The following is a 114213-nucleotide window of genomic DNA, read 5'->3' as shown; positions in this document are numbered from 1 at the left end:
AGATTCTCTCCACGCTTTCCGTCGCCGACTCGGGAACGGCACGCGTCGCCGGCCTCGACGTTACGGCGAAGCCGGATCGGGTGCGGCAGGCGATCGGGTTCGTGGCGCAGAAGCCCGGCACGGACCCGATGGGGACCGCGACCGAGAACCTGATGCTCGCGGGTCGCCTCCACGGGATGTCCCGCCGGGACGCCAAGGCGCGGGCTCGTGAGCTCATCGACCGGTTCGGCCTCGCCGACGCCGCGAACCGGCTGGTGAGCACGTACTCCGGCGGTATGGCGCGCAAGCTGGACGTCGCGCTGGGGCTGATGCACCGCCCGCAGGTGCTCTTCCTCGACGAGCCGACGACGGGACTCGACCCCCAGGCCCGGAGCGAGATGTGGCACGAGATCGCCAGGATGGCCGGGGACGAGCAGATGACGGTGCTGCTCACCACGCACTACCTCGACGAGGCCGACCACCTCGCCGACCGGCTCGCGATCGTCGACCACGGCACAGTGGTGGCTGCGGGCACCCCGGAGGAGCTCAAGAGCGACCTGTGCGGCGACGCGGTGCAGGTCGAGCTGGCCGAGGCCGACGGCAGAGCACGCGCGGTGCTGCAACGGGTTCCGGAACTACGTGAGATCACCATGGACGGGTGCACGGTCCGTGGCCGCACCGACGACGGCGCGCGGGCATTGCCGCCCGCGCTGGCCGCACTCGACGACGCAGGAATCGTCGTGACCTCGGCGACGCTGGCCCGTCCGTCGCTCGATGACGTCTACCTCCAGCACACCGGCCACCGCCTTGAGGCCGCCGGTGACGAGGACCCGAAGGCCCTGGAGGCGGCGAAGTGACCACCCCACACATCGAGCACGTCGGCACGCGTCCCCGGACCGTGATCACACACTCCGCGTTCCTCACCGGCCGCCTGCTGCGCACGCTGTGGCGGATGCCCACCTTCCTCGTCATCGGACTCGTGCAGCCGGTGATCTGGCTGCTGTTGTTCGGGCAGCTTTTCCGCGCGGTGGTGAACCTGCCCGGATTCGCGCACGGCAGCGGCGGTTTTCTGACGTTCCTCACGCCCGGGGTGGTGATGATGACCGCGCTGTTCGCGAGCGCGTGGGCAGGGACGACCTACCTGCAGGACATCGACCGCGGAGTGATGGACCGGCTGCTGACCTCTCCGGCCGGCCGGGGCGCCATGATGGGCGCGACGATGGTCCATCAGGCGATCCAGACCGTCATCCAGAGCCTGATCATCGTGGGCATCGCGCTGATCGCCGGTGCCCGCTTCCCCGGCGGCGTTGCCGGGGTCGGCATCACCGTTCTGGCCGCGGTGCTGCTGACACTGATCTTTTCGGCACTGTCCAACGCGGTCGCCCTGCTGACCCGTCAGCAGGCGACGCTGATCGCGATTTCCCAGTTCACCACGCTGCCGCTGATGTTCCTGAGCTCTGCCGTGATGGACCTCCACCTCGCTCCGCACTGGGTTCGGAACGTCGCCGGGTACAACCCCGTGGAATGGGCGGTCGTCGCGGCGCGGCAGGCGATGTCCGCACACACCGACTGGAGCACGGTCGGGGCCCGTCTGGGTGTGCTCGCGGCGGCCGTCCTCGTGATGGGCCTCCTGGCCACACGGGCCTTCCGGGCCTATCGGAAGTCGGCGTAGGACGTGGACCCGGCGGGCCCGCGTCGCGGTGACGCGGGCCCGCCTCTCGTCCAGGACGAGGCGCGGGCCCGCCTCTCATCCCGTATGCGGTGGGTCAACTACCGCTGCAGTACTGCTCTTCCTTCCCGATCGCCCGGTAGACGCAGTCGGCGATTTCCAGGAACTGCAGCACCGCCTCCCGGTTCCGTGACGTCTCCTTCGGGATCACCGAGTCCTTCGGGTAGAAGCCGCCGTCGCCCGTGGAGGACGGGTACATCTCGAAGGTGTAGGCGAAGATCTTCTGGTCCCCCCACAGCCAGTCGTCGATGGCGCCGTCGGTGATGTAGAGGTCGCTGGACTGTTCGGGGGTGTAGCCGTTGGTGGCGGCCATGTTTTTGCCGATGGTGGCGAAGGCGTCGTGGTCGTCCTGGGTCATACCGGGGCCGGTGTCGTCGTTGGTGAAGCCGAAGGGCCAGAGGACGAGTTCGCTGTAGGTGTGGAAGTCGATGGCGGCCTTGATCTGCTGTTTGCCGCCGACCTTGCGGCCGTGGACGAATTTCGAGACGACCTGGACCTCGGGGGCGGAGGCGGCGGAGGAGCCCCGGTAGACCTCGGAGGAGGGGCTGGATGAAGAGCCGTCGCAGCAGCCCCACTTGAAGTCCCAGTTGCGGTTGAGGTCGGTGCCGACCTCGTCGGTCCCGGCGTTGGGCTGGCGGTTCTTGCGCCAGCTCTGGAATTCACCGGAGGCGATGTCGTACTCGCCGCCGTCCGGGTTCAGATCGGGGATGATCCAGATCTCGCGGGAGTCGAGCATCTTGGTGACGCGGGAGTCGCTGCCGTACTTCGACGTGAAGTCGTTGAGGAGGTAGAGGGCCATCTCGACCGTGAGATGTTCCCGGGCGTGCTGGTGGGCGGTGAAGAGGACCTCGGGCTCCTGCTCGTCCTTGGTGACGTTCTTGCTGAGTTTGAGGGCGAGGAGGTTGCGGCCCTCGTGGGAGGTGCCGATGACCTGCTTGCTGAGGAGATCGGGGTACTTGGCGACGAGGGCGTCGATCTCCTTCGTGGCCTCGTCGTAGGTGTGGTAGTTCGTGTAGCCGGCCGGGAAGTCCTTGATGCGGGGCTTGTGGGGGGTCGTGGTGGCGGCGCTCGGCGGGTCGGGCAACTTGCGGAGCGAGTAGCCGAGTGCGTGCACCTCGGCGGCCTGGGCGCGGGTCGCGGTGATGACGACCGCGCGGGCGTGGACCTCGTCGATGCTGACGCCGGTCGCGGTGAGGGCGGTGCGCTCGGCGCGGGTGGCCGGGCCGGTCACCTCGTACTGGTGGGGGAGTTCGGCCTGCCGTGCGGCGCCGGCGGTGGGCCCGGGGGATGGGGCGTCCTGGGCCTGGGCGGCGGCGATCGGGGCGGCGAGCGTGAGGGAGAGGAGTGCGGCGAGGACAGTGGTGCGTCCACCGCGGATACGTGGTCGCATGCGGTCTCCTGTGGGGTGTGAGGCGAAGCGACGGCGTCAGTGTTCGACTGTTGGCATGGGCGGGTCAAGGTGTCGGACGGCCAGATACGAGGGCGCGGGACGCTTCGCGGGCGCGGGGGAACCCGGCAACTTGCCATCTTTTCGGGGAAATTGATTGCCAGGCGGGGCTGTGGCGCCAACAATGCGCACGACAAAACCGAAGGCACCTGAACGGACTTCGGTGACATAAGCGGAGAGGACCCCCACATGAATCGACCTCTCGTCGGCACCCTGGCCACGGCAGTGCTGGGAGCCGCAACCCTCGTGGGCACCGTCGGTACGGCCCACGCGGCGCCGCAGGACGGGGCACACCACCCCAAGCAGCACAAGACCAAGGCGGTGGACTTCGCCGGCAGTGTCGCGCTGAGCAACTGCTCCGGCTCGGTCATCCGGATGCCCGGTTCGCAGGAGAACGACCCGGCGCTGGTGATGTCCAACGGCCACTGTCTGGAAAGTGGTATGCCCGGTGCGGGCGAGGTCGTCGTCGACCAGCCGTCCAGCCGCAGCTTCACCCTGCTCGACAAGTCGGCCGGCCGCCTGGGCACGATCAAGGCCACCAAGATCGCCTACGCCACCATGACCGACACCGATGTCTCGATCTACGAGACCAGCTCGACCTACGCCCAGATCGCGCAGAAGTACGGGATCAAGCCGCTGGAGCTGGCCACCGAGCATCCGGCCAAGGGCGCGGCGATCAGTGTCGTCTCCGGCTACTGGAAGAAGATCTACTCCTGCAACGTCGACGGGTTCGTGCCCACCCTCAAGGAGGGCGACTGGACCTGGAAGGACTCGGTCCGCTACACCCCGCAGTGCAAGACGATCGGCGGGACATCCGGATCGCCGGTGGTCGACACCACGACCGGCAAGGTCGCCGCGATCAACAACACGGGCAACGAGGACGGCGAGGAGTGCACCGTCAACAACCCGTGCGAGGTGGACGAGAACGGCAAGGTCACGGTGCACAAGGGCATCAACTACGCGCAGGAGACCTACGGGATACCGAAGTGCTTCGGCACCGGCAACAAGCTGGACCTGAGCGCCGAGGGCTGCGCGCTGCCGAAGCCGGCGGCCACCCGCAGGTGAGCTAGCGGCACCCATCGAAGGGGAGCGGAACGCCAGGTCCCGTGCGCGGTGCGCGGGACCTGGCGGCGGGGGGCGGCTCCGGGCCACCGGAGGGCGCGGGCGAGGCGGCGTTACGGAAGCCCGTGGACGTGCGCGCCCACCTGGCTCGCGAAGGCGTTGCCGTTGGCCGCGTCCCAGTTGGTGGACCAGGTCATCGCGCCGCGGAGCCCCGGATAGGTCCGGGACGGCTTGAAGGAGCCGCAGTTGCTGCCGCGGGTGAGGCAGTCCAGGGCGGCGTTGACGACGGACGGGGCGACGTAGCCGCCGCCGGCCGCGCGGGCCGAGGCCGGTACCCCGATGCCGACCTGGGACGGATCGAGCCCGCCCGCCAGCTGGATACAGGCGAGCGCGGTCAGGAAGTCGACCGTGCCCTGGGCGTAGACCTTGCCGTCGCAGCCGTTCATCGAACCGCTGTTGTAGTACTGCATATTGACGGCCGTCAGGAAACCCTTGATGCCGAGCGCCGTCTTGAAGTACTCGTTCTGCGGTGACTGCATGTCGATGGTCTGCGGGGCCATGGTCACCACGACATCGCCGTGCCGGTCGTGCACGGACTGGAGCGCCTGCGTCATATAGGTCGCGTTGAGGCCGTTCTCCAGGTCGATGTCGACGCCGTTGAAGCCGTACTCGTCCATCAGGCCGCTGACGGAGTCGGCGAAATTCTTCGCGGAGGCGGCGTCGTTGACGGACACCGCGCCCTTCTCGCCGCCGACGGAGAGGACGACGGACGCGCCGGCCGCCTGCTTCGCCTTGATATCTGCCTTGAACTCGTCGGTGGAGCCGTAGCCGACGGCCGGGTCCAGGCGGAAGGTGACGGCGCCGGGCTGTCCGGTCGCGTCGGCGAACGAGACCGCGATGATGTCGTAGGCGTCGTCGACGTCCTTGAGTTTCTGCACGGTGGCGCCGTTGTCGAAGTTCTGCCAGTAGCCGGTGACGGCGTGCCGGGGGACGGCGGCGGTGGGATTGGTGGGTGCGGTGGGTGTGGTGGGTGAGGTGGGTGCGGCGGAGGAGGCCGGGGGGTGATTCCCGGATGCCTGGGCGGTGCCCGTCCCGACGATTCCGGCCGAGGTCAGCACCACGGCGGTGAGTCCGGCCAGCAGTCTCGCCGGCAGTCCGGTCCTCGGCCCGGTCCTCGGCCTGGTCCTCCGCCTGGCCTTCGGCCTGGTCTCCGGTCTTCCTGATCGTGCGCGAACCACGACTGCCTCCGGGGGTGGGGGAGTTGGGGGGTGTGCGGACGCGTGTTCAGGGCCCTTGCGCGTGCCGTACAACGTGGTCCAGACCAATCGCTCTGTCAAGAGTCCTGTCGCCGCCGGATGTTCCGGTGCGGGACGCTTGGCCGGTATCCGCCATTTCCCTGCGGGGTGATGGTCATGACGAGTAGCCCAGAACGTGTTCTCTGGGACGTATCTCTGTGGATAAAGTGCTGAGCGAATGGCGCCGATGGCGCAGAGCTGTGCCGATCCGCGGTCCCGGGACCCCCGGCGGCCGGAGGGAGTGGGGGAGCGACGTGCCGACCGCGATTGCAGTCACCAGCCCTGACCTCGCGCTGCCTGCGACTGACCGGCAGACCCCCGCCGCCGTCGTCCTCCAGGCGCCGCATCTTCAGCCACTGGACGACGCCCTGACGGAGACCAGCGCGATACTGGAACACCACGGCCATCTCGTCGCGCTGTACTCCTCGGCCTGCCCGCCGGAACACATCCGCCGGCTGCACACCCTGCGCGCCGTCCTGGAGAGCGACCGGATCGCCATCGTGCCGCTGTCCCTGCCGCCGCTGGGGGTGGCCTTACTGGCCCGTCAGCTGCGGCAGTTGTCGCTGTGCGACTTCAGCCCCGGCGTGCTGGCCAGCGCGGCCCGGCTGCTGACCCACTACATCCACGCCGGCGCCCTGCTCGGCAGCGTCAGCGGCCTGGACCGGATCGAGGTTGATCTGCGGGCCCATATGAAGTCCTGGCTTCCCGGCGCGCACTTCGCGGTGCTGGCCCACCCCAAGCCGCAGTTGCTGCATCTGGACCGGCACAGCACCGAGGCCGGACTGCCGGCGCCCGGGTTCGCCACCCACCTCGCGGTCGCCCGCGGTCAGCTCACCTCGGAGTGGGTGACCGGGGCACTGGCCCCGGCCTGGCAGGTGCAGGGGGTGCACGAGGCCCGGCTGCCCGCCGAGTCCGCCCGGTGGTGGGGCACGCAGAAGCTGATCGAATTCGCGGCGGCCATACCGGATGTGTCGGTTCTCTATCAGCTGGTGGCCTCCGTACGCCGCGAGGAGTGCGGCTGGTGCGGTCTGGAACTCCTCGGCGACCGCTGCGCGTTCTGCGCGGCCCCACTGGCCAGGGAACGGGCGGCGGGGGGTGGCGGCTCGGGCCAGGGGCCGGCGGCCATAGGAATGCCGGCGTCCCGGCCGGTGCAGAGCGCCGCCAACGCTTCGGTGACGGCCGCGGCTCCTGTTTCCGCTGCTGCTGCTGCTCCTGGTTCTGCTGCCGCCCCGGCTCCGGCCGCCCCGGCTCCGGTCCCCGCGTCGTCCCCGGGTACCGCGTCGTCCCCGGGCGCCGCGCCCGCGCCGGCTGCCGGCCAGGGCCCGGAACAGGCCCGGGGGCAGGCCCAGGCTGCTGCCCGGCCGTCCGCTCCGGCGCCCGTCCCGTCATCCGCCCCGTCGCCGGTAACGCCGTCGGGAGCGACCGGTGCCACGGATGCGCCCGGCCCTACAGATGTCCCCGGTGTGGTGGGCGTGTGGGGCGGCCGGCGTGGTGGCGGTGGCGAACCCGGGCAACTGGACGTCCGTGGGCCGGATCTCGCGGTGGGCGGCCCGGCGGTGCCGGGGAACCCGTACGGGTCCGGGCGTCCGGTGCCGGGAAACCCGTACGCGACCGACGCGCCCCGCGCCCCCGGCCAATGGGAGCTGCCCGGTCACCCCGATGCCGCCGGTCACCCCGGCGCCGCCGGTTATCTGAATCTTCCTGGTCACCCGGACGTCCCCGCTCACCCGGACGCCCCCGGCACCCCGCGGACGGTGGCCCGCGTGCGCTGAGCCCGACCGGGCCGCCGTGGCCCCGCCCCTCCGGCCGGTCCCCTCGGCCGCCCGCCGGGTTTCCGCCCGGCGACCGCCCGAACCCGTCCCCCGCCCGTCCCTTCTCACCGTCCCGATCGAGGTCCCTCCCCCATGAACTCACGCCAGCGCCGCGGAGTGATCCTGCTGCTCCTGTCGGTTCTCTGTGCGGTCGGCGCGTTCGTCGGCGTGCTGTCGGTGATCAAGAACGTCGAGTCCAAGGTCGGTCCCGAGAAGACGGCGTACCGGCTGAAGACGGATGTCGCGGCCTATAAAGCGCTGGATCCTGGGCAGTTCGAAAGGGTGAAGATGCCGCAGCGGTGGCTGCCGCCCACCGCCGTGACCGATCTGGACCAGGTCAGCGGCAAGATCGCGGTGACGCCGCTGAAGAAGGGGTCGCTGCTGCAGGACGACATGATCGTCGAGCGGCCCGCGCTGAAGGCGGGGCAGCAGGAGATCGCCATCATGATCGACGCCGCCACCGGTGTGGCCGGCAAGATCAACCCCGGTGCCCGGGTGAACATCTACGCCACCTTCGAGGGCAAGCGCCCCGAGGACAAGCCGGTCTCCCGGGTCATCGTCGCGGGCGCCCAGGTCATCGACGTCGGCAAGCTGACGCCGCTGGAGGCGAAGGACCCGGGCGACACCACCGCCAACAGCCGGCAGGCCGGTGAGGCCGTCCCGATCACCTTCGCGCTGAACACCCAGGACGCCCAACGGGTCGCGTACGCCGAGTCCTTCGCCTCCCACGTACGGCTCGCCCTGCTCGCCACCGGCAATGAGACCGCCATCCCGCCCGGCCAGCGCAGCTACACCCTCGACGGCGACAAGTGACCCGGAGCCTCAGGTGACCATCCGCATCCTCCCGGCCATCGGCGACCCCGATGCCGCACGCGCCGTGTCCTCGCTGCTCAACCAGCTGCCGGACGCCGAACCCGCGCCCCCGGTCGCCGACTCCGCCGCGCTGCTCCACGCGCTGGCCGGCGCCGCCGCCCAGGGGGCCGGCGCACCGGCCGCGGGCGCCCCGCCCGCCGCGGGTCAGCCGTCCGCGGTGGAGGCGCTCCCCGAGGTCGTGCTCGTCCACGAGCGGATCGGGCCGACGCCGGCGCTGGAGCTGATCCGTGAGGTGGCCCTGCGCTTCCCCGCCGTCGGCGTCGTACTGATCACCACGGACGCCGGGCCCGCGCTGTTCTCCGCGGCGATGGACGCCGGCGCCCGTGGCATCGTCGGAATGCCGCTCGGGTACGACGAGCTGGCCGCCCGGGTGCAGGCCGCCGCCCAGTGGTCGGCGGGCGTACGGGTCCACCTAGGGGGAAGCCCGGAGGCGGCCCCCGGACCGGCCGGCACGCTGGTGACGGTGACGGGCGCCAAGGGCGGCGTCGGCACCACCGTCACCGCCGTGCAGCTGGCGCTGGCGGCGCGGGCCGCGGGCCGCAGCGTCGCGCTGGTGGACCTGGATCTGCAGTCCGGTGACGTGGCCTCCTACCTGGACGTCCAGTTCCGCCGCTCGGTCGTCGACCTGGCGGGCATTCAGGACATCTCCGTACGGGTCCTCCAGGACGCCGTGCACGACCACCACACGGGCCTCGGGCTGCTGCTGGCGCCCGAGGAGGGGGAACGCGGTGAGGAGGTCGACGACCGGGCGGCCCGCCAGATCATCGGCGCGCTGCGCTCCCGCTACGAAGTGGTGCTGGTCGACTGCGGCTCCCAGATGCAGTCCGCCAATGCCGCGGCCGTCGAACTCGCCGATCTGGCACTGCTGGTGACCACCCCGGACGTGGTGGCCGTACGGGCCGCCAAGCGGCAGGTCCGGCTGTGGGACCGGCTGCAGATCCGCAAGGCGGAGGACACCACGACCGTGGTCAACCGCCTCACCCGGAACACCGAGATCCAGCCGCCGCTGGTCGCCAAGGCCACCGGCACCCAGGTCGCCCGGACCCATGTGCCGGCCGCCTTCAAGGAACTCCAGCCCTGTGTCGACGCGGGCCGGATGCAGGATCTGGACGGCCGGTCCACGGTCAAGCAGGCGCTGTGGGCGCTGGCGGGCGAACTCGGCCTGGTCGACTCGCCGGCCGCGCGGCAGGGCCGCGGCAGCCACCGGGCCCGCCCGACGCTGACGGGGCGCAAGCGCAAGGCCATAACGCCGGGGGCGGCTCCCGGTTCCGGGGGAGTTCCGGGTCCGGCATCGGGGGCGGCCTCCGGGGCGGGGCCGGGCTCCGGTACCCGGTTCGGCGTGCGGCGGGGTCCCGCGGCGGCGGCCGGCGGCCCGGGGCCGTTCGACCCGTCCGGCGAGGGCTGAGCGGTGCGGCGCCCGCTGGGCGGCGACGACCGGGGGCAGGTGGCCGTGGAGTTCATGGGGCTGCTCCCGCTGATCCTGCTGGTCCTCGCCCTGCTCTGGCAGTTGGTGCTGGTCGGGTACACCTACTCGCTCGCCGCGCACTCCGCCGACCGTGGCGCACGGGCCGCCACCGCCACCGAGGGCGGCGGCGCGGGCGCCTGCCGCACCGCCGCCGAGGACCAGCTGCCCAGTTCCTGGCGCGCGGGCGCCTCGACCTCCTGCGGAACGGAGTCGGGCCTGTGGAAGGCAACCGTCCGGATCAAGGTCCCGGTGCTCTTCCCCGGCGCGGGCAGCTACCCATGGACGGTCACCGGCTCGGCCGGCGCCGCGAAGGAGGACACCGGGTGAGCGCCGTACGCCTGCCCGCCCGGCTCCGCGGCCACGGCCGCGACCGGGGCCAGGCCTCCATCGAATTCCTCGGCTTTCTGCCGATCCTGCTGGTCGTCGGGCTGGCCGTGGTCCAGCTCGGCCTGGCCGCCTACACCGTCCAGCAGGCCGGGACCGGAGCGCGCGCCGCGGCCCGTACCGCCTCGATGGACGAAGCCGACCGGGAGACCGGCCCGCAGGCCGCCGGCCGGTCCGCGATGAGCGGCTGGGTCGCGGACGGTGCGACGATCTCGGTGGGCGGCGGGGGCGCGGAGGTCAGCGCGACGGCGCGGGTACCGATCCCCTCGATCATCCCCGGCATCGACAATTTCGGTACCGCCAGCCGCACCGCCACCATGCCCCGCCCGCAGGAACCCGGCGCGCTGGGCCTGCGCGCCGCGGACACGTACGAAGGAGCACCCCCGCGATGAGCCTGAAAGCCCGGATCGTCGCACCCGAGCCGGCCGGTGAGGCGCGCGAGGACAGCCATATGGTCGCCGTCTACCGCGCCAAGCTGCTGGAGGAGATCGACCTCGCCGAGATGTCCTCGCTGGCCGCGGCCGAGCGCCGCTCGCGGCTGGAACGCGTGCTGGGCCACATCATCAGCCGTGAGGGCCCGGTGCTCTCCACCGCCGAACGCGCCCAGCTCATCCGCCGGGTGGTGGACGAGGCGCTGGGCCTCGGGGTGCTGGAGCCGCTGCTGGAGGACGCCTCGGTCACCGAGATCATGGTCAACGGCCCGGACCAGGTGTACGTCGAGCGGGCCGGCCGGGTCGAGCTGCTGCCCGTCCGCTTCGCCTCGCACGAGCAGCTGATGCAGACCATCGAGCGGATCGTCTCCACCGTCAACCGGCGGGTCGACGAGTCCAATCCGATGGTCGACGCCCGGCTGCCGTCCGGCGAACGCGTCAATGTCATCATCCCGCCGCTCGCGCTGAACGGCGCCACCCTCACCATCCGCCGCTTCCCCCGCGCCTACACCCTCGCCGAACTCATCGGCATGGGCACGCTCGACGAGCAGATGCTGATGCTGCTGGCGGGGCTGGTGCGGGCCAAGTTCAATGTGGTGGTCTCCGGCGCCACGGGCGCGGGCAAGACCACTCTCCTCAACGCGCTGTCCGGCCTGATCCCGGACGGCGAGCGGATCATCACCGTCGAGGACGCCGCCGAACTCCAGCTCCAGCAGAGCCATGTCATCCGGCTGGAGTCCCGGCCGCCCAACGTGGAGGGCAAGGGCCGGATCACCATCCGCGACCTGGTACGCAACTCCCTGCGGATGCGCCCCGACCGCATCATCGTCGGCGAGGTACGCGGCGGCGAGACCCTCGACATGCTCCAGGCGATGTCGACCGGCCACGACGGCTCGCTGGCCACCGTGCACGCCAACAGCGCCGAGGACGCCCTGATGCGGCTGCAGACCCTGGCCTCCATGTCCGACGTCAAGATCCCCTTCGAGGCGCTGCGGGACCAGATCAACAGCGCTGTCGACTGCCTGGTCCAGCTCACCCGGCACGCCGACGGCTCCCGCCGGATCAGCGAGATCGCCATCCTCGACTCGCGCGGCCACGAGGACTACCGGATCGCCACGGTCTGCCGCTTCGACGCCGAACCGATGGGCGCCGACCGCATCGTGCACGGCCGGTTCCGCTACTTCCCGCTGCCGCGCCGGGTCGCCGAACGCCTCTTCATGGCGAGCGAGCCCACCCCGCCCGCCTTCGGCGTCGCCACCCACGACGCTCAACTCGCCACCCGGAAGGCCCATTCATGACCGGCGGGAACGACCTCGCCCTGCTCGCCATCGGCGCCACGCTGCTGTGCGGGCTGCTCGCGATCGCCGGCGCCCGGACGTACGCGGCCGGGCGCGCCCAGCGGCAGGCCGTCGTCGACCGGCTGGCCGACGAGCGCGGACTGCCGGTGACCGGGCGGCGCCGCTTCCCGTCCGTCGACCGGGCGCTGCGCGGCACCCGCTTCGGCCGCCGTCTCGAACTGCGGCTGACCGCCACCGGCCTGGACGTCACCCCCGGCGAGTTCGCCGTCTACATGCTCGGCGCGGTCCTCGCGCTGTGGCTGGTCGCACAGGCCACCCTCGCCCCGTTCTTCGGCCCGATCGCCGCGCTGGTCGCCGTCTGGGCGGCGTTCGCCTTCCTCAACTGGCAGCGGCAGAAGCGCATCGAGAAGTTCATCAACCAGCTGCCCGAACTCTCCCGGATCCTCGCCAATGCCACCCAGGCCGGGCTCGCGCTGCGGACCGCACTGGGCATGGCGGCCGAGGAGCTGGAGGCCCCGGCCGGTGAGGAGCTGGCCAAGGTCTCCGACAAGCTCTCCGTCGGCCACTCCATCGACGAGGCGCTCGGCGAACTGGCCGAACGCCTCCCGTCCCGCGAACTCGTCGTGCTGGTCACCACGCTGGTGCTCGCCAACCGCGCCGGCGGCACCGTCGTCGGCTCGCTGCGCAACCTCACCAAGACCCTGGAGGAGCGCAAGGAGACCCGCCGGGAGGTCCGCACCCAGCTTTCCCAGGTCGTGGTCACCGCCTATGTCGTCCCGCTGCTCGGTATCGGCACCCTGCTGCTGATGAACCGGATCGCGCCGGGCGCCATCGACCGGATGACCTCCTCCTTCCTCGGCCAGCTCGCGGTCGTGGTGGCCTTCGCCCTCTACGGGCTCGGGTTCTTCTTCATCCGCCGCCTTTCCAAGATCGACGTCTAGGTATCGGTATCGCCATGGCACTCGGAATCCTGCTGGCCCTCGCCTTCGCCCTCTCGGTCGCCGGTATCTGCTGCGGTATCGCGCTCTACCGGCGCGAGGCCCGGCTGCCGCCCGACCTGGCGCTGTCCCTGGAGGTGGGCGCGACCCGCACCACGGCCGTCGGTTCGGCGGTGGACCGTGCCGGGATGCGGTACGCACCGCTGGTGCTGCGGCTGATGGGCGGCAAGCGCACCGCCCTGGTCCGCCGGCGGATCGACCTGGCGGGCAATCCGGGCGGGCTCACCGTCGACCGGTACGCCGCCCGGCGCGCCGTCTACGGGGCCCTCGGCTTCTTCGGCGCGCTGGTGATGTTTCTGCGCGGCCAGCCGCTGCTCGGCGTGCTGATGGTGCTCTTCGGCCTCTTCTGGACCGAGGTCGGCATCTGGGCCGCCATCCGTCAGCGCAAGGACACCATCGAACGCACCCTTCCGGACTTTCTGGATGTGCTGGCCGTCGTGGTCAGCGCCGGTCTGGGCTTCCGGCAGGCCCTGGACCGGGTCGCGGAGAGGTACGAGGGGCCGTGGGCCGATGAACTCCGTATCACGCTGCGGCAGATGGACATGGGCGTCAGCCGCCGGGCGGCCTTCGAGGAACTGCGCAAACGCAATGACTCCGAACAGGTCGCCCAGTTCGTCACCGCCCTCCAGCAGGGCGAGGAGCTGGGCTCGCCGATCGTCGAGACGCTGATCCAGATCGCCGACGACATGCGCCGGACCGATGCCCAGAACGCCCGGCGCCGGGCCGCCCGCGCGGTCCCCAAGGCCACCATGGTCGTCACCACCTTTATGGTCCCGGCCACGATGATCCTGCTCATCGCCGGTTTCTTCCTGGGTTCGGGCACCAACTTCGGCTCGCTGATGGGCAGGTGACCGGTGGCACGGAGCCCGGCGCCGGCCCGGCCCGCACCCGTCCGGCGCCGCGGGACCGGGCTCGGCGTACCCGCGCCGGCCGCCCTCGGCGCGGCGTTCGACTCGCTCCCCGCCACGCACTTGGCCGGCACCCGTCACGACTGCGGTCGTTGCGGGCCGTCCTTGCGGGTGCACATCTTCGGGTGGACGGGCGACGGCGCCCCGTAATCGGCCGGATGAGTGCGCTGCGGGCCCGGCTTCCCGTCAACTCCTTCGCAACAGCAACGAGTTGTGTCACAGTGGGTGGGCGGACGGTTGCGCTCGCACTATGGTGCGGAGGGATCGTCCGGTCTTCATGAGTGACGGAACGGGGCACGGTCCCGGGCGGGGAGCGGGGGTGGATAGAGTGCGACTGAGTGGCCGAAATGCGATGTTGTGCCTGTCATCCGGGTTCCCGAACGAGGATTGCGTACGGAATCCCTGTTCCGGGCACGCTGTTCCGGCGTACTTTTCTCGTGTCGTGAGCGCGGCCGACCGCGCCGACACCACGGGGACAGACCAGCCGGACCAGAGCGGTACGGCCGCCCATGGAGGGGAAGACGATGGCGAAGCGGATTTTGGGGAACGACCGGGGACAGACCTCGATCGAGTACCTCGGCATCATCGCGGTGGTCGTGGCGATCGTCCTGGTCCTGTCGACCACGGACTTCGGCAGCCAGATCGCGAACGCCATCGCCAACAAGATCTCCGACGTCGTCGGCATTTAGCCCCCACCGTCACCGCTGTGCCGGCCACGACCACACACCGCCGCCGGCGCGACGCAGGGCAGGCCTTCCCGCTCTACATCGTCGCGGTCGGGGGCCTGCTCTTCCTCGCGCTCGCCTTCTTCGCCGTCGGGCAGGCGGCGGCCACCCGCAACGGTGCGCAGACCGCCGCCGACGCGGCCGCGCTCGCCGCCGGCCAGAAATACCGCGAACTGCTGCGCAAGGGCGTGCTCGACGGCCTCCGCGACGGCAGTTACCGGACCGATCCGACGGCCTGGGAGGAGCTGCTGAACGGGCGCGGCGCCCCGTCCGAGGAGGCCTGCGCGAGCGCGCGCTGGTTCGCCGGACGGAACGGCGCCGCGGTCTCCGGCTCCGGATGCACCCCGGACTCCTGGCCCACGTCCTTCGCCGTCCAGGTCACCACCCGCAACGCCGTGGGGAATTCGGTCATCCCGGTGACCAGGAGCAAGCACGCGTCGGCCGAGGCGAAGTCCGTCGTCGGCCCCCGCTGCACCCTCGACCCCGCCAAGGACGACACCGGCGGGGCGGACGGCAAGGGCGGCAAGGACGGCAAAGACGGAAAGGACGACGAGGGGGGCAAGGGCGCTAAGGACGAGGACGCCCCCGCCCCCGTCGAGATCACCTGCGACGGCAAGCGCTGGACGCTCGACCCCGCCCACCTTGCGGAACTGCCCGACGCCGCCGACCTGTTCTCCGTACGCCTCGCCCATTGACCGCCCGCACCGACCACCCCCCTTGAGACGACCAGACGACGATCAAAGGAATCGCATCCCATGAGCATTCGGCGCACCACGAAGGCCGCCAGGGGAGCGGTCGCCATGGCGAGCGCTGTCGGCCTTGCACTCGTTGTGGCCGGCTGTGGTGGTGGCGACGGCGGTGCGAAGGCGTCGGACGGCGACAAGCCGCCGGCCCGCAGCACCGCCCCCAAGGACAGCGGCCCCGGCACCCCGGCGGCCGACTCCGACAAGGTGATCGGTGAGATGAAGGGGCCGGACGGCGTGGTGGTCACGCTGCACTCCGTGGTCCGTGACTCCGGCGGCTTCGTCACCGTCAACGGCACGGTCACCAACCGCGGCACCCGCGCCTTCAACGCCATCGACTGGCGCTCCAACGAGACCGAGCTGCGCTCCCGTTCCTCCATCTCCGGGGCGACCCTCGTCGACAAGGCGGGCAAGAAGCGGTATCTGGTGTTGCGCGACACCAATGGCGAATGCCTGTGCACGACCGGCCTCAGCGGGCTGATGCCGGGTGCCAGCCGCCCGGTCTTCGCGCAGTTCCCGGCGCCGCCGGCCAAGGTGACCGAGGTCGACTTCCAGCTGCCGACGCTGCCGCCGGCCAGCGTGCGGATCACGGACTGAGCGGGCACCGATGACCGCGACCCAGATGCCCCGAGGACGCCGGGTGCGCCGCGCGCCCCGTAGCGCCGTCACCGCCGCCGTCGCGCTGCTGCTCACCGCGGCGCTGACGGCCCCCGTCGCCCATGCCGATCCGCCGGGCGTGACCGAGGACTCCAGCCCGCCGGTGCACATCGACTCCGGCGACCCCGATCTGCGGATGGTCCAGGGCGGCAAGCTCGCCCCGTCCAAGGTCCTCAACATCAAGTCGATCGTCGAGGCCGACGACGGCTCCGAGCGCCGCCAGGACACCAACGACAATGTGACCTTCGCGCTCCAGGCCGAGGTCCTCTTCGGCAAGGACAGCGCCGAGCTGACGCCGGAGGCGCTGTCCCGGATCAGCACGATCGGTGCGGAGATCAAGAAGCAGAACGCCACCCGTCTGCGGGTCTTCGGCTTCACCGACAATCTGGGCTCGGCGAGCCACGGCCTGGTCCTGTCCAAGAAGCGCGCCAACGCCGTCCAGCAGGAGCTGGCCAAGGAACTCGGCTCGTCCGTCACCTTCCAGATCCGCGGCTACGGCGAGCAGTACCCGATCGCCGACAACGGCACCGAACAGGGCCGCAAGAAGAACCGCCGGGTCGAGGTCAGCTTCCCGCGGGCTTCGTGACCGGGGAAGGCGCCGCGGCGGGCCGCATGCTGCGGCGGATGACCACGCTGCCCACCACCTTGTCGTGCAGAGTCTGACGCAACGTCCGGTCCCAGAGGCAGGCCAGCGGGTCCAGCAGGCCGAGCACCGGCACCAGCCGCATCCCCAGATGGGCCAGATGCCGCGCCAGCGCAGTCCCGTAGGAGAGCGGGCTCCCGTCGGCGAGCCGTACGACGCTCAGTCCGCACAGGAGCTTGCCCGGCGTGCCGCCGTAACGGGCCGTCAGCAGCGGCGAGTAGAGAAAGAGCAGCGCCAGGACCACCAGGGCGATGGCGTAGAACGGTGTGTTGTCCGTGCGGCCGCCGATGGTGGCCAGGCCGATGTACAAGGAGACCAGGGCCAGGGCGGCGACGGTGAGCCCCATGTCGATGATGAGCGCAAGCAGCCGCAGCCACTGGTTGCCGAGGATGCGCGGGGCCGGCCTCTGGGGCGCCCGAGCCGCGGAGTGCGCGGGGTCCGCCGGAACTCCGGGGCCGGCCGGAGGTAGGTGCCCGGGCAGGGGTGTCGTGTTCATGCCGCGCATGTGACCATCCCGGGCCGCCCGGCGGCAACTTGATGCCGGCACGGCGCCGGGGCGGCCCGGAGCGCATGCGGCCGACGTATTGAACCGTACGATCCAATAAGTGCTAGCGTTTCCGTTATGGCACGGCCCAGGAAATTCGACGAGGAGCAGGCGGTCGACGCCGCGATGGAGGCGTTCTGGGCCGCCGGCTATGGCGCGACCTCCACCCAGGACCTGTGTGACGCCACGGGCCTGGGGCGCAGCAGCATCTACCACACCTTCAAGAGCAAGCACGACCTCTTCGAGCGGGCGCTGGCCCGCTACATGGAGTGCAAGAACGCCGAGCTGTTCGCGCTGCTGGAGAGCGAGCTGTCCGCGCGGGAGAAGATCCGCGCGCTGCTGCAGCGGGTGATCGACGAGGAGTGCGCCGACGACGCGGACGGCCGCGGCTGTCTGGTCGTCCACACCTGTGTCGAGGTGTCGGCCCATGACCCGTCGGTCGCGGCAGCGCTGGAACAGGACTACGGCGTACGGCTGGCAGCCCTCTGTGCCGTGATCGAGTCCGGTCAGCGCGACGGCGATATCGCGGCCGGCAAGGACGTCCGCACCCTCGCCCATCTCGTCATCGCCTCGGTCAGCGGGCTGCGCGTCTCGGCACGGTCCGGCGTCGGCCGCACCGCCCTGGAGGCCGTCGCGGAAGCGACACTCAGCGCCTTCTGACCGCACGGCCGCCCCGCCGGCGCGCGGACCGCCGTCAGCTGCGGGGTGCAACGCCCAGGCGCAGCCCGGGACGCAGGCCCCAGCGCGCCATCGCGCCCGCCTCCGCCTCCAGGACGTGCCGGGCGCGCAGGCGGGGCAGCCCCAGCCGCCCCGGGCGCATGGTGCGTACGGACAGCACGGTGAAGTCCCGGCTCAGATAGGCGACATCGATCGCGAACCGCATCCGGAAGGTGTGCACACCGCTCGCCGGGGTGAGCAGCAGCGCCCCCTCGATGCCGTCGCGGCCCAACAGGCCGCGGGCGCGGGCGCGGTAGGACGCCGCGATCTCCACCGGAATGGCGCTCGCCGCGCCGTGCAGGACTCCCGGACCGTTCTCCCAGCGCGCCATGCCCAGCGTTCTATCAGCTCCCGCACTCCGGGTCTTCCCCGGCGGACCGGCGCCGGACAGCACATCCAGGGCCTGTCCGATGGGTCAGGGTCGGACAGGCCCTAGGGTCGACGCGTGTCAGTGATGCTGATGGTTCTCGCCGCCGTCTACGGGGCCGCGGCCGGGCTGCTCATACCGCGGCCCGCCCACCGGATGGCCGTCGAGCCCGAGGAGGAGTGGCGCGCGGTCTGTCCCGGGGGGCATGCGATCACGGGGCCGGCCCGGGGCTGGCTGGGGCGCGGGCGCTGCCCGGACTGCGGGGCGTACGGGCCGGGTCCGCTGCCGACGGCGACGGTCACCGCACTGGTCTGCGCGGCCCTGGCGGCGGCCACCGGGCCACGGCCGGAACTCGTCGCCTGGCTGGTGATGGCACCGGTCGCGGTGCTGCTGACCGCCGTCGACTGGCGGGCCCGGCGCCTCCCGGACGCGCTGACGCTGCCGCTGGCCGTGGTGGGCGTGGCGCTGCTGGGGCTCGGCGGCTGGCTCACCGGAGAGACCGGGGCGTGGCGGCGGGCCCTCCTGGGCGGGCTGTTCCTCGGCGCCTTCTACCTCCTGCTCTACCTCGTCAACCCACGGGGCATCGGGCTGGGCGACGTCAAGCTCGCGGTCGGGCTGGGGATCGCCCTTGGGTGGTACGGCTGGCGCACCCTCGTCGTGGGCGGCGCGGCGGGGGTGCTGATCGGTGCGCTCTACGCCGCGGGGCTGCTGCTCGTACGGCGCGAGGCGCGGAAAGCAGCCATGCCACTGGGGCCCTTCATGATCATCGGGGCGTTCTGCGGGGTGCTCCTGGGCGCTGCCGCGGCGGCCTGACCCACCCCTGGGCCGGAGCCTCCGGGACACCCGGCCGCACCCGAGCCACGCCGCCGCGCGCGCCGGTGCACGCAGCACCCCTCCCGCGGGGTTATGGTGGAAACCCCCCCTCGGGCCGGTCCGTATCCCCCCCACGGACCGGCCCGCTTTTTTTGTGCGCGCACCGGCGACGCCTGCCGCACCGCCGGATCCCGGAGGTATTTCCGGCCACCGGGCGAGGGCGGGCTCGGCGGCCGGGGTCGGACCGGCGGCCGGGAGCGGACCGGCGGCCAGGGCCTGTCCCCGGGGGCTTCCCCTAGCGCCGCGCCCAGATGTTCACGCCGTCCGTGGTTTTGGCGAACTCGTCGATCTCGGCCAGCTCGGCCTCCGTGATCACGGGGGCGTCCAGGGCCGCGATATTGGCCTCCAGCTGGGCGACGCTGCTGGCGCCGATCAGGGCGGAGGTCATCCGCTCGTCGCGCAGCACCCAGCCCAGGGCGAGCTGGGCCAGCGACTGGCCACGGCGGGCAGCGATCTCATTGAGGCCACGGAGCCGGCGGACGACCTCGTCGGACAGCAGATTCGGGTCCAGGGACTTGCCCTGGGCAGCGCGCGAGCCCTCGGGGATGCCGTGCAGATACTTGTCCGTCAGCATGCCCTGTGCCAGTGGCGCAAAAGAGATGCAGCCCATGCCCTCCGCTTCGAGGGTGTCCAGCAGCAGGTCGTCCTCGGTCCAGCGGTTGATCATGGAGTACGAGGGCTGGTGGATCAGCGCCGGTACGCCCATGGCGCGCAGGATGCCGGCCGCGTCCCGGGTCTGCTCGGCGCTGTAGGAGGAAATGCCGGCATACAGGGCCTTGCCCTGCTGGACGGCGGACGCCAGCGCGCCCATCGTCTCCTCAAGCGGGGTGTCGGGGTCGAAGCGGTGCGAGTAGAAGATATCGACGTAATCGACACCCATCCGCTGCAGTGAGGCATCCAGCGATGAGAGGAGATATTTCCGCGAGCCCCATTCGCCGTACGGGCCGGGGTGCATCAGATATCCGGCCTTCGTCGAGAGAATCATCTGGTCGCGGTAGCCACGGAAGTCCTGTGCAAAGATCTTGCCGAAGTTCAGCTCGGCGGACCCGGGTGGCGGACCGTAGTTGTTGGCCAGATCGAAGTGGGTGACACCCAGGTCGAAGGCGCGGCGCAGGATGGCCCGCTGGGTGCTCAGGGTGCGGTCGTCCCCGAAGTTGTGCCAGAGTCCAAGGGAGATAGCGGGGAGTTTGAGTCCGCTGCGGCCCGTTCGCCGGTACTTCATCGAGTCGTAGCGGGAATCCGCTGCACGGTAGTCGGTGCCAGTCATGCTCATCTCCCTATCACGTACCTGTGACCTACCTGATTGGGCTGTCGAGACAGCCGAGAAGTAAAGTTGCCCACTTGAGGCGACGGGGCGACCGCCATTGGCACGGAGGGGCTGGACCACACATGCTGCGATCTTCCGGGATGCGCATCCCGTATCCGCCTGCACTGCGCAATCTGGTCTATCGGCTGTACGCGCGCAGGGTGGAGGGTCGCCTGGATCACACCCAGGTGCCCAAGCACATCGGCGTCATCCTGGACGGCAACCGGCGCTGGGCGCGGGCCGACGGGCGGACGACCGAACAGGGCCACCAGGCCGGCGCGGCCAAGATCGGTGAGCTGCTCGGCTGGTGCGAGGAGACCGATGTCGAGGTGGTCACGCTGTGGCTGCTGTCGACGGACAACCTCGACCGGCCCGAGGCCGAGCTCAAGCCGCTGCTGGGCATCATCGAGAACACCGTCCGGGATCTGGCCGCCGACGGCCGCTGGCGCGTGCACCACGTCGGCAACCGCGATCTGCTGCCCACCGCCACCCAGCGGGTGCTCAAGGAGTCCGAGCAGGCCACCCGCGACAACACCGGTGTGCTGGTGAATGTCGCGATCGGCTACGGCGGCCGGCAGGAGATCGCCGACGCGGTGCGCTCGCTGCTGCTGGAACACGCCGAGCGCGGCACCTCCTTCGAGGAGCTCGCCGAGGTCGTCGACATCGACCTGATCTCCGAGCACCTCTACACCCGCGGCCAGCCCGACCCGGACCTGGTGATCCGTACGAGCGGGGAGCAGCGGCTGTCGGGCTTCATGCTGTGGCAGAGCGCCCATTCGGAGTACTACTTCTGCGAGGTCTTCTGGCCGGCGTTCCGGAAGGTCGACTTCCTGCGCGCACTGCGCGACTACGCCGCCCGGCACCGGCGCTACGGCTTCTAGGGCCGGTCCGATGGGTCAGGGCCGGACAGGCCCTGGGCCGGGTCCTCCCGAGTCACTCCCGTTCCACCAGGCGCGTTACACCCCATACGCCCTTTTCGTCCCTGATATCCCCTGATATCCCCTGATGTCACAGGACGTCACCAGGCCCCGCCGGCCCATGCACCGCTGGCGGGGCCTCTTCTGACGCACCTTTCTCTCAGGCATCACCCGAATGCCGCCGCCGCTCCGCGATCATCCGTCACTCAAGGTTCATCGGCTGTGCGTCATATGCCGTGGCATGGCGACGAGGGTTCGAGGGAATATCCCTTCCAGGTCGGCGTCAGGAACAAGCCATCAGGCGCCGCATCTCAGCGGACGGCATGGGGCCGTCCGCCCGGGAGGCCCTTTGCACATCACGGAGGTCCGTGCGTACCGCACGGTCGACGCGGAGGGCCGGCGCTCGGCCCGCGCATCGTGGCCCGAGCCCGGTCCGGTCACTAGATGGCCGGGGGTCCCGGGGACGCCGCCCAGCAGCAGCTGGGAAAGCGGTGGCCCCGGGAGTACACCGCCCCGCGACGCCGTCGCACCCCAACCTCATCCGAGGGGGTTCGTCCACCCGTGGTGAACATCAAGCAGCGCCGTGAGAACGACCGGCGCACTTATGTCCTCGACACCAGTGTGCTGCTGGCAGACCCAGGCGCCATGGCCCGCTTCGACGAGCACGAAGTCGTGCTGCCGGTCGTCGTGGTCACCGAGCTGGAGGCCAAGAGGCACCACCCCGAGCTCGGCTATTTCGCGCGGCAGGCGCTGCGCCTGCTGGACGAGTACCGGGTGCAGTTCGGGCGGCTGGACTCGCCCATCCCCATCGGGGATCTCGGCGGGTCACTCCGGGTCGAGCTGAACCACTCCGACCCCGGGATCCTGCCCGCGGGCTTCCGGCTCGGCGACAACGACTCACGGATCCTCGCGGTGGCGCGCAATCTGCAGGCCGAGGGATATGACGTCACGGTCGTCTCCAAGGACCTGCCGCTGCGCATCAAGGCGTCCTCGGTCGGGCTGCTGGCCGAGGAGTACCGCGCCGAGCTGGCGATCACCGACTCCGGCTGGACGGGGATGGCCGAGCTGACCCTCTCCGCGGACCAGATCGACGATCTGTTCGCCGCCGAGACCGTCCACGTACCGGAAGTCTCCGAACTTCCGGTGCATACCGGACTTGTGCTGCAGTCCGAGCGCGGCAAGGCGCTCGGCCGGGTCACCTCGGACGGCGCGGTCCGGCTGGTGCGGGGCGACCGGGAGGTCTTCGGGATCCACGGCCGCAGCGCCGAGCAGCGGATCGCGCTGGATCTGCTGCTCGACCCGGACGTCGGCATCGTCTCGATGGGCGGGCGGGCCGGTACGGGCAAGTCGGCGCTGGCGCTGTGCGCGGGCCTGGAGGCCGTGTTGGAGCGCCGGCAGCACCGCAAGGTGATGGTGTTCCGCCCGCTGTACGCCGTCGGCGGGCAGGAGCTGGGCTATCTGCCGGGCAGTGAGGCGGAGAAGATGAGCCCCTGGGCACAGGCCGTCTTCGACACGCTGTCCGCGGTGACCACCAAGGACGTCATCGAAGAGGTGGTGGGGCGCGGCATGTTGGAGGTGCTGCCGCTGACCCATATCCGCGGGCGGTCGCTGCACGATGCGTTCGTCATCGTGGACGAGGCCCAGTCACTGGAACGGAACGTCCTTTTGACGGTTCTGTCCCGTATCGGCGCCAACTCCCGGGTGGTGCTGACCCATGATGTCGCGCAGCGCGACAACCTCCGGGTCGGGCGGTACGACGGTGTGGTCGCGGTTGTCGAGAAGCTGAAGGGGCATCCGCTCTTCGCCCACGTCACGCTGAACCGCTCGGAGCGCTCGCCGATCGCGGCGCTGGTGACCGAAATGCTGGAGGAAGGCCGGATCTGACCGGTGGTGCAGACGACGCCGCCCGGCGAAGCCAAGGAGCTTAGCCGGGCGGCGTTGTGCTGCGAGTGGATATCCGAAAATCGTTTGCCGTAAACGAGGTGTGAGCTTTCACACCTAGCGGGGAATTGATTCCCGGCGTGCCGGTCGGGCAGAGTCTGGGTCCTGTCAGGCCCCGCATACGGCAGCATCAGCACCCCATGGGGGTGCCCCCGGTCGAACGAAGGTGAGACTGGGGGAGGCGTGGAACGAACTCGAACTTCATAGCGACAGCCGTATGCCGCCCGAGCACCACGCGGACCCCGAGGGGGACGTACCGGGCCAGTGCCTCCCGTGACCAGCCGGACCCACCCGTTCAACCGGGCCCGGAACAAGGGGAGACCAGCGCCAGGGGCACGATTGCGTCCGCGAGGTCACCTATGCGGTCGATGCTGGAAGGAAAACGTGTGAGCCGGATCTCGGTCCGGGGATTCGCCGTGGCATCCGCCACCGCGGTCACCACCGTCGGCGCCGTCGTCGGCGTCGCTGCAGGCAACGAGCCCGCCTCGGTCGGCAACACCGAGGCCACCGCTGCCGATGCGACGATCGCTGACATCCCCGCAGGCGCACAGGCCCAGGTGCAGACGGCTTCCCTGACGCAGCAGGCGGACGACCAGTCCACCCAGGCGAATGCGGCAGCCCTCAAGTCCGCGCAGGAGTCGGCCCGTAAGGCGGCTGCTGAGACCGCGAAGAGCAAGAAGGACGCCGCGGACGAGGCGAAGGCGGAGAAGGACGCCAAGAAGCGCGAGAAGACGCTGGCCGCGTCCCGCTCCGCCACGCGTGACGCGACCGACTTCGCCGTCAAGGGCTCGTACTCCGTCGCCGAGACGCAGGCCATGGCGCGCCAGATGATGGCGAAAGACCAGTTCCAGTGCTTCAGCAACATCGTGGACCACGAGTCCACCTGGAACTACCAGGCCACCAACGCCAGCTCGGGCGCCTACGGGCTCGTCCAGGCGCTGCCCGGCTCCAAGATGGCCTCGGCCGGAGCCGACTGGCGGACCAACCCGGCCACCCAGATCAAGTGGGGCCTGAACTACATGAACGACCGTTACGGCAGCCCGTGTGGTGCCTGGTCGTTCTGGCAGGCCAACAGCTGGTACTAGGCCGTAGGCCGCACCACAGCACTTCCGAAACCCCCGAACGCGCCCGCGTCGGGGGTTTCGCGCGTGCTGCACAGGTAACGTCGTGCCGTCAGGTTGTGGCGCGTGGGAGGGGAAGAGGAAGGACATGTCCAGATTGCCTCAGTGGGTCGGTGGCCTCGGCGCCGGTCTGACGCGGCTCTCGCAGCGGCTGGAGGAGCAGCGCCGCCGCGCGGAGACCGAGATGGGGGTCCCCCCTGGCGGGAGTCCGTCGGACTCCTCGGGGGAGGCGGGCGACCCGGATGAGCTGAGGCGTGCCGGGCGCGCGGACGCACCCGCGGTCGACGGCTCGGCGGTCGATGGCTCGGCGGTCGACGGCCCGGCGGGCGACCGTCCGGTGGGCACGCTCACCGTCCCCCGTACCCAGCTGCCCAAGGCCGTGGACGGTGTGCCGGGGCCCGGGTCGGAGCAGGTGCCGCAGGCCGCCGCGGGCGGTCCGCCGGAGTCGGTGCCCGCACCGCCCTCCTACGCCCCGGCCGTCGCGGCCCGTCCCGACCCCGTCGACGCGGTGCCGTGGGGCGTGCGGGTCGCCGCCGAGGCGGGCTGGCGGCTGCTGGTGCTGGCCGCCACCCTGTGGGTGCTCGCGCGCGTCATCACCACCATCGAACTGGTCGTGCTGGCCTTCATCGCGGCGACGCTGATCACCGCGCTGCTGCAGCCCACCGTGGGATGGCTGCGCCAGCGCGGGCTGCCGCGCGGGCCGGCCACCGCGCTGACCTTCATCAGCGGGTTCGTGGTCATGGGCCTGGTCGGCTGGTTCGTGGTGTGGCAGGTCCAGGACAACATCGACTCGGTCTCCAGCCGCATCCAGGAGGGCATCACCGAGCTCAAGGGCTGGCTGCTGAAGAGTCCGTTCCATGTGACCGAGAGTCAGATCAACCACATCGCGAAGAATCTGCAGGACGCGGTCGGCGCCAACACCGAGGCGATCACCTCGGCCGGTCTGGAGGGCGTCACCGTCGTCCTGGAGGTGTTCACCGGCATCCTGCTGGCGATGTTCACCACGCTCTTCCTGCTCTACGACGGCCGGCGGATCTGGAACTGGCTGCTCAGGCTGGTCCCGAGCGCGGCCCGCGAGGGCGTGGCCGGGGCCGGGCCGCGGGCCTGGCGCACCCTGACCGCCTATGTGCGCGGCACGGTCGTCGTCGCCCTGATCGACGCGATCTTCATCGGCATCGGGCTCTACTTCCTCAATGTGCCGCTGGCCGTCCCGCTCGCCGTCTTCATCTTCCTGTTCGCCTTCATCCCGCTGGTCGGCGCGGTGGTCTCGGGCGCGCTGGCCTGTGTCATCGCACTGGTCGCCAACGGGGTGTTCACCGCCCTGATGGTGCTGGCGGTCGTGCTGGCCGTCCAGCAGATCGAGGGCCACGTCCTGCAGCCGTTCATCCTGGGCCGGGCGGTCCGGGTCCATCCGCTCGCGGTGATCCTGTCGGTCGCCGCGGGCGGGCTGATCGCGGGCATCGGCGGCGCGGTGGTCGCGGTTCCGCTGGTGGCGGTCACCAACACGGTGGTCGGCTATCTCCGTTCCTACTCCAGGGAACAGGCGCTGCGGATGTCGGTGGCCCCGCGCGGCGCCACCGCGATCGGGGTGGCCCCGACGCCGCCCCCGGCGCCCCGCCCGGCCGAGGGGCCCGCGGAGTAGCACCACCCGGACGCACGGAACCCCCGCAGACACGAGGTCTGCGGGGGTTCTGTCTGCGGGTGTCCGCGCGTACCGGGGATTACTCGGCGAGCGCGGCCTCGGCGTCCAGGGTGGCGCCGACGGCCTGCAGGACGGACGCGATCTTGACGGCCTCCTGGATCGTCTCGCGGTCCACACCGGCCTTGCGGAGCACCTGCTCGTGCGAGTCCAGGCACATACCGCAGCCGTTGATGGCCGAGACGGCCAGCGACCACAGCTCGAAGTCGACCTTGTCCACGCCCGGGTTGCCGATGACGTTCATCCGCAGACCGGCGCGCAGGGTGCCGTACTCCGGGTCCGACAGCAGGTGCCGGGTCCGGTAGAAGACGTTGTTCATCGCCATGATGGCGGCGGCCGACTTCGCGGCGGTGTAGGCCTCGGCGGAGAGGTTGGCCTTCGCCTCCGGCTCCAGCTCGCGCAGCACCTTCGGCGAGCGCGAGGCGATCGCGCAGGCCAGCACGGTGCCCCACAGCTGCTGCTGCGGCAGGTCGCTGTTGCCGATGACCGAGCCGAGGTTCAGCTTGAGGTCCTTGGCGTAGTCCGGGACCGCGGACTTCAGTTCGTCGAGAGCCATGTCAGATCTGCCTCCAGTTCGCTAGCTGCGGTTCACTCGCCCGAGAGCAGCGCGACCGGGTCGAGGGTGTCCTCGCCCTTGCTCCAGTTGCACGGGCACAGCTCGTCGGTCTGCAGGGCGTCGAGGACCCGCAGAACCTCCTTGGGGTTACGGCCGACGGAGCCGGCGGTCACCATGGTGAACTGGATCTCGTTGTTCTGGTCGACGATGAAGACGGCGCGCTGCGCGAAGCCGTCCTCGCCCTCGATGCCCAGGTCGCGCATGAGCTCGTGCTTGGAGTCGGCGAGCATGGGGAAGGGCAGGTCGGTCAGGTCCGGGTGGTCCTTGCGCCAGGCGTGGTGCACGAACTCGGAGTCGCCGGAGAAGCCGAGGACCTGGGCGTCACGGTCGGCGAACTCGTCGTTCAGCTTGCCGAAGGCGGCGATCTCGGTCGGGCACACGAAGGTGAAGTCCTTGGGCCACGCAAAGACGATCTTCCACTTGCCCTCGTAGGTCTTGTGGTTGATCTGCTCGAACTCCTGGCCCTTTTCCAGCGAAACGCAGGCGGTCAGGTCGAACTCGGGGAACTTGTCACCGACAGTGAGCACGTACTCTCCTTGTTGCGCAGAAAGTCCCTTTTGGGGCCTTTCCTTGAGGCTTGGACGGGTTACACAGTGGCACAGCAGGCATTGATAAGGGAAATAGCTAGACTGGTTGATGTTGATCGGAGGTGGTTATCAGTGGCTTCACCGGTGAGTCAGGGCGGCCGGCCCCGCCAGCCCAGCCTGGCCCAGCTGCGGGCGTTCGCGGCGGTGGCCGAGCATCTGCATTTCCGCGAGGCGGCGGCCGAGATCGGGATGAGCCAGCCTGCGCTGTCCGGGGCGGTCTCCACGCTGGAGGAGACCCTCGGAGTGCAGCTGCTGGAGCGTACGACGCGCAAGGTGCTGCTGTCGCCCGCGGGGGAGCGGGTGGCCGCTCGGGCCCGTGTGGTCCTGGAGGCCGTCGGGGATCTGATGGAGGAGGCGGAGGCGGCCCGCGCGCCCTTCACGGGGGTGCTGCGGCTCGGCGTCATCCCGACCGTCGCACCGTATCTGCTGCCGGCCGTGCTGCGGCTGGTCCATGACACCTACCCCGACCTGGACCTCCAGGTGCACGAGGAACAGACCGCCTCCCTCCTGGACGGTCTGGCCCACGGGCGCCTCGACCTGCTGCTGCTCGCCGTCCCCCTCGGCGTCCCCCAGGTCGCCGAACTCCCGCTCTTCGACGAGGACTTCGTCCTGGTCGCCGCCAAGGAGCACTGGCTCGGCGGCCGTGGTGACATCCCGCGCCAGGCCCTCCAGGAACTGGATCTGCTGCTGCTCGACGAGGGCCACTGCCTACGGGACCAGGCCCTGGACATCTGCCGGGAGGCCGGCCGCGACGAGAACACTCCCGTGACGACCAGCGCGGCGGGCCTGTCCACCCTGGTGCAGCTGGTGGCCGGCGGACTCGGCGTCACCCTCCTGCCCCGTACCGCGCTGCGCGTCGAGACCGGCCGCAACGACCAGCTCACGACCGGCTACTTCGCGGACCCGGCCCCCTCGCGGCGCATCGCCCTGGCCATGCGGACGGGCGCCGCCCGCCAAGAGGAGTTCGAGGAGTTCGCGGAGGCGCTGCGGGGGGCGTTGCGGGGGTTGCCGGTGCGGATCGTGCAGGGGTGAGGGTCAGGGGCGCTGCGGAGTGCGACGCCTGGCATCGTCCAGGGTCTGGGTCACGTCCAGGGTGACTTCGGCACCGATGGACTCCGGGAGGGTGACCTTCTCCCCGGCTACATGGATGCGGTGTACGGCGTAGCCGTCTTCCATGGGCTCGGTGAGGACGTGGAGGCGTTCGTGCTTGCGGTCGACGATCACATACACCGGCACCCTCGCGGAGCCGTAAGCGGTGACCTTCGTACGCAGGTCGTTGGTGTAATTGCCGGAGGTGATCTCAAGGACCATGCGGAATGCCGCTGGGTCACAGCACTCGTACTGGATGATGCGGTCTTCGATGTCAGCGTCCACTACGCAAAGGTCCGGCACGGCGAAGTTCTCCGGGCCGTCCGGCAGCCACAGGCCGAGACCTTCGAGGATTTCGGTTTCGCCGCCGTCCAGGCCGGCCGCGACGAAGGGGCACCTGAGGCGGGACAGCCCCTTCGCGTGGGCGGGGTCGGGGGGTGGGGTCACAGTGAGGACGCCTCCGAGGATCTCGACGCGGTGGCCAGGGAGCTGCTTCATGAGCTGGTCGGCCTGTTCGAGGAGCGTCAGGGGCCGGTGTTCACCCGCGTACGGACCCTCGGCAGCTGCTGCGGACATTGCACGCCTCCCGTTGCCTGGTGCCGAGGTCATCATCGTAGGCCGGGCGCCCGCACACGTCTCGTCCGAGAGCTTCACCCCTTCGTGGGGTCACTCTGCACGATGCGCCGCCGGACGCCCGCTCCATGAGGCCGGGAGCCGCAAGGCTTACCCCACCGCCGCCCGCGTGTACGTCAGGAAGGCCGCGCCGCTCTGGAGGACGGTGTGTTCGGTCAGCTCCCAGGTGCGGGGATCGAAGGCGGTGTCCCGGGAGAAGAGCGGGATGCCGCTGCCGAGGGTGAGCGGGCTCAGCTTGACGATCAGCTGGTCGATCTCCGGGTAGAGCACACCGGCGAGTTCGCTGCCGCCCAGCAGCCAGATGTCCTTGCCGTCCGCGTTCTTCAGCTCGCGCGCCTTCGCCACCGGGTCGGTGGCCACCAGTTCCACCGCCGGGTCCGGGCTCTCGGTCATGGTCCGGGAGAAGACCAGATGCCGCAGGTGGGGGTAGGCGTCGGTGAGGCCGGCCCGGAGGCCGATCTCGTAGGTGCGGCGGCCCTCCAGGACGGTGTCGAAGCGGGTGCCCTCGTCGGTGATGCCGAGCGCCGACCGGGCCTGGACGGGCAGGATTTCCGGGAGTTCGGCGGCCAGGTGCTTGACGTAGTCATCGGCGATCGGCCAGAAGCCGTCCGGGCCCGTGGGGTCCGCGCCGTCGGGTCCCGCGATGAAGCCGTCGAGTGAGGAAGCGATGCAGTAGACGAGTCGGCGCATGGAGGGCCCCCCTTGGGCAGTTGGTGTGCACTGCTGCGCCGGAATGATCTCGCAGATTCACTCCGTACGCAGGCCATCCGGCCGCATCAGGCGCCACAACAGCGGCAGGGAGAGCGCGGTGACGCCCAGGATGACGGCCGCCGCGGTGCCGCTGAGGGTGAGGAGGGCCCACCGGTCGAGCCGGAGCGGGCGGTCGATCATGTGGAGGAGCAGTGCGCCGAGGGACAGCCCGCAGCCGACCGCCAGGGCCAGGCCGAGGGCCACCGGGACGGCCGTCTGCCACAGCACCGAGCGGCTCAGCACGGCGCGCGGTGTGCCGAGAGCTGCCAGGGTGGACAACATCCGGGCCCGGTCGCGGAGTTGCTCCAGTGCGGTGATCAGCAGGCCGCAGCCGATGAGCAGCAGCACGGCGGCGGCGCCGGCGGTCAGACCGTGGCGGTACACCGTGACGACGTCCTCGGTGCCGTCGTGGGCGGTGACCACGTCGGTCCCCACGGCGATCCGGGCGGCCGTGTTGCGGACGTGTTCGATCGCGTCGGGGGTCTGCGGGTCGAGCCGCAGCAGGACGGCGATCTCGGGGTGGCGCAGCAGCGTCGCGTCCAGTGCCTCGGGGGTGGCGAACACACCGGGGCCGGTGAAGGTGGGCATGCGGTCGCGGGTCACGGCGGTGGCGTGGCGGGCGTTCCGCGGGACGGACCAGACGGCGGGCGCCCGGTGGTCGTCCTGGCTGCCGACCGGGTCGAGGGCGAGCCGGGTGCCGGGGGCCGGCAACGGAGTGGAGCCCTCGTAACCCGTGACGAGGAAGACGTCGCCGCCGGAACAGGCGCCGATATGGGCGAGCCGGCGCAGGGTGCCGCAGTCGGCGATGGTCACCGGATACGGCTCGGGGTCCGGGCGGTCCTCGGGGGCGGTGTGTGCCTGGGCCCGGTGGTGGCGGACGGAGTCCGCATAGCCGGAGACCAGGACCTGCGTCTCGCGGACACCGGGGGTCGCGCGCAGCTGGGCGGACATCTGCGGGGCGCGGGCGGCGGGCACCGTACCGGCATGCGCGTCGACCTCGGTCCAGGCGGCCGGGTGGCTCAGCTCGGGGAAGCTCTGGGCGCCGGTCAGCAGCACCTGCACGGCGACCGCGCCGGCCACCGCCACGGTGATCCCGCTGACCGAGCGGCTGGCCGCGGTGCTGTTCAACTGCAGCCGCCGTACGGCAAGGTGCCAGGACTGGCCGCCGAAGCCTGCGCGGCCCAGGCGGGCCACCAGGGCGTCCAGCAGCCAGGGCAGCAGGGCCGCCACCCCCAGCAGAAGCAGTGCCATCCCGAGCACCACCTGGGCGTTGGCGGCGTCGCCGGAACCCAGCCCGCCGATCGCCTGCGGCAGCAGCAGCGCCACCCCGGCGGCGGGCAGCAGCATCCGCCACCACAGCCGGCGGCGCAGCGGCGGTGCCGTACGGGTCACGCCCAGCGGCTCCACGGCGACCCGCCGCAGGGCGAACAGGGTGACGCCGACCGAGCAGAGCGGGACGGCCGACACGATGCAGCCGACGAGCGCGGCGTCGGGCACCACTTCGGCGGGGAAGACTCCGAGGTTGAAGAGCGAGAGGCCGGCGAGCGGGGCCCGGACGGCCAGGAACAGCGCGGCGCCGGTGAGCAGACCGAACAGCGCACCGGCCAGCGCCTCGCCCGCGGCGATCCGCCGGGTGGTGGCCCGGTCGGCGCCCACCAGCCGGAGCGCGGCGAGCCGCCGGTCGCGGCGCTCCCCGCCGAACCGCACCGCAGTGGCGATGAAGACGGCGACGGGGGCGAGCAGCGCGACACAGCTCACGAGGATGACCAGCACCAAGAGAGGGCTCGCCCGGAACGGGGTGCCGTGGTCCCCGAACGTGGTGATCCGTTCGACCCCGTTGCCGGGCCGCGGCAAGGCGTCCGTGCCTTGGTAGAAGAAGAGTTCGCCGGGCCGGGTGAGGCCCTTGTCGCCGATGGTGGCGGTGATCCGCAGATGCGGGAAGCGGCCCTTGAGCAGCGCACCCTCGGGTGAGGACAGCAGGTCCGCGAGGGCGGGGGAGACGGCCAGTTCGCCGGGGCCCGGCAGCCGGGACAGGCCCGGGGGGACGGGGGCGTGCGGCCCTTCGGCGGCCAGGATCCGGCCGTACAGCGGCAGTCCGCGGTAGGCACCGTAGGAGGAGGCGGTCAGCAGCGACCGGTCCGAGGGGCCGGTCCCTTCCGGGACGGGCACGACGGAGCGGGCCGACCTCCGGTTCGTGTCGGCGTTCAGCGCGTTCGGGACGGCGGCCGCCAGCAGCAGGACCGCGACGCCGAGGCCGACGCCGAGCGCCGTCAGGGCCGTACGGATCCAGCCCTCGCGGCCGCCGGTGACGGCGAACCGGGCACCCATGGCGAGGTCGGCGCACCAGCGGCGGGCGGCCCGGCCCCGGGTGCGGTCCGGGCGGGAGGGGTGGGGCATGGCCGGGCTCACTCCGTCCGCAGCCCGTCGGGCCGCATCATCCGCCACAGCGGCGGCAGGCTCAGCGCCGTCACGAAAAGGATCACGCCGCCGCCGGCGCCGGTCATCCCCGCCACCACCGGTACGTCCACCGTCACCACGCTGTCGATCATCGTCAGCAGCAGCGCCCCCAGCGACAGCCCGCAGCCCAGCGCCAGGCCCAGGCCGAGCACGACCGGGAGGGCGGTCTGCCACAGCACCGACCAGCCCAGGGTGGTGCGGCGGGTGCCGTACGCATCGAGGGTGGACAGCAGCCGGCGGCGCTCGTGGAGCTGTTCGACGGTGGAGATGATCAGGCCCGAGCCGATCAGCAGCAGGGTGACGACCGCGCCGGCGAACAGGCCGTTGCGGACGCTGGAGTACTGCGCGTCATGCGGATTGTCGACCGCGGAGGACTCGTTCATCGTCGGGTCGATATGGGCCGCGGTGTTGCGGAGGTGCTCCACCGCGTCCGGGGTGCCACGGTCGAATGCGACCTTGAACTCCATGGTGGGGGCCTGGAACCGGCCGATGTCGACCGTGGACGGGGTGGCCAGCAGATCGTAGAGGACGTGGTCGGGGGCGCGGCCGGGGTGGCGCAGCCGGGTTTCGCGGGCCGTCGTGGGGATCTTCCAGAGCTCCGGCGCCACCGGATCGTCCTCGGTGTCCGGGGGGTGGAGATCGACGGTCGCGCCGGGGGCGAGGGCGGTGTCCCGGCCCGGGGCGCCGGTGAGGAACACCTCGCCGTCCCGGCAGGAGTCCAGCCGGGCCAGCGCGCGCAGCTCGGCGCAGCTGCCGACGGCGATCGTCGCGTAGGGGGCGGCGGTCCGGGAGGGCCCGGCAGTGGTCCGGGAGTGTCCGGTGGCGGGCGGCCGGGTGACGTTCGCGTCGATGGTGCCGCGGACCCCCGTCACCCCGGGGGTGGCACGCAGCGCGGTGAGCGCCCGCTGGACCTGCGGCCAGTCGTGGGCGTTGCCCCACAGACCGATCCGCGGCAGCTTGCCGGACTCGGCGTACGCCTGGGCGTAACCGTTCTGCATTCCGGTCATCAGCATGTGGATCGCGATGGCGCCGGCCACCGCGACGGTGATGCCGCTGACCGCGCGGGTGGCCGAGCCGCTGTTCAGCTGCAGGCGGCGGACGGCGAGTTGCCAGGAAACCGGGCCGCCGTGCAGCCGGCCGACCACCGCGTCGACCAGCCAGGGCAGCAGCGCGGTGACACCGAACAGCAGCAGCGTCGCACCGGCCGCGAGCCGGAGGGTGTTGAACGGGGTGTCGGTCCACGGGGATTCCGCGGTCAGCGGCACCAGCAGCAGGGCGCCCACGGTGGGCAGCGCCACCCGCCACCACAGCCGGCGGCGGACCGGCGGGCGGTTGCGGACGACACCCAGCGGCTCGACGGTGACACCGCGCTGTGCGAACAGCGTCACCCCCACCGCCGCCATCGGCACGAGCACGGCGATCAGCGCCACGGCGAGCGGGCCCGGAGCCACGTCCGAGGGGAAGACATTGATGTCCCACAGCGTGATCGCCGGAGCGAACTGCCGGCCGCCCAGGAACAGCGCCCCGCCCGCCACCAGCCCCAGCAGCGAACCGAACAGCACCTCACCCGAGGCGATCCGGCGGGTCGTCCGGACATCGGCGCCGACCAGCCGCAGCGCGGCCAGCCGGCGCTCCCGGCGTTCGTTGCCGAACCGTACGGAGGTGCCGATGAAGACCATCACCGGTGTCATCAGCGCCACACAGGTCATGATCACGAGTACGACGGCGGGCGCCCGCATCGGGAGCGGGTCCCAGTTCTTGCCGAAGTGGTCGATGCGATAGCCGTCGGGCGCGGCGAGGGTGGCGCTCTGTGCGACATAGGTGAGTTCCCGCGGGCCGCGCAGACCGTCGTCGCCGATGACCCCGGCCACCCGGTAGTCCAGCCGGTCGCGCAGCAGTGCGCCCTCGGGGGAGTCCAGCAGTTCCTTGAGCGCCGGGGAGACCAGCATCCGGCCGGGGCCGGGGAGTTGGCGGATGCCGGGCGGGACCGGCGGATGCGCACCGTCCGGGCGCATCAGGCGGCCGCGGACCGGCATACCGCGGAAGAGGGTGTCGGTCGGGGCGTAGCGCACGGTGTTGTCGGCGGGCGGGGGATCGTGTTTCTGGCCCAGGTTCTCGCGGGCCTTCTCCCGGCCGTGCCAGGAGTCCATCAGGGCCGGCACGGACGCGCCGAGCAGCAGGACGGCCACGCCGAGGGCGACACCGGCGGCCGTCAGCGCCGTACGGATCCAGCCCTCGCGGCCGCCGCCGGCCGCGAACCGCATGCCCATCGCGAGGTCACGGGCCCAGGTCCCGGGGCCGGTGCGCGGGTCCGGGGACGCGGGCCCGGAGGGCGCGCGGTCGTCGCCGGGCCCGCCGCCGCGGCCGTAGCGGCCGCCGTGCGAGCGCAGCAGGCTCATATCAAGCCCGCCAGCATGTCCTTCACTTTGCCGTCGCGGACGACGATCTCCCGGTCGGAGTAGGCGGCGACCCGGGCCTCGTGGGTGACCAGGACCACCGCGGCGTTGCTCTCCCGGGCGGCGTTGGTCAGCAGGGTCAGGACGCGTTCGCCGTTGAGCGAGTCCAGGGCCCCGGTGGGCTCGTCCGCGAAGAGGACCCGCGGCCGGGTGGCGAGGGCGCGGGCGACCGCGATCCGCTGGCCCTGGCCGCCGGATATCTCACCGGGCCGCCGGCCGTGCACGGACTCGACCTCCAGCCGCTCCAGCCATTCGCGGGCCTGCCGCTCGGCCTCCTTGCGCTTGGCGCCGTTCAGCCGCAGCGGCAGCGCCACATTCTCCAGCGCGGTCAACTCCGGTACCAGCTGGCCGAATTGGAAGACGAAGCCGAAGTCGGTACGGCGCAGGGCGCTGCGCTGTGCGTCGCTGAGGCCGGTCAGGTTGTGCGGGCCGTAGTGGACGGTCCCGGCGTCCGGGCTGATGATCCCGGCGAGGCAGTGCAGCAGGGTCGATTTGCCGGAGCCGGACGGGCCCATGACGGCGACGACCTCACCGGGGTGGATGGAGAACTCCGCGCCGTCCAGCGCCGGTGTCGCCCCGTAGGCCTTGTGCAGCCCCTCCGCCGCGAGCAGGGATCCCTCCGGCGTCATGGGCGGACCGCTTCCGCCAGCTTGTCCAGCCGTGCGGCGGTCAGCTCCAGCCAGCGCAGATCGGCTTCGAGGTGGAAGAGCGCATGGTCGCAGATCAGCTGGTCGGCGAGGTCACCGGTGCGCTTGCGCTCGGTCAGTCCGCGCATCAGCCGCAGATGCTCGGCGCGCTGGGAGTCCAGCAGTTCGGCGGCGTCACGGCCGGTCAGCAGCGCCAGGACGATCTTGGTGTAGAGCGTCGACTGGAGGTACGGCTCGGGCTTCTCCGGGCGGGCCAGCCACCGGGCGACATCGGTGACCCCGGCGTCCGTGATCGCGTACCGCTTGCGCTCCGGGCCGGCGCCGGCCTCCACGGCGTCCACCTCGACCAGGCCGTTCTTCAGCAGCCGGGACATCGTGGAGTAGACCTGCCCGTAGTGCAGCGGACGGTCCTGGCCGAAGTGTTCGTCGAAGGCCCGCTTGAGGTCGTAGCCGTGGCGGGGGCCGGACTCCAGAAGACCCAGCAGCGTATGACCGATTGACATGCCGACCACCCTACTCGTGGGTGTATCGCTGGTGTATACGCGCGCTGCATAGCGGCCTGCGCAGGCGAAGGAGCGGCGTACGCAGGCGAAGAGCGGCATGCGCAGACGAGGAGGCGGCGCGGCCGGCCCAGGGGCCGGTCCCGCACGGCGCGTCCGCATACCGCGCCGGGCGGGTGCGTCAGTCGCCGTCCGGCTCCTTCGGCGGCCGTCCGCGTCGCGGTATCGCCCCCGCTCCCCGCGGCAGCCGGCCCGCCTCGGTCAGTGCCTTGCGGAGCAGGAACTCGATCTGTGCGTTGGCACTGCGCAACTCGTCGCCGGCCCAGCGCGCCAGCGCGTCATGGATCAACGGGTCCAGCCGCAGCAGCACCTGCTTGCGCTGCTGCGGCCGTCGCGCGGGGGTCCGCTCGCTCTCGGCGCCGGACCCCTCGGGGGCGTCGGCACTCACTGGTAGAGCGAGCCCGTGTTCAGGACCGGCTGGGCGGCCCGGTCGCCGCACAGCACCACCATCAGATTGCTCACCATGGCTGCCTTGCGCTCCTCGTCCAGCTCGACGATGCCCTGCTCGCTGATCCGTGCCAGTGCCTGCTCGACCATGCCGACCGCACCCTCGACGATCTGCTGGCGGGCCGCGACCACCGCACCGGCCTGCTGGCGCTGGAGCATCGCGGAGGCGATCTCGGGGGCGTAGGCGAGGTGGCTGAAGCGGGACTCGATGATCCGTACACCGGCGGCCTGGACCCGTACGGTCAGCTCCTGGGCCAGCTTCTCGGTGATCTCCTCGGCGTTGCCGCGCAGGGACAGGGCGTCCTCGTCGTGTGCGTCATAGGGGTACTCGATCGCGATGTGCCGGACGGCCGCCTCGGTCTGGGTGGCGACGAACTCCAGGAAGTCGTCGACCTCGAAGAGCGCCTGGGCGGTGTCCTCGACCTGCCAGACCACGATCGAGGCCAGCTCGATCGGGTTGCCGTAGGCGTCGTTGACCTTCAGTACCGCGGTCTCGTGGTTGCGCACCCGGGTGGAGATCTTCCGGGCGGAGGTGAGCGGGTTGACCCAGCGCAGTCCGTCGGTGCGGATGGTGCCGACATAGCGCCCGAAGAGCTGGATGACGCGGGCCTCGCCGGGCGCGACCATCTTCACGCCGGTCATGCAGAAGAACGAGGTGAGCAGCAGCAGGACGCCGACGATGATCATCGGTACGCCGACCGCCTTGTCGCCGCCGTCGCCGAGGATGCCGCCGATGACGATCAAGGCGATGCCCAGTGCCACCCCGAGCACGGTCAGCAGCAGGGCGAGACCGCCCGGAATGCTGTGCGCCGGGACCTCGCGGACCTGTGGTCTGGGCATCTCGGGGGCGTCGACGGTGAGGTCGCCGCCGGGGCCGTCGGTGCGGTCGGCCGGTGTCTGGTCGGACATAGGGATCCCCGTTTCTCCAGGTGCGGCACGTGATGTCCGCCGCAATTGGTGATGTCGCTGGTCTAGCAAAGTGATAGCACTTTAACGTGCGCCGGGCGGCGGCGTCCAGTGATATGCATGGGGGTTCCGGTGGCAAGTCCCCAGGTGAGGGGGTGGCGACGCGCAAAACCCACCCCGCGGTTCCGCCGCGACGGGTGCTGTTTGTCACGTCGGGAAAAGCCTTGATCGATGAGTATTTGTTGACAGATGCGGTGTTAGCTTCAACAGCTGAGTTAGCTGGGGGCGGAACGACTGGAGTTGCTGAAGCGATGGGCCGAGCGGAAGCGAGACGGGCGCGGCAGGGGAGCGTCCGCCGTGCCAAGCCGAAAGAGAAGAAGTCCGGCATACGCCGCTTCTTCACCTGGAAGAAGCTCCTCGGAACCTTCCTCGGGGCGTGCCTGCTGGGCATCCTCGGTTTCATCGGCCTGTATCTGTACGTGGACATCCCCCAGGGCAACAGTGCTGCCAAGCTGCAGAGCAATGTCTACAAGTACTCCGACGGCAAGGTCTTGGCGCGGGTCGGCCAGGTCAACCGGGAGAGCGTCCCGCTCAACCGCATACCCAAGGACGTCCAGCGCACCTTCGTCGCCGCGGAGAACAAGACCTTCTACGACGACTCCGGCGTCGACCTGAAGGGCACCCTGCGCGGTGTGCTCAACACCCTGCGGGGCCAGGGCAAGCAGGGTGGCTCGACGATCACCCAGCAGTACGTCAAGAACTACTACCTGAGCCAGGAGCAGACGGTTTCCCGCAAGCTCCAGGAGATCGTCATCTCGCTCAAGGTGGACAACAAGTACGACAAGGACACCATCCTCGCCGGCTACATCAACACCAGCTACTACGGCCGCGGCGCCTACGGCATCCAGGCCGCGGCCCAGGCCTACTACGGCGTGGACGTCGAGAAGCTCACCGTCTCGCAGGGCGCCTACCTCGCCTCGCTGCTCCAGGCGCCGAGCCAGTACGACTGGACCAGCGCGACCCAGGCCGGCCGGAAGCTGGTCCAGGAGCGCTGGGCATACACCCTCGACAACATGGTCGAGATGAAGTGGCTCCCCGCGGCCGACCGCGCCAAGCAGACCTTCGCCAGGCCCAAGCCTCCCAAGCCGCTGCCCGGTCTGACCGGCCAGACCAGCTACCTCGTCAAGCAGGCCAAGCAAGAGCTCTTCGCCCAGGGCGTCGACGAGACCGAATTCGAGGCCGGCGGCTGGACCGTCACCCTCGGCATCGACAAGAGGAAGCAGCAGGCGCTGGAGAAGTCCGTCCAGCGCAAGCTCACCGACGACCTCGACCCCAAGAAGCGCAAGGTCGACGGGGACGCCCAGCTCGGTGCCACCTCGGTGGACCCCAAGTCCGGGCACATCGTGGCGATGTACGGCGGCGACGGCTATCCGAAGCACTACACGAACAACGCCACGCGCTCCGACTACCAGCCCGCCTCCACCTTCAAGCCGCTGATCCTGGCGTCGGCGATGGAGAACAACAGGGTCACCCAGGACGGCCTCCCGATCACCCCGAACACGATCTACGACGGCCGTAACCGCCGTCCGGTCGTCGGCGGGAACATCGCCTTCGCGCCGCCCAATGAGGACGAGGAGCAGTACGGGAAGATCAGCGTCCAGACGGCGACCAACAACTCCGTCAACGCGGTCTTCGCGCAGATGGGCGCGGACGCCGGCCTGGAAGAGGTCAAGAAGACCGCGGTCAGCCTGGGCATGGACGGCTCCAAGATCGACGCCAAGCCCGCGATGACCCTGGGCACCATGGGCGCCAGCCCGCTCCAGATGGCCGGGGCCTACGCCACGCTCGACAACCACGGCAAGAAGGTCACCCCGACGCTGGTCAAGAAGGCGGTGCACCCCGTCAACGGCGTTCAGACCGAGGTCCCGCTCAAGGACCCGATCGGCGACCAGGTCCTCAGCCGCCGGACCGCCGACACCCTCACCTCGGTCCTGACCGGTGTGGTCAGCGACGGCACCGCCTCGCAGTCGGTGAAGAACACCGCCTACGAGGCGGCCGGCAAGACCGGTACCTCCGACGACAACAAGTCGGCGTGGTTCGTCGGTTACACGCCCAAGCTGGTCACCGCGGTCGGCATGTTCGGCGAGTCCCCCAAGGGGGGCGCCCAGGTCACTCTCAAGGGCGCCGGTGGCGGCGGCCGGGTCAACGGCGGCGGCTACCCGGCCCGGGTGTGGGCCGACTACACGGAGTCGGCGTTGGGCGGCAGCACCGGCGCGGAGTTCGACCTCGAAACCGACCTCGGTGCCGGAGTGCCGCCGACCCCCACCCCGACGCCGAGCAAGACCCCGTCGGCCACCCCGTCACCGTCCAAGACACCGAGCGGTACGCCGTCGCCGACCCCGTCGACCCCGAGCGGGCGGCCGACGAACAGCGAGAGCGGCAAGCCGTCGGACCCGGCCACCCCGACCGACCCCAGTTCGCCCCCGCCGAGCGGCGGCGACGACGGCGGGGAGACCGGCGGCCAGGGCAAGCCGACCGGCGGGAAGCCCGACGGCGACAGCCTGACCGGCCTCAACTGACGCCGGTCCCTGCGACACCGCACCGCGGCCCCCACCATCGAGGTGGGGGCCGCGGTGCGTGTGTACGCGGGGAGCCGGAGCCTCAGCCGCCGTTCACCTTGTGGGCGATCCGGTCGCCCACGTTCTTGTCGATGTTGCGCCAGTACTGGAGCGCACGGTCCAGCACCGGACGGCTGACGCCGTTGAGGAGATGACCGGACACATTGCCGACGAGCCGGTCGCGGGCCGCGTCGTCGAGGACCTGGCGGACCATGGTGCCCGGCTGGCCGAAGTCATCGTCGTCGCGGCGCAGGGTGTAGGCCTCGCGGACCATCTCACCGCCGGTCTCCCAGCCCGCGGGCTCCCCGTAGCGCAGGGTGTCCGCCGCCGGGCCGCCGTAGCTGTTCGGGGCGTACGGGCGGGCCGCACGGGACGGCTCGTACCGCATCGGGCCGTCCTTCGCGTACGAGTGGACGGGCACATGCGGCCGGTTGGGCGGCAGCTGGGCGTAGTTCGGGCCGATGCGGTACCGGTGCGTGTCCGCGTAGGAGAACAGCCGGCCGAGCAGCATCTTGTCCGGCGAGGGACCGACACCCGGCACCATGTTGGACGGCTCGAACGCCGCCTGCTCGATGTGGATGAAGTAGTCCTCGGGGTTCTTGTTGAGCGTCATCCGCCCGACCTCGATCAGCGGGTAGTCGCCGTGCGGCCACACCTTGGTCAGATCGAACGGGTTGAACCGGTAGTCCGGGGCGTCCGCGAACGGCATGACCTGCACATACAGCGTCCACGACGGAGCGTTCCCGCCGTCGATGGCCTCGAACAGATCGCGCCGGTGGAAGTCGCCGTCCTCGCCGGCGATCCGGTCCGCGTCCGCCTGGGTGAGGAAGTCGATGCCCTGGTCGGTCTTGAAGTGGTACTTGATCCAGAACCTCTCGCCGCCGGCGTTGACCCACATGTAGGTGTGCGAGCCGTAGCCGTTCATGTGGCGGTAGCTCTTGGGGATACCGCGGTCGCCCATCAGCCAGGTGACCTGGTGCGCGGACTCCGGCGAGAGCGTCCAGAAGTCCCACTGCATGTCGTTGTCGCGCATCCCGTTGTCCGGGCGGCGCTTCTGCGAGCGGATGAAGTCCTGGAACTTGATCGTGTCACGGACGAAGAAGACCGGGGTGTTGTTCCCCACGAGGTCGTAGTTGCCGTCCTCGGTGTAGAACTTCAGCGCGAAGCCACGGGGGTCGCGCCAGGTGTCGGGGGAGCCCTGCTCACCCGCGACGGTCGAGAAACGGGCCAGCATCTCGGTGGTCTTGCCCGGCTGGAAGAGATCCGCCTTGGTGAACTGGCTGACGTCGTTGGTGACCTGGAAGAAGCCGTACGCACCGGCGCCCTTGGCGTGCACCACCCGCTCGGGGACCCGTTCCCGGTTGAACTGGGCCATCTTCTCGATGAGGTAGTGATCCTGGAGCAGGATGGGACCATCGGGACTCACGCTGAGTGAGTGCTCGTCGCTCTCCACCGGAACGCCGGCGTTGTTCGTTGTGCGCGGGACGTTGTGCGCGGTGCTGGTCATGGAGGAGTGCCTCCTGGTTCGACGACTGGGAGCAGGGGTCGGTCAGTCCCGAATTGGGGCAGTCAGTCCCTTACGCCCACCCAAGCAGTCAACTCCCCCGACGGCATGTCGGCAAGAGTTGGACCCCGTCCGGTCTCAGACGGGGTCCAACATGTGGGACGGGGGCCGGGGCACCCGGCAGACTCAGCGGCGCGGCGTCCCCGGCGGCATCGACAGCTCGAACCAGACGACCTTTCCCATGCTCAGACGGGTCGCGCCCCAGCGCCGCGCCATCCGGTTCACGAGATAGAGACCCCGCCCGCCCTCGTCCGACGGCCGGGCCTGGCGCAGCCGCGGCAGCTGCGGGACGTCGTCACCGACCTCGCAGCGCAGTACGTCCGTTCGCAGCAACCGCAGCGTGATCGGCCGCTCCGCATACCGCACCGCATTCGTCACCACCTCGCTGACCAGCAGCTCCAACTGGTCGGTCAGCTCCTCCAGACCCCAGCGCGCCAGCGCCCGCCGGGCCAGCCGCCGGGCCTGACCGGCCGTCTGCGCCTTCGGGTCCAGATACCAGTACGCGACATCGCTGGGCGCGATCCCGTCGAACCGGGCCGCCAGCAGCGCGATGTCGTCATCGCGGTCGCCGGGGCCCAGCATGTCCAGCACCTCGTCGCACATCGGCTCCAGCGGCGGCGGGTTGGGACCCGTCAGCCGGGCCGTCTCCGCCAGCCGCTCCCGCAGCTGCTCGATCCCGGTCCACACGTCCCGGATACGCGACTCGACCAGACCGTCCGTATAGAGGACGAGCGTGGCGCCCGCGGGGGCGTCCAGCTCCACCGCCTCGAAGTCCACCCCGCCGACACCGATCGGCGCACCCGACGGCACCCGCAGCACCTCGGCGCGCCCGCCGCGGTGCAGCATCACCGGCGGCGGATGCCCCGCGTTGGCGATGGTGATCCGGTGCGCCACCGGGTCGTAGACCGCGTACATGCAGGTCGCCATACGGTCCGTACCCAGCCGCTGCGCCTGCTCGTCGAGATGGTGCAGCACCTCCTGCGGCGGCAGGTCCAGTCCGGCCAGCGTCTGGGCGGTGGTCCGCAGCTGGCCCATGATCGCGGCCGAGGTCATCGAGTGCCCCATGACATCGCCGACGACCAGCGCCACCCGGCTGCCCGGCAGCGGGATCGCGTCGTACCAGTCGCCGCCCACCCGGGCCGTCTCGGCGGCCGGCAGATAGCGGCTGGCCAGCCGGACCCCGGTCGGCTGCGGCAGCGAGTCCGGCAGCATCGTGCGCTGCAACGCATCGGCGATATACGCCTCGCGGCCGTAGAGCACCGCCTTGTCCACACCCAGCGCGGTGTGCGTCGCCAGCTGTGCCGCCACCAGCAGATCGTCCGGCTCGAACGCCGGCCGGTCCGGACGGCGCAGGAACACCGCCGCACCGATCACCCGGCGGCGGCCGCGCAGCGGCGCCAGGATCACCCGGTGGCCACCGGGCAGCCGCGGATCCGGACCCAGCAGCTCCGGCAGCGCTGTCCGCGCCGCCTGCGCCTCGCCGAACAGCGGCCGTACGCCCCGCAGCACCTCGGCCAGCGGACCGCCGGGCTCCACCTCGGCCAGCTCCGCCGCGCTGCCGCCCATCGCCGGACCCAGATCGGGCTGCGCGGGCAGTACCGGCAGCCGGCCGCCGTTGGTGTCCGGCTCCTCCGGAATCCGGTCGGTACGGCGCAGCCGCAGCACCACAGGACCGGTCGGGCGCTCATCGCCCACCGGCAGCGGATCCCGCAGATAGACCAGGATGGCGTCGGCGAACGTCGGCACCGTCGCCCGGCACAGCCCGAGCACGATCTCGTCGAGGTCGATGCCCCGGGCGATCCGCCGCGTCGCCGCCCCGATGAAGCGCAGCCGGTCACCGCCGGCCTGCCGGGCCGCGGCCACCTCACCGCTCTCGCCCGGATGCGCCGACCGGGCCGGCGGCGCGGGCAGGTCCGGCGGCGGGCCGGCCGGTGCGGGCACCTGCGCCCCGGCGGCTTCCCCGGCCGCCGGCCGCGCCATCTCACCGTGCGGGGCACCCGGGACCGCGGACCGTCCGCCGTGCGGCGCCTGCTCCGGCACCGTCCCGCCCGGATCGCCGCCGCGCGGCCGCGACCGCCCGGTGCCGGACGGACCGCTGCCCTCCCGCGGCCGCCCGACGCCCTCACCGCCGTGGCGCGGGCGCTGACCGTGGTGCGGCTCCTCGCCCGGCTCGGGCGCCTCGGCGCGGCCCACCGCGCCCTGCGCCACCCGCTGTGCGGCACGGGCCGTCTCCCGGCCCGCCGCCCCGTCCGGCCGTCCGCTCGCAGGCATGGAAACCTCCCCGTACGAGTCGCCGTACGCCTCCCCATACGGGACCGAGGCGTCGCGTGCGGCGGCTTGACCGCCGCGGTGCGCGGCGGAGTGATCAGTGGCACGCCCGCCGGAGTGCCCGGCGGCGGCGCGGTCCGCGTCCGCCGACGGGTCCCGCCGCGCCGCGCCGTGGTCCGCGGCCGGCTCGCCGTCGTCATGGCCGGCCGGCGAGCCCGCCGAGGCCGTGACGGTGACACCGGCGAGACCTATGTCGTCACCGCCGCGCACCGCGAAGCCGGTGCCGGGCACCGGAACGCACCCGGTCGTGCCGGGCTGCTGCAGGGCGCTGCGCGGGTCGGGGACCGCGCCGAGCGGCGCCGTCCCGGCCGGCCCCCGGGCAGGGGACAGCGAGGACGCGGCGGTCGAGGCCGACTGCCGCGATGGGTGGGAGGTGGGGTGCTCCGTCACGCGTGGGATTCCATCCGTCCGGGGCTGCGCGCCCGACGCGCCGCGTTCCGAGCGCGCCGACCGTGCGGCCGCGCCCGACGCGCTGCGTCTCAAGCGCGTCGCAGGTGCAGAAAGAGCTGGATCTCGGGTGGTACGTCCGTACTTGACGGGGCGTATGCGTAGGCATCTTCCCCGACGACGTCGAAACCCGCATCGTGCACGACCTGGCGCAGGTCGTCCCGCAGGTAACCCGATACCCGGATCGAGTTGCCCAGGAACGGAATCGTGAAGTCGTCCACATCCGCCTCGACCATCGACAGGGCAAGCAGCCCCTCAGGACGTAGCAGATCATGCAGCATGCCCAGTGCGTAAGGGATTTCGGCACGGGGCAGCATCAGAAGCGAGAAATAAGCGGCAATACCGTCGAAGGAGCCACGGCCGCCGAGTCGGCCGCCGCGCAGATCGGCGATGTCCAGCCGGTGGAAGTCGGCGCCCGGGACGTGCTGCCGGGACAGTCTGATCATCGAGGGGGAGAGATCGATACCCACGACACGGTGCCCGGCGTCCGCGAGCTGGCGGGCGCTCGGCAGGCCCGTACCGCATCCGAGGTCCAGGATCCGCGAGCCGGCGGGCAGTGTGTCGGCCAGCCAGGCGCCCGAGGCGAGCTGGCCCTCCTTGTGCGGGAAGGCGTCGTCATACCGGTTGCCGATGGCGTCGAACGCCTCGGCCTGGCCGGCCCGGTCCAGTGCTAACCGGTTCAGCCCCTCATATCCGTCGTAGCTAGTCGCACTCACGACCTCGCCCCTCCTGCGACCGCGGTCAAGTTCGTTTTCCAGTTCTGGAGTTGCGCCTGTGCAGTCTTGCGGAGGACGATCCTACGTTTGAAGGCCGGGGGCGCAGCAAGGGGGCTCGGCCCTGCCTCCCGCCCCGCGGGAAACAGCTTTGCCCATAGGCGCACCTTTCCACGGTTCGCCCCCTTCACTCACGTCGTTTCACTTCACTCCCTCACGACCGCAAACGCTCCGGTGCGCGGTCCCAGTCCTTCGGGAGCCGGGGAACGCCCCAGGCCGGATCGGGCCGCCAGTCCTCCCAGCCGTCGGCGTACGGCGCGCGCCAGGCCGCGATCTGTGCGATCGCGGCCCGGCCCGCCGATCTGACCTCGGCGGCCTGTGCGTGCGTCATCAGCCCGTCCCGCTGCGCCTGAGCGAACTCGTCCTCGTCCCGCCACTCCCAGTGCCGGTCCGGATAGACACAGATGTCGAGAAAGTGATCCTCGGAGTCAATGCCGCCCGCCCAACGACGGCGCGGCTCTTCCAGATTGACGTACCAGTTCTTGAACTGCCAGCCGCGCTCCCAGAACAGCCACACCGACCACGGGTCGCCGGGCCGGGCCAGCTTCAGCACACCGGTGCCGAACCAGTGGTCACGGGCGGTCCGGCGCGGTTTGGTGTAGCGGGTGGACAGCGGCTCACGGTGCACCGGTGTGCCGTCGGCGAGCACCGGCTTGATGCAGGCGGTGCCGGGTGCCATCCACACCGCCAGCAGCTCGTCGGTGTCCTGGACAACGGTCATCGGCCGGCAGATGTGGAACCGCCCGTCATCGGCGTTGTCGCGATAGCGCCAGAGGATGTGGTCCCCCGGCGCCCAGTGCGCCCCGTCCGCCGCCCGCTTCGCCCCGGCCGCCCCGCGGCCGCCGGCCGTCTCGCCTTCCGTCGTGTCCACCATGTCCGCTGTCATGCGCAGATCTTAGAGGTGCGGCATGACGCGCGCCGTGACGTGAGCCGCACTCGGCGTTACGGACGGGGTATCCTGCGCCGCTCCGTATTTACGGATGCGTCATCCGCAGCACGTCCAGCGCCTCGTCCAACTGCTCCTCGGTCAGCAGCCCCCGCTCGACATAGCCGCCCTCCAGGACCACCTCCCGAATGGTCTTCCGCTCGGCGAGGGACCTCTTGGCGACCTTCGCCGCCTCCTCGTACCCGAGGTACTTGTTGAGCGGAGTGACGACCGACGGCGACGACTCGGCGTACTCACGGGCCCGTTCCGCGTTCGCGGTGATTCCGTCGACCGTACGGTCCGCCAGCAGCCGCGACACATTGGCGATCAGCCGGATCGATTCGAGCACATTCCGGGCAATGACCGGAAGCATCACATTCAGCTCGAAATTACCGGCCGCCCCGGCCGCCGCCACCGTCGCGTCATTGCCGGTGACCTGCGCCGCCACCATCAGCACCGCCTCCGGGATCACCGGGTTGACCTTCCCCGGCATGATCGACGAGCCCGGCTGCAGATCCGGCAGCGCGATCTCCGCGAGCCCGGTCCGCGGCCCCGAGGCCATCCACCGCAGATCGTTGGCGATCTTCGTCAGCCCGACCCCGACCGTCCGCAGCTGCCCACTGGTCTCGACGATCGCGTCCCGCGCGCCCTGCGCCTCGAAGTGGTTGCGCGCCTCGGTCAGCGGCAGCCCCGTCACCCGCGCCACTTCCGCAATGACCGCGGCCGAGAACCCGGGCGGGGTGTTGATCCCCGTCCCCACCGCCGTACCGCCCAGCGGGAGTTCCGCCAGCCGCGGCAACGAGGCCCGCAGCCGCTCGACGCCGTACCGCACCTGGGCGGCATAGCCGCCGAACTCCTGCCCCAGCGTCACCGGCGTCGCATCCATCAGATGCGTCCGCCCCGACTTCACGACCTCGGCGAACTCCTCGGCCTTCCGCTCCAGGCTCTCCGCCAGATGCTCCAGCGCCGGGATCAGATCGTCGAGAACCGCCGACGTCGCCGCGATATGAATCGAGGACGGGAAGACGTCATTGGACGACTGACTGGCATTGACGTGGTCGTTCGGATGCACCTGCCGGCCCAGCCGCTCGCTCGCCAGTGTCGCGATGACCTCATTGGTGTTCATGTTCGACGACGTCCCGGACCCCGTCTGGAACACATCGATGGGGAAGTGCTCGTCCCACCGCCCCTCGGCGACCTCGGCAGCGGCCTCCTGGACGGCCTCCGCGATCTCCTTGTCCAGCACCCCCAGCTCGCCGTTGACCAGGGCGGCCGCCCCCTTGATCCGGGCCAGCGCCGCGATGTGCGCCCGCTCCAGCCGCTGCCCGGAAATCGGGAAGTTCTCCACCGCCCGCTGCGTCTGCGCCCGCCATTTGGCGTGCGCGGGCACCCGCACCTCGCCCATCGAGTCGTGCTCGGTCCGGAAGCCACCGGAGTCGCTGCCACCGGATCCGCTGAAGTCGCCGTTTTCGCTCATACCTGTTTCAGTACCCGCGGCCGCCGATCTGTTCCCGGATCCGGAAGCCCGCTCACCCAACGGCGCACGCACGAGGGCCCGGCTCCGAAGAGCCGGGCCCTCGTACGTCATCGCAGCGACGTCATCGCAGCGACATCACCGCCTGCACTGCCTCGCGTACTCCACCTGGTACGCATCGACGGCGCTGAACTCGCCCTTCGCCTTCGCCTTGTACTGGGCGACCTTGTCCCGGTCCGGGTGCGCCTTGTCGGCTTCCCGCGCGGCGACTGCCTTGTACCGGTAGCCCGCGTCCGAGTGCTGCCTGATGGCCTTCCGGATGCCGTCGCACTTGGCGCTGCTCGCCGCCGCGGTACCAACCGGAGCGGCACTGGCCGGCGCGACCCCGGCGAAGGCGATACCGGCAACCGCCACGGATGTGACGGCAACTGCCAGCGAACGGCTCATTTTGCGCATGCTGCGTATCCCCCATGTGTCATGAAAACAGTGAGGTGACACTGGTCCGGTGTCACTCGATCAGTCTAGTGATCACGGCGTCCCGGGTTCCGGGGTCGGGTTCCACCCTCGTGGAGCCGTCCTGACCGGCCGTCACGGCTGTTGCCTGCCGGGGCGTTGCCGGCCCAGGGGCCTGCACACAGCAACGATGGCTCCCCGAGCGCTCGGAGAGGGCCGCTGCAGGTAGCGCAACGTTGAGATCCGTTTCATCTTGTTTGAACTGGCCGGATCGACGCGGTGAATTACTACAGCCATTGACTGCTTATGTTGATTTTGGTGCGCTTGCCCGCGCACCGCGTCAGACAGCGGATCCGCCGCACCGACTGCTCCACCGACGCAACCCCCTGGACCGAGGTGGGCACGGTCACCCTGCCGGAGGTGACGGCCACTCATGACATGAATCCACCCGGATCCCCGACTCCCTGCTGGAGGCCTCCATGCGTGTGCTCTCCCGTCTGCTGTTCGCCCTGTCCCTCATGCTCCCTCTGTTCGGCGTCCCCCTGCTCACCGCAGACCCCGCCCGGGCCCTGGACAACCACCTGGCCCTCACCCCACCGATGGGCTGGAACAGCTGGAACACCTTCGGCTGCAACGCGACCGAGCAAATCGTTCAGGACACCGCCGACTTCATGGTGTCCAGCGGCATGCGCGACGCCGGCTACCAGTACCTCACCATCGACGACTGCTGGATGGAACGGTCCCGCGACTCCGCAGGCCGCCTCGTCCCCGACGCGACCAAGTATCCCCACGGCCTGGCCGAACTCGCCGCGTATGTACATGGCAAGGGCCTGAAGTTCGGCGTCTACGAGAGCCCGACGTACCACACGTGTCAGGGCTTCCCCGGAAGTCTTGGTCAGGAGCAGAAGGACGCCGACACCTTCGCCTCGTGGGGCGTGGACTTCCTCAAATACGACAACTGCACGGCCAGCGACCCCGACCAGCGGCCCGGCGACGAAAAGCTGCCGCTGGAAACCCGGGACCGCACCATGCGCGACGCCCTTGAGCGAACCGGCCGTCCGATCGTCTTCAGCCTCTCGCTCCAGCCCGCGGCCCAGGGCGAGTCCCCCTGGGAGTGGGGCAAGAGCGTGGCCAACATGTGGCGCATCGACGGGGACCGGGACGCCTCCTTCGACGGCCTCAAACGCCTCATCCACACCGACTTGGACAAGGCGAAGTGGGCCGGTCCCGGCGGATGGAACGACATAGACATGCTGGGGACCGGAAACTACGCTTTTGCGTCGGGTTCCCACGACCCCACCAAGCGCCTGACGTATGACCAGGAGAAGTCCGAGCTCTCGGTCGCCGCAGTGCTCGCGGCCCCGCTGATCTCGGGTGCCGACCTGCGTACCCCCGCGGCCGCTGGCAGCACCGGCTTCCCCATCAGTGACCAGGACCTGAGCGTCTACCTCAACAAGGACGTCATCGCTGTCAATCAGGACAGCCGTGGCGAACAGGGCACGGCGGTCACCACCGAGAACGGCCTCAACGTGCTGCGTCGCCCCCTGGCCAATGGCGACGTCGCCGTGGCCCTGTTCAACGAGTCGTCCTCACAGGCCGTCATCTCGACCACCGCGGCGGCCGTCGGCCTCCCGGCGAACAGCACCGGCTACCACCTCAACGACCTGTGGGCGCACTCCAGCCAGGTCAGCACCGACGGCACCATCAGCGCCACCGTTCCGGCCGGCGGCACCGTGCTCTACCGGGTGAGCCCGCGGCCCCCCGCCACGGACCCGACGGATGGGCTCGTCTCCGCGCAGTCCGGTCGGTGCCTGGACGCCGGGAACCATCAGACCTTGTCAGACGTGGCCGCCCTGCGCCTGTTCTCGTCATCGCGCTGCCAGGGACTGTGAAGACAGGCCCTGGGGTTGGCCGTTGGGCACTGACACGCTCATGCCTCCCTGCCGCCGAGCCGGACAGGGACGGCTGTGACGAGATCGTCTTTAGACTCGTGAACACTGTTTCGGTTCACAGTCAAAGGAGATGGAATGACACAGCCTCCCTTCGCAACCCTGTCCGCCGCGCTTGCGGCGCTGGGGACGGCGCTGGGCGCCCTCGCGGTCCAGTTGCGCGCAGACGGTTACGAGCAGTACGTCGAGTCCGTGGCCACCGCCAGCGTCGTGATGTGGACAACTGCGTGCCTGACGGTCGTGACGTGGGTCCGCTTCCGTCAGACGAACTCACACTGAGCTCCACAGAAGCCGACGGGCGCCGGGGCATCAGCCCCGGCGCCCGTTGCATGCGATGACCGCGGCCGCCGTTACGTGCCGTCGCCGCCACGCGGGGTGGGGGCGTGGGGGGCTTGCGGAGGCATAACGGTGGTGGGTGAGGGGGATGCGGGCAGCCTACTGGGGGACGTTGATTATCCAGGAGGTCTTTGCCAAACCGGATTCGTCCTCAAAGCACGGCTTGGCACTGACCCCATCTTCATTCCACTGACGTTCATTCGTCAGGCACCTCCTCCCGTTGACGCCCAGATCCAGGGAGGCGGCGGCTGAGACCGTATAGACGTTGTCGCGGACCTTCTTGAGGCTCCAGTCCTGCATGGCGTCGCCCGCCTTGCATGGCTTGAACCCAGTGGCCCATATCGGCCCGCCGTTGTCCGCGGTGAGGCAATTTTGGGACAGTTCGCTGATGATGCGGTGGGTCCCGTTGTCGTTACGCGAGAAGCGGAAAATCTGGCTCTTTATATTGGCCTTTTTCTCTACGAGGGTTCCCCCGCCCAAGGGCTTCCCGTCGTCTGTCGCATTCTCGGCGAGCGCCAAGGAATTATCGCCCGTGAATACGATCCCGCTGGTGAACTCATTGGGCTCCGCCGCGTGGGCGGCTGACGGTGACATCGCCACCCCGACTGCCGCCAGGGACATCGCGAGCAGTGCGCTGGTGGGGCGGGGGTGTGAAATGCCTCGGGGGGTGGTCTTGTGGTTGAACACGATTTACGTTCGCTCTCTCTCGGTGCACCGGATGCTTGTCGGATCCAGTGACGAACTGCACTTGCGGAGGGGGCAGGCCGACGGCGAGGGCTCGACCGGCTGATCCGGCCCTGTGTGACGCCTCTCCCTCACCATCCGATCCGTTTTCTCTTCGCTTCACCGCAGGATGGTGTACCGCGGAGACTGCTCAAAGCTAAGTCGGTGCACGGGGTTTAACATCCGTCATCTGACGTAGCGCACAAAATGACCTTCCCCTGGCCGGAGCTGCAGTAGGTGACCCGGGCTTGGAGATCCTTTCCATTCCTCCGGAGGTCTCGCCCCGCCGGCGACGTGCAGGGCGAACTCACCTGTGGCGGGCCGTGATGCGTAGCGCAGTTGTCGCCGTTGCCCGTAACTCTCATGTTGTCCGGCTTGCTTTCCGGAGGCATGAGAAACAGGCCGATTTGGCGGCGCGGGCCGACGCCGGGGAAGTGCTCGTGTACTCCCGGGTTTCCGGAAACTCATGCCCCACGCCGAGCGAGCCGGTCCCACCACCCGCTACCGGGATGTGGCGGGTGGTGGGCGGGCCCTGTCGGACCTTGAGGGCGGTGGCCCCTGGCGAACCCGGACCCGTACCCGATTCCCGGGCCAACCGCACCCTGATTCCCGGGCCAACCGCACCCCGATTCCCCGCCCGGAGCAACCTCCGTCCCGGACACCGGCCTTGAGCGACTGCTCAAAACGCTCTACGCTGCGTTTGAGCAGTCGCTCAAACATCTTGGACGGGGGAAGTCGCATGGGGCTGTACGTGGAGGCGCGCATCCGGGCCGGGCTCGACGAGGTGTGGGACCGCAGTCAGCTGCCGGACCAGCACCAGCGCTGGGACCTGCGGTTCAGCGAGATCGACTATCTGCCGTGCGCACCGGGGGAGCCGCAGCGCTTCCGCTACGCCACCCGCGTCCTGCCGCTGCTCACGGTCCACGGCACCGGCGTCTCGGCCGGTGAACGTAACCGGCCCGACGGCACCCGGACTTCAGCCCTCCGCTTCTCCTCCGCGCACCCGCTGTCGCTCATCGCGGAGGGGAGCGGGTACTGGCGGTACGTCCCGGACGGCGACGGGCTGCGGTTCCTCACCGGATACGACTACCGGCCGCGCTGGGGACGCTTCGGCCGGGCCGCCGACCGGCTCCTCTTCCGGCCGCTCATGGGCTGGGCCACCGCCTGGTCCTTCGACCGGCTGCGGCTGTGGTGCGAGCGCGGGATCACCCCCGAGCGGTCGCTGCGCTACGCCCTCGCCGAGCTGTGCGTCCGTATCGCCGTCGTCGTCGCCGCTTTGGCCGCGGTCCCCGTCGCCGCATTCGGCGTGGCGCTCTCCGTGGCGGCCGCCGCGCTGCTGCTGCCGCCGCTGCCCGTCACCCCAGCAGCCCGCCGCTGTCTGCGCCGCCCGCCGAAACGGGCCGGACGCAGCGAGAGTGCTGCCGCCCCGACCGCCCTCCTCGCCACCCTGGAGCAGTCATGACCTCGATATTCCAGCGCGCCCTGGGCGCCGACTTCGACCGGCTCCACCCGCACATCCGGCGGCGCTTCTCCGTCGGGCTCGACAGCGGGGAGGCGTGCATCGGGCGGGGCACGATGGACCGGATCTGGCACGGCCGCAGCTTCGTCCGGCCCTTCCTGGCCCTCGGCGGCAGCCGCCACATCCTCGTCCCACAGGCCGGGCGGGACATCCCCTTCGTCATCGAGAACGTCCCGTACACGGACTCCTTCGGCCGCGAGACCGTCACCTTCGTCCGGACCTTCTCCTTTCCGCGCCGCCCCCGCCGCTTCGACGCCACCATGGTCTTCAGCCCCGAGCGCGACTGCGTCGTCGACTACCTCGGCACCCACCAGCACCTCGCCACCGACCTGCACTTCACGGTGGACGGCAGCGGGGCCCTGATCATCCGCTCCGGCGAGCACCGCTTCCGGGAGGGGCCGGTCGACGTCCGGGTGCCGGACCTGATCGGGGGCGATGCGGTGGTGCGCGAGTCGTACGATGATGCGGCCGGGCGCTTCCGTATCCAGGTGCGGGTCGGCAACCGGCGGTTCGGCCCCCTCTTCGGCTACGAAGGGTCTTTCTCCGCCGAGTTCGTGAACATCGCCGAGCGAGGAGTGCGCGCCGGGCTGCGGCCCTTGCGCGAGGAGGCCAGAACATGAGCGCCGATACCCGTACAAAATTGCTCGCCGGTGCGCTGCGGACGCTCACCGAGCAGGGCCTCGCCAAGACCTCGGCCCGCAGCATCGCCACCACCGCAGGAGTCAACCAGGCCCTGGTCTTCTACCACTTCGGCAGCGTCGACGAACTCCTCGCCGCCGCCTGCGGGTACGGCGCGGAGCAGCGCGTCGCGCATTACCGCGAGCGCTTCGCCCGGGTCGGCAGCCTCGCCGAACTCCTGGAGCTGGGGCGGGAGCTGCATGCCGAGGAGCGCGCCGCCGGCCATGTCGCCGTCCTCGCCCAGCTCTTGGCCGGGGCCCAGACCCAGCCCCGGCTCGTCCCCGCGACCGCCGCCGGACTCGCCCTGTGGATCGAGGAGATCGAAAAGGTGCTGGCCCGGGTGCTGGCCGGGACCCCGATCGCCGCATTCGTGGACGTCGCCGGCCTCTCCCGGGCACTCGCAGCGGGCTTCGTCGGCCTGGAGCTGTACGAGGGCGTGGACCCGGAGGGCGCGCTGGGCGCCCTGGACGCACTGGAGCAGCTGTCCGGACTGCTCGGCGTACTGGAGGACCTGGGCCCGGTCGCCCAACGGGCCGTACGGGCGCGACTGCGACGGAGCGCGGGGCGGCGGGGGCGGGCGGCGCCGGAAACACAGTAGGACGAGGGGGCCGGCCGGCCCGGTCCGTCCGTCACGGGGGAACAACAGACGGATGGGGCCGTCGAAGGGGTCTCGGTGGGTCAGCACCGGTGATCTCGCAACAAGCGCAGCGCAGGCATGAGACGGGGCAGGACGGCCCGGCTCAGGACGCGACAGCTCGCGCCAGCAGCGTGCCGATGTGGTCGGGCTTTGGCGCGTCGAGAACCCGTGCCTCAGCTTCCTCGAAGCCCGCCCCATAGAGAAGGCTCATCCACTTCCGGGGCGTATAGCTGTATCGGTAGGTGAACAGAGCCTTACCCGCGAAACCGCCCTTGTACATGCCTTGAGGGCCGTATGCTCCGGGGATCGCCGGCGGTTGGGAGAAGGCGAATACGCCCGCAGGGTTCAGGCGCGCACGAACCAAGGGGAACAGGCGCGCCGGGTCGCTGAACCAGGCCGCGCCGAACACGGAGTAGACGCCGTCATAGGTCTGCGTGTCCCTGCGTAGGAAGGCCAGTACTTCGGCGCACACGAAGTCGACGCCAAGCGGCCCCCACCGCTCCGAGGTCTGGGCCACCATGACGGGGGACATGTCCACCCCGCGCGCTTTGATGCCCCGCTGCGCGAGGAACGCCAGCGCGCGTCCTGTGCCGCAACCGATCTCCAGCACGCTTTCGGGCTGTCCGAGCATTTCAGGGCCGGGGCCGTGGTCGGAGTACTGCGTCCATCTGAACACCGGTTCAGACTCGATGACGTCCCTTTTGGTCGACTCGGCGAACGTATCCCACAGTTCGCGTTCGTGGTCGAAGTTGTGCTGCGCGGCCAACGGGTCTCCTTCGGGGAGAGTGGAACGGCGATTGGCCCCGCCCCCAGGGGCAGGGTACGGGGCGCCCCATCGGGTTGGTCAGTGGCTGTCAGGGACCTTGTTGTCGCACGGCGAGCAGTCGGACCCGTCCTTGGCCCACAGCTCCTCGTCCGGGTTGAACCCCTGCTCGCGGATCACGTCCGCAGTGCGGAGAACGAGACCGTCCCGGCGCCGCTCGATGAGGGGTGCGTGGTGCTTGTACCTGCCGCCGTTGTACCGCTCGCAGAAGGCGAAGTACACGGGGGTGTCGAGGATGATCTGATGGACCCCGATATCTACCGTCTTGCCGACACCGAGGTGAAGTTCCGGCCGCTCCATGGCCGTGATCAGGTAGGCCACGGCGTTACTGAGAATGCGTTCTGCCGTGCCATCGAGCATGAGCGAGTTGTCCCGCTTGAGAAGCGCGATCTCGCGGTTCCACACCTCGCCCTCGGAACCGGGGCTCTCGAATACGTTGTAGGTGCACTCCTTGACGTATCGACGTACCGCGTTCAGAAGCGCCCGAGGGTCGCGGTATGTCGTGCTGCTCGGAGCTTCGAGCATGACAGTCATCTGTGTGCCGCTCATCGCTGTTCGCCTTCCCGATTGAAATCCCTACCGTGGCAATCCATGGTTCCGCAATGAGTCGACTCCGCCTAGCTGATTTCCTGTTCGCGCAAGAAGTCGTCTCGGATTCCTTCAAGCAGGGCCCGCATGGCATCACCGGATAGCGCCATGGAGGCGAACCCATCGAACTTGTGCACATACAGCGCAACGTCTCTGGGGTCGGTCACGATCATCTCTGCGTGAACGGTCTCGACAGTGACTGTCCTGTCATCTCGGATGACAAAGGCGTGACTCGCCACGTCCTGCTGTCGCGCTGACAAGGGAACGATGCGAATGTCTATGTTGGGCAGCCGTGAAAGAGAGGCGAGGCTGTCCATCTGTTCCGCCATCCTGACGGCCGACACGATGCGCCACCGCAGCACAGGCTCAGTGATGACGAAGTGAAGTTCCTTGGTTGCGTCGTAGAGAGCCTGTTGCCGTTCTATCCGGGCACTGATGGTCCGGGCCAGCACATCCTCGCCGAGATCGTGCCGAGAGAGAATCGTTCGGATGTATTCGGGAGTCTGCAGGAGGCCAGGAATCAAAGCCGGCTGGAAGAGTCGCAGCAACGTCATTTGAGCTTCCAGTGCTCTCGTCTGCTGCTGCGCCTTATGCACCCCCATACGTCGGACAAGACGCCAAGCTGTGGCCTCTGTTGTTGCTGCTCTGACAGCCTCTAGATATTCTGCCTTGACCTCGTCTGAAACACCGATGGCTGTAAGAATGCGCTCAACGTCTGCGGCGGACGGAGCGACCTTCGCCGTTTCGATCTTGCTCAGCTTGCTTGCAGACATGACAGCACTGCGGGCGACGGATTTGGCTTCCTTCCCGGATGCCTGCCGAAGTGCCCGCAGCGCGGCCCCTAGCTGTGCTCTGTTCACTCCCCGTACTTCGCCCACCATTCGGGGAACGTAACGGCGTGAGCCAAAGCCGTATCCCTGTAGGCGCGGAACTCTCCTGCCCGTTCCTCGGGGAGCATGTCTGCCCCGAGGAAAGAGCCATCTTCCGCGTAGTTCATCGCCGCCGGGGCAGTGTTGTCGAAGAGCCAAAAATCCCGAGCCCATGGGACGGGGCTCAGTTTCTCCGTGGTGTCGAGGATGAAGAACTCTTCACCTCCCGTCATGTTCCTTTGGTAGCCCCAACCGAGTTCGAAGCGCAGATAGGGAGTGAGGGGACGAGAGAGAAGGTGAACGCGATAGACACGCTTTCCCTTGCTCGTATGGGAGCGGAGCTCTGATACCCACGCTTCGTTGTAGTCGGCCGGCTGAGGCTCACCGGCGAGGAACGCCCGGTAGGCGTCCACGTTTCCCGACTTGCTGTAGTCATCCAGCGTCTCCAGCCGGAATGCCTCTCGCTCGAAGGTGTCGAACAGTTCACCCAGAGTCTTAGGCGCCACGAAGTCCCTTCCGAATGAGGTCACGTACAAGTTGCTCCGGGATTTCCACCACGGTCTCGTGTGCGGGAATCTGAAGCCCGTGGTCGGCAGGAGTCTCACCCTGCACCAGCAGGGTTCCCCTGTCGGTGGCGTAGATGGTCGGGCAATCCTTGATGTCGCATGTGCTCACAAGCTTGGTGACCTTCACAGGTTCCTTTCCTGGCTCTGTGTCGCATCGTGGTCGATGCTCGCGAGCAACTGACCGGTGGCGCAAGGGGTTCGAGTTTCCAGGACAGGAAACCGGGACGGTGGCCGGGCGCGCCGCCGGGGTGGGCAGCACAACGCCCCCGCCGGCACAGGCCGGCGGGGGCGCGTTGGGGCTGGGGGCGGCTACGCCAGGCCGGGGCCCCGCACCGGAATGCTCGTGAACGTAGGTGCCGGGGCCGGGTCCTGGAAGAAGTCGTTGCCCTTGTCGTCGACGACGATGAAGGCGGGGAAGTCCTCGACCTCGATCTTCCAGACGGCTTCCATGCCGAGCTCCTCGTACTCCAGGACCTCGACCTTCTTGATGCAGTCCTGGGCCAGACGGGCCGCGGGGCCGCCGATGGAGCCGAGGTAGAAGCCGCCGTGCGTGCCGCAGGCTTCGGTGACCTGCGGGGAACGGTTGCCCTTGGCGAGCATGATCTTGGAGCCGCCGGCGGCCTGGAACTGCTCGACGTAGGCGTCCATCCGGCCCGCGGTCGTCGGACCGAAGGAGCCGGAGGCATAGCCCTCGGGGGTCTTGGCCGGGCCCGCGTAGTAGACGGGGTGGTTCTTCAGGTACTCCGGCATCTCCTCGCCGGCGTCCAGCCGCTCCTTGATCTTCGCGTGCGCGATGTCGCGGGCGACGACCAGCGTCCCGGTGAGGGAGAGGCGGGTCTTGACCGGGTGCTTGGTCAGCTCGGCGAGGACCTCGTCCATGGGGTGGTTGAGGTCGATGGCGACGGCGTCGAGGTCGGGGCCCGCGCCTTCGGTCAGCTCCTCGTCCGTCGTCTCCGGGAGGAAGCGGGCCGGGTCGGTCTCCAGCTGCTCCAGGAAGACGCCCTCGGCGGTGATCTTCGCGACGGCCTGGCGGTCGGCGGAGCAGGAGACGGCGATGGCGACCGGGCAGGATGCGCCGTGGCGGGGCAGACGGACGACGCGGACGTCGTGGCAGAAGTACTTGCCGCCGAACTGGGCGCCGATGCCGATCTTCTGCGTCAGCTCGAAGACCTTCTCCTCCAGCTCCTTGTCGCGGAAGCCGTGACCGGTGGGCGAGCCCTCGGCGGGCAGCTCGTCCAGGTAGTGCGCGGAGGCGTACTTGGCGGTCTTCATCGCGTACTCGGCGCTGGTGCCGCCGACGACGATCGCGAGGTGGTACGGCGGGCAGGCGGCCGTGCCGAGCGAGCGGATCTTCTGCTCCAGGAACTTCATCATGGAGGCCTCGTTGAGGACCGCCTTGGTCTCCTGGAAGAGGAAGGACTTGTTGGCGCTGCCGCCGCCCTTGGCCATGAAGAGGAACTTGTAGGCGCCGCCGTCGGTCGCGTACAGCTCGATCTGGGCCGGGAGGTTGGAGCCGGTGTTCTTCTCGTCCCACATGGTCAGCGGAGCCATCTGCGAGTAGCGCAGGTTCAGCTGGGTGTAGGCGTCGTAGATACCGCGGGAGAGCGCTTCTTCGTCGCCGCCCTCGGTCAGGACCTGCTGGCCGCGCTTGCCCATGACGATCGCGGTGCCGGTGTCCTGGCACATGGGCAGGACGCCCGCGGCGGCGATGTTGGCGTTCTTGAGCAGGTCGAGCGCGACGAAGCGGTCGTTGGCGCTGGCCTCGGGGTCGTCCAGGATCTTGCGGAGCTGGGCGAGGTGGTCCGGGCGCAGATAGTGCGAAATGTCGTGCATCGCCTCGGCGGCCAGCTTGCGCAGCGCCTCCGGCTCGACCTTGAGGAACGTCCGGCCGTCGGCCTCGAAGGTGCTCACGCCCTCCGAAGTGACGAGGCGGTACGAGGTGTTGTCCTCACCTACGGGGAGCAGGTCGGTGTAGGCGAATTCCGGCATTGAAGGTCATTCCTTACTCGGAGAGGTCCGGCTGGCATCTACGGCAGCGCCTGAACAGCGTAGAACCCTGGTGCGCGGACGCCGCTGTGAGGTAAGGCTCAGTCGGCACGGGGGCCGGTCCCGCCGATCCCTAGTCGCGATCTATCGCGTTTCGGTACGCTGGGTCGGTGGATGCAGACAACGGGGGACGTCCGGGCCCTGAGACCCCGCCCGGACCGCTTCAGGAGCAGGACCGGCTCCAGGAGCGGAAACCGCTGAACATGACCAAGCCGGCAGCCGGTGCGCCGGCGCCGCCCGCGGTGGCCGATCGCGATATCCGGGCGTCCGACGCGGACCGCGACCGGGTCGCCGAGATCCTCCGCGAGGCGCTGGCCGAGGGCCGGCTGGACCCGGAGGAGCACGCGGAGCGGATCGACACGGTCTACCGCGCCAAGACCATGGGCGAACTGGAGCCCGTCGTGCGGGATCTGCCCGCGGCGGGCGGCTGCCGCCCACAGCAGGGCGCCGCCGGGCATGACCACGGGCCCGGCGCCCCGGCTCCCGACCAGAACCTCGTCGCGATCTTCAGCGCCGCCGTCCGCAAGGGCCGCTGGCAGGCCCCGGCGCGGATCAACGCCGTGGCGTTCTTCGGCAGTGTCGAGATCGATCTGACCGAGGCGGTCTTCCCGCAGCAGCAGATCCAGATCAATGTCACGGCCGTCTTCGGCAGCGTGGAGATCCGGGTCCCGGAGAACATCACGCTGCGCAGCAGCGGCTCCGGCATCCTCGGCACCTTCGAGGTCGAGACCCATGACGCGGAGGACGCCGACGCCCCGCAGGTCCTGGTCAACGGCTATGCCGTACTGGGCAGCGTGGAGGCCAAGCCAAAGCGCGGTGCCTGGATCCGCGATCTGCGGGACCGGCTGTGGGAGGGGCACCGGGAACTGCGCCGGCAGCTGCGCGAGGAGCACCGCGAGCGCCACCACCCACTGCGTCAGGAGCAGCGGGAGGGGTATGAGCGGCAGCGCTTCGAACGCCGCGAGCGCCGGGACCGGTTCCGTAAGGGCGCGGACGACTGACGGCGGCGAGGGCGGGGGACGGGCCGCCGGGCCGCGGTCGGCGGGTGTTGTGGAGAGGCGGTCTGCCGGCGTTCCCGGAGGGTTCGTCCGCTGACGTTCTTCTCGTTGTCGCACGATCGCCACGGTGTGCATAAGCGTGCGCACAGCGGGTAGGGCTCGTGCATCGTCTCTCGTACGGCTGCGGGGTGCGGAAAAAGGCCGTGCGCAGCGAGACGGGCAAGGGTGATTCTCGCGCCGAAGCCGTCGTCAGGAGTAGACCGTGCTGCTACCGCATCAGCCCCTGCAGGATGCCGCTGTCGTTCCGTCCCAGCAAGTGCCTGATCGCGACGAGGCCGGCCCCTGGCATTCGGAGGCGGTGTGCCGCCGGGACGAAGCCGGGCTGTTCTTCGCCCCGTCCAAGGAGCCGACCGCCGCGCGGCTGGCCAGAGAAGAGGCCGCGAAGCGGGTCTGTGCCCGCTGTCCCGTGATGGTCGAATGCCGGGAGCATGCGCTGCTCCAGCCCGAGCCGTACGGAGTCTGGGGCGGTCTGACCGCGGCCGAGCGCCGGGTCGTGCTGACCCGGCGGCGGCGCCGGGAGAGCGAGCTCCAGCGCACGGCCCATATGCCCGCGGCAGGCTGACCGCCGCGGCACCGGCTTCGGCCCGTACGGCGCATCACCGGACGTAGGGGTCACTTCGCCCCCGCCGGAGGCTCTCGGAGTCTCTCCGACGGGGGCGAAGTGTGTGTACGGAGGCGGGCCGTTGCGGGCCCCGCCCCCGTACGCCGCTAGCTGGGGCGCTCGAAGTCCACCGAGCTGTAGGCGCGCAGCTTCGACAGCCGGTGCTGGGAGTCGATCTGGCGGATGGTGCCGGACTTGGAGCGCATCACCAGGGACTGGGTGTAGGCGTTCTCGGCGCGGTAGCGGACACCGCGCAGCAGTTCGCCGTCGGTGATGCCGGTGGCGACGAAGAAGACATTGTCGCCGCGGACCAGGTCGTCGATCTCCAGCACCTTGTCCAGGTCGTGCCCGGCGTCCAGCGCGCGCTGCCGCTCCTCGTCGTCCTTGGGCCACAGCTTGCCCTGGAAGGCGCCGCCCAGGCACTTCAGCGCACAGGCCGCGATGATGCCCTCGGGCGTCCCGCCGATGCCCAGCAGCAGGTCCACGCCGGTGCCCTCACGGGCCGCCATGATCGCGCCCGCGACATCGCCGTCGGCGATGAACTTGATCCGGGCGCCGGCTTCCCGGACCTCCTTGACCAGGCCCTCGTGGCGGGGACGGTCCAGGATGACCACCGTGACGTCCTCGACCGCGGACTTCTTCGCCTTGGCGATCCGCTTGATGTTCACGGCCACCGGTGCCGTGATGTCGACGAAGTCGGCGGCCTCCGGGCCCGTGGCGAGCTTGTCCATGTAGAAGACCGCGGACGGGTCGAACATCGAGCCGCGCTCGGCCACCGCCATCACGGAGACGGCGTTCGCCATGCCCTTGGCGGTCAGCGTCGTCCCGTCGACCGGGTCCACGGCCACGTCGCACTCCGCGCCGGTCCCGTCGCCGACGCGCTCACCGTTGTAGAGCATCGGGGCGTTGTCCTTCTCGCCCTCCCCGATGACCACGACGCCGTTCATCGAGACGGTGTGGATCAAGGCGCGCATGGCCTTGACTGCCGCGCCGTCCGCGCCGTTCTTGTCACCTCGTCCCACCCAGCGGCCCGACGCCATGGCACCGGCCTCGGTCACCCGGACGAGTTCCAGGGCGAGGTTGCGGTCCGGGGCCTCGGGGCTGACCTCGAGTGGGGACGGGAGATGATGCTCGGTCATCGAGCGCACCTTTCTGTACGGCGACGGCCGCGAAGGATGAGGGTGCTACCGACCTTATCCGTACCTCGCCAAAATGAGCAGAGGGCCCCACGCATGAGCGGCCGCCGGGGAGCCGGGTGCCCGGTCGTTCGTGCAGGTCACGGCCGTCACCGGGGGGCCTGTCGGGTCCGCGGCGGCGATAGGGGACCATAGGGGCGTGGCAGGTATGCGAGGCAGACAGACGGTGCGGGACATGGTCCTGTCGCTGGCGGTGATCGGCATCCTCGTCGGGGCGATCTACATCTTCATCCCGCACGACGAGAGCGCGGACGCGGCGAAGAGCGCGGTCAAGCGGGTCGACTACCGCGTCGAACTGATCACGGCCCGGCGGGCGGCACCGTATCCGGTCGCCGCGCCCGAGGGGCTGCCCAAGACCTGGCGCGCCACCTCCGTCTCGTACAAGGCGAGTGAGGACGGCAAGGGCGGCGCCTGGCATCTGGGCATGCTCGACCCGGAGCAGGAGTACGCGGCCGTCGAGCAGAGCGATGCCATGCCGCGGAAGTTCATCAAGGACGTCACTCTCGGCGCGACCAAGGCCGAGGGCAAGCAGGCCGTCGGCAGCAAGAAGTGGGACCGCTACCAGGGCGACAAGTACCGGGCGCTGGTCCGTGAGGAGTCCGGGGTGACCACGGTCGTCACCGGCACCGCGCCGTACGGGCGGCTCGCCGATCTGGCCGCCGCGCTGGTCGCGAAGAAGGGCTGAGCAGCCGGAACATCGATGAGGCCGCCGCACCAGGGAAGGTGCGGCGGCCTCATGCGTGGATCGGCATGCCTGTCTGCCTGTCTGCCTGGCTGGCTGCCGGCCGGGGCGGGCTCAGACGGCGGTGACGGCCTCGTCGAAGGCCAGCCGCGGCGAGCGCGGGTAGAACGCGTCGGCGCCCGGCTTGCCGATGTTGATGACGAGGAAGGACTTCTGCTTGCCGTCGCCGAAGAACTCCTTGTCGATGCCGGTGAAGTCGAAGCCGGTCATCGGGCCGGCGGCCAGGCCGGCGGCGCGGACGCCGACGATGAAGTAGCCGGCCTGGAGGGTGGCGTTCTGGGTGCCGGCCACCTCGCGGGCCGCGGCCTCGGAGAAGAAGGAGTCCTTGATGCCCGGGGCGGCCGGGAAGAGCTGCGGCAGCTTCTCGTGGAAGTCCAGGTCCACGGAGAGGACCGCGGTCAGCGGCGCGCTGAGGGTCTTCGGGCCGTTGGCGCCCATGGCGTGCTGGACCAGGCGCTGACGGGCCTCCTGCGAACGGACCAGGGTGATCCGCAGCGGCGTCTGGTTGAAGGCGGTCGGACCGTACTTCACCAGGTCGTAGATGGCCTGGACCTGCTCGTCCGTCACCTGCTCGTCCGTGAACGTGTTGGCGGTCTGGGCCTCGCGGAACAGGAGGTCCTGGGCGGCGGCGTCAAGGGCGAGAGACATAAGGGCACCTCGGTGAGTCAGATGGGGGGGTTCAGGTTCGGCTGTCCTGCGGGCACTGCGGTGAGTGCGGTGCCGTCACAGGGTGCTACGGAACCACTGTAAACGAGATAGATTAAGTTTCAACTAAAATGGGATCACTGTGAGCCGGTTCACATGGTGTTGGTTCATGTGGTGTCGGCTCGCAAGGCTTCGGCTCACGCGGCCTCGGCTCACGCGGCGTCGGTTCGCAAGGCTTCGGCTCGCATGGCGTCCGTTCAGATGGGCGTCGGTTTGCATGGGCCGGCTTCGTTCCCCGGGTTCCGGAAGGGTGCAGGGGGCCGTCCCTGGGCGCGCTCCTAGGTGCGCTCCGCCCCGGCCTCGTCCGACGACTCCGCCAGCGCCGCGTCCAGCCGCGCCCGCGCACCGTTCAGCCAGCGACGGCAGACCTTCGCCAGCGCCTCGCCCCGCTCCCACAGCGCCAGCGACTCCTCCAGCGTCGTGCCGCCCGCCTCCAGGCTGCGGACGACCTCGATCAGCTCGTCCCGCGCCTGCTCATAGCCGAGCGTGGAATCCACCGGGGCCACCTGGGCCACCCCGGCCGCCGCGTCGTCCGTCTTCGCCTTTGCCATGTCTCCCACCCTATGAGTCTGTCCGTGCACTATTCGGCGGCCGTGGCAGCGCCCGGGGCGCCGTCCACCCGCACCGTGAACCCGCCCTCGGCGACCCGGGCCCGGAGGGTCTCGTCCGCGTCGACCTCCTGAGGTGAGCGCACCGCCGTCCCGTCCGGCTTCTGCAGGACCGCGTAGCCGCGCTCCAGCGTCGCCTTGGGGGAGAGCGCGACCACCCGCGCCAGGGTGTGCGTCAGCTCCGAGTCGGCGCGGTCCAGCAGATGCCCCAGGGTCCGCCGGCCGCGCTCCAGCAGGGCCGTGACCTGCTCCTCGCGGTCCTCGACCATCCGCTGCGGGCGCTGTATGCACGGCCGGTGCAGCGCCGACGCCAGCCCCCGCTCCTCCCGCTGCAGAAAGCCGTCGACCGCCCGCCGCGCCCGCTCCCGCAGTTGCTGGACCCGGGCCAGCTCCTCGCCGACATCGGGCACCACCTTCTTCGCCGCGTCCGTCGGCGTCGAGGCACGAAGATCGGCGACCAGATCCAGCAGCGGGGAGTCCGGTTCATGGCCGATGGCCGAGACGACGGGCGTCACGGCCGCGCTGACGGTCCGGATGAGCTGCTCGTCGGAGAACGGCAGCAGGTCCTCCACGCTGCCGCCGCCCCGGGCCACGATGATCACGTCCACCTCGGGCAGTGCGTCCAGCTCCTGGACCGCCGCGACCACCTGCGGGACCGCGTGCACACCCTGCACCGGCACATTGCGCACCGCGAAACGGACGGCCGGCCAGCGGTGCCGGGCGTTCTCCAGGACGTCCCGCTCCGCGGCGCTCGCCCGGCCGCAGACCAGCCCGATCAGCTGCGGCAGAAACGGCAGCGGCTTCTTGCGGTCCGCCGCGAACAGCCCCTCCGCAGCCAGCGACTTCTTCAACTGCTCAAGACGGGCGAGGAGTTCACCGACCCCGACCGGCTTGATCTCGGCGGCCCGCAGCGACAGCTGGCCGCGCGGGGCGTACCACTCCGGCTTGGCGTGCACCACCACCCGGGCGCCCTCGCTCACCACGTCGGCGACCTTGTCGAAGACCTGGCGGTAGCACGTCACGCTCACCGAGATGTCGTGCGACGGGTCACGCAGCGTCAGAAAGACCACACCCGCGCCGGGCCGCCGCGAGAGCTGGGTGATCTGCCCCTCGACCCACACCGCGCCGAGCCGCTCGATCCAGCCGCCGATGAGCCGGGACACCTCGCCGACCGGGATCGGCGTTTCCGGGGACGTAGAAACAGCCATACGAGCGAGGGTAGCGGCGGGCACTGACAGTGGCGGCGGGGTGGCTGCGGGGTGGCTGCGGAGTGGCTGCGGAGTGGCGGCCCGTGGCCGGACGGGAGACGCCCACCCACCCACCGGTCACCGCCCCCCCCGCCCTTGCGCCCCGCCCGTGTCAGCCCGCCGCCCCGCCCGCCGCCGGCCGCCCGCCGTGCTGCACCGCCAGCACCACGAGCCCCGCCACCAGCCAGGCCCCGCCCGTCAGCTGCGCGGTGGCGGACGCCTCGATGATCACCGCGACCACCACCGCCAGCCCCAGCAACGGCACCACCGCATGCCGCAGCACGTTCGGTGTCCCTCCCGCGAGCTCTCGGTTCCGTCCGAGCGGGGGATGCCCCCGTCGCCCGCGGATCCAGAACCAGCCGATCACCGAGGCGTGCAGCAGTCCGAACGCCGTCAGCGCCCCCACGTTCACGATCGACGACAGCTGCGCGAGCCCGTCGTCCCTGCGGGCCGCGCCCACCGCCGCCACCAGCGTCACCAGGGCCGCGCCCAGCAGCGCCCGGCGCGGTACCCCGCTGCCCGCGTCCACCTTCGACATCGCCCCCGGCAGCCGTCGGTCCCGGGCCATCGCGAACAGCAGCCGGCCGGCCGCGGCCTGCCCCGCCAGCGCCGCGAACGCCGCACCGACCGCCTTGCTCAGCGCCACCAGATCCTGCAGCCACCGGCCCACCGCCGAGTCGACCGTGGTGTAGAACGCTGTGCCCTGCTCCGCGGGCCGGGCCGCCAGCTCCGCCGCGCTCATCGGCATCAGCAGCGCCGCCAGATACGTCTGGACCGCGAACAGCACACCGGCCACCACCAGACAGGTGAGCACCGCCCGCGCCACCCGGTCCGGCCCGCCCGGCCCCCGGCCGCCCTGCCCGGTGGCCGGCCCGCCCCCGGCCTCCTCCGCGAACGACGCGATCGCGTCGAAGCCCAGATACGACAGCACCGCCACCGACACCGCGGCCAGCACCGCCCCGGCCGAGAAAGCGCCCTCACCGGTCAGCGGCTCGGCCCAGCCCCGCGGAGCCCCGTGGACGACCAGCTCGACGACCGCCGACACCACGAACACCGCGAGCACCACGATCTCCATCGCCAGCACCGCGAACCCGGCCCGCGCCGCGGTCCGTACGCCCGACAGATTCAGCAGCGTCGTCACGACCACCGCCAGCGCCGTCCACACCCACGGGTGCACGGACGGCACCAGCGCATGCAGCGCGATCCCGGAGAACAGATACGCCACCGCCGGAATCAGCAGATAGTCCAGCATCGCCATCCATCCGGCGACGAACCCCGCACCCTCGCCCAGCCCCACCCGGGCGTACGTGTAGACCGAACCGGCCCGTGGGGCGACCCGCACCATCTGGGCGTACGAGGAGGCGGTGCACGCCATCGCGACGGTCGCGACCAGGTAGACGAGGGTGATCGCACCGTGCGACGTGGCCTGCAGCGTGCCGAAGATGCCGACCGGCGCCATCGGGGCGATGAACAGCAGCCCGTAGACGATCAGGTCCCGGAAGGTCAGCGTCCGCCGCAGCGCCCCGGGAGCGCCGCAGTCCCCGCCCCCGCCGGCGGCACCGTCCGCCGCCCCCTCCTCCTCACTGCCGCCCGTGACCGGCATCTGTGCCTCCTCGCTGGGTGCCGCCCTCAGTCTGGGCCAGCGGTGCGATCTTCGGGGGCGGGGGCACGCCTTTACGATGGGACGCATGACTTCCTCGCCCAGCCCGACTCCCGCCACCACCCCGGGCGAAGCTGCTTCGCGCCGCAGGGTCCTGCTCGCCGCCCCCCGTGGTTACTGCGCCGGTGTGGACCGCGCCGTCATCGCCGTGGAGAAGGCCCTTGAGCAGTACGGCGCCCCCGTCTACGTGCGCCACGAGATCGTGCACAACAAGTACGTCGTGAAGACCCTGGAGAAGAAGGGCGCGATCTTCGTCGAGGAGACGGAAGAGGTGCCCGAGGGCAACATCGTCATCTTCTCGGCGCACGGCGTCGCCCCGGTCGTCCACGAAGAGGCCAAGCGCGGCAAGCTCGCCACCATCGACGCGACCTGCCCGCTGGTCACCAAGGTGCACAAGGAAGCCGTCCGCTACGCCAAGGAGGACTACGACATCCTCCTGATCGGCCACGAGGGCCACGAAGAGGTCATCGGCACCAGCGGTGAGGCGCCCGAGCACATCACCCTCGTCGACGGCCCGCAGGACGTCGCCAACGTCGAGGTCCGCGACCCGGACAAGGTCGTCTGGCTCTCCCAGACCACCCTCTCGGTCGACGAGACCATGGAGACGGTGGACGCCCTCAAGGGCCGCTACCCCAACCTCCTCTCGCCGCCCAGCGACGACATCTGCTACGCCACCCAGAACCGTCAGATCGCGGTGAAGCAGATGGGTGCCGAGGCCGATCTGGTCATCGTCGTCGGCTCCAAGAACTCCTCGAACTCCGTGCGCCTCGTCGAGGTGGCGCTGGGTGCCGGTGCCCGCGACGCCCATCTGGTCGACTACGCCGAGGAGATCGACGAGGCCTGGCTGGAGGGTGTCGGCACGGTCGGCGTCACCTCCGGCGCCTCCGTCCCCGACATCCTCGTCCACGGTGTCCTGGACTGGCTCGCCGCGCGCGGCTACGAGGACGTCGAGACCCTCACGGCCGCCGAGGAATCCATCCACTTCTCACTGCCCAAGGAGCTCCGCCGCGACCTGCGCGCCGAGGCCAAGGCGGCCGGCGAGAGCTGAACCCCCGCTGCCGGTTCGCCGTCCGGGCCATGAGTCACCTCATCCCGGGGGCGGGCCGCCCCGTCGGCGCCTAGCCTTTTCCCATGAGGGTCTTCGGTGTGGACATCGGCGGATCGGGCATCAAAGGTGCCCCGGTGGATCTGGCGCGCGGCGATCTCGCGGAGGAGCGCCACAAGGTACTGACCCCGCACCCGGCCACCCCGGAAGCGGTCGCGGACTGCGTCAAGGAAGTCGTGGACCACTTCGGGTGGTCGGGGCCGGTCGGTGCGACCTTCCCCGGTGTGGTCACCGACGGTACGACCCGTACCGCCGCCAATGTCGACAAGGGCTGGATCGGCCTCGACGCCGACGCCCTGATCACCGGCCGGCTGGGCGGTGAGGCCGCCGGCCGCCCCGTCACGCTGCTCAACGACGCGGACGCGGCCGGGCTGGCCGAGATGCGCTACGGCGCGGGCCGCGACCGGGCCGGCACGGTGATCGTGCTCACCCTCGGCACCGGCATCGGCAGCGCGGTCTTCATCGACGGCCGCCTCGTCCCCAACACCGAGCTCGGCCATCTGGAGCTGCACGGCCATGACGCCGAGAAGCGCGCCTCCACCAAGGTCAAGGAGGACGAGGACCTGAGCTGGCCGCACTGGGCGCACCGGGTCCAGAAGTACCTCGCCCATGTGGAGATGCTCTTCTCACCCGCGCTGTTCGTGATCGGCGGCGGGGTGAGCCGCAAGGCGGAGAAGTTCCTGCCGCTGATCGAGGGCATCAGCGCCGAGATCGTGCCGGCTCAGCTTCAGAACAATGCGGGGATTGTGGGGGCCGCGATGGCTGCGCACGCCGCTCGGGCTGGCGAGCCACCTGCCGCGGACGGTTCCCGGGCCGCGGCCGGGTCCGGTCGGCGGGCCGCGCCGGCGGCCGGTTCTGCTGCCCGCGCGGTCCGCTCTGCGGTCGACTCACCGGTCGGCTGGCCCGACGCCGGGCGATGATCAGCGCCCGCCGGACGATCGCGAGCAGCGCGCAGACCAGCGTGCCGGAGTAGAGCCAGCCCGCGTTCAGCGCGAGGACGGTGAAGACGCCCAGCAGCAACCCCTCGAACCCGTCCGCGCCGTGCTGGATCGGCAGCGCACCGAGCGTGAAGGCGATCGGCAGGGTGACCGGCGCACAGATCAGGTCGTACGGCCTGACCCACAGCGCCGCGCCGATGCCCACCAGCAGGTAGCAGACGCCGTACGCGGTCGGTGCGCCGCCGAACAGCAGCCGGTCCACGAAGGCGAACGCCAGCAGCGCCAGCGTCGCCAGCAGCCAGCAGCCGAGACCGGTGAGCTTGGCGGCCGGCATCCGGCGCCGCGGCCCGGCCGGCGGGACGGGGGCCGGGCGCCGGGGCCGGTGGACGGCGGAGGACTCCGCGCCCGCCGGCCGGGCCACCGCACGTCCGGGGACCGCGGCCGACGGCGGCCGGGTGGGCGCCCGGAGGGCCCCGGCCGGCGCGGGGCCGCGCGGCGGCGCATGGACGGCGGCCGTCGCGGAGGCCGGTACGGACGCGAACCCGGAGGCCCGCATCGCGGAGAGAAAGGCGTCGTCGGGATCGGGGGTCACGGCCTCCGCGGGGCGCGGGAGCCGGGCGTCCTGGCCCGCGGGCGGCCGTCCGGACCGCGGCGGGCTGTGCTGGGGCGTGCGCGCTTCGTGTTGCTCCACCCGGCAACGGTAGGCCGCTAAGTGGTATTAACCGGTCGCGGGACACGCGCTTTCACCGAGCTTGCGGCCGAGTTCGCTACGGGCCGGGGCCGGGCGGGGCGCGGGCCGGTCCCGGTGGCGGACGCTCGGCCCCCGCGGCCCCGTAGACTGGTGGATCGGCCCTCCCGGGGCCGCTGCCCACCCCACCACCTCTCGTTCGGAAGTCGAGTCGCCACGTGTCGCTCACGATCGGAATCGTCGGTCTGCCGAATGTCGGCAAGTCGACCATGTTCAATGCCCTGACCAAGAACGACGTGCTGGCGGCCAACTACCCGTTCGCCACCATCGAGCCGAATGTCGGTGTCGTCGGCGTCCCCGACCCGCGGCTGGCCAAGCTCGCGGAGATCTTCTCCTCCCAGAAGATCCTCCCGGCGACCGTCGACTTCGTCGACATCGCGGGCATCGTCCGCGGCGCCTCCGAGGGCGAGGGCCTGGGCAACAAGTTCCTCGCGAACATCCGCGAGTCCGACGCGATCTGCCAGGTCATCCGCGCCTTCAAGGACGAGAACGTCGTCCACGTCGACGGCAAGATCTCGCCCAAGAGCGACATCGAGACGATCAACACCGAGCTGATCCTCGCCGACCTCCAGACCATCGAGAAGGTCCTGCCGCGCCTCCAGAAGGAGTCGCGCATCAAGAAGGACGTGGCCCCGAAGGTCAAGGCGGTCGAGGAGGCCAAGGCGATCCTGGAGAAGGGCGAGACGCTCTTCGCCGCGGGCATCGTCCAGGGCTCCGGCAACGAGGAGCTCCTGCACGACCTCCACCTCCTCACCACCAAGCCCTTCCTCTACGTCTTCAACGTCGACGAGGACGAGCTGACCGACGAGGACTTCAAGAACGAGCAGCGCGCCCTGGTCGCCCCCGCCGAGGCGATCTTCCTGAACGCCAAGCTGGAGGCCGACCTCGCCGAGCTGGACGAGGACGAGGCCCTGGAACTCCTCCAGTCCGTCGGCCAGGAAGAGCCCGGCCTCGCCACCCTCGCCCACGTCGGCTTCAACACCCTCGGCCTGCAGACCTACCTGACGGCCGGCCCCAAGGAAACCCGCGCCTGGACCATCAAGAGGGGCGCCACGGCCCCCGAGGCGGCCGGTGTCATCCACACCGACTTCCAGAAGGGCTTCATCAAGGCCGAGGTCATCTCCTTCGCCGACCTGGTCGAAACCGGCTCGGTGGCCGAAGCCCGCGCAGCCGGCAAGGCTCGCATGGAGGGCAAGGAGTATGTGATGCAGGACGGGGATGTGGTGGAGTTCCGGTTCAACGTGTAGTTGCCGCCCCAGCGCCGGCCCAGCGGTCCGGCGAATGTGCAGGTCAGGCAAATATGCAGGTCAGGTGGGGTCGGTCCCGTTCGGGGTCGGCCCCGCCTGCTGTGCCCGTGGTCCACGGACGCCGTGCTTGGGCGGCGGCGCGGGGGGTCCCCCTGGCGCCGTATGGCCGGCGGTCGGGGAACCGACCGCAGGCCATGGGACGGAGGTGCGATGCTCTGGTACGGGCGCCCTCAGCCGGTGTTGCCGTCAGGGGCCTTCCTGTGCGGCTGCGGGCCCGTCGTCGACCGGATAGGTGTCGGTGTCCGGGGCGGGAGGGTCTGTGTCGGCCATGACTGTCTTGGCCGTTGCTGTTCCGGTGCCGAGGGGGACCCAGTAGAAGTAGCCGACGGCCCAGCGGTCATTGAACGCTCCTGACTGCTTCACGGCCCGGACGGTGAAGTCCCTTCCAGCGGCAACCGGAACGGCCATCGAGTTCTTTCCCGCCCTGCTGGTGCCGTGTGCGTCGTCTTCGATGGACCTGCCTTGCGTGGTGATGGTGAGACGGACGTGTTCCGCTCCGCCGCCGGCATGGGCCCGGGCGAGGACGAACCCGGAGGTCTGAGCGGTGAAGGTCCGCTGCTGGTCCGGCCTCGGCGAGCTCACCACGAATTCCGCGATGAGCACGGGGGCGCCGACTGCGTCTACCCGCCCTTGCAGGGCGGCGGTGCTCTTCACGCTCACCGTGTTGTTCTGCGGCGGCTCGTGAAGGCTCTTCTGGTCGAAGGTGACGTTCCCCTTGGTGACGAGCGGGCCGCGAACGGTCGTCGTGCGGCCGGGCGTGGAGAGGTTGAGGTGGGCATCGAAGTCGATCGCCGGGTACGTCCCGAGCCCGGTCACGTAGCGGACCTTGAACGTCTTGCTCTGGTTGACCGTCACATCACTCTGGATGTTCAGGGGCGGATCGACGGTCTGGCCTCCCGACTTCACGGGGCCCCTGAGGTCGCGGATCCGTACGACCTTGTTCGTCTGGGTAGCCGTCACATGCCCCTTCGCCTCCAGGTCTCCGGTCACGGTGGAGCCGTGGACGGTGAGGTTGCCGTTGGCGGTGAGCGGGTTCCGGATGGTGGTGGTGCCGCCGGCGTATGTGCCGACGTCGAGTGACTTGTGGACGAGAAGACCTGCGCCTCCGCGGACCTCCAGGGGCCTCGTGTCATTGGGCCCCGTGATGCCGTCGTGCGCACGGATCACTCCGCCGGCGGTGGCGGTGTTGACGATGATGTCGGGGTTGTTGACCTTGATGTAGGTGGTGAGGTACCGGGTCTCGTTGCCCATGGTTGCTTCGAGGGTGAAGCTGGTGTCGTCGACCAGGTTTTCCGGGGTGATCCAGGTGCCGTCTTTGGCCGGGCGTGAATCCTGAGTGCCGTCCGGTTTCCGGTAGTGCATCGTGTAGACGGCGTGGGGGGTGCCGTCCCAGTGGAGGGTGGCCTTGGTGCTGCGGTTGATGACGACGGAGGCCGGGCGGAAGCTGTGCAGGTAGAAGGAGTCGTCGCGCTTGCTGACTTCGCCCCGGCCGGTGCGGTTCTGGTAGGCGCCGTCCGCTCCGGTGGTCGAGGTGGATTCCTCCCAGGTGATGTCGACCGGGCCGGCGCCGCCGTTGACCTCGATGCCCCACAGCTCCAGCTGGACGCTCCATGTCCCGTCGAACGCGGCGGGCTCGTCCGGCGGGGACGAGCAGGTGAAGACGACCTGGTTGGGGTCGCGGACATCGCGTTCGACGTTCCATTGCCGCTTGCCTGAGGGAACGGTGAACTCGCTGCGGATCAGGGTGGGTTCACTGGTCAGGGCGGATGCGTGGCGGCCGGTCGGGACGCGGACCTTGAACCATTTGCAGTGCACGGGCCAGTTGGCGCCGGACTTCACCGTGCCGTAGGTGAAGGTCAGCTTGGCGTACTCCGGCTTGGCGAAGGTGGAGACATGGAGCGGGCTCGGGTCCGGGACCATGGCGGGCGGGAGCAGCATGGGGAGGTCAGGGGTAGTCACGGTTCTCAGGCTCCTGAACTGGCGGGAGGGTGTCAGTGGGGCAGGGGCGTGGCGGTGAGGGGGGCGTTGCCGGCGCGGCGCTGGGGGCTGGTGTCGCCGAGTGCGGTGTCCTCGGTGATGCGGGTCCGGCTGCCGAGCGGGGTGCTGATGTCGAGGGTGAGCGCGAGGGTCCAGGTGCCGTCGAAGCGGGCGGGTTCGGCGGGGACGAGGGTGAGGAGGGTGCCGGCCGGGTCGGTGGTGGTGGTTTCGACCAGCCATTGCCGGCCGCGGCCGGGGCCGCGTGCCAGGTCCAGCCGGGTGCGCAGGATGACGGGTTCGTCGGCCGGCGCGGATGCGTGGTCGGCGACGGGGAGGGCGACGGCGACCCGCCGGCACCGGATGGGCCAGGTGGTGCGGCCGGTCGGGTCGTCCCCGATGGTGAGGCGTACGCGGTGGAGGGCCGTCGCGCCCGGTTGTGCGGCCGTCGCCGGGGCGTGTTCCAGGCGGTAGGGGAGGAGCAGGGCTGGGTTCGGACGGGTCACGACGGGCTTCCTTCCGGGGCCGGGGCCGGTGCAGCGGCGGGGGCCGGGGCGGAGCGGGTGTCTCCGGGGGTGGCCGGTTGGAGCTGGAGGTAGCCGGAGCGGGCGATGGGCAGGGGCGCGTCCGGGTGGGAGAGCTCGTCCGCGTGGTAGATGAGGTGCTCGTCCCAGTCGGGTAGGGGGAGGCCGGTCGCGGTGCCGTCCACGGGGAGGGGTTCGGCCCAGGTCCAGTCGCCGTGCCAGGCCGCGGGGCGGGGCATGACGAGGGAGCTGTCCGGCGGGTCGGCCACTACCGTGAACTCCCGGACGGTGCAGGGTTCGTGGGCGGGGCCGGTGTGCCGCAGCCGCAGGTAGCGGGCGGTGAGCGGTGTTTCGGGGGTGTGGTGGATCTCGGTCACCCGGGTGTTGCTCTGGAGCGTGGTCCACTGCTCGCCGTCGGTGGAGGCTTCCAGGTCGGTGGCGGCGGGGGTGTGGCCGCCGTCCGGGCGGCCGAGGAGGATGCCGACGGCGTCCACCCGGCGTTCGGTGTGCAGGTCGAGGCGGACCCAGTCGCCGGCGGCGGGTGGCTCGCTGCTCTCGTAGGAGGTGGTCGGGTCGCCGTCCGCCATGGCCGAGGCGGGGTGGCCCGGCTGGGCCGTGACGGAGGCCGCTGCCGCCGGCGGGCCGAAGCGGTCGGGGGCGAGCAGCGGGTTGAGGCGGAAGGAAGCGCGGATGCGGGCGAGGGCCCGGTGGGTGGTGTCCGCGTCCACCGAGACGTCGGCGACGGGGAGGATGTCGGTGGTCGCGTGGACGGCGGTGTGGGGGCAGGCGAGAAGGGTGAGGTGGTGGGTGGCGGGGCGGTCGGCGGGCCGGGCGGGCAGGGTGAGGTGTGCGCCGGTGCCGATCGCTGTCACATAGGTGTGGGCGGGGCCGCTGGGGTCGACGGCGTGGAAGCGGTGGTAGCGGGTCCGCTGGTCGTGGTCGTCGGCGGCGAAGTAGCCGATGAGGCCGTCGGTGAGGCGGTCGGGGTCGCCGAGCCGGACGGTCCAGCGGGAGTCGGGGTAGTCGCGGTAGTCGGGGTGGGCACCGGGGTCGGGGTAGTCCTCGTCCGGCGGGGTGAAGACGCGTTTCCAGCTGGGGTCGTTGAGCGGCTCGCCCATCAGGTCCAGGTTGAGGCGGGTGCGGATGAGGGCGAGGGGGCGGCCGATCAGCCGGGCCGGGGAGCGGTCCTCGTCGGGTGCGGGTTCGAGGATGTGGTCGAGCGCGGTGTCGATGGTCTCGATGAGGGCGTCGAAGGCCTTGGGTGCGTGGCCGAGCAGGCCGCGGGCGAAGGCTGCGACATGGGGGTAGGCGGTGGCGAAGCCGTCGTCTTCGGGGTGGCGGTGGGGGGCGTGCGGGAGTGCGTTCCAGGCGGTGGTGGGGGTGTTCCGGGCGTCGCGTACCACGCGTAGTTCGCCGAGGGGTTCCCCGTCGGGGCCGTAGACCAGCAGGGTCTGGTCGAGGTGGTTGACCAGCAGCCAGCCGGCCACCGGGCTGTCGGCGCCCGGGAGTTGTGCGGTCGGGCCGCTCGCGTTCGCCTCGGCAGGTGGCTGGTCGTCCCGAAGCGGCACGGTGTCCAGGCGGACCCGGGCTGGTTGGACCAGCCGGGGCGGCAGCTGTACGAAGCGCTGCGGTCCGGGCGGGTTCGGGAACAGATCGTGGTCCGGCACGACACTGTCCGCGCGGACCAGGGGGAACTGGATGGGTTCGGTCTGGTTCGGCTGCACCAGCGAGAGCACCCGGCCGAAGCGGTCGATGACGATCAGCTCGATGAAGTGGAACTGTCCCGCGCGTACGGGCTGGAAGCGCTGCTCGCCATGGCCTGCGGCGCCGTCGGGGACGTGGTTGGTCTCGCCGGCCAGGGAGAGGACCGCGTGGTCGGTGACCGCCTGGGCGGCGCCGTCCTGCTGGATGAGCCAGTCATGGAAGCCGTCGAGAGCCTGGGAGAGCACGTCCATGCTCTCCAGACCCTCACGCATGGCGTGCAGTTGCCGCGCCAGGTGCGGTGGGGCGTGCTCGGCGAGCCGGCGGGCCTGCTCGCGTAGCACGTAGCGGGTGGAGGGGGTGAGGAAGGCGCGTCCGCCGAACGCGTTCCAGCGGCGTCCGCCGTCGCCGTCGCCGGAGGCTGCGCCGGTGCCCTTCCAGCGGTAGCGGTCGCGGTCGAACTCCCAGTGGGGGGCGGTGTTCCTGCCGTTCTGGTAGGGGGTGGCGCAGTGCTTGATCTCCCACTGGAGGTAGAGCGGGAGCCAGGGCTGGCGCCAGACGCGGGTGTATTCGGGCCATGGGCCCTGGGAGCTGGTGGCCGGGCGGGCGACGAGGGCGTGCAGCGCGGTGAAATCGGGCTCACCGCCGGTGACCTGGGTGCGTACGGCCTTGTCGAGCAGCGCGAATTCGGCGACCAGCGGCCGGATGATGCCGGGGACTTGGGGCGTATGGGCGGGGAGCAGCGGGTCGGCCGGGACCTCCACCCAGGCGTTGTTGATCTTCGCCTTGGTGAGGAGGCGGGACGGGAGGCGGCAGGGCAGCGGGTCGTCCTCGTCGCGGCCGAGCGGCTGGGTGGTTCCCTTGCCGGTCAGGGCGAGGACGGGGTCGGCGGGGCGGTAGTAGCTCTGCCGGGGGGTGCGCTTGAGCTCCAGCTCTTCGGGGAGCTCCAGTCCGTGGTCTTCGGGGTAGCGGTCGATCGCGTCCTGGACGTCCTCGGGGGTGCGGCCGTGCGGGACCTTGCCGCTCAGGCCTTCGACCTCCGCTTCGAGCTCCGTCACCCGCGTTCCGGCTTCCGCGATCCGCTGGTCCCAGGCGGTCTCGTCGAAGTCGAAGCCGAAGTCGAGGGGGCGGCGGTCTTCGGGCAGGTGGCGCAGCCACCACAGGGTCCACAGCCGCCAGCGGGCGGCGGCGAGCCGGTGCACGGCCCGGTCGTAGTCATCCTGGTCGTGGTTGAGGGCGGTGATCCAGTCCGGCTGCTCCGGTGGCGGTGCCTGTGTGTCGGCCTGCTCGCTGGGCCGGTTGACGACCCGCCAGGTGGCACCGCCGTCGTGGCCGCTGAACCAGGAACGGCGGGTGATCTCCTCCAGGGAGACCTGCCAGTCCGGCCCGTCGAGATCGTCGGGATTGCCGTGGAACAGGGCGCGGAACCGGTCGGCGAGCTGGGTGCGGCCGGCCTGGTGGTCGGCGAGGGCGGCGACGGCGTCGGCGGTGCTGTGCCCGATCGCGACGTTGACCGGCTCGGTGGGGCGGTCCGAGTCCGGGTGTCCGCCCTCGCGGTTCCAGGGGATACCGAGGGCAGTGCCGGCGTAGCGGGTGCGGGTGATCGTGTCGGGCAGGTCGTCGGGGGCGGCCCAGCCCAGGGCGCGCAGCACGTCGGCGGGGCTGTCCGGGTCGGCGTCGGGCGGCAGCAGGCCCTCGATGTCGCGTGCCTTGCGGAGGATGTCGTCGGTGTCGTCGCGGTACCAGCCGATCACGCAGTAGCTGACGGTGCACGGCGGCGGGTAGTTGTCGTTGGCCTTGAGGTCGGCGAGGGTGTCGTGGAAGAGGAAGACGTTCTCGTGGTAGGGGGCGAACGCGGCGAAGGCGGGCAGACCGCTGCCGATGGCGGTGAGGAACGCCGGACGTGCGGCGGGCTCCTGCCAGGGGCCGGCCGTCAGGGGGTGGACGCGGCCGATGTAGTCGGCGCGGGGTGTCTCCCTGGGGGAGGCCGGGTCGGCGAACGGCGTGAACGCCGACTCGACGGGCCCGCCGTCGGCCTTCTCCAGGTAGTCGCTGTGCACGAGGAATCCGGCGGCCTTCAGCTCGCCGCGCACCTCGGCGTAGCGGATGACGAGCCAGCGGTTGGGCACCAGGGGGAAGGTGCTGATGCCGGTGGCGGGGTCGATCACGCCGGTGGCCAGGGCCTCGGGCAGCTGCCACTGGACGTGGATGCCCTCGCCGGGAGGGCCCTCGGAGTGCTGGATGGAGGGCTCGGCATTGCTGCGGTGGTCCTTGGAGAACGTCCACGGGTAGGCCGGGGTCCAGCGGCGGAAGACGTCGTACTCGTTCACGTCGCGGGTGGCCAGCAGCGCGTGGACCTCGACGGGGACGATCAGGTCGGTGTCGGTCATCGGGCACTCTCCTGGCCGGGCGCGGGGTCGAGGGTCAGGCGTTGTTCGACGGGGGCGTTGACGAGTTGCAGGGCGAACTCGCCGGGCGCGAGGTCGCTCAGGGCGGGGTCGAGGGCGGCGGCGAGGGCAGGCACCAGGCCCCGGTCGCCGCGCAGCGCGAGGACGTACGGGGCGTCATTCCCGGTGCGGGGCCGGAGGTGGCGGGTGAGCAGGCCGCCGCCCGCGGGATAGTCGCGGTACAGCGGGTAGCCGAGGTCGTCGCCGGGCCGGTGGTCGCGTAGGTGGATGACGCTGTCGTCGGTGCTGGTGCTGGTGCTGGTGCTGGTGCTGGTGCTGGCGCTGTTGCCGCTGCCGCTGCCGCTGCCGCTGCCGTCGTCATCGCTGTCGTCACCGTCGGCGTCGTAGCTGTCGATGCCGAAGTGGATGCCCTGTCCGGGCTCGCGGATGACGACCTCGTCGGGCAGCGTGTCCAGGAGGAGGAGCAGGGTGTCGGGGGCGAGGTGGTCGCGGCGGAGTTCCCCGACGGGCCGGCCGCCGGCGGTGGCGAGGATGTCGAACACCGGCCAGGCCTCGACGAGTTCGGAGCGGATCAGCAGTCCGGCTCGACCGGATTCGGCGGTGCGGGTGCGGGTGCGGCGTCGCTCGGTGGCGGCGGTGAGTGCGGTATCGACCAGTGCGTCCAGGGAGGTGTGGGCGCCCACGTCGCGGGCCCCGGCGAGCAGTGCCTCGATCCAGTTCTCGTCGATGCGGAACAGCCGGATCGACTCCGCAGGAAGCATCGCGGGGTTGGGCACCAGGTAGGTGAAGGGCACCCGGTGCAGCAGGGCCAGCTCGTCGAGCCAGGCCGGCATGGTGCGGGTGTGGCGTTCGGCGGTGGCCTGCAGAGCGGCCATCTGGGGTTCGGCCGTGAGCGCGGCGCGGGCGGCGGCCCGGGTGAGGCGGGTACGGCGGCCGCGGCGAGCCGGGGCCTGGTCCGCTGCGGTGAGCGGGCGGGAGAGCGCCTCGATCAGTTCGGTGGCGAAGCCGGGGGTGGCCAGTTCCCGCAGGGTCCGCCCGTGCAGATCGCCGGGGTCGGCTGCGGCGAGCCTCGTGTCGGCGGCCAGGGCCATCATCGTCGCGGCGGTGTTGGCCAGTTCGCGACGGGCCCGGGTCATCTCCTCGCTGTAGCCGGGATCGCTCAGGGCCAGGGTGCGGCCCAGCGTCCAGGCCGCGGCGTAGGAGACGTCGAACAGACCGTGCTCCGGCTCGTAGATCAGTGCGTGGTCGGCGGTGGTCTGCGGTGTGTCGCGGGCGAAGTCACGGGTCGCGGCGGCGATGACGGGAACGAGGGGACCGCGGTACCAGCCGTAGGTGGTCTCCCCCGACAGCAGCCGGTACGGCAGCGGGGAGTAGCCCAGGTGCAGGCGGCGGCGGGCGTACTGCTCGGCGTCCGGCGTGGACCGCGCCGCCACCCTCCCGGGCGGGCGCAGGCGCAGCGCCAGGTTCTCCCGGTCGGTGCGGGCGGGGGCCACGAGCTTGCCGAGCAGGGCCGCGGCGTCGCGGGTGCCGGCCGGGTCGCTGGTGAACGTCCAGGAGTGCAGCACACACAGCCTGACGCACTCCACCTCTTCGTCGAGTTGGCCTGGGTCAAGCTTGCCGTGGAAGCCCTCCAACGAGACCAGGTGCGCGGTGTAGGTGCCCACCTGGCGGGGGAAGCGGTTGGACGCCAGGACGGCGTACTGGCCCTCGGCGGGGATCTCGCCGTCGTCGCGCTGCTGCGGCCGGGGGGTGACGTCGCGGACGTGGGCGAGGTAGTGCAGTTCCTCCTCACGGGGCACCAGGGCGGTGAACAGCCCGGCGGGGACGTCGATGCTCTGGCAGCGGCCGGCCTCGATGCCCGGGGTGATACCGGTGCCGCTGAGGTCCGGCCCGAGGATGCCGTCGCCGGGCCGGAGCAGCTCCGCGACGGTGCGGGTGGTGGTCTGCCCCAAGCCCTCGGGATCGTCGGGCAGTTCGCCCGCGTGGAAGACCATCAGCGCCAGCCACGGAGCCTGTTCGGGTACCGCGCGGGCCTTCAGGGGCCGCTCCCACGGCAGGATCGACCGGTTGAGGGTGAGGTGCGGAAGGGTGCGGCTGAAGTCGCCGCTGGCCCCCTCGGCCGGGTAGTGGGCGTGCACGGACGAGGGGTCCAGGACGAACCGGACCGCGCGGATCTCGAACTGCTGCGTGTCGGCGGGGATGGCCGGGTTCACGTCGACCCGGTCGCCGTCCTTGGTCAGGCGGTGCTCTGCCGTAACGGTGTAAACGCCGGCGGTGGCCTTCGGCCGACGGTAGTCGTGGAAGGCGACGCGGAGGTCATCGGTGCCGCTCAACGTCGGTTCACCTCTCGGCTGCGGTGGTCATGGGCGGGTTCGTGAACGTGGTCCGGGCGAGGGCCTCGTAGCCGGTCAGCGCCTCGTCGGTGCCGGGGGCGAGGCCGAGGCCGGCCAGGGCGGCGTGCACCGAGGAGCGGAGGGCGGCGGTGTTCGCCGAGGCGATGCCGGTGTCCGGATCGACGATCGTGGCGATACTGGCCTTGTCCGGGGCGGACGGCGGCCCCTCCGGCCCCGAGCCCAACAGCGGGATCGGCGCGTCCGGCAGCCCGTCGGCGTCCAGGGCCCCGGCGTCGACCCAGCCGACCGCCTCGGCCAGTTCGGGCTCCGGGATCTCGAAGGCCATCCCGGCCAGGCAGCCACTGAGCAGCCCGTCCCCGTCGAGGACGTCACGGGGGTTGCCCAGCGGCGCACCCCACATCGCCTTGGGCATGTCCTGCCGGAAGGCGGCAACCGTCCACCCGTCGGGGGTGTAGGGGCGGTCGAACCGTTTCAGGGTGACGCGGTGTTCGGAGACCACCCCTCGCAGGCGCATCGGCCGGATGTCGATGGTGTCGCCGCCGGCCCCGGCGAACGGCTCGTCGTCGTTGTCGTTGAAGATGATCCGGCTGGCGGGAAGGGCGGCCTCGGTGCGCACGGCGAATCCGTCGGCGGAGACCAGCAGGGGCTCTCCCGCGTCGGACCGGGCGGCGGACTCCTCGGGGTCGACGTCGACCAGCAGCCCGCGCAGCGGGGCGATCGACAGCGGGGCGGGCAGCTGGACGCGGAACTCGGGCCAGTCGATCGCCGGTACGCCGTCCCGGCCGGTGCCGAAGGCGATGGTGAACGAGATGAACCAGACTTTGATCTTGGCCCGGCCACCGATCGGCGGCCCCCACAGGTCCAGCGACACCCCCACCGACAGGGAGACCCGCACCCGCACGAACAGCACCTTGACGGTGGCCGCAACCCCGATGCTCAGGCCCATCGACAGGTCGAAGTAGAACGGCTTCCACTGCACCAGCGCGTCCAGCCACGCGGTGAACCATGCCTGCAGCTGGATGCCATGGCCCTTGTCGTAGGTGGCGGACAGCTCGCCGCCGGCCATGAACGCGCCGTCGGTGAGCGCCGCGTACACCTGCCCGCGGAGGGTCACCGGGCCGATCGCCCACCGCCAGCCCACACGCGGCGGGTTGGGGTAGTAGCCGGGCCGCTTGAAGCGCGGGTGGTAGCCGCCGAGGGTGAACACAAAGCCCTTGCCGCCGCCGACCGCGGTGCGGTCCTGGCCCCAGATGTAGAGGGACAGGCCGCCGGTGAGCTCGGCCGCCGGGTCGATGACGTACGAACCGGGCACGACCACCGCGTCCATCGAGAACAGGCCCTGGTCATGGTGGTATCCGATGGCCAGGTCGATCACCAGCCGGGCGATCGGCTTCCTGGCGGCTTTGCTGCGCGGCAGGTCGATCGTGGTGCGCCCGATCAGCAGCACCTTCCACGACTTACCCCCCTCGACCAGCAGCAGCGCCCGGGAGCGCAGAAACTCGAACGAGCTGAATTCGATCCCGCCCGCGCCCCAGTACTGGCCCTCACGCGGAGTGATCCATCCGCCCGGTGCGGCGAGCTGCTCCAGCACCTGCTCCGGGCTGTCACCACTGCCACCGCCGTCCAGCCGGTTCACCAGCGGGAACTGGCCGACCTGGTCGATGGCCGGGGTACGGACCGTGCTGTTGACACCGAAACCCAGCGAGATGCCGATCACCCGGAACGGGGGCGGCCCGAACAGCCCACGCTCGCCGCCCGAGACCTCACCGAACAGGAACATCGACGACCAGCCGTCCACCGCCTTGGCATACGACCCGGCCGCGTGCAGGGCGAAGAACCCGGTCTCGATCGCGGCCAGCCCGACGAACTGCTCCTTGAGCCCGGGCGCGACCTCGGAGCCGGTCCGGCGCTCGACCATGCCACTGATCTTCAGCGGCGGCTTGTCCAGCTGCACGCCCGCCCCGCGCAGCCGGGGCTCGACGTCCAACTCCCCGTCGATGCCCAGCCCCAGGCCCATCAGGACCAGACGGACCGGCCCCACCGATAAGACCGCGTCCAGCGCGACGAAGAGCCCACCGTCTGCCGTCAGCCCTGCGCCGATCCGCGAGATCCGCAACGCCCCGAAAGTCAGGTCGAGCTCACGTGTCCAGGTGTCATCCGAGGCCGCACGCACCGCGAACGGGCCCCGGGAGGCGGCCACGAGTGCGCCGCCGGCGCCCGTGGTGATCGGCAGAAGCAGCGGTTCCTGCGGCACTCCGCCGATGCTCCACTCGATCTGGACGGCCACGCCGGGCCCGGCCGTCCCGCCGGCGGCGAAGCGCGGCAGTCTGCGCTCCGCCGCGGAATCGACCTGGTCCAGCGCGGAGTTGACGGCGATCGCCTCGTCGGCGGTCCATCCGGCCGGCGCCGAGGTGAAGCTGATGCCGTCGAGCACCAGGTCCGCACCGGGCGGGATCGCCTCGCCGACCAGCGGCAGATCCGAGGTGCGCGCGCCGAGCCGGGCCCGCACGGCGGCCGCGGTGCGGCGCGGGCTGCCGGAACCGGTGCCGGGACGGCTGGTGTACACCCAGCCCGTGCGCTCGGTCGCGGCCGTCAGCAGAACCTGACCGGTCGCGGAGTCGTAGCGCACCGACAGGGCATGCAGTTCGGGGCGCAATGCCTCGGGCAGATCGGGCAGGTCGATGCCGAGCGCGGCCACCAGGTCGGTCAGGGGTACGCCTGTCTCGGCCGCCCAGGAGGCGGTGACCACGTTCGTGCCCGGCAGTTCCTGGTACCCGACGTGGAAGCCCAGCGCGCGCAGACCGCCGTGACCGTCGGGGACCTGGACCCTGAGCGTCCCCGAGACCTCCTTGTCGAAGCCGCCGTCCGCCCGCCGGGACAGGTGAGCTCGCAGGGCGAGGTCGGCGTCGGCGTCGCCCAGCGGGAACCGGGCGTCCGCCGCCACCCGGAATCCGGTGGTTCCGGCGCCCGTGTCGTACGCCACCATCAGGCGCTCCGGGGCCATGTCCGTCAGGACGAGCGGCGGCGCAACGCCGAACAGCCCGAAGACCGCCTCTGCGAGGTGCCACTCCTTTCCTGACTCAGGCGCCAGGAGGAACTCGAAGCTCCGCTGCCCCGCATCGAAATCCAGCGCACAGGTAATGACGAGTGATTCCCCGTCCTTCACGGCGAGATGCGCCTGGGCGTACAGCCCGCGAACGGCGACGCCCTCCAGCATGCGGATTTCGTAGACCAGCAGGACGTCCTGCAGTCCGATGCCGCTGAGGACCGACAGCACGGGATGGTCCTTCAGCGACAAGGCGATCCGAACACCAACGATGTCCGCGTCGTCGGCCCCGGGTTCCGGGTCGTCGGCGGTGATGAAACACAGGGAGATCGTCGGTGTGCCCGGGGCGATGATTCCGCTGAGACACAGATTGCCCGCGTCCGGGTCGATTTCCGTGAGACCGGATCCGACGGTGAACCAGCCCGTGAGGGCTTTGATGTTCACCGCGTTCTTGAGTTCTCCCAACTCGTCCGGAATTCCGTCGGGAAGATCCAGCCCCTGCCCCGGGGAAAGGCCGTTCAGCCATTCCTTGAGCTTGCCGCAGGTCATTGCCACAACGCATTCCCTCCCGACCGTCGGGCCGCGCTGCGCACGGGCCGTCGTAAGCCGACGTGAAACTCGGGCGAACGCTATCAGCGCCGGAATTCATATCGGAGATGATCCGGCCATTCGGAGGGTGGCCGTCTCTGGCGCTTTCGCCTGTTTCCAGGGCATCGGTGGGCTGTTGACTGTTTTGTCACGATATTCAATGTCACGCCAGTAAATGGCCCATGCGGCGTGATCATATCGTACGTGGAATCTGAACCGAGCTGGGCGTAAAAGTGCCCTTTGTGGGGTGGCGCAGTCCCGACCCGGCATCACTCGACAACGTCCAAAAAATCCTCTCGCCCTCGCGGTGAGACGGGAATGGAATGCGACTCCGTGCTATTTTCTCCCGCATCTTCGACGCTTCGAGAGAAGGCTGCGCATGCCACCGAAAACAAGGCCCCGCAAGCCGGATGGTGAGCCGAATCTCCTGCACGGCGGGAAGCAGACCGACACCTGCCCTCGATGCCGCTTCCCGAGGAACAAAAAAGAAAAGGACAAGGGGAAGCTGCTGCATGGCATCCCACAAGTCACCGACAGCGCGCAGCTGCGCAATGTCCTCGTCACGATCGACCGCAACCTCAGGGAGGACCGCGACCTGATGAATGACCCGGCCGCCGTCTTTATGATGGGGGTGCTGGAGGCCAGAATCGGCGGGCGTGAATACTTCCTCATCGCCTCCAGCGGGCGGACGGCGGATCCGTGGATCCGGGAAAAGCACCTCAAAGGCATCAGCTATCACCAAGGAGCCTGGGAGCCGGTGAACCCGGCGCTTCCCGGCGGCCACCGGGGCTGGCTGACCGTCCGGGGTGAGAATGTTGATCTGGATGCGAACACGGCGGGGGTGACCAGGCCGTGCTCCGCCATGAAACTTCTGCTCGGGCTGGGCGGAAAACGACTGGAATGGAAGTCCGTCGAGTATCTGCGCATGAGCGAGATGGTGTATGTCGGCCCCGAAGCGGACGACGCCGGAATGCGGCAATGGCACGGCAAAGGCGCCACCAACTCCTGGACCGCTCACTCCTGCAACGCGTGCGAGGCCCGCATCCCCTACTTGATCTGCGACGTCCCCGCCAACCGGATCGCAGGCTGACGGTGACGCCCTCCGCAGCCGAGCAGACACAGTTGCCGGATCCTTGCCGGACGTCCTGACGCCCCGTCAATCATCGTCGTCCCCGGTGCCAGGGCGGTCCGGCGGTCGGGTCCAGCCGAGCGAGCGCTCGACCGCCCGCTGCCAGTTCTCGTACTCCGACCGCCGCCGCTGGGGGTCCATGTCCGGCAGCCACTGGGCGGCCCGGTGCCAGTTGCGGCGCAGGACCTCCAGGTCGGGCCAGTAGCCGGCGGCGAGCCCGGCGGCGTAGGCGGCGCCCAGGGAGACCGTCTCGACGGCCATGGGGCGCACCACGGGCACGTCGAGCACATCGGCCAGGAACTGCATGAGCAGGTTGTCGGACGTCATACCGCCGTCCACCTTGAGCACCTTCAGGGCGAGCGAGGAGTCGGCGTTCATGGCGTCGACCACCTCCCGGGTCTGCCAGCCGGTGGCCTCCAGCACGGCCCGTGCCAGATGCCCCTTGGTGATGTACGAGGTGAGGCCGACGATGACGCCACGGGCGTCGCTGCGCCAGTGCGGCGCGTACAGGCCGGAGAACGCCGGGACGATGTAACAGCCGCCGTTGTTCTCGACGGTGCGCGCGAGAGTCTCGATCTCGGGGGCACTGCTGATCAGCCCCAGCCGGTCGCGGAACCACTGGACCAGCGCGCCGGTGACGGCGATCGGGCCTTCGAGTGCATAGACCGCGGGCTGGTCCTCGATCTTGTAGGCGACGGTGGTGAGCAGTCCGTGCCGGGACCGTACGAGGTCGGTGCCGGTGTTGAGCAGCAGGAAACTGCCCGTTCCGTAGGTGCACTTGGCCTCGCCGGGGGCGAAGCAGGTCTGTCCGAACAGCGCCGCCTGCTGGTCACCGAGTGCCGCGGCGATGCGGACGCCCGGGAGGACGGCACGGGCGGTTCCGTAGGTCTCGGCCGAGGAGTGGATCTCCGGGAGCATCGGGCGGGGGACCCCGAAGAACTCCAGCAGCTCCTCGTCCCAGTCGAGGGTGCTGATGTTCATGAGCATGGTGCGGCTGGCGTTGGTGACGTCGGTGAGGTGCATACCGCCGGCCGGCCCGCCGGTGAGGTTCCAGATCAGCCAGCTCTCCATCGTGCCGAACAGCACCTCACCGTCCTCGGCGCGCTGCCGCAGCCCGTCGACGTGGTCGAACAGCCAGCGGATCCGGGGGGCGGAGAAGTAGGTGGAAGGGCGCAGGCAGCAGCGCCGGAGGAAGAACTCGTCCCCGGGCCGGCTTCTGAGCTCCTCGACCAGCGGGGCCGTACGGGTGTCCTGCCAGACGATCGCCCTGCCCAGCGGGGTGCCCGTACGCCGGTCCCACAGCACGGTCGTTTCGCGCTGGTTGGCGATGCCGACGGCGGCGACCTCACCGGGGCTGACATCGCCGTCGGAGAGCGCCTGCGGCACCACGCGCTGCAGGGTGTGCCAGATCTCGACGGCGTCGTGCTCGACCCACCCGGGCCGGGGGAAGTGCTGCTGGTGCTCCCGCTGGGCGACCGACACTAGCCGCCCCTGGTGGTCGAACAGGATGCACCGGGTGGAGGTGGTGCCCTGGTCGATGGACATCACATACCGCTCAACCATGATCAGCCTTCCGTTGCGGTGCGCGGGGGCGGCGGGGTTCACCAGCGGGCGGCCCCCAGATCCCGGGAGATCGCCCGGGCGGCGTGCCGGACCTGGGTGACCAGGGCCGGCTGCGGGACCCCTTGGGAGTCGCAGATCCGCTCGACCGTGCCGGAGGCGCCGATGGCGCCCACCACGAGGCCACCGTGGCCCCGGATCGGCGCGGCGACGCCGGCCTCGTCCGTGATCATCTCCTGCACTTCGGCGGCCCACCCGAGCTCCCGGACCTCGGCGAGTGCCCGGGTGAGGCGCTCCTCGGAGACCAGGGTGTGCCGGGTGTACGCCTCCAGCCCGGCCGCCACGGCGGGCTCCAGGGGCACACTGCCGAAGGCCAGCAGTACCTTCCCGAGCGAGGAGGCGTGCAGGGGCAGCAGTGCGCCGACGTCCAGGGTCTGGAGGGTGTCATCGGGGCGGAAGACGTGGTGGACGATGAGGACCTTGCCCTCCAGCGGCGCGCCCAGGCGGACCGCCTCCCCGCTGCGGGCGGCCAGGGCGTCGGCCCAGTTGATGGAGCGGGAGCGCAGCTCGTTCACGTCGAGGTAGCTGGTGCCCAGGTGCAGCAGCGCGGCCCCGAGCTGGTACTTGCCGGTCGCCGGGTCCTGCTCGACGAAGTCGATGTTCTGCAGGGTGCGCAGGATGCCGTGGGTGGTGCCCTTCGCCAGTCCGAGCGACGCGGCCACCTCACCCAGCCCGAGCCGACGGGGCCCACTGGCGAGCAGCCGCAGAATCGCCGCCGCCCGTTCGATCGACTGGACCGGGCCGGCCATGAGGCAAGCGTAGTCCCGAGGTCGGCATCGGACGGGAAGGGACGGCCTTCCGCAACAGCGTTCGGTAATGCCGACCGGCGTTCATTGACCGCCCCCGCCGTCCCCCATAGCGTCCCTCTCAAGCCAGGCATCCGGCCGGCAGGGGCCTCGGAGGAGGCGGTATGACGGCACAGCTCGACGCAGTGGTCCAGGGGGCGGACGAACAGGTCTTTCCGCTGCCGCACATCCCCGAGGCCGTCGCGGTCGTGCGCCGGCGGGTGCGAACGGTCCTGGCCGACTGGAACCTGGCCCCGGACCTCGCCGAGGACGCGCTCCTGGTGATCTCGGAGCTGATCACCAACGCGGTCGTGCACGCCCTGCCGCCGGCGGTGCTGCGGCTGTCACGGGACGTCGAGGGGAGCAACGCCCTGCGCGTCGAGGTCACCGACGCGGGCGCTGCGGCGGCGGCCGGGCGGCCGGTCGTCGAGCCCGACGCGGACGAGCACGGCCGGGGGCTCGACATCGTCACCGCCCTGGCGGCCGAGTGCGGCACGCGGGCCCACGCGGGCGGCATCACCTGGTGGGCGGAGCTCCTCGCCGCGTGAGCCGTGAGGCCCCGGCCGGCGCGGGCGCACGCCCACAGCGGGCCGGGCCCAAACCGAGCCGGCCCCGTGTGGGCGCCGCCGTCCCGATGGGGTGGCGGCCTCCCTGGGCGGCCTCCCTAGGACGGCGCGCCCGCCAGAACCTCCACCTTGCCCGAGTCGAGCGAGTAGTAGGCGCCGACCACGGCAAGGGTGCCCTTCTTCACGAGCGGTGCCAGGTCCTGGTTGGAACGCAGGCCGGCCGCGGTCAGTGTGACCTGGGCGCGGGCCATGGTGTCGACCGGGTCGTCACCGCCTTCGCGGACCGCCTGCTCGTACGCTGGCCGCAGTGCACGGGCGATCGCCTCCAGGTTGCCGGGCAGCGGTTTGCCGTCACGGAGCGACTCGTACGACGCCTCAATGGCACCGCACCGCTGATGCCCGAGGACCACGATGAGCGGCGTGCCACTGGTCATGGGCCCGTACTCCACGGAACCCGTGACCACCGGGCCGACCGCCTCCCCGCCCGTGCGCATCACATAGAGGTCACCCAGCCCGGTATCGAAGAGGAGTTCCGGCGGCACCCGGGAATCGATGCACGAGAGGACCGACCCGAAAGGCTCCTGTTTCTGGGCCACGAACTCGCGCCGGTCCGGATCCCGGTCGGGATGCTGGAGATCCCCGTTCACCCAGCGCTCGTTGCCTTCCATCAGGCGCGTGAAGGCCGCCTCGGGCGTGGCCGGCCGCGCGCTCGGCTGCATGGTCGGCCGCGCCTGCGGCGAGGCGCCGGCCGTCGCCGGGGCGCCGCTCGTCGACGAGCACCCCACCAGTGCCGCCGTGGCGACGAACAGTCCGCCGGTGAGCAGGGCTCTGCGATCCGGATGTCTCGCTGGGTCCATCGGTCGTTCCCCTCAGTCCGCTGAGACGCATACGTACGTCCTGGCCAGGGCGATTGTTCAGCGTGGCGGGGGACCGCGACGGGAGGCGCAAGCGGGCGTGGCCCGCTGTGCCACCGACGGCCCACAGAACCGGTCCGGCCGGCGGTGTCCGGGCCCGTGCTCCCGAGGCGGGTACGCGAGAGGCGGGAGGTGCCGGGCGCGCCGGCTGGCCGACATCCACAACGTCCCCTACCTGGCCCGGCAGGGCGGTGAGGGGACCCGCAAGAGGCCCGCAGGAAAGGGGGTTGATCCATTCTGACCCGGATCGGGCCGCCGGGGCATCCTTTTCGCGGATGATCTTGGGGCTTTTTTGCGGCCCTAGCGTGACGGTATGACGAAGAGCGCGGGCAGGGATCTGGTGTGTGTGGCGGCCGACGGCGTGGAGCTGGCCGTGCGGGATCACGGCGGGGAGGGCGCCGCGGTGCTCTTGCTGCACGGTGCGGGGCGGACCCTGGCGGACTGGGCGCGGGTCGCCCCGCTGCTGGCCGCGGGGCACCGGGTGTGGGCGATGGACCTGCGCGGGCATGGGCGGTCGGCGGATGGCGCGGTGCCGTGGACCTTCGACGTAGCGGCCGACGATGTGACGGCGGTGCTGGCGGCGTGCGGGGCGCCGGACGCCGTGGTGGTGGGGCACTCGATGGGCGGGATGGTGGCCGCGCGGTGCCTGGAGCGGGACGGGGGCGTGCCGGCGGCGGTGAACCTCGACGGCCACGGCATGGGGCGTCCGGAGCAGTACGTGGGGCTGGACGCCGCCTATGTACGAGAACGGCTCGGGGAGGCAAGGAAGTTCGCCGAAGAGGCAGGCGGACGGCCGTTTCCCCCGGAGGCGTTGGACGCGGTCCTCGGCTATCAGAACGCCATGGCAGCGGAGTTGGGTATACCGGAGGAGCTGATGGAGGCCGGGGTACGACGGTCGCTGGGCGAGACGGCGGACGGGCAGCTGTTCCTGCGGCCGGGGCGGAAACAGGCCCTGGAGGCGCAGGAGGCGATGGCGGGCACCGATCTGTTCGCGCTGTACCGGAGGGTGACCCGGCCGCTGCTGATCGCCCGTGCGCTGCGCCCGCATCTGCCGGTGCCGGGCATCCCGCCATGGTTCGACGCGCTGATGGCGGCCTATGTGAAGGGGCTGGCGCGCGATCTGGCGGAGCTGGCGCGGACCCGGCCGCAGGTGACCGTCGCCGGAGTGGACGGGACGCACGCGATGCTGCTGGAACGGCCGGCGGAGGTCGCGGGGCTGGTGACCGGGTTCGTGCGCGGGCTTCCCGGGAGGACGTGAACCTCAGCGGGGAAAGACCTGGAAGAGCGTCGCGGGGCGGCCCCGGTAGCGTTCGCCGCCGGTGCGCAGCGACTGTTCGATGAAGCTGCGGGCGTAGGCGTGGGGGTCCTGTCCGGCGCCTTCCAGCCCCTTGATGTACGTACCGTGGGCCGCCAGTGAGGCGACCGCGCGGTCGATACCGGGGCCGACCTCGGCGGCGTGGGTGGGGTGCGGGGAGCCCGCCACGGCCACCCAGCGCACGCCGTTCCAGGGCGCCAGGCCCTGGGCGCCGGCGAGTTCGGGGAAGATCCAGCGGTTGCCGGCGTCGCCCGCCGCGTCCAGCACCGCGCGGCCCACCACCCGGTGGTCCGCGCTGTTCCACTGGACGCCGCCCCAGGTGTCGTGGTGGTTGAGGGTGATCAGGAGCTCCGGGCGGTGGCGGCGGATGGCCGCGGCCAGATCGCGGCGCAGCGCCGGGCCGCCCTCGATGACCCCGTCCTGGTGCTGGTCGAGGAACTCGACGAGGTGGACGCCGACGAGCGCGGCACCGGCCCGCTGCTCGGTCTCGCGGACCGCGGCGCACTCGGCGGGTGCGAGCCCGTCGATACCGGCCTCGCCGCGGGTGACCAGGAGATAGCTGACCTGGCGCCCCGCGGTGGTCCATTCGGCGATGGCGGCCGCGGCGCCGTATTCGAGGTCGTCCGGGTGGGCGACGACGGCAAGCGCCCGCTGCCAGTCCCTGGGCATGGGGGAGAGGTGGGGTTCGGCGGGCATGGGGTCCCTTCCTTCCCGTCCTGTCGCCGCGTCCCACGTTCCTGGTGCGGCGTCTTCGTGCCGTGCCGTGCCGTGTTCGGTATGCCGTTTCGGACGTGTTCCTCGAACGTGGTCCCGTTTCGATCGTGACATGTATGGGTGGCGTCCACCCGGGTGGAAAGAAGCCGTGGGGTGGCGCGGGGTGGGGATGCGGGGCCCTCTGAAGGCCGATCTCGCCCGATACACGGGCTGAGCTGGCTTTCATCACATCAGGTGAACATCTGGCCCAAGGTTGCGGATGGCAACGCGCGGTTGCCACGCTGTTGCTGACTGTCAAGCTGTTGGGAGGGGCACGTGCCTTTCGGTGAGCAGCCCGCGTACCTCCGCGTCGCCGGCGACCTGCGCCAGAAAATCGTCGACGGGGTGCTGCCGCCGCACACCCGCCTTCCCTCTCAGGCGCGCATCCGTGAGGAGTACGGCGTCTCGGACACCGTCGCCCTGGAGGCGCGCAAGGTCCTGATGGCCGAGGGGCTGGTCGAGGGCCGCTCGGGGTCGGGGACGTATGTGCGCGAACAGCCCGTCCCGCGCCGCATCGCCCGCGTCGGATTCCACTCGGCGGGCGGCTGTACGCCCTTCCGGCAGGAGCAGACGGACGAGCGGGTGCGGGGCACCTGGGAGTCCCACAGCGAGCAGGAGGCGGCCGGTCCGGTGGTCGCGGCCCGGCTGCGCATCCCGCAGGGGGCCAAGGTGATGCGGACGCGCTATGTCTTCCGGGCGGAGGGGGAGCCCTCGATGCTCTCGACCTCGTGGGAGCCCCTGGAGGTGACCGGGCGGACGCCCGTGATGCTGCCGGAGGAGGGGCCGCTGGCGGGCCGCGGGGTGGTCGAGCGGATGGCGGCCATCGAGGTGGTGGTGGACAACGTCGTCGAGGAGGTCGGGGCGCGGCCGGCGCTGGCGGAGGAGGCCATGACGCTGGGCGGGGTGCCGGGACATGCGGTGCTGGTGGTCTCGCGGACGTACTACGCGGGCGGCCGGCCGGTCGAGACGGCCGATGTCGTCACCCTCGCGGACCGGCATCGGGTCGCCTATCACCTGCCTGTCAAGTAGATGGTGTGCCCTTCCGATGCCCTGTGTGTGTCGCCTAGACGCCCCGAGACTCCCTTTGGTTCTCAGGTTGATATCCCATTTGCCCCTCCTTGTCGGTAAATGACGCCTCGGTTGTGATGTTGGATACCTCACAGACCCTCAACTGGGCGGGATTTTTGCCTGGGTGGGGGAAGCCGACCGTGCGATTCGCTCTTACGATGGCGAAGTTTGTGCACGGCACGGGGGAAGACCAGGAGACCAGCACGTGAGCACGACGAAGACCCCGGGTGCGGAGCAGGGTGCGCACTCGAATTACCGTCGGTCCCTCGGGACCATCGCCCTGACCGCCACTGGTCTCGGGTCCATCATCGGTTCCGGCTGGCTCTTCGGAGCCGAGCGGGCCGCCGCCATCGCCGGCCCGGCCGCGATCCTCGCCTGGGTCATCGGAGCGCTTGTCGCCCTGACGATCGCCCTCACCTACACCGAGCTCGGCTCGATGTTCCCCAAGGCCGGCGGCATGGTCCGCTACGGCCAGTACTCCCACGGCTCGCTCGCCGGCTACCTCGCGGCCTGGGCGAACTGGATCGCGATCGTCTCGGTCATCCCGGGTGAAGCCACCGCTTCCGTCCAGTACATGAGCTCCTGGGACTTCGCCTGGACGCATGCGCTGTACGACGGCAAGGAGCTGACCGGCACCGGTGTCGGGCTCGCCAGCGTGCTGCTGATCTTCTACTTTTTCCTCAACTGGTTCGCGATCTCGCTGTTCGCGAAGACCAACACCGCGATCACGGTCTTCAAGGTCGTCGTCCCGGCGCTGACCGCGGGCGCGCTGATGCTGGCGCACTTCGACACCAGCAACATCAGCAACCACGGCGGCTTCACGCCCAACGGCTGGAGCTCGGTCTTCACCGCCGTCGCCGTCTCCGGCATCGTCTGGGCCTACAACGGCTTCCAGTCCCCGCTGAACCTCGCCGGTGAGGCCCGTAACCCCGGCAAGTCGCTGCCGAAGGCCGTCGTCTGGTCGATCCTGATCGCGCTGGTCATCTATGTCGCGCTGCAGGTTGCGTTCCTGATGGCGGTGCCCGGCGACAAGCTGACCGCCGGCGGTGGCTGGGCCGGTCTCGGCTTCAACTCGCCGCTCGCCGACCTCGCGGTGGCCTGGGGCCTGAACTGGCTGGCGCTGCTGCTGTACGCGGACGCCTTTGTCTCGCCGTCCGGCACCGGCATGATCTACGCGGCCACCACCTCGCGCATGATCCACGGTGTGCAGGAGAACGGTCATCTGCCGGGCATCTTCGGCAAGGTGGACAAGAAGACCGGTGTGCCGCGCCCGGCGCTGCTGCTCAACCTCGCGATCGCCTTCCTGTTCCTCGCGGTCTTCCGCGGCTGGGGCTCGCTCGCCGAGATCGTCTCGGTGGCCACGGTCATCTCGTACATCACGGGGCCGGTCGCGGTGATGTCGCTGCGCCGCGTCTCGCCGGACCTCAAGCGCCCGGTGAAGCTGAAGGCGATGCCGATCATCGCGCCGATCGCGATGATCTTCGGCTCGCTGGTCCTGTACTGGGGCCGCTGGCCGCTGACCGGCAAGGTCATTCTGATCATGGCCGTCGGACTCCCGGTCTGGGCCTGGTACGAGATCGGCAAGCCGCTGACCCAGGGCCGCAAGCCGTGGGCCGGGCTGCGTCCGCATCTGAAGGCCGGTGCCTGGATGGTGGCGTATCTGCTGGTCATGGCCACCGTCTCGTACATGGGCGGCAAGGAGTTCGGCGGTAAGGGCTATGTGCCCGAGGGCTGGGACATCGCCCTGGTCGCCGCGATCGGACTGGCCTTCTACTACTGGGGCGTGCGCAGTTCCTGGCGTAACCCGACGCTGGTCCAGGCCGAGGCCGAGATGCTGGCAGCCGAGGAGGCCCGTGAGGCGGACGAGGCCGGGGAAACCGACGGGGTCAAGGCGTCCGTCGGGGCCTGAGCCCACCACTCTCGCCGTCCGGCGCCGTTCCTTACGCAGGCCCGAGACCGTCGGGCTCCACCGGCCACTCGCAGGCCGCTTCCGGTACGCCGGGGCCCGCGGGTGGCCGGTTCGGTACCTCTTTGTGTAAATCCATATCCGGTGAGTGAAGGTCGGGCGTACGCTCGGGCATATGCGGATTGCGATTTCGGCATCAGCAGACAAGGGGCGCGTGACAGCGCGCTACCCGGCGGACGGAGGGGCGCTATGACCGAAGGTGGAGCCGTGCTCCCCTGGCTCGTCATCCGCCAGGACGAAGGGGGCAACCGCTATCGCGTGGGCCGGTATGCCACCCGAGCGGAGGCGGAGCGGGTGGCCGACCGGCTTGAGACGCGTGGCCGCCAGCAGCTGTACGTGGTCGAGAGGGCCGACCGGGCGGCGACCTGAGGGACGGCGGGCGGGAAGCGGGACAAGGGCGGGGGACGTAGGCTGCCGCGCATGACGACCGTGCGCGTAGTGGTGGGCGGAGCGGTGTGTGAGCGCGGGCGGCTGCTGGCCGCACGGCGTAGCGCACCGCCCGCGCTGGCCGGCCGCTGGGAGCTGCCCGGCGGCAAGGTGGAGGACGACGAGACACCCGAGCGGGCGCTGGAGCGTGAGCTGCGCGAGGAGCTGGGTGTCGAGGCCGCGGTCCTGGAGCGGATTCCGGGCGAGTGGGTGCTGCGCCCCGGCTACGTCCTGCAGGTGTGGACCGCCCGGCTGGTGTCCGGGGTGCCGCGGCCCCTGCAGGATCACGACGAACTGCGCTGGCTGCTGCCCGGCGAGGAGAACCAGGTCGACTGGCTGGACCAGGACCGCCCGGCGGTCGCCGAGGCGATGCGCCGGCTGGCGGCCACGGCCGGGGCGACGGGCGTTCGGCCGTAACGAGCCGCACCGGGCCTCCCTGACCGGCGCGCCCCGTCCGTCCTGCCCGCACCCGTACCGTCCGCCTCGCCGCACCCCCGCCCCGTCCGCACCGGGACCATCCGCCCCTGTCCGCGCGCCCGGACGGCACGCCTTTCCCCGCCCGGACCGGGACCATTCGCCTTGTCCGCGCGCCCGGACCGTCCGCCCCCACTCACGCCCCGCGCCGTCCGGCCGCTCCGTCGCGCGCGGCCGTCCGGCCCTCTCGGCCGTCCGCCCCCGCCGCAGCAATATGTTTCATTTGTGCCACAGTGCACCGCCGCAGGCGATATGTGGGGTGGGATACCGGGTATGTCCTGATTGACCCCCTCGATGCAGGCAAGGCGACGGGGATGCCATCGTGCTGGGATGTGATCGGCGTGAGCGAGAGCGCAGCGGCAGGGGTCCCTGAGCCCGGCTCCGGCAGCGCTCGCAGGCGCAGCAAGGCCGCCGGTTCCGCCACCGCCGAATGGAGCTTTCCGGCCGACCCCGGAGCGGTGCGCACCGCCCGCACGGTGGTCCGGCGGGTGCTGGACGACTGGGGCCTGAACGGCGCCGCCGATATGGCCGTACTACTCGTCAGTGAGCTCGTCACCAACTCGCTGCGCCATGCCAGCGGGCCGATCGGCGTCCGTATGGTGCTGCTCAGCTCCGACGGGCTGCTCGTCGAGGTCTCCGATCCGCTGCCCGACCCGCCGCAGGAGCGTGACGCCGCTCCCGACGACGAGGGAGGCCGTGGATTGCAGCTGGTCGCATGCAGTTCGCGGCGCTGGGGGACCCGGCGCGGAAAGAGCGGTAAGACAGTGTGGTTCGAGCTGTCTGTGGCTGGTTAGGAGACAGATGAAGTCCTGATCGTTGCCATTCCATCGACATTTTGTCGATGGACTGCGATCGAGACTGTGCTGTGATCGTGAAGACCGTGTTCCGGATAGCCGGGGTGCTGGATACTCAGGCTGGTCCGGTCCGGGCACGATGAGCTGGAGGGGACGGGGCTCGTGAGCGAGATGTCATCTGGCGGGGCAGAACCCGCACAGGCCGATGGGCAGGGCGGTGCGGACAGCCCCGGCGACCCAGGTGGCCGTCCGTACGCGCGCGACCTGCAAGGTCCGCCCGTGTGGCAGAGCAGCCGGCCCGGATCGATCTATGACTACATCCGCGTGGCCTCCTTCTCGCTCGGCCCCGACGGGCGGATCGAGCAGTGGAGCGAGCGGGCGGAGCAGATGCTCGGCATCCCCGCCCGTTACGCGCTCGGCAAGGACCCCGTCGAGGCGTTCGTCCCGCGGGAGTTGCGGGAGACCGGGCACCGCAAGGTGTCCGAGATCCTCGACGGCCGGGAGTGGACCGGTCTGGTGCCCTACCGCAGGGCGGCGAACGGTGAGGCCCACGGGCTCGCCGAGATCTATGTGATGCCGTCGCGCAACGAGGACGGTGAGCGCGCCGCGGTCTGTCTGGTGGTCGATGTCCGGGCGCTGCGCGGCATCGAGACCGATCTCGCCGCCTCGCAGGCCGTTTTCGGTCAATCTCCGATGGGCTTCACCCTGTTCGGCGCGGACCTGAAGCTGCTGCGGGTCAACGAACGGTTCGCCTCGGTCTTCGGCGGCCCGGCGAGCAAGTACCGCGGCTGCGGGCCGCACGACTTCCTGCCGCGGTCCGAGGCCGAGCGGATGACCGCGGCGCTGCGCCGCGTCCTGGACACCGGTGAGCCGGTCGCCGAGATGCAGCTGATCGGTCTGGCGTCCGGCGACGAGGACCGCCGCCGCTGGTCGGTGTCGCTCTACCGGCTGCACGGCGCCAGTGGCCGCCCCATCGGGGTCGCGGCGCTCGCCGCCGATGTGACCGGCCGGCGCCGGGCCGAGCGCGAGGCCGCCAACGCCCGCCGTAACCTCGCCCTGCTCAACGAAGCCGGCGCCCGGATAGGTAACTCCCTCGATCTGGAGACCACCGCCCGCACGCTGCTGGACGTCGCCGTACCGCAGTTCTGCGATCTGGCCTCGGTGGACCTCTACCAGGGCCTGCTGTCCGGTGACGAGGCCCCGCCCGGGATGAGCGACGGCAGCGCCGAGCTGCGCCGGGTCGCCTTCGCCAGCGCCGTCTCGGACGCCCCGCTCGCCACCACCCCCGGTGTCCTCGGCGACACCCCGGGCCCGGTCGCCGTCGGCGCCGTCCACCGCTACCCCTTCAACTCCCCCTGCGCGGGCGCCCTGCGGACCGCCCATGCGCAGATCATCCCGGGCCGGGAGAGCGACGACGGGCCGGAGCTGGGCGCGGTGGTGCACTCCACCCTCGCGGTCCCGATGGTCGCCAGGGACACCGTCGTCGGGCTGGTGCAGTTCTCCCGTACGAAGGGCAGTGAGCCGTTCGGTGAGCGTGACACCGCGCTCGCCGTCGAGCTGGCCGCGCGCGCCGCGGTCTGTATCGACAACGCCCGCCTCTACCGCCGGGAGCACGAACGCGCACTGATATTGCAGCGCAGTCTGCTGCCGCCCGGCGACCCGGAGGCGGCCGGCCTGGACATCGCCTGCCGCTATCTGCCCGGCACCACCGCCACCGAGGTCGGCGGCGACTGGTTCGATGTCATCGAACTCCCCGGCCACCGCACGGCCTTGGTCGTCGGCGACGTCATGGGGCGCGGACTGCGCGCCGCCGTGGCCATGGGCGAACTGCGCACCGCCGTCCGGACATTGGCACTGCTGGACCTGGAACCGGCCGAGGTGCTCTCGGCGCTGGATGAGATCGCCCGCGGGCTCGGCGGCGACGGCGACGGCAGGTCCACCGCCCGGTCCGCCCGCGGCCGGTCCGGAACCGCCGACGGCACGCCCGAGACGGGTCGCTCCGCCCGTACCGCCGACCTCTCCGAGGTCTACCTCGCCACCTGCGTCTACGCCGTCTACGACCCGGTCACCCGGCGCTGTACGTTCGCCAACGCCGGGCATCTGCCGCCGGTGCTGGTCGAGGACGGTGAGGACGCGCTGCTGCTCGACGTCCCCCCGGGGATGCCGCTGGGGGTCGGCGGGGAGCCGTTCGAGGAGATCGAGGTCGAGCTGCCGGACGGTGCGCTGCTCGCGCTCTACACCGATGGTCTGGTGGAGTCCCGCCACCATCCGCTGGACGAGGGGCTACGGGCCTTCCGTATGGCCCTCTCGGGCGCCGACCGTCCCCTGGAGGACGCCTGCGACCACGTCCTGAACGCCCTGGACACCTCGCACGGCGAGGACGACATCGCGCTGCTGATGGCGCGGGTGCACGGGCTGCCCAAGGACGCGGTGGGCGACTGGAATCTGGCGCCGGAGCCGCGTTCGGTGGCCCGCGCCCGGGAACTGGCCCGCGACCAGCTCACGGACTGGGGCCTGCAGGACCTGGTCGACACCACGGAGCTGCTGGTCAGCGAGCTGGTGACCAATGCGCTGCGGCACGGCCACGGCGAGATCCGGCTGCGCCTGCTGCTGGACCGCTCGCTGGTCTGCGAGGTCTGGGACGCCGATCTCGCCCAGCCGCGCCGCCGCCGTGCCCGCGACACCGACGAGGGCGGCCGCGGACTCCAGCTGGTCGGTCTGCTGAGCGAGGGCTGGGGCAGCCGCCGCACCCCGCGCGGCAAGACGGTGTGGTTCGAACTCGCCCTGCCCGACGGGGAGTCGACGGCGGTGGATCCGGCGGAGGCCCTGCTGAGCCTGTTCTGAGACACGGACGGGCCGGCGCGGGGCGCCGCGGGGGCCGGGCCTGGCACCGGCCCCCGCGGGCGCCCGCCGGGTCACTCGCTGCGCCGCCGGATCTTGTTCCCGAGCCACACCAGCGGGTCGTACTTCCGGTCCGCGGCGCGCTCCTTCAGCGGGATCAGCGCATTGTCGGTGATCTTGATGTGCTCGGGGCAGACCTCACTGCAGCACTTGGTGATGTTGCAGTAGCCCAGGCCGTGTTCGTCCTGGGCGGTGGCCCTGCGGTCGATACCGGACTCCGGCGCCGCGTCCAGCGGGTGCATATCGAGCTCGGCGATCCGCATCAGGAAGCGCGGACCGGCGAACGCGGCCTTGTTCTCCTCGTGGTCGCGCACCACATGGCAGGTGTCCTGGCACAGGAAGCACTCGATGCACTTACGGAACTCCTGTGAGCGGCCGATGTCCTCCTGCTGCATGCGGTACTCACCGGGCGCCAGCTCCGGGGGCGGCACGAACGACGGGATCTCGCGGGCCTTGCTGTAGTTGAAGGACACATCGGTGACCAGGTCACGGACGACCGGGAAGGCCCGCATCGGGGTGACCGTGATCGTCTCCGCACGGTCGAAGACCGACATCCGGGTCATACACATCAGCCGGGGCCGCCCGTTGATCTCCGCGCTGCACGAACCGCACTTGCCCGCCTTGCAGTTCCAGCGCACGGCGAGATCGGGGGCCTGGGTCGCCTGGAGGCGGTGGATGATGTCCAGCACCACCTCGCCCTCGTGCACCTCGACCGTGAAATCCGCCAGGTCCCCGGCGTCCGCGTCGCCCCGCCACACCCGGAAGTGCGCCTGGTAGGTCCCGGACTGCTGCTCTGTCTGCGCCTGGCTCACCGGCTCAGCTCCTCGTCGGTCAGATACTTCGCCAGCTCGTCCTTCTCGAACAGCTCCAGCAGATCGCGGCGGATCGGCGGGGTCTCGCGGCGGGAGAGCCGGATCTGGCCCAGTGCCGGGTCCGCCGCCCGTGAATCGCCCTGCGGATCGGCGAGTTCACAGACCAGGTTGATGTGGCGCCAGTGCCGGTCCATCGCCGGATGGTCGTCGCGGGTGTGCCCGCCCCGGCTCTCCTCGCGCTCCAGCGCCGCCCGTGCCACACACTCGCTGACCAGCAGCATGTTCCGCAGATCGAGCGACAGATGCCAGCCCGGGTTGTACTGCCGGTGTCCCTCGACTCCGGCCCGCCGGGCCCGTACCCGCAGATCGGCCAGCCGCTTGAGGGCCTCGAACATCTCGCTCTCCTTGCGGATGATGCCGACCAGGTCGTTCATCGCCTGCTGGAGCTCCTGGTGCAGGGAGTACGGATTCTCCGCCGGGACCCGGTCGCCGCCCACGGCGTCCTCGGTGTCCTCGGCGCTGAACGGGCGCAGCGCCTCCGCCTCCGCCGCGTCGATCTGCAGCGGATCGGGCGCCGGCCGCTCGGCCAGCGACGCTGCGTACTCGGCCGCGTGCAGCCCGGCCCGGCGGCCGAAGACCAGCAGGTCGGAGAGGGAGTTGCCGCCCAGACGGTTGGAGCCGTGCATCCCGCCGGCCACCTCGCCGGCGGCGAAGAGACCCGGTACGCCGTTCGCCGCCGCGGTGTCGGGGTCCACATCCACCCCGCCCATCACGTAGTGACAGGTCGGGCCGACCTCCATCGGTTCGGCGGTGATGTCCACATCGGCCAGTTCCTTGAACTGGTGGTGCATCGAGGGCAGCCGGCGCTTGATCACCTCGGCCGGCATCCGGGTGGAGACATCCAGATAGACACCGCCGTGCGGGGAGCCGCGGCCCGCCTTGACCTCGGAGTTGATGGCGCGGGCCACCTCGTCACGGGGGAGCAGTTCGGGCGGGCGGCGGTTGCTCTCCGGATCCTCGTACCAGCGGTCGCCCTCTTCCTCGGTCTCCGCGTACTTCTCCTTGAAGACGTCCGGGACGTAGTCGAACATGAAGCGCTTGCCGTCGCTGTTGCGCAGCACCCCGCCGTCGCCGCGGACGGACTCGGTGACGAGGATGCCCTTCACCGACGGCGGCCAGACCATGCCGGTGGGGTGGAACTGCACGAACTCCATGTTGATCAGCGGTGCCCCGGCCAGCAGCGCCAGCGCATGACCGTCGCCGGTGTACTCCCAGGAGTTCGAGGTCACCTTGAAGGACTTGCCGATACCGCCGGTGGCCAGCACCACGGCGGGCGCCTCCAGCACGAAGAAGCGGCCGGACTCCCGCTCGTAGCAGAAGGCGCCGGACACCCGGCCGGACCCCGCGGCGGAGCCGCTGTTCGGCTCGGTGAGGACGCGGGTGACCGTGCACTCCTGGAAGACCTTCAACCGGGCGTCGTACGCGCCGTATTCCTTCTCGTCCTCCTGCTGCAGCGAGACGATCTTCTGCTGGAGGGTGCGGATCAGCTCCAGGCCCGTACGGTCGCCGACATGCGCGAGGCGCGGGTACTCGTGGCCGCCGAAGTTGCGCTGGGAGATCCGGCCGTCCGCGGTCCGGTCGAAGAGCGCGCCCCAGGTCTCCAGCTCCCACACCCGGTCGGGAGCCTCCCGGGCGTGCAGCTCGGCCATCCGCCACTGGTTGAGGAACTTGCCGCCGCGCATGGTGTCCCGGAAGTGGACCTGCCAGTTGTCATGCTCGTTGGCGTTGCCCATGCTGGCCGCGATACCGCCCTCGGCCATCACCGTATGGGCCTTGCCGAAGAGGGACTTGCAGATCACGGCCGTCCGCATACCGGCTTCGCGGGCCTCGATCGCGGCCCGCAGTCCGGCGCCACCGGCGCCCACCACGACCACGTCCCATGCCTGCCGGTCCACATGCGCCATCAGGGGGCACACCTTTCCTTAGGAGATGTTGTCGTCAGAAGAAGCGCGGGTCCGTGAACGCCCCGCTGGCCAGCAGGAAGACATAGAAGTCCGCGGCGGCCACGCTGATCAGCGAGGACCAGGCGAGCAGCATGTGCCGCTCGTTGAGCCTGCCGACCCAGCCCCACATCCGGTAGCGCACCGGGTGCTTGGAGAAGTGCCGCAGCCGGCCGCCGATGATGTGCCGGCAGGAGTGGCAGGAGAGGGTGTACGTCCAGATCAGCGCGATGTTGACGAGGAAGATGAGGGTGCCCAGGCCCATGTGGCCCCAGGCGTAGTGCTCGTCACGGAAGGTCAGCGCGGTGTCGTAGGTCAGTACGCCGGCCACCAGCACCGCGAAGTAGAAGAAGTAGCGGTGGATGTTCTGCAGGATCAGCGGGAAGCGGGTCTCGCCGGTGTACTTCTTGTGCGGTTCGGCGACCGCGCAGGCCGGCGGCGAGGCCCAGAAGCCGCGGTAGTAGGCCTTGCGGTAGTAGTAGCAGGTCAGCCGGAAGCCCAGCGGGAAGATCAGGATCAGCAGGGCGGGGGACAGGCCCCACCAGCTGCCGACGAGATCCCAGTTGGGGCCGCCGCGCATGGTGTGGCAGTTCTCCGCCAGACACGGCGAGTAGAACGGCGAGACATAGGGCGCGGCGTAGTAGTCGGCGTTCGCGAACGCCCGCCAGGTCGAGTAGACAATGAACGCGAGCAGCCCGGCGGCGGTGCCGGCCGGCGCCAGCCACCAGCGGTCGGTGCGCAGATGACGGGCGGGGATGGCGGCGCGCGAGGAGGCGTGCACGCCGGTTGCGCCCGCTTGCGATGAGGGTTCGGTGCCAGTGGCCAACGTCGGTCTCCGTGAAGGGCGCTCCGGCCGGAATGCTTCCGCCGGGGCGGCAACGGGGTAGGGGCTGAGTGGGGCGAAGCCACCCCCTAGGGGGCCTCCACCAGGGGATTTCCCCTAGGGCGCGTGGCCGTTCCGGCAGCCGAGGCCCTCGTCCTGGGCGTCGGTCCACAGCGCGGAGTTGTAGGGGGCGTCGGAGATCGGCACCATCTCGACCTCGGGCGTGCGCCGGTGGACGGGGGGTGCGGCCGCCACGCTCTGCTTCAGCAGGGTGAGGCTCTCGCGCAGATGGTCGGTGTCCGTGCGGACCCGGCGGATGTCCAGGCCGGCCCCGAGCTGCGTCTCCAGTTTCCCCACCGACCGGACCAGGTCGTCCAGGCTGCGCTCAACCGCCGTCATTGCGTCCTGTAGGGACATAACGTGCCCTCACTTTTGAAGGTGTGGTGGGCGATCTCATGCGCCCGAGAGTGTCGCGCGTCACAGTAGGGGTTGGGAAGGGGTCCAGCGTGATTACGACTCGAACCGGTGCGTTCCGGCAACCATGCGCCCCGGCGTAGGTCGAACGCTGATGCGAGAACGGGCCGGGCGGCGGGCTGTCCGCACCCTCGTGCACCCCGCTGTGACCCGCCCCGGGGGCCCGGTATTGGGCCGGGCGAGTGGCCTTGGCGCGGTGGCCGCCGTGTCGGGCCGCGGGTCCGGGCGTGGTCGCTTTCAGTAGGGGTGCCATAGATGTGATGAGCCGCAAAGTCGGCCGAACGTGGTGCGCCGGTCAGGCCCCAGGCGGTGCTCGGCGCGGCGCGGGCGAGCCCGGAGGTAACCGTCATGACCGACCACGACCACCCCGCAGGCCGCCGCGCGGTGTGCCGCAGACGCCGCTGTGCCGCGCTCATCGCGGCGGGGGTGCTGCTCCCGCTGCCGGCCCTGGCCGGATGCAGCGACGACGCCAGGGAGGCGTCCGTCGCGGCGTCCCAGGACATCGCCCCGGCACCCCGCGGCGAGCTGAAGAACGGCGGCACCCTGCGCTGGGCCGTCGACGCGATGCCCGGCACCCTCAACGCCTTCCAGTCCGACGCCGATGCGACCACCGCGCGGATCGCCGGTGCGGTGCTGCCCAGCATGTTCACCATCGACGCGAGCGGCAGACCGCAGCGCAACGAGGACTTCCTCGACGCCGCGGACGTCAGCACCCGTGACCCCAAGCAGGTCGTCACGTACAAGATCAACCCCAAGGCGCGGTGGAGCGACGGCAGGGCGATCACCGCCGCCGACTTCGTCGCCCAGTGGACCGCGCTGCGCGGCAAGGACAACGCGTACTGGACCGCCCGCAACGCCGGCTACGACCGGATCGGCAAGGTCGAGCAGGGGGCGGACGCCCACGAGGTCAAGGTCACCTTCGCCCGCCCGTACGCCGACTGGCGGTCCCTGTTCACACCGCTCTACCCCAAGAGCGTGATGGGCAGCGCCAATGCCTTCAACGACGGCGCACGCGAGCAGCTCAAGGTCGGCGCCGGCCCGTTCCTCGTCCAGGAGCGGGACGCCAAGGAGGGGCGCGTCCTGCTCGTCCGCAACCCGAGGTGGTGGGGCGCGCCCGCCAAGCTCAAGCGGATCGTGCTGCAGTCCCTGCCCGGTGACAAGCGGGCCGCGGCGCTGGCCGAGGGGAGCGTCGATGTCGCCGCCGTCGACCAGGTCGCCGCGAAGCGGGTCGCCTCCGCGCGGCGTGCGGGCGGCTCCGGCTCGCCCAGGACGGCCGCCGAGGGCCACGCGGGCCCGCAGGGCAACGGGGAGCGGGCCGGCGCCCGCACCGACGCCAAGGCCGCCGCGGAGAACGCCGTACTGCGCGGCTACACCATCCGCAAGGCGCTGGAGCCCGCCTACACCCAGCTCGCCCTCAACGGCAGCAGCGGGCCGCTGGCCGACGACCGGGTGCGCCGGGCGGTGGCCCGTGCCCTCGACCGGCAGGCGCTCGCGGACACCGTGCTCAAGCCGCTCGACCTGCCGTCCAAGCCGCTCGGCAGCCATCTGCTGATGGCCGGGCAGTACGGCTACGCGGACCACAGCGACGCGCTCGGCGACCAGGACGCCGGGGCGGCCAAGGCGCTGCTCGCGGACGCCGGCTGGAAGAGCGGCGGCGCCGACCACCAGCAGGCCGGCCAGAAGGCGGGCGCACCGGCGCCCGACGGACGCCCGGACGAGGACGGCGACGAGCGGTCGGACGGCCGCTACGCCGGTGACCGGTACGGGGACGGGTCCGCCGAGGATCTGCCGGACGGCGACTCCGACGACCGCAACCCCGCCCGCGCCGGCCGCGGTCACGCCGGTGCGCCCGGCCGGGGCGACCGGCCCGCCGCTGCCGAGGCCCCGCTGTCCTTCACCGGCGCGGTCGGCTCGGAGGTCCAGCAGTCCGCCCTGCTGCGGCAGAGCGCCTCGTTCTACAAGCAGGCGGCCGCCAGCGAGAAGGCCGAGGCGGACGGCGACACCACGTCCGCGGCGTACGCCAAGTACAAGCGGTACAAGAAGCGGGCGGCCCAGGCACTCGGCGCCGCCGAGCTGATCGAGACCGGACAGGCCCCGCAGCTGCCGGGGTCCGGCGGGCACCCGGGTGCCCGGCACGCCGCCGTCGAGCGGGCAGCCGACGCGGCGGCCGCACCGCAGCCGGCCGGTGACAAGGCGTCCCGGGTCGCCGCCGTCAAGAAGAACGGCAAGCCGCTCACACTGCGCTTCGTGGTCCCCGACGGCGCCGGCTCCGAGCAGCTGCGCACCGTCGGACGGCGGATCGCCTCGATGCTCGGCAAGATCGGCGTCCAGACCTCCCTCCAGCGGGTCTCCGACGCCAGCTACTTCCAGGACCACATCGCCGGCGGTGATTACGACCTGGCGCTGTACTCCTGGCCCGGCACCGCCTACCCGGCGACCGACGCCCGGCCGATCTACGCCAAGCCGCAGCCCGCGCCCGACGGCTCGCTGACCGTCGAGCAGAACTACACCCGGGTCGGCACCGACCACATCGACCAGCTCTTCGACCAGGCGGCCTCCGAGCTGGACGAGGGCGCCGCGCACACGCTGGTGGCGCAGGCCGACGCCCGGATCTGGGCAGCGGCCGGTTCGATCCCGCTCTACCAGCGGCCCGAGCTGGTGGCCACGAAGAAGTCGCTCGCCAACGTCGGTGCCTTCGGCTTCGCCACGCCCCGCTTCCAGGACATCGGTTACCAGAAGTAGGGGTGGAGTCCGGGCGAATAAAAGGTAAGAAACTGCAGGTCATAGCGCATATGTACGGGCCGCGGCGGCCATTGCTGCCGCGGCCCCGTACGATGGGGTGAGGCCGTGGCTTCGTTATGCCCGGCGGGCGCGCGTACCGAATGGACGCGTCGCCACCCACGATTCCGGGAGAAGCGCCGCCAGTATGCCCACCCGTCACGACATTCGTAACGTAGCCATCGTCGCCCACGTCGACCACGGCAAGACCACCCTCGTCGACGGCATGCTCAAGCAGGCCGGTTCCTTCGCCGAGCACGCCGCCGAGAAGCTCGACGACCGGATGATGGACTCCAACGACCTGGAGCGTGAGAAGGGCATCACGATCCTCGCCAAGAACACGGCGGTGAAGTATCACCCCAAGGACGGCGGGGACCCGATCACGATCAACATCATCGACACCCCCGGCCACGCCGACTTCGGTGGCGAGGTCGAGCGCGGTCTGTCGATGGTCGACGCGGTCGTCCTGCTGGTCGACGCCTCCGAGGGTCCGCTGCCGCAGACCCGCTTCGTGCTCCGCAAGGCCCTCGCGGCCCGGATGCCGGTCATCCTGTGCATCAACAAGACCGACCGCCCCGACTCCCGGATCGACGAGGTCGTCAACGAGACCTACGACCTGTTCCTGGACCTGGACGCGGACGAGGACCAGATCGAGTTCCCGATCGTCTACGCCTGCGCCCGTGACGGCGTGGCCTCGCTGACCAAGCCGGTGGACGGCACCGTCCCGGCCGACAGCACCAACCTGGAGCCGTTCTTCACCACGCTCCTGGACACCGTCCCGGCCCCGCAGTACGACGCGGACGCCCCGCTCCAGGCGCACGTCACCAACCTGGACGCGGACAACTTCCTCGGCCGTATCGCGCTGCTCCGCGTCGAGCAGGGTGAGCTGGCCAAGGGCCAGAGCGTTGCGTGGATCAAGCGGGACGGCTCCATCGCCAACGTCCGCATCACCGAGCTGATGATGACCGAGGCGCTCACCCGCAAGCCCGCCGAGAAGGCCGGCCCGGGTGACATCTGCGCGGTCGCCGGTATCCCCGACATCATGATCGGCGAGACGCTGGCCGACCCGGAGAACCCGATCGCGCTGCCGCTGATCACCGTCGACGAGCCGGCGATCTCCATGACCATCGGTACCAACACCTCGCCGCTGGTCGGCCGGGGCGGCACCGGCAAGGGCGCGGACGCCAAGGCCGCGGTCAAGGACCGCAAGGTCACCGCCCGCCAGGTCAAGGACCGCCTGGAGCGCGAGCTGATCGGTAACGTCTCGCTGCGCGTCCTGGAGACCGAGCGTCCCGACGCCTGGGAGGTGCAGGGCCGCGGTGAGCTGGCGCTGGCCATCCTGGTCGAGCAGATGCGCCGCGAGGGCTTCGAGATGACCATCGGCAAGCCGCAGGTGGTCACCAAGCAGGTCGACGGCAAGACCTTCGAGCCCGTCGAGCGCATGACCATCGACGTGCCCGAGGAGCACATGGGCGCCGTCACGCAGCTGATGGGTGTCCGCAAGGGCCGGATGGACAACATGTCCAACCACGGCTCCGGCTGGGTCCGCATGGAGTTCGTCGTCCCGTCCCGTGGCCTGATCGGCTTCCGTACGGAGTTCCTGACCAACACCCGCGGCACCGGTATCGCGCACTCGATCCACGAGGGCCACGAGCCGTGGTTCGGCACGCTCACCACCCGTAACAACGGCTCGCTGGTCGCCGACCGCTCCGGTGCCGTCACCGCCTTCGCGATGACGAACCTCCAGGAGCGCGGTGTGCTCTTCACCGAGCCCGGCACCGAGGTGTACGAGGGCATGATCGTCGGCGAGAACTCCCGCGCCGACGACATGGACGTGAACATCACCAAGGAGAAGAAGCTCACCAACATGCGCTCCTCCTCGGCCGACTCGTTCGAGGCGATCGTGCCGCCGCGGAAGCTGTCGCTGGAGCAGTCCCTGGAGTTCTGCCGCGACGACGAGTGCGTCGAGGTGACCCCGGAGTCCGTGCGCATCCGCAAGGTCGTCCTGGACCAGAAGGAGCGCGGCCGCACCGCGTCCCGCGCCAAGCGGTAACGGCTGCCGCCGGAAGCCCGGCCTGAAGCGATGGGGCGTCCCTCTGTGCGAGGGGCGCCCTTCGTCGTGGGTGGCCGGCTGTGTCGTCGCAGGCCGGCTGCGTTGTCAGTGGTCGGCGGCAGACTGGCGGTATGACAGCTACTACGAAGATCGAGACCGGGCGCGGGATCGCCACGCTCATCAATGTGTTCACCGTCCTGCCGGAGCGGCAGGCGGAGCTGGTGGCGGTGCTCAGCCGGGCCACCGAGGAGACGATGAAGGACCGGCCGGGGTTCATCTCGGCGAACATCCACGCGAGCGCGGACGGTGAACGGGTCGTCAATTATGCGCAGTGGGAGAGCGAGGGGCACTTCCGGGCGATGCTGGCCGATCCGTCCGCGCAGGAGCACATGACGGAGGCCGCCGCGCTGGCGGAGGCGTTCGATCCGCGACTGTTCGCGGTGGAGTCCGTGCACCACATATAGGGATCTCCAGGGGGCGCCCCAGGGCGGCGCTCCCTCTCCCTCCCCGATCGGGCATCCGAGGGGTTTCTCAGGTTTCCGGAGCAGTGGCGGACGCCGCCGGAGTGCGGTACGTCCGGCTATGCGGTCTTATGTGGCCCTAGGCGTGATCCGGACTGAGGAGGCGTCATGCGGAGAGCCACGTGCGCGAAGTGGGGCGCATACGCCGTCGCCGTCGCCCTCGTGGCCACGGCGTGCGGGGGCGGGAGCGGTGCGAGCCGTTCCGGTGTGGTCAGCGCCTCCTGGGGGGATCCGCAGAACCCGCTGGAGCCGGCGAACACCAATGAGGTCCAGGGCGGCAAGGTCCTGGAAATGCTGTTCCGCGGGCTCAAGCGCTACAACCCGAAGACGGGTGCCGCGGAGGATGTGATCGCGGACCGGATCGAGACGAAGGATTCGCAGAATTTCACGGTGAAGTTGAAGGGCGGCTGGACCTTCAGCAACGGCGAGAAGGTCACCGCCAAGTCCTTCGTGGATGCCTGGAATTATGGCGCGCTGCTGAGCAACAAGCAGAAGAACGCACCGTTCTTCCAGTACCTCGACGGCTTTGCGCAGGTGCATCCGGACAAGGGGAACCCGCAGGCCAAGACCCTGTCGGGGCTGGTGGTGAAGGACGACAAGACCTTCACCGTCAAGCTCAACCAGAAGTTCTCCAGCTGGCCGGACACACTGGGCTATTCGGCCTTCATGCCGCTGCCGCAGTCGTTCTTCCGGGACCATGACGCCTGGATCGAGAAGCCGGTGGGGAACGGGCCGTACGCCGTGGACTCCTACGAAAAGGGGTCGGTGCTGCGGATGCGGAAGTGGGGCAAGTATCCGGGGGACGATCCGGCGCGTAACAGCGGTATCGATCTGCGGGTCTATACGGACAACAACACCGCCTATACCGATCTCCAGGCGGGCAACCTCGATCTGGTCGACGATGTGCCCGCCGCACAGCTCAAGAATGTGCGGGCGGATCTGGGCGGCCGCTATATCAATCAGCCGGCCGGGATCATCCAGACCCTCGCCTTTCCCATGTACGACAAGCGATGGGCGCGGCCGGGCGCGGAGAAGGTGCGCCGGGGCCTGTCGATGGCGATCGACCGGGACCAGATCACCCGGGAGATCTTCCAGAAGACCCGGACGCCCGCCACGGACTGGACCTCGCCGGTGCTCGGGCCGGAGGGCGGCTACAAGGCCGGGCTGTGCGGCGAGGCCTGCGAGTTCAACGCGGCGAAGGCAAAGCAGCTGGTCAAGGAGGGCGGCGGTCTCCCCGGCGGCCGAATCACCCTCGCGTACAACGCAGATACGGGGTCCCACAAGGACTGGATCGACGCCCTCTGCAACAGCATCAACAAGTCGCTGGGAGAGGACCAGGCGTGTGTCGGTGCCCCGGTCGGCACCTTCGCCGACTTCCGCAACAAGATCACGGCCAAGCGGATGAGCGGCCCGTTCCGGGCGGGCTGGCAGATGGACTATCCGCTGATCCAGAACTTCCTTCAGCCGCTGTACTACACCAACGCCTCCTCCAACGACGGAAAGTTCAGCAACGCCTCCTTCGACAAGCTGGTGAACCAGGCGAACGCGGAAACGGACCAGAAGAAGGCCGTCGCGACCTTCCAGGACGCGGAGAAGATCCTCGCCGCCCAGATGCCGGCCATTCCGCTGTGGTACCAGAACGGCAGCGGCGGCTATTCGGAGCGGATCAGCAATGTCTCCCTGAATCCGTTCAGCGTGCCGGTCTACAACGAGATCAAGGTCAACTGACCGTGCCAACGGGCCGTGGGGCGAGGAAGGCCGGTGTGCCATGGGCCGCTATGTGATCCGGCGGCTGCTCCAGATGATCCCGGTGTTCATCGGGAGCACCTTCCTCATCTTCTTCATGGTGTACGCACTCGGCGACCCCGTGGCCGCGATGTTCGGCGAACGGGCACCCGACCCCGCCACCGCCGCCCAGATCCGCCGCGAGCTCTACCTCGATGAGCCGCTGTGGAAGCAGTATCTGCACTACATGGGGCAGATCTTCCAGGGGAATTTCGGCACCGCGTTCAACGGCCAGTCGGTCACCGCGCTGATGGCCTCCGCCTTTCCCGTCACGCTGCGGCTGACCCTCGTCGCCATCGTGATCGAGATGATCGTGGGCATTGTGCTCGGGGTGTTCAGCGGGCTGCGGCGCGGCCGGGACATCGACACCACGGTGCTGGTCCTCACCCTCGTCGTGGTGTCCATCCCGACCTTCGTCAGCGGCTATCTGCTGCAGTTCCTGTTCGGGGTGCAGTGGGCCTGGGCCGCGCCGTCCGTCGCCCCCGAGGCGCCGCTGAACGAACTCCTGCTGCCGGGGCTGGTGCTGGCGCTGGTCTCGCTCGCCTATGTGACCCGGCTGACCCGGACCTCGATCGCGGAGAACGCCCGTGCCGACTACGTCCGTACGGCCCTCGCCAAGGGGCTGCCCCGGCACCGCGTCATCACCCGCCATCTGCTGCGCAACTCGCTGATCCCGGTCGTCACCTTCATCGGCACCGACATCGGCGCCCTGATGGGCGGCGCGATCGTCACCGAGCGCATCTTCAACATCCACGGCGTCGGCTACCAGCTCTACCAGGGCATCCTGCGGCAGAACTCGCCGACCGTCGTGGGCTTCGTGACGATCCTGGTGCTGGTGTTCCTCCTCGCGAATCTCCTCGTCGACCTGCTGTACGCCGTCCTCGACCCGAGGATCCGCTATGCCTGAGTCCTACGTCCCCAAGGAAGCCATCGGCCACGGCGACGGCGGGTCCGCCGCGCTGGCCATCGGCGAGGCGGAGTCGCTGGAGCGGCGGCCCGGTGCGGCCCCGCCCGGCGCCGGCCCGCCCGGCGGGGTACCCCTCGGCAAGCCGCGCAGCCTGTGGAGCGACGCCTGGCACGACCTGTGGCGCAACCCCGTCTTCGTGCTCTCCGCACTGGTCATCGTCTTTCTGGTGGTCATCGCGATCTGGCCGCAGCTGATCGCCACCGGCAACCCCTACCGCGCCGACCTCGCCAAGGCACAGCAGGGCTCCCAGCCCGGCCACCCCTTCGGCTTCGACACCCAGGGCCGGGACGTCTACACCCGGGTCGTCTACGGCGCCCGCGCCTCCATCACCGTCGGCGTCTGCGCCACGACCGGTGCGGCGCTGCTCGGCAGCCTGCTGGGCGGGCTGGCCGGGTTCTTCGGCGGCTGGGGCGACACCCTGCTCTCCCGGCTCGCCGACATCTTCTTCGGCATCCCGGTGATCCTCGGCGGTCTGGTGTTCCTCTCCATGGTCACCAGCACCACGGTCTGGCCGGTGGTCGGCTTCATCGTGCTGCTCGGCTGGCCGCAGATCTCCCGTATCGCCCGCGGCTCCGTCGTCACCGCCAAACAGAACGACTATGTCCAGGCCGCGCGGGCGCTGGGCGCGGGCAACGGACGGCTGCTGCTGCGGCATATCGCGCCGAACGCCGTCGCGCCGGTCATCGTCGTCGCCACCATCGCCCTCGGCACCTTCATCGCGCTGGAGGCGACGCTCTCGTACCTGGGCGCGGGCCTGAAGCCGCCCACGATCTCCTGGGGCATCGACATCTCCACGGCCTCCACCTACATCCGCACCGCGCCGCACATGCTGCTGTGGCCCGCGGGAGCGCTGAGCATCACGGTGCTGGCGTTCATCTTGCTCGGCGACGCGGTGCGCGACGCCCTCGACCCCAAGTTGCGCTGAGGAGCGGGAAGATGACGAACGAGGACGCGCGGTCCACGGGCCCCGGTACGGCCCTGCTCGACGTGCGGGACCTGCGGGTCGAGTTCCGTACCCGGGACGGCGTGGCCAAGGCCGTCAACGGCGTCAGCTACCGCGTGACGCCCGGACAGACCCTTGCGGTGCTCGGTGAGTCCGGCTCCGGCAAGTCCGTCACCGCCCAGGCCGTGATGGGCATCCTCGACTCGCCGCCGGGCTTCGTCACCGGCGGCGAGATCGTCTTCCAGGGGCGCGATCTGCTCACCCTGCGCAAGGACGAACGGCGCAAGGTCCGCGGCGCGAAGATGGCGATGATCTTCCAGGACGCGCTGTCCGCGCTGAACCCGGTCCTCAGCGTCGGCGCCCAGCTCGGGGAGATGTTCCAGGTCCACGAGGGGATGTCCCGCAAGGACGCCCGCGGCAGAGCGGTGGAACTGATGGAGCGGGTCGGTATCCCGGCGGCCAGGGAGCGGGTGGGCGACTATCCGCACCAGTTCTCCGGCGGGATGCGCCAGCGCATCATGATCGCGATGGCGCTGGCCCTCGGCCCGGACCTGATCATCGCGGACGAGCCGACCACGGCGCTCGATGTCACCGTCCAGGCGCAGGTGATGGATCTGCTGGCCGAGCTGCAGCGCGAGCTGACCATGGGGCTGATCCTGATCACCCATGACCTGGGCGTGGTCGCGGATGTCGCCGACACGATCGCGGTGATGTACGCCGGCCGGATCGTCGAGACCGCCCCCGTCCACCAGCTCTACCGGGCGCCCGCCCACCCGTACACCCGCGGACTGCTGGACTCCATCCCGCGGCTGGACCGGAAGGGCCGGCGGCTGTACGCGATCAAGGGCCTGCCGCCCAACCTGACGGCCATTCCGCCCGGTTGCCCCTTCCACCCGCGCTGTCCACTGGCCCAGGACGTCTGCCGTACCGATCTGCCGCCGCTGTACGAGGCCGGACCCGGCCGGGCCAGCGCCTGCCACTTCTGGAAGGAGACCCTTGATGGCGCACGGTGACGGCGGCGGCCCGGCGGCCGGCCCGGGGACCCCGATCCTGGAGATCCGCGACCTCGTCAAACACTTCCCGCTCACCCGGGGTGTGCTCATCAGGAAGCAGGTCGGCGCGGTCAAGGCCGTCGACGGAGTCTCCTTCGACCTCCACCAGGGCGAGACGCTCGGCATCGTCGGCGAATCGGGCTGCGGCAAGTCCACCGTCGCCAGGCTGCTGGTCGGCCTCGAACGGCCGACGGCCGGTCAGATCCGTTACCGCGGCGAGGACATCAGCAAGCTCTCCGCCCGCGCCCTGAAGGCCGTACGGCGCAACATCCAGATGGTGTTCCAGGACCCCTACACCTCCCTGAACCCCCGGATGACCGTCGGCGACATCATCGGCGAGCCCTACGAGATCCACCCTGAGGCGGCCCCCAAGCGGGACCGCCGCAGAAAGGTCCAGGAGCTCCTGGAGGTGGTCGGGCTCAACCCCGAGTTCATCAACCGCTATCCGCACCAGTTCTCCGGCGGTCAGCGCCAGCGCATCGGGATCGCCCGCGGCCTGGCGCTGCGCCCGGAGATCATCGTCGCCGATGAGCCGGTCTCCGCGCTGGATGTCTCCGTCCAGGCCCAAGTGGTCAATCTGCTGGAGCAGTTGCAGCACGAGTTCGAGCTGTCGTACGTCTTCATCGCCCACGATCTGTCCGTCGTACGGCACATCTCCGACCGCATCGCGGTGATGTACCTGGGCCGGCTCGCCGAGACCGGCACCGACGAGCAGATCTACGAGCACCCCACGCACCCGTACACCCAGGCCCTGCTGTCCGCCGTGCCCGTCCCCGACCCGGACGCCCGCGCCCACCGTGACCGCATCCTGCTGGCGGGCGATGTCCCCTCACCCGCGAACCCGCCCTCCGGCTGCCGCTTCCGCACCCGCTGCTGGAAGGCCCAGGAGCTGTGCGCCGAGGTTGTACCGCCCCTGGACGTACCCAGGGAGTTCCGGGAGACGTCGGGCCCGGCCGAGCATGCCTCGGCCTGTCATTTCGCCGAGGAGCGGCATGTGGTGCCGAGCGAGTAGCCGTACGGACCGGGCTGCTGGGCTACCGGCGCGGCACCAGGGCCGCGCACGCCAAAGCCCGCCTCCCGTAGGGGAAGCGGGCTCCGGCTCCGAGCGGTGGCGGTACGAAGGGCTACTCGGTCTTGCCGATGTCCTCGGCCTCCGCGGCGTCCTCGATCGCGGCCAGCGCCGGGTCGAGGATGATGTCCTCGCCCCGGGCCGCGGTCGTCGGCTCCTCGGGGAAGTGGCAGGCGGTGAGGTGGCCGGCCGCGTTCCCGCCGATCCGGACGAGCGGCGGCTCCTCGGTGGCGCACTTGTCCTGCGCCTTCCAGCACCGCGTACGGAACCGGCAGCCGGAGGGCGGGTTGACGGGGGAGGGGACGTCACCGGCGAGACGGATGCGCTCGCGGTCCTCCTCCTCGCTCTCCACCAGCTTGGCCTCGGGCACCGCCGAGAGCAGCGCATGGGTGTACGGGTGGCGCGGCCGGTGGTAGATCTCGTCGCGGGTACCCACCTCGACGATCTTGCCGAGGTACATCACCGCGACCCGCTCGCTGAAGTGCCGCACGATCGCCAGGTCGTGGGCGATGAACAGGAACGCGATGCCCAGCTCGCGCTGGAGCTTCTGGAGCAGGTTGACCACCTGCGCCTGGATGGAGACGTCGAGCGCGGAGACCGGCTCGTCCGCGACGATCAGCTTCGGTTCCAGGGCGAGCGCGCGGGCCACGCCGATGCGCTGGCGCTGACCGCCGGAGAACTCGTGCGGGAAGCGGTTGTAGTGCTCCGGGTTGAGACCGACGGTCTCCAGGAGTTCCTGGACCCGCTTCTCCCGGCCGCCGGGCGGGTTGATCCCGTTGATCTCCATCGGGCCGCCGATGATGGTGCCGACCGTCTGCCGCGGGTTCAGCGAGGCATACGGGTCCTGGAAGATCATCTGGATCTCGGAGCGGATCGGCGCCAGTTCCTTGCGGCCCGCGTGGGTGATGTCCTGGCCCGCGTACGTGATCTTGCCGGAGGTCGGCTCCATGAGCCGGGTGAGCAGCCGTCCGGTGGTGGACTTGCCGCAGCCCGACTCACCGACCAGACCGAAGCTCTCGCCGGCGTGCACGGTCAGGTCGACGCCGTCGACCGCCTGGACCGCGCCGACCTTCCGTTTGAACGGGAAGCCGCCGTAGATCGGGAAGTGCTTCGTGAGTCCCTCGGCGGTGAGCAGCGGCTCGCCCGGGGTGGGCGCGGCGTCACGGGGCGCCGGGAGGGTGACGTTCTCTGCCATGGTGATAGCTCCCTAGCCCAGCCGGGGCTTGATCTGCTCGGTGAAGAGGGTCTGCTTCTGCTCGGCGCTCAGATGGCACGCGGCCGCGCGCCCCAGCTCCAGCAGCGGGCGCTCGTCGGTGCA

General features: G+C 70.5%; 99 protein-coding genes and 1 pseudogene (2 of these 100 cut by a window edge). 51 read left to right on the top strand and 49 right to left on the bottom strand.

The window, feature by feature from the left end:
- Positions 1-836: the 3' portion of an ATP-binding cassette domain-containing protein gene (locus tag AB0C46_RS22125; RefSeq protein ID WP_362829694.1), read on the top strand. The gene continues 178 nt to the left of window position 1, outside the view; only the last 836 of its 1014 coding nucleotides appear in the window; the start codon falls outside the window, past its left edge; the stop codon is at positions 834-836.
- Entirely contained in the window at positions 833-1651 is an 819-nt protein-coding gene (locus tag AB0C46_RS22120; RefSeq protein WP_362829693.1) for an ABC transporter permease, read from the top strand. Before AB0C46_RS22125 ends, AB0C46_RS22120 begins: the two co-directional genes overlap by 4 nt.
- A gap of 94 nt (positions 1652-1745) precedes the next feature.
- Here the strand turns inward: AB0C46_RS22120 and AB0C46_RS22115 are convergent, their stop codons facing one another.
- The gene (locus AB0C46_RS22115) at positions 1746-3098 is read right to left on the bottom strand and encodes a M14 family metallopeptidase (protein ID WP_362829692.1); all 1353 of its coding nucleotides are present in this window, start codon (positions 3096-3098) and stop codon (positions 1746-1748) included.
- A 246-nt stretch (positions 3099-3344) separates the two neighbouring features.
- Here AB0C46_RS22115 and AB0C46_RS22110 point away from each other — a divergent pair, with 246 nt between their 5' ends.
- Positions 3345-4220: a trypsin-like peptidase domain-containing protein gene (locus AB0C46_RS22110; RefSeq protein WP_362829691.1), complete on the top strand. Its 876-nt coding sequence runs from the start codon at positions 3345-3347 to the stop codon at positions 4218-4220.
- Positions 4221-4330: 110 nt separating this feature from the next.
- On the opposite strand, the gene AB0C46_RS22105 is transcribed toward AB0C46_RS22110, so the two are convergent.
- Positions 4331-5371, bottom strand: a complete 1041-nt coding sequence (locus AB0C46_RS22105; RefSeq protein WP_362829713.1) for a chitinase — start codon at positions 5369-5371, stop codon at positions 4331-4333.
- Between the two features lie 395 nt (positions 5372-5766).
- On the opposite strand from AB0C46_RS22105, the gene AB0C46_RS22100 reads away from it, so the two are divergent.
- The 12 genes from AB0C46_RS22100 (at position 5767) to AB0C46_RS22045 (ending at position 16391) form a co-directional block, all read left to right on the top strand.
- Positions 5767-7284 (top strand): hypothetical protein, encoded by a 1518-nt coding sequence (locus AB0C46_RS22100; protein ID WP_362829689.1) that lies wholly within the window; start codon positions 5767-5769, stop codon positions 7282-7284.
- 132 nt (positions 7285-7416) lie between these two features.
- A complete protein-coding gene (gene cpaB, locus AB0C46_RS22095; RefSeq protein ID WP_362829687.1) occupies positions 7417-8136 on the top strand; it encodes a Flp pilus assembly protein CpaB in 720 nt (239 codons plus the stop codon).
- A gap of 13 nt (positions 8137-8149) precedes the next feature.
- On the top strand, positions 8150-9601 hold the full coding sequence (locus AB0C46_RS22090; RefSeq protein ID WP_362829685.1) for an AAA family ATPase: 1452 nt from the start codon (positions 8150-8152) through the stop codon (positions 9599-9601).
- Between the two features lie 3 nt (positions 9602-9604).
- Complete coding sequence (locus tag AB0C46_RS22085; RefSeq protein ID WP_362829684.1) at positions 9605-9988, top strand: TadE/TadG family type IV pilus assembly protein; 384 nt, start codon at positions 9605-9607, stop codon at positions 9986-9988.
- Complete coding sequence (locus AB0C46_RS22080) at positions 9985-10437, top strand: TadE family protein (RefSeq protein WP_362829682.1); 453 nt, start codon at positions 9985-9987, stop codon at positions 10435-10437. The genes AB0C46_RS22085 and AB0C46_RS22080 overlap by 4 nt, the downstream gene beginning before the upstream one ends.
- Positions 10434-11774, top strand: coding sequence for a CpaF family protein (locus AB0C46_RS22075; protein WP_360047933.1), 1341 nt, complete (start codon positions 10434-10436; stop codon positions 11772-11774). The genes AB0C46_RS22080 and AB0C46_RS22075 overlap by 4 nt, the downstream gene beginning before the upstream one ends.
- Positions 11771-12715 (top strand): type II secretion system F family protein, encoded by a 945-nt coding sequence (locus AB0C46_RS22070; RefSeq protein WP_362829681.1) that lies wholly within the window; start codon positions 11771-11773, stop codon positions 12713-12715. The genes AB0C46_RS22075 and AB0C46_RS22070 overlap by 4 nt, the downstream gene beginning before the upstream one ends.
- Before the next feature lie 14 nt (positions 12716-12729).
- Positions 12730-13623 carry a DUF5936 domain-containing protein gene (locus AB0C46_RS22065; RefSeq protein ID WP_362829679.1) on the top strand — a complete coding sequence of 298 codons (894 nt, stop codon included), beginning with the start codon at positions 12730-12732 and terminating at the stop codon, positions 13621-13623.
- A gap of 581 nt (positions 13624-14204) precedes the next feature.
- Entirely contained in the window at positions 14205-14369 is a 165-nt protein-coding gene (locus AB0C46_RS22060; protein WP_018089307.1) for a membrane protein, read from the top strand.
- 17 nt (positions 14370-14386) lie between these two features.
- Positions 14387-15100 carry a pilus assembly protein TadG-related protein gene (locus AB0C46_RS22055; RefSeq protein WP_362829678.1) on the top strand — a complete coding sequence of 238 codons (714 nt, stop codon included), beginning with the start codon at positions 14387-14389 and terminating at the stop codon, positions 15098-15100.
- 60 nt (positions 15101-15160) lie between these two features.
- A complete protein-coding gene (locus AB0C46_RS22050) occupies positions 15161-15745 on the top strand; it encodes a hypothetical protein (RefSeq protein ID WP_362829677.1) in 585 nt (194 codons plus the stop codon).
- A gap of 10 nt (positions 15746-15755) precedes the next feature.
- Positions 15756-16391 (top strand): OmpA family protein, encoded by a 636-nt coding sequence (locus AB0C46_RS22045; RefSeq protein ID WP_362829676.1) that lies wholly within the window; start codon positions 15756-15758, stop codon positions 16389-16391.
- On the opposite strand, the gene AB0C46_RS22040 is transcribed toward AB0C46_RS22045, so the two are convergent.
- Complete coding sequence (locus AB0C46_RS22040; RefSeq protein ID WP_362829674.1) at positions 16369-16944, bottom strand: RDD family protein; 576 nt, start codon at positions 16942-16944, stop codon at positions 16369-16371. The genes AB0C46_RS22045 and AB0C46_RS22040 overlap by 23 nt on opposite strands.
- Positions 16945-17070: 126 nt before the next feature.
- Between AB0C46_RS22040 and AB0C46_RS22035 the strand changes: the two genes are divergently transcribed.
- Positions 17071-17652 carry a TetR/AcrR family transcriptional regulator gene (locus tag AB0C46_RS22035; RefSeq protein WP_362829673.1) on the top strand — a complete coding sequence of 194 codons (582 nt, stop codon included), beginning with the start codon at positions 17071-17073 and terminating at the stop codon, positions 17650-17652.
- Between the two features lie 34 nt (positions 17653-17686).
- Here AB0C46_RS22035 and AB0C46_RS22030 read toward each other — a convergent pair whose 3' ends face one another.
- A complete protein-coding gene (locus AB0C46_RS22030) occupies positions 17687-18040 on the bottom strand; it encodes a DUF192 domain-containing protein (protein ID WP_362829672.1) in 354 nt (117 codons plus the stop codon).
- Positions 18041-18154: 114 nt separating this feature from the next.
- Between AB0C46_RS22030 and AB0C46_RS22025 the strand changes: the two genes are divergently transcribed.
- A complete protein-coding gene (locus tag AB0C46_RS22025) occupies positions 18155-18889 on the top strand; it encodes an A24 family peptidase (RefSeq protein ID WP_362829671.1) in 735 nt (244 codons plus the stop codon).
- A 295-nt stretch (positions 18890-19184) separates the two neighbouring features.
- Here AB0C46_RS22025 and mgrA read toward each other — a convergent pair whose 3' ends face one another.
- On the bottom strand, positions 19185-20216 hold the full coding sequence (gene mgrA / locus AB0C46_RS22020; RefSeq protein ID WP_362829670.1) for an L-glyceraldehyde 3-phosphate reductase: 1032 nt from the start codon (positions 20214-20216) through the stop codon (positions 19185-19187).
- Positions 20217-20356: 140 nt separating this feature from the next.
- Here mgrA and AB0C46_RS22015 point away from each other — a divergent pair, with 140 nt between their 5' ends.
- The 4 genes from AB0C46_RS22015 (at position 20357) to AB0C46_RS22000 (ending at position 25876) form a co-directional block, all read left to right on the top strand.
- Positions 20357-21136, top strand: a complete 780-nt coding sequence (locus AB0C46_RS22015; RefSeq protein WP_362829712.1) for an isoprenyl transferase — start codon at positions 20357-20359, stop codon at positions 21134-21136.
- 597 nt (positions 21137-21733) lie between these two features.
- Positions 21734-23056: a PhoH family protein gene (locus AB0C46_RS22010; protein ID WP_362829669.1), complete on the top strand. Its 1323-nt coding sequence runs from the start codon at positions 21734-21736 to the stop codon at positions 23054-23056.
- Positions 23057-23499: 443 nt separating this feature from the next.
- The gene (locus AB0C46_RS22005; protein WP_362829668.1) at positions 23500-24198 is read left to right on the top strand and encodes a transglycosylase SLT domain-containing protein; all 699 of its coding nucleotides are present in this window, start codon (positions 23500-23502) and stop codon (positions 24196-24198) included.
- 124 nt (positions 24199-24322) lie between these two features.
- Entirely contained in the window at positions 24323-25876 is a 1554-nt protein-coding gene (locus AB0C46_RS22000) for an AI-2E family transporter (protein WP_362829667.1), read from the top strand.
- Between the two features lie 79 nt (positions 25877-25955).
- Here the strand turns inward: AB0C46_RS22000 and AB0C46_RS21995 are convergent, their stop codons facing one another.
- Both AB0C46_RS21995 and AB0C46_RS21990 read right to left on the bottom strand, forming a co-directional pair.
- Complete coding sequence (locus AB0C46_RS21995; RefSeq protein WP_129244225.1) at positions 25956-26489, bottom strand: alkyl hydroperoxide reductase; 534 nt, start codon at positions 26487-26489, stop codon at positions 25956-25958.
- A gap of 32 nt (positions 26490-26521) precedes the next feature.
- Positions 26522-27076: a peroxiredoxin gene (locus tag AB0C46_RS21990; protein ID WP_006603399.1), complete on the bottom strand. Its 555-nt coding sequence runs from the start codon at positions 27074-27076 to the stop codon at positions 26522-26524.
- Positions 27077-27208: 132 nt separating this feature from the next.
- Here AB0C46_RS21990 and AB0C46_RS21985 point away from each other — a divergent pair, with 132 nt between their 5' ends.
- A complete protein-coding gene (locus AB0C46_RS21985; protein ID WP_362829666.1) occupies positions 27209-28168 on the top strand; it encodes a LysR substrate-binding domain-containing protein in 960 nt (319 codons plus the stop codon).
- Between the two features lie 3 nt (positions 28169-28171).
- Here AB0C46_RS21985 and AB0C46_RS21980 read toward each other — a convergent pair whose 3' ends face one another.
- The 8 genes from AB0C46_RS21980 to AB0C46_RS21945 form a co-directional block, all read right to left on the bottom strand.
- A complete protein-coding gene (locus AB0C46_RS21980) occupies positions 28172-28801 on the bottom strand; it encodes a Uma2 family endonuclease (protein ID WP_362829665.1) in 630 nt (209 codons plus the stop codon).
- A 147-nt stretch (positions 28802-28948) separates the two neighbouring features.
- A complete protein-coding gene (locus AB0C46_RS21975; protein WP_362829664.1) occupies positions 28949-29548 on the bottom strand; it encodes a dihydrofolate reductase family protein in 600 nt (199 codons plus the stop codon).
- A gap of 57 nt (positions 29549-29605) precedes the next feature.
- Positions 29606-32005, bottom strand: coding sequence for an FtsX-like permease family protein (locus AB0C46_RS21970; protein ID WP_362829663.1), 2400 nt, complete (start codon positions 32003-32005; stop codon positions 29606-29608).
- An 8-nt stretch (positions 32006-32013) separates the two neighbouring features.
- Positions 32014-34464, bottom strand: a complete 2451-nt coding sequence (locus AB0C46_RS21965) for an FtsX-like permease family protein (RefSeq protein WP_362829662.1) — start codon at positions 34462-34464, stop codon at positions 32014-32016.
- Positions 34461-35150, bottom strand: coding sequence for an ABC transporter ATP-binding protein (locus AB0C46_RS21960; protein ID WP_362829661.1), 690 nt, complete (start codon positions 35148-35150; stop codon positions 34461-34463). The genes AB0C46_RS21965 and AB0C46_RS21960 overlap by 4 nt, the downstream gene beginning before the upstream one ends.
- Positions 35147-35671, bottom strand: a complete 525-nt coding sequence (locus AB0C46_RS21955; RefSeq protein WP_362829659.1) for a PadR family transcriptional regulator — start codon at positions 35669-35671, stop codon at positions 35147-35149. Before AB0C46_RS21955 ends, AB0C46_RS21960 begins: the two co-directional genes overlap by 4 nt.
- A 178-nt stretch (positions 35672-35849) precedes the next feature.
- Entirely contained in the window at positions 35850-36116 is a 267-nt protein-coding gene (locus tag AB0C46_RS21950; protein ID WP_362829658.1) for a hypothetical protein, read from the bottom strand.
- On the bottom strand, positions 36113-37084 hold the full coding sequence (locus AB0C46_RS21945; RefSeq protein ID WP_362829657.1) for an SPFH domain-containing protein: 972 nt from the start codon (positions 37082-37084) through the stop codon (positions 36113-36115). Before AB0C46_RS21945 ends, AB0C46_RS21950 begins: the two co-directional genes overlap by 4 nt.
- 308 nt (positions 37085-37392) lie before the next feature.
- Between AB0C46_RS21945 and AB0C46_RS21940 the strand changes: the two genes are divergently transcribed.
- Positions 37393-39660 (top strand): transglycosylase domain-containing protein, encoded by a 2268-nt coding sequence (locus AB0C46_RS21940; protein ID WP_362829655.1) that lies wholly within the window; start codon positions 37393-37395, stop codon positions 39658-39660.
- Between the two features lie 82 nt (positions 39661-39742).
- Here AB0C46_RS21940 and AB0C46_RS21935 read toward each other — a convergent pair whose 3' ends face one another.
- From AB0C46_RS21935 to AB0C46_RS21910, 6 genes are all read right to left on the bottom strand, one after another.
- On the bottom strand, positions 39743-41206 hold the full coding sequence (locus AB0C46_RS21935; RefSeq protein ID WP_362829654.1) for a catalase: 1464 nt from the start codon (positions 41204-41206) through the stop codon (positions 39743-39745).
- A gap of 183 nt (positions 41207-41389) precedes the next feature.
- On the bottom strand, positions 41390-43981 hold the full coding sequence (locus AB0C46_RS21930) for a SpoIIE family protein phosphatase (protein ID WP_362829653.1): 2592 nt from the start codon (positions 43979-43981) through the stop codon (positions 41390-41392).
- 89 nt (positions 43982-44070) lie between these two features.
- Positions 44071-44754, bottom strand: coding sequence for a methyltransferase domain-containing protein (locus AB0C46_RS21925; RefSeq protein WP_362829651.1), 684 nt, complete (start codon positions 44752-44754; stop codon positions 44071-44073).
- Positions 44755-44965: 211 nt separating this feature from the next.
- Positions 44966-45685 (bottom strand): DUF402 domain-containing protein, encoded by a 720-nt coding sequence (locus AB0C46_RS21920; protein ID WP_362829711.1) that lies wholly within the window; start codon positions 45683-45685, stop codon positions 44966-44968.
- A gap of 100 nt (positions 45686-45785) precedes the next feature.
- Positions 45786-47213 carry a class II fumarate hydratase gene (locus tag AB0C46_RS21915; RefSeq protein ID WP_362829650.1) on the bottom strand — a complete coding sequence of 476 codons (1428 nt, stop codon included), beginning with the start codon at positions 47211-47213 and terminating at the stop codon, positions 45786-45788.
- A gap of 135 nt (positions 47214-47348) precedes the next feature.
- The gene (locus AB0C46_RS21910; RefSeq protein ID WP_362829648.1) at positions 47349-47657 is read right to left on the bottom strand and encodes a hypothetical protein; all 309 of its coding nucleotides are present in this window, start codon (positions 47655-47657) and stop codon (positions 47349-47351) included.
- 485 nt (positions 47658-48142) lie between these two features.
- On the opposite strand from AB0C46_RS21910, the gene AB0C46_RS21905 reads away from it, so the two are divergent.
- Together AB0C46_RS21905 and AB0C46_RS21900 are read left to right on the top strand one after the other, a co-directional pair.
- Positions 48143-49555: a glycoside hydrolase family 27 protein gene (locus AB0C46_RS21905; protein ID WP_362829647.1), complete on the top strand. Its 1413-nt coding sequence runs from the start codon at positions 48143-48145 to the stop codon at positions 49553-49555.
- Between the two features lie 135 nt (positions 49556-49690).
- Positions 49691-49891 carry an SCO3870 family protein gene (locus AB0C46_RS21900; RefSeq protein WP_362829645.1) on the top strand — a complete coding sequence of 67 codons (201 nt, stop codon included), beginning with the start codon at positions 49691-49693 and terminating at the stop codon, positions 49889-49891.
- 156 nt (positions 49892-50047) lie between these two features.
- Here the strand turns inward: AB0C46_RS21900 and AB0C46_RS21895 are convergent, their stop codons facing one another.
- The gene (locus AB0C46_RS21895) at positions 50048-50635 is read right to left on the bottom strand and encodes an RICIN domain-containing protein (RefSeq protein WP_362829643.1); all 588 of its coding nucleotides are present in this window, start codon (positions 50633-50635) and stop codon (positions 50048-50050) included.
- Between the two features lie 775 nt (positions 50636-51410).
- Between AB0C46_RS21895 and AB0C46_RS21890 the strand changes: the two genes are divergently transcribed.
- Genes AB0C46_RS21890 through AB0C46_RS21880 form a run of 3 tightly spaced genes read left to right on the top strand, consistent with a single transcriptional unit; the run spans position 51411 to position 53466 of the window.
- Positions 51411-52133 carry a hypothetical protein gene (locus AB0C46_RS21890; RefSeq protein ID WP_362829642.1) on the top strand — a complete coding sequence of 241 codons (723 nt, stop codon included), beginning with the start codon at positions 51411-51413 and terminating at the stop codon, positions 52131-52133.
- Positions 52130-52810, top strand: a complete 681-nt coding sequence (locus AB0C46_RS21885; RefSeq protein WP_362829641.1) for a DUF4166 domain-containing protein — start codon at positions 52130-52132, stop codon at positions 52808-52810. The genes AB0C46_RS21890 and AB0C46_RS21885 overlap by 4 nt, the downstream gene beginning before the upstream one ends.
- A complete protein-coding gene (locus AB0C46_RS21880; protein ID WP_362829640.1) occupies positions 52807-53466 on the top strand; it encodes a TetR/AcrR family transcriptional regulator in 660 nt (219 codons plus the stop codon). The genes AB0C46_RS21885 and AB0C46_RS21880 overlap by 4 nt, the downstream gene beginning before the upstream one ends.
- A 142-nt stretch (positions 53467-53608) precedes the next feature.
- On the opposite strand, the gene AB0C46_RS21875 is transcribed toward AB0C46_RS21880, so the two are convergent.
- The 6 genes from AB0C46_RS21875 to AB0C46_RS21850 all read right to left on the bottom strand — a co-directional run bounded on the left by AB0C46_RS21875 (position 53609) and on the right by AB0C46_RS21850 (position 58340).
- Positions 53609-54271: a class I SAM-dependent methyltransferase gene (locus AB0C46_RS21875; RefSeq protein ID WP_362829639.1), complete on the bottom strand. Its 663-nt coding sequence runs from the start codon at positions 54269-54271 to the stop codon at positions 53609-53611.
- Between the two features lie 78 nt (positions 54272-54349).
- Positions 54350-54862 (bottom strand): hypothetical protein, encoded by a 513-nt coding sequence (locus AB0C46_RS21870; RefSeq protein ID WP_362829709.1) that lies wholly within the window; start codon positions 54860-54862, stop codon positions 54350-54352.
- Between the two features lie 83 nt (positions 54863-54945).
- Positions 54946-55797: a helix-turn-helix transcriptional regulator gene (locus AB0C46_RS21865; RefSeq protein ID WP_362829638.1), complete on the bottom strand. Its 852-nt coding sequence runs from the start codon at positions 55795-55797 to the stop codon at positions 54946-54948.
- Complete coding sequence (locus AB0C46_RS21860) at positions 55773-56315, bottom strand: DUF6879 family protein (protein ID WP_362829637.1); 543 nt, start codon at positions 56313-56315, stop codon at positions 55773-55775. Before AB0C46_RS21860 ends, AB0C46_RS21865 begins: the two co-directional genes overlap by 25 nt.
- Positions 56281-56478: a hypothetical protein gene (locus tag AB0C46_RS21855; protein ID WP_362829636.1), complete on the bottom strand. Its 198-nt coding sequence runs from the start codon at positions 56476-56478 to the stop codon at positions 56281-56283. Before AB0C46_RS21855 ends, AB0C46_RS21860 begins: the two co-directional genes overlap by 35 nt.
- 182 nt (positions 56479-56660) lie before the next feature.
- Complete coding sequence (locus AB0C46_RS21850) at positions 56661-58340, bottom strand: fumarate hydratase (RefSeq protein WP_362829635.1); 1680 nt, start codon at positions 58338-58340, stop codon at positions 56661-56663.
- Between the two features lie 260 nt (positions 58341-58600).
- Here AB0C46_RS21850 and AB0C46_RS21845 point away from each other — a divergent pair, with 260 nt between their 5' ends.
- Together AB0C46_RS21845 and AB0C46_RS21840 are read left to right on the top strand one after the other, a co-directional pair.
- Positions 58601-59398, top strand: a complete 798-nt coding sequence (locus tag AB0C46_RS21845; RefSeq protein WP_362829634.1) for a DUF1707 domain-containing protein — start codon at positions 58601-58603, stop codon at positions 59396-59398.
- 259 nt (positions 59399-59657) lie between these two features.
- A complete protein-coding gene (locus AB0C46_RS21840) occupies positions 59658-60017 on the top strand; it encodes a WhiB family transcriptional regulator (protein ID WP_362829633.1) in 360 nt (119 codons plus the stop codon).
- Between the two features lie 146 nt (positions 60018-60163).
- Here AB0C46_RS21840 and glpX read toward each other — a convergent pair whose 3' ends face one another.
- A complete protein-coding gene (glpX, locus tag AB0C46_RS21835; RefSeq protein ID WP_362829632.1) occupies positions 60164-61195 on the bottom strand; it encodes a class II fructose-bisphosphatase in 1032 nt (343 codons plus the stop codon).
- Between the two features lie 205 nt (positions 61196-61400).
- Between glpX and AB0C46_RS21830 the strand changes: the two genes are divergently transcribed.
- Positions 61401-61937, top strand: coding sequence for a DUF4245 domain-containing protein (locus AB0C46_RS21830; RefSeq protein ID WP_362829708.1), 537 nt, complete (start codon positions 61401-61403; stop codon positions 61935-61937).
- A gap of 111 nt (positions 61938-62048) precedes the next feature.
- Here AB0C46_RS21830 and AB0C46_RS21825 read toward each other — a convergent pair whose 3' ends face one another.
- The 4 genes from AB0C46_RS21825 to AB0C46_RS21810 form a co-directional block, all read right to left on the bottom strand.
- Positions 62049-62642: a malonic semialdehyde reductase gene (locus tag AB0C46_RS21825; protein WP_362829631.1), complete on the bottom strand. Its 594-nt coding sequence runs from the start codon at positions 62640-62642 to the stop codon at positions 62049-62051.
- Positions 62643-62977: 335 nt separating this feature from the next.
- Complete coding sequence (locus tag AB0C46_RS21820; RefSeq protein WP_362829629.1) at positions 62978-63250, bottom strand: exodeoxyribonuclease VII small subunit; 273 nt, start codon at positions 63248-63250, stop codon at positions 62978-62980.
- A gap of 29 nt (positions 63251-63279) precedes the next feature.
- Positions 63280-64515 (bottom strand): exodeoxyribonuclease VII large subunit, encoded by a 1236-nt coding sequence (gene xseA, locus AB0C46_RS21815; RefSeq protein ID WP_362829628.1) that lies wholly within the window; start codon positions 64513-64515, stop codon positions 63280-63282.
- A gap of 151 nt (positions 64516-64666) precedes the next feature.
- Positions 64667-66157, bottom strand: coding sequence for an APC family permease (locus AB0C46_RS21810; RefSeq protein ID WP_362829627.1), 1491 nt, complete (start codon positions 66155-66157; stop codon positions 64667-64669).
- Between the two features lie 85 nt (positions 66158-66242).
- Here AB0C46_RS21810 and AB0C46_RS21805 point away from each other — a divergent pair, with 85 nt between their 5' ends.
- Together AB0C46_RS21805 and ppgK are read left to right on the top strand one after the other, a co-directional pair.
- Positions 66243-67262, top strand: a complete 1020-nt coding sequence (locus tag AB0C46_RS21805; protein WP_362829626.1) for a 4-hydroxy-3-methylbut-2-enyl diphosphate reductase — start codon at positions 66243-66245, stop codon at positions 67260-67262.
- A gap of 83 nt (positions 67263-67345) precedes the next feature.
- Positions 67346-68239, top strand: coding sequence for a polyphosphate--glucose phosphotransferase (gene ppgK / locus AB0C46_RS21800; RefSeq protein ID WP_362829624.1), 894 nt, complete (start codon positions 67346-67348; stop codon positions 68237-68239).
- A 61-nt stretch (positions 68240-68300) separates the two neighbouring features.
- On the opposite strand, the pseudogene AB0C46_RS21795 reads toward ppgK, so the two are convergent.
- Positions 68301-68591: pseudogene (locus AB0C46_RS21795) on the bottom strand (DUF6542 domain-containing protein); the annotation flags it as partial.
- Positions 68592-69163: 572 nt separating this feature from the next.
- Here AB0C46_RS21795 and ychF point away from each other — a divergent pair.
- Positions 69164-70252, top strand: coding sequence for a redox-regulated ATPase YchF (gene ychF / locus AB0C46_RS21790; protein WP_362829623.1), 1089 nt, complete (start codon positions 69164-69166; stop codon positions 70250-70252).
- Between the two features lie 246 nt (positions 70253-70498).
- Here the strand turns inward: ychF and AB0C46_RS21785 are convergent, their stop codons facing one another.
- The 5 genes from AB0C46_RS21785 to AB0C46_RS21765 are packed head-to-tail and all read right to left on the bottom strand — an operon-like array spanning position 70499 to position 82868.
- Positions 70499-72271 (bottom strand): hypothetical protein, encoded by a 1773-nt coding sequence (locus AB0C46_RS21785; protein ID WP_362829622.1) that lies wholly within the window; start codon positions 72269-72271, stop codon positions 70499-70501.
- A gap of 32 nt (positions 72272-72303) precedes the next feature.
- Positions 72304-72792, bottom strand: a complete 489-nt coding sequence (locus tag AB0C46_RS21780) for a hypothetical protein (RefSeq protein ID WP_362829621.1) — start codon at positions 72790-72792, stop codon at positions 72304-72306.
- On the bottom strand, positions 72789-76901 hold the full coding sequence (locus AB0C46_RS21775; protein WP_362829619.1) for a discoidin domain-containing protein: 4113 nt from the start codon (positions 76899-76901) through the stop codon (positions 72789-72791). The genes AB0C46_RS21780 and AB0C46_RS21775 overlap by 4 nt, the downstream gene beginning before the upstream one ends.
- Positions 76898-79252, bottom strand: coding sequence for a hypothetical protein (locus tag AB0C46_RS21770; protein ID WP_362829618.1), 2355 nt, complete (start codon positions 79250-79252; stop codon positions 76898-76900). Before AB0C46_RS21770 ends, AB0C46_RS21775 begins: the two co-directional genes overlap by 4 nt.
- A gap of 7 nt (positions 79253-79259) precedes the next feature.
- On the bottom strand, positions 79260-82868 hold the full coding sequence (locus AB0C46_RS21765; protein WP_362829707.1) for a DUF6603 domain-containing protein: 3609 nt from the start codon (positions 82866-82868) through the stop codon (positions 79260-79262).
- 418 nt (positions 82869-83286) lie between these two features.
- Between AB0C46_RS21765 and AB0C46_RS21760 the strand changes: the two genes are divergently transcribed.
- Positions 83287-83997 (top strand): hypothetical protein, encoded by a 711-nt coding sequence (locus AB0C46_RS21760; RefSeq protein ID WP_362829617.1) that lies wholly within the window; start codon positions 83287-83289, stop codon positions 83995-83997.
- A gap of 66 nt (positions 83998-84063) precedes the next feature.
- Here the strand turns inward: AB0C46_RS21760 and glpK are convergent, their stop codons facing one another.
- Positions 84064-85599 carry a glycerol kinase GlpK gene (gene glpK, locus AB0C46_RS21755; RefSeq protein WP_362829615.1) on the bottom strand — a complete coding sequence of 512 codons (1536 nt, stop codon included), beginning with the start codon at positions 85597-85599 and terminating at the stop codon, positions 84064-84066.
- 38 nt (positions 85600-85637) lie between these two features.
- Entirely contained in the window at positions 85638-86405 is a 768-nt protein-coding gene (locus AB0C46_RS21750) for an IclR family transcriptional regulator (RefSeq protein WP_362829614.1), read from the bottom strand.
- Between the two features lie 161 nt (positions 86406-86566).
- Here AB0C46_RS21750 and AB0C46_RS21745 point away from each other — a divergent pair, with 161 nt between their 5' ends.
- The gene (locus tag AB0C46_RS21745; protein ID WP_362829613.1) at positions 86567-86989 is read left to right on the top strand and encodes an ATP-binding protein; all 423 of its coding nucleotides are present in this window, start codon (positions 86567-86569) and stop codon (positions 86987-86989) included.
- Positions 86990-87105: 116 nt separating this feature from the next.
- Here AB0C46_RS21745 and AB0C46_RS21740 read toward each other — a convergent pair whose 3' ends face one another.
- Positions 87106-87864 carry a carbonic anhydrase gene (locus AB0C46_RS21740; RefSeq protein ID WP_362829612.1) on the bottom strand — a complete coding sequence of 253 codons (759 nt, stop codon included), beginning with the start codon at positions 87862-87864 and terminating at the stop codon, positions 87106-87108.
- Positions 87865-88234: 370 nt separating this feature from the next.
- On the opposite strand from AB0C46_RS21740, the gene AB0C46_RS21735 reads away from it, so the two are divergent.
- Positions 88235-89179: an alpha/beta hydrolase gene (locus AB0C46_RS21735; RefSeq protein WP_362829610.1), complete on the top strand. Its 945-nt coding sequence runs from the start codon at positions 88235-88237 to the stop codon at positions 89177-89179.
- Positions 89180-89182: 3 nt separating this feature from the next.
- On the opposite strand, the gene AB0C46_RS21730 is transcribed toward AB0C46_RS21735, so the two are convergent.
- Positions 89183-89932, bottom strand: coding sequence for a PIG-L deacetylase family protein (locus tag AB0C46_RS21730; RefSeq protein ID WP_362829609.1), 750 nt, complete (start codon positions 89930-89932; stop codon positions 89183-89185).
- A 333-nt stretch (positions 89933-90265) separates the two neighbouring features.
- Between AB0C46_RS21730 and AB0C46_RS21725 the strand changes: the two genes are divergently transcribed.
- The 6 genes from AB0C46_RS21725 (at position 90266) to AB0C46_RS21700 (ending at position 97561) form a co-directional block, all read left to right on the top strand.
- On the top strand, positions 90266-91018 hold the full coding sequence (locus tag AB0C46_RS21725) for a GntR family transcriptional regulator (protein WP_362829607.1): 753 nt from the start codon (positions 90266-90268) through the stop codon (positions 91016-91018).
- A 244-nt stretch (positions 91019-91262) separates the two neighbouring features.
- The gene (locus AB0C46_RS21720) at positions 91263-92966 is read left to right on the top strand and encodes an APC family permease (RefSeq protein WP_362829605.1); all 1704 of its coding nucleotides are present in this window, start codon (positions 91263-91265) and stop codon (positions 92964-92966) included.
- Positions 92967-93212: 246 nt separating this feature from the next.
- A complete protein-coding gene (locus AB0C46_RS21715; protein WP_362829603.1) occupies positions 93213-93392 on the top strand; it encodes an SPOR domain-containing protein in 180 nt (59 codons plus the stop codon).
- 51 nt (positions 93393-93443) lie between these two features.
- A complete protein-coding gene (locus AB0C46_RS21710; protein ID WP_362829601.1) occupies positions 93444-93866 on the top strand; it encodes a (deoxy)nucleoside triphosphate pyrophosphohydrolase in 423 nt (140 codons plus the stop codon).
- Between the two features lie 389 nt (positions 93867-94255).
- On the top strand, positions 94256-94717 hold the full coding sequence (locus AB0C46_RS21705; protein WP_362829600.1) for an ATP-binding protein: 462 nt from the start codon (positions 94256-94258) through the stop codon (positions 94715-94717).
- Between the two features lie 279 nt (positions 94718-94996).
- Positions 94997-97561 carry a SpoIIE family protein phosphatase gene (locus AB0C46_RS21700; protein WP_362829599.1) on the top strand — a complete coding sequence of 855 codons (2565 nt, stop codon included), beginning with the start codon at positions 94997-94999 and terminating at the stop codon, positions 97559-97561.
- A 71-nt stretch (positions 97562-97632) separates the two neighbouring features.
- Here AB0C46_RS21700 and AB0C46_RS21695 read toward each other — a convergent pair whose 3' ends face one another.
- The 4 genes from AB0C46_RS21695 to AB0C46_RS21680 all read right to left on the bottom strand — a co-directional run bounded on the left by AB0C46_RS21695 (position 97633) and on the right by AB0C46_RS21680 (position 101670).
- The gene (locus tag AB0C46_RS21695; RefSeq protein WP_362829598.1) at positions 97633-98430 is read right to left on the bottom strand and encodes a succinate dehydrogenase/fumarate reductase iron-sulfur subunit; all 798 of its coding nucleotides are present in this window, start codon (positions 98428-98430) and stop codon (positions 97633-97635) included.
- The gene (locus AB0C46_RS21690) at positions 98427-100394 is read right to left on the bottom strand and encodes a fumarate reductase/succinate dehydrogenase flavoprotein subunit (RefSeq protein WP_362829597.1); all 1968 of its coding nucleotides are present in this window, start codon (positions 100392-100394) and stop codon (positions 98427-98429) included. Before AB0C46_RS21690 ends, AB0C46_RS21695 begins: the two co-directional genes overlap by 4 nt.
- 34 nt (positions 100395-100428) lie before the next feature.
- The gene (locus AB0C46_RS21685) at positions 100429-101256 is read right to left on the bottom strand and encodes a hypothetical protein (protein WP_362829596.1); all 828 of its coding nucleotides are present in this window, start codon (positions 101254-101256) and stop codon (positions 100429-100431) included.
- 114 nt (positions 101257-101370) lie between these two features.
- Complete coding sequence (locus AB0C46_RS21680) at positions 101371-101670, bottom strand: hypothetical protein (RefSeq protein ID WP_362829595.1); 300 nt, start codon at positions 101668-101670, stop codon at positions 101371-101373.
- Between the two features lie 405 nt (positions 101671-102075).
- On the opposite strand from AB0C46_RS21680, the gene AB0C46_RS21675 reads away from it, so the two are divergent.
- The 8 genes from AB0C46_RS21675 to AB0C46_RS21640 all read left to right on the top strand — a co-directional run bounded on the left by AB0C46_RS21675 (position 102076) and on the right by AB0C46_RS21640 (position 112838).
- Positions 102076-104469: an ABC transporter family substrate-binding protein gene (locus tag AB0C46_RS21675; protein WP_362829594.1), complete on the top strand. Its 2394-nt coding sequence runs from the start codon at positions 102076-102078 to the stop codon at positions 104467-104469.
- A 184-nt stretch (positions 104470-104653) separates the two neighbouring features.
- A complete protein-coding gene (typA, locus tag AB0C46_RS21670) occupies positions 104654-106558 on the top strand; it encodes a translational GTPase TypA (RefSeq protein ID WP_362829593.1) in 1905 nt (634 codons plus the stop codon).
- A 131-nt stretch (positions 106559-106689) separates the two neighbouring features.
- Positions 106690-107022, top strand: a complete 333-nt coding sequence (locus AB0C46_RS21665) for an antibiotic biosynthesis monooxygenase family protein (protein ID WP_362829592.1) — start codon at positions 106690-106692, stop codon at positions 107020-107022.
- A gap of 165 nt (positions 107023-107187) precedes the next feature.
- Positions 107188-108807 carry an ABC transporter substrate-binding protein gene (locus AB0C46_RS21660; RefSeq protein ID WP_362829591.1) on the top strand — a complete coding sequence of 540 codons (1620 nt, stop codon included), beginning with the start codon at positions 107188-107190 and terminating at the stop codon, positions 108805-108807.
- A 40-nt stretch (positions 108808-108847) separates the two neighbouring features.
- Complete coding sequence (locus AB0C46_RS21655) at positions 108848-109771, top strand: ABC transporter permease (protein WP_362829590.1); 924 nt, start codon at positions 108848-108850, stop codon at positions 109769-109771.
- Positions 109764-110756 (top strand): ABC transporter permease, encoded by a 993-nt coding sequence (locus tag AB0C46_RS21650; protein ID WP_362829588.1) that lies wholly within the window; start codon positions 109764-109766, stop codon positions 110754-110756. The genes AB0C46_RS21655 and AB0C46_RS21650 overlap by 8 nt, the downstream gene beginning before the upstream one ends.
- A gap of 11 nt (positions 110757-110767) precedes the next feature.
- Entirely contained in the window at positions 110768-111787 is a 1020-nt protein-coding gene (locus tag AB0C46_RS21645) for an ABC transporter ATP-binding protein (protein ID WP_362829587.1), read from the top strand.
- Complete coding sequence (locus AB0C46_RS21640; RefSeq protein WP_362829586.1) at positions 111774-112838, top strand: dipeptide ABC transporter ATP-binding protein; 1065 nt, start codon at positions 111774-111776, stop codon at positions 112836-112838. Before AB0C46_RS21645 ends, AB0C46_RS21640 begins: the two co-directional genes overlap by 14 nt.
- Positions 112839-112950: 112 nt before the next feature.
- Here the strand turns inward: AB0C46_RS21640 and AB0C46_RS21635 are convergent, their stop codons facing one another.
- Both AB0C46_RS21635 and AB0C46_RS21630 read right to left on the bottom strand, forming a co-directional pair.
- Positions 112951-114090, bottom strand: coding sequence for a dipeptide ABC transporter ATP-binding protein (locus AB0C46_RS21635; protein WP_362829585.1), 1140 nt, complete (start codon positions 114088-114090; stop codon positions 112951-112953).
- A gap of 12 nt (positions 114091-114102) precedes the next feature.
- On the bottom strand, positions 114103-114213 hold the 3' end of the coding sequence (locus tag AB0C46_RS21630; protein ID WP_362829584.1) for an ABC transporter ATP-binding protein. Its footprint extends 951 nt past the window's final position; the window shows 111 of its 1062 coding nt (coding positions 952-1062); the start codon falls outside the window, past its right edge — the gene reads right to left on this strand; the stop codon is at positions 114103-114105.

The sequence above is a fragment of the Streptomyces sp. NPDC048637 genome, from assembly GCF_040650675.1.
Taxonomy (GTDB): Bacteria; Actinomycetota; Actinomycetes; order Streptomycetales; family Streptomycetaceae; genus Streptomyces.
Note: the sequence above shows the minus strand (reverse complement) of the source record. Positions and strands in the feature narration are given on the sequence as shown.

Excerpts from the sequence above, each read along its gene's own strand:
- AB0C46_RS22115 (WP_362829692.1), bottom strand. The coding sequence starts at position 3,098 with ATGCGACCACGTATCCGCGGTGGACGCACCACTGTCCTCGCCGCACTC.
- AB0C46_RS22110 (WP_362829691.1), top strand. The coding sequence starts at position 3,345 with ATGAATCGACCTCTCGTCGGCACCCTGGCCACGGCAGTGCTGGGAGCC.
- cpaB (WP_362829687.1), top strand. The coding sequence starts at position 7,417 with ATGAACTCACGCCAGCGCCGCGGAGTGATCCTGCTGCTCCTGTCGGTT.
- AB0C46_RS22075 (WP_360047933.1), top strand. The coding sequence starts at position 10,434 with ATGAGCCTGAAAGCCCGGATCGTCGCACCCGAGCCGGCCGGTGAGGCG.
- AB0C46_RS22070 (WP_362829681.1), top strand. The coding sequence starts at position 11,771 with ATGACCGGCGGGAACGACCTCGCCCTGCTCGCCATCGGCGCCACGCTG.
- AB0C46_RS22065 (WP_362829679.1), top strand. The coding sequence starts at position 12,730 with ATGGCACTCGGAATCCTGCTGGCCCTCGCCTTCGCCCTCTCGGTCGCC.
- AB0C46_RS22060 (WP_018089307.1), top strand. The coding sequence starts at position 14,205 with ATGGCGAAGCGGATTTTGGGGAACGACCGGGGACAGACCTCGATCGAG.
- AB0C46_RS22050 (WP_362829677.1), top strand. The coding sequence starts at position 15,161 with ATGAGCATTCGGCGCACCACGAAGGCCGCCAGGGGAGCGGTCGCCATG.
- AB0C46_RS22045 (WP_362829676.1), top strand. The coding sequence starts at position 15,756 with ATGACCGCGACCCAGATGCCCCGAGGACGCCGGGTGCGCCGCGCGCCC.
- AB0C46_RS22040 (WP_362829674.1), bottom strand. The coding sequence starts at position 16,944 with ATGAACACGACACCCCTGCCCGGGCACCTACCTCCGGCCGGCCCCGGA.
- AB0C46_RS22035 (WP_362829673.1), top strand. The coding sequence starts at position 17,071 with ATGGCACGGCCCAGGAAATTCGACGAGGAGCAGGCGGTCGACGCCGCG.
- AB0C46_RS22030 (WP_362829672.1), bottom strand. The coding sequence starts at position 18,040 with ATGGCGCGCTGGGAGAACGGTCCGGGAGTCCTGCACGGCGCGGCGAGC.
- mgrA (WP_362829670.1), bottom strand. The coding sequence starts at position 20,216 with ATGACTGGCACCGACTACCGTGCAGCGGATTCCCGCTACGACTCGATG.
- AB0C46_RS22015 (WP_362829712.1), top strand. The coding sequence starts at position 20,357 with ATGCGCATCCCGTATCCGCCTGCACTGCGCAATCTGGTCTATCGGCTG.
- AB0C46_RS22000 (WP_362829667.1), top strand. The coding sequence starts at position 24,323 with ATGTCCAGATTGCCTCAGTGGGTCGGTGGCCTCGGCGCCGGTCTGACG.
- AB0C46_RS21995 (WP_129244225.1), bottom strand. The coding sequence starts at position 26,489 with ATGGCTCTCGACGAACTGAAGTCCGCGGTCCCGGACTACGCCAAGGAC.
- AB0C46_RS21980 (WP_362829665.1), bottom strand. The coding sequence starts at position 28,801 with ATGTCCGCAGCAGCTGCCGAGGGTCCGTACGCGGGTGAACACCGGCCC.
- AB0C46_RS21975 (WP_362829664.1), bottom strand. The coding sequence starts at position 29,548 with ATGCGCCGACTCGTCTACTGCATCGCTTCCTCACTCGACGGCTTCATC.
- AB0C46_RS21970 (WP_362829663.1), bottom strand. The coding sequence starts at position 32,005 with ATGCCCCACCCCTCCCGCCCGGACCGCACCCGGGGCCGGGCCGCCCGC.
- AB0C46_RS21965 (WP_362829662.1), bottom strand. The coding sequence starts at position 34,464 with ATGAGCCTGCTGCGCTCGCACGGCGGCCGCTACGGCCGCGGCGGCGGG.
- AB0C46_RS21960 (WP_362829661.1), bottom strand. The coding sequence starts at position 35,150 with ATGACGCCGGAGGGATCCCTGCTCGCGGCGGAGGGGCTGCACAAGGCC.
- AB0C46_RS21955 (WP_362829659.1), bottom strand. The coding sequence starts at position 35,671 with ATGTCAATCGGTCATACGCTGCTGGGTCTTCTGGAGTCCGGCCCCCGC.
- AB0C46_RS21945 (WP_362829657.1), bottom strand. The coding sequence starts at position 37,084 with ATGTCCGACCAGACACCGGCCGACCGCACCGACGGCCCCGGCGGCGAC.
- AB0C46_RS21940 (WP_362829655.1), top strand. The coding sequence starts at position 37,393 with ATGGGCCGAGCGGAAGCGAGACGGGCGCGGCAGGGGAGCGTCCGCCGT.
- AB0C46_RS21935 (WP_362829654.1), bottom strand. The coding sequence starts at position 41,206 with ATGACCAGCACCGCGCACAACGTCCCGCGCACAACGAACAACGCCGGC.
- AB0C46_RS21920 (WP_362829711.1), bottom strand. The coding sequence starts at position 45,685 with ATGGTGGACACGACGGAAGGCGAGACGGCCGGCGGCCGCGGGGCGGCC.
- AB0C46_RS21915 (WP_362829650.1), bottom strand. The coding sequence starts at position 47,213 with ATGAGCGAAAACGGCGACTTCAGCGGATCCGGTGGCAGCGACTCCGGT.
- AB0C46_RS21910 (WP_362829648.1), bottom strand. The coding sequence starts at position 47,657 with ATGAGCCGTTCGCTGGCAGTTGCCGTCACATCCGTGGCGGTTGCCGGT.
- AB0C46_RS21905 (WP_362829647.1), top strand. The coding sequence starts at position 48,143 with ATGCGTGTGCTCTCCCGTCTGCTGTTCGCCCTGTCCCTCATGCTCCCT.
- AB0C46_RS21900 (WP_362829645.1), top strand. The coding sequence starts at position 49,691 with ATGACACAGCCTCCCTTCGCAACCCTGTCCGCCGCGCTTGCGGCGCTG.
- AB0C46_RS21890 (WP_362829642.1), top strand. The coding sequence starts at position 51,411 with ATGGGGCTGTACGTGGAGGCGCGCATCCGGGCCGGGCTCGACGAGGTG.
- AB0C46_RS21885 (WP_362829641.1), top strand. The coding sequence starts at position 52,130 with ATGACCTCGATATTCCAGCGCGCCCTGGGCGCCGACTTCGACCGGCTC.
- AB0C46_RS21880 (WP_362829640.1), top strand. The coding sequence starts at position 52,807 with ATGAGCGCCGATACCCGTACAAAATTGCTCGCCGGTGCGCTGCGGACG.
- AB0C46_RS21870 (WP_362829709.1), bottom strand. The coding sequence starts at position 54,862 with ATGACTGTCATGCTCGAAGCTCCGAGCAGCACGACATACCGCGACCCT.
- AB0C46_RS21865 (WP_362829638.1), bottom strand. The coding sequence starts at position 55,797 with ATGGTGGGCGAAGTACGGGGAGTGAACAGAGCACAGCTAGGGGCCGCG.
- AB0C46_RS21850 (WP_362829635.1), bottom strand. The coding sequence starts at position 58,340 with ATGCCGGAATTCGCCTACACCGACCTGCTCCCCGTAGGTGAGGACAAC.
- AB0C46_RS21845 (WP_362829634.1), top strand. The coding sequence starts at position 58,601 with ATGACCAAGCCGGCAGCCGGTGCGCCGGCGCCGCCCGCGGTGGCCGAT.
- glpX (WP_362829632.1), bottom strand. The coding sequence starts at position 61,195 with ATGACCGAGCATCATCTCCCGTCCCCACTCGAGGTCAGCCCCGAGGCC.
- AB0C46_RS21830 (WP_362829708.1), top strand. The coding sequence starts at position 61,401 with ATGCGAGGCAGACAGACGGTGCGGGACATGGTCCTGTCGCTGGCGGTG.
- AB0C46_RS21825 (WP_362829631.1), bottom strand. The coding sequence starts at position 62,642 with ATGTCTCTCGCCCTTGACGCCGCCGCCCAGGACCTCCTGTTCCGCGAG.
- AB0C46_RS21820 (WP_362829629.1), bottom strand. The coding sequence starts at position 63,250 with ATGGCAAAGGCGAAGACGGACGACGCGGCGGCCGGGGTGGCCCAGGTG.
- xseA (WP_362829628.1), bottom strand. The coding sequence starts at position 64,515 with ATGGCTGTTTCTACGTCCCCGGAAACGCCGATCCCGGTCGGCGAGGTG.
- AB0C46_RS21810 (WP_362829627.1), bottom strand. The coding sequence starts at position 66,157 with ATGCCGGTCACGGGCGGCAGTGAGGAGGAGGGGGCGGCGGACGGTGCC.
- AB0C46_RS21805 (WP_362829626.1), top strand. The coding sequence starts at position 66,243 with ATGACTTCCTCGCCCAGCCCGACTCCCGCCACCACCCCGGGCGAAGCT.
- ppgK (WP_362829624.1), top strand. The coding sequence starts at position 67,346 with ATGAGGGTCTTCGGTGTGGACATCGGCGGATCGGGCATCAAAGGTGCC.
- AB0C46_RS21775 (WP_362829619.1), bottom strand. The coding sequence starts at position 76,901 with ATGACCGACACCGACCTGATCGTCCCCGTCGAGGTCCACGCGCTGCTG.
- AB0C46_RS21765 (WP_362829707.1), bottom strand. The coding sequence starts at position 82,868 with ATGACCTGCGGCAAGCTCAAGGAATGGCTGAACGGCCTTTCCCCGGGG.
- AB0C46_RS21760 (WP_362829617.1), top strand. The coding sequence starts at position 83,287 with ATGCCACCGAAAACAAGGCCCCGCAAGCCGGATGGTGAGCCGAATCTC.
- glpK (WP_362829615.1), bottom strand. The coding sequence starts at position 85,599 with ATGGTTGAGCGGTATGTGATGTCCATCGACCAGGGCACCACCTCCACC.
- AB0C46_RS21750 (WP_362829614.1), bottom strand. The coding sequence starts at position 86,405 with ATGGCCGGCCCGGTCCAGTCGATCGAACGGGCGGCGGCGATTCTGCGG.
- AB0C46_RS21745 (WP_362829613.1), top strand. The coding sequence starts at position 86,567 with ATGACGGCACAGCTCGACGCAGTGGTCCAGGGGGCGGACGAACAGGTC.
- AB0C46_RS21740 (WP_362829612.1), bottom strand. The coding sequence starts at position 87,864 with ATGGACCCAGCGAGACATCCGGATCGCAGAGCCCTGCTCACCGGCGGA.
- AB0C46_RS21735 (WP_362829610.1), top strand. The coding sequence starts at position 88,235 with ATGACGAAGAGCGCGGGCAGGGATCTGGTGTGTGTGGCGGCCGACGGC.
- AB0C46_RS21730 (WP_362829609.1), bottom strand. The coding sequence starts at position 89,932 with ATGCCCGCCGAACCCCACCTCTCCCCCATGCCCAGGGACTGGCAGCGG.
- AB0C46_RS21715 (WP_362829603.1), top strand. The coding sequence starts at position 93,213 with ATGACCGAAGGTGGAGCCGTGCTCCCCTGGCTCGTCATCCGCCAGGAC.
- AB0C46_RS21710 (WP_362829601.1), top strand. The coding sequence starts at position 93,444 with ATGACGACCGTGCGCGTAGTGGTGGGCGGAGCGGTGTGTGAGCGCGGG.
- AB0C46_RS21690 (WP_362829597.1), bottom strand. The coding sequence starts at position 100,394 with ATGGCGCATGTGGACCGGCAGGCATGGGACGTGGTCGTGGTGGGCGCC.
- AB0C46_RS21680 (WP_362829595.1), bottom strand. The coding sequence starts at position 101,670 with ATGTCCCTACAGGACGCAATGACGGCGGTTGAGCGCAGCCTGGACGAC.
- AB0C46_RS21675 (WP_362829594.1), top strand. The coding sequence starts at position 102,076 with ATGACCGACCACGACCACCCCGCAGGCCGCCGCGCGGTGTGCCGCAGA.
- typA (WP_362829593.1), top strand. The coding sequence starts at position 104,654 with ATGCCCACCCGTCACGACATTCGTAACGTAGCCATCGTCGCCCACGTC.
- AB0C46_RS21665 (WP_362829592.1), top strand. The coding sequence starts at position 106,690 with ATGACAGCTACTACGAAGATCGAGACCGGGCGCGGGATCGCCACGCTC.
- AB0C46_RS21660 (WP_362829591.1), top strand. The coding sequence starts at position 107,188 with ATGCGGAGAGCCACGTGCGCGAAGTGGGGCGCATACGCCGTCGCCGTC.
- AB0C46_RS21655 (WP_362829590.1), top strand. The coding sequence starts at position 108,848 with ATGGGCCGCTATGTGATCCGGCGGCTGCTCCAGATGATCCCGGTGTTC.
- AB0C46_RS21650 (WP_362829588.1), top strand. The coding sequence starts at position 109,764 with ATGCCTGAGTCCTACGTCCCCAAGGAAGCCATCGGCCACGGCGACGGC.
- AB0C46_RS21645 (WP_362829587.1), top strand. The coding sequence starts at position 110,768 with ATGACGAACGAGGACGCGCGGTCCACGGGCCCCGGTACGGCCCTGCTC.
- AB0C46_RS21640 (WP_362829586.1), top strand. The coding sequence starts at position 111,774 with ATGGCGCACGGTGACGGCGGCGGCCCGGCGGCCGGCCCGGGGACCCCG.
- AB0C46_RS21635 (WP_362829585.1), bottom strand. The coding sequence starts at position 114,090 with ATGGCAGAGAACGTCACCCTCCCGGCGCCCCGTGACGCCGCGCCCACC.